The following is a 115,343-nucleotide window of genomic DNA, read 5'->3' as shown; positions in this document are numbered from 1 at the left end:
GATCGACAAAGATGGGGAGATCGAAATCCTCCGGCTCATTGAGTCCCGGCTCCTTGCCTTCGCCGCGCCAGACCGCATATTCTGATGTGAGTTTCTTGAGCGAAGTGGTTTTGCCCGCGCCCGGCTCGCCGAGAATGAGCAAGCGCGGGAAGGTTTTCACCGCAATGCTTACTTTCATGTTGCGCGGCCGCTCAACCTCGACTTCTTCCAGAAACAGCGGCGGCAAAGTGAGCGTGCGCAGCCGCAAAGGCCGCGCGGTTTTCTGCAATTCGGTGCGGCAGTATTCGAGGTGTTCAGCGAAGGCGGAGAGGGGCGGGGTGTCCTGAGCAGAAGCGTTGTTGGTCGTGAGTCGTTGGTCGTTGTTCGTGGCGGGAGCGAGCTTCAACAGCCAATCGGTGACGTGTTGGCGCAAAAGCGTTGCGAAGTGCTCGGGATCACGGTAGTTGGCATAAAGCGCGAGCCGGCCCTCTTCCACTTGTTGTTTGAATCCGAGAACCTTGCGCAGTTGCGGGCCGGGATCAGCGAGAAAGTCGGGATGCACTTCGCGAAAGTACAGCATGATTTCCGGGGCATGCTCGCGCGCATAGCGTTCGCGGGCAAGAGTGAATTCCTCCAGCGTGCCGGATTCTGCTTCGCCGGTGGGAAGCCCGAAGCGCCGCCAGAGAATGCCGAGAAACAAATCGCATTCCCGCACGAGTTGATTGATGCGGGCCTGGCTGCGGCCCATGCCGGGCGTGGCGTGCGTTTCCCAGCCCGTGGCTTCGAGATCAAAACCGTGCTTCTGCGCCAGCGCACGGAGACTGAGAATCTCGTCGCGCGCTTTTTCACGCTCGAGCCTCACATCGCCGGGCGAGGCGAGGAAGACCTTCAGCAGTTTTACGGTTTGGCCGGGCATATACGGTTGTGGGTTGTGGGTGATAGGTTGTGGGTGATAGGTTGTGGGTGATAGGTTGTAGGTGATGGGTTGTAGGAGCTTAGCTATCCCCTGCTCCCTACAACCTGCAACTCACAACCTACGTCCGGCCACCCCGATTTCATCATTTCTTGTTCTCAAGCGCTCTCTCGAGTCCCTTCAACATTCTGCCGCATTCGTTGTAGCGAGCAAGTAGAGCTTCGAACTTTTCCTGGGTGATATAGCCCTTTCTGCGAGCGACGTGAAGATGATGTTGCGTCTCGCGCAACTCTCCCAGTGCGCGATTAAGGCCTTCGAGATAGATATTGTGATGCTTGTTGTTCCAGCCTTCGGCGATATTTGCCGGTATCGAATTACTTGAACGGCGAAGCTGAGAGCCAAGTTCGTACATTTCGAACTTTGGAAAACTCAACGTTAGCTCATGGATTTCCAGATGGAGCTCGAGTGATTTTTGATAACACTGCAAATCCTCAAACCTATTCACCAGTGCCTTCTCCATCCTGCCCTCCAATTTGGATTTTGCCAAGCATTTATCCACCAACCACCTATTACCTACCACCTACCACCTACTTCGGCAGCCCGAGCTGCGCGCGATAGGGCAGATCATCATTGCCGTGCAATTGCCAGTAGGGCAGGCGCAGGGTTTTGATCAGCTCGCCGGTGCCGCCGTCACTGGATTGCCATTTGAGAATGCGATGCGGATAGGCTTTCTCCACCCAATATGTTTCCGTGCGATTGCCGACCTGCCAGGTCCAGCGCCAGGTTGGCTCGGCGCCATTGCCCAGCTTCACGGCTTCGCCCTCTTCTTTGATGATCGCGCCGGCTTGAAACTCTACGTGTTGATGTCCTGAGCGCGAAGCCCACGCGCTCGGCAGAATCTGCAGGTTGCGGCGTTGCCCCGCAGCCAGCATTTCGCGTTTCAGCTCGCGAATCCAAATCAAAAAATTGTCTTCGAACGCGACGTTTGCCGGTAATTTGATGGATCGCTTCTGATCGCCTTCACTTTGAAAATAACTGTGCAGCGTCAGCTCGACTTGATCGCGCTGCGGAAGCAGCATTTGATAAACATGGCCGCACCACTCCTGCGCGGAGAAAGAGATTTTAAGGGGCTCAAATGCCGGGCGGCCTAATTCGGATTCGATGCTGCTGAATGTCGAGGTCAACAGCGAATAGTCATAAATGCCGGTGGGAAATTTGACGACGTGATTGAGCTTCAGCACCGGCGCGCGGTCGGCCGGCGGGATGGCGTCGGACTCGACTTTGATGCGCGTGGTGCGTGAGATTTCCTCCGTCACGTAAACTAAAACGGCATAGCCTTCACGCAACTCGCCGTAGCGTTGGGTTTTCGTTTGGTAAGACGACAACTCGGCTTTGCCGTCGCCCCACCACGACCAAAAATCCTGCGCTGCCGCAGGCAGCGTTGCCAACAGGATATTCCAGAGTATCAACCGGCACGCCATTCGTGTTTTCATGTCAGGCTCCCAAGTTTTCGGCTCACATGTATTTGTAGGTTGGATTGGAGTCCCGGGAATTCTGCTGGCCGGCTCTCAGTGTTCCGGCGCGTTCTTTTCCGTGCGCTCGCGGGCCTGCGAGGCGATTTTCTCGACGATCGCGGGGTAGGAGGCCAGCACGCGGTCGAAGGTGTCTTTGTCCAGCCGGTAGAGGTCGCAAAAGCTGGCGGCCCGCACGCTGGCGGAGCGCGGTTGCCGCTGCAGCAAGGCAATCTCGCCGAAAAAATCGCCGTCCGACAAACTTCCCAAAATGCTCTTGCCGTCTTTGGCGATCACTTCCAGCCGGCCGCGACTGATGAAGTACATGTCCATTCCCGGCTCGCCGGCGCGGAAGACATAATCGCCGGGCATGAACACCACCGGCCGCAGTTGCAGGGCAATCTCTCGAATGAAGTCTTCGCTGGCACCGCGAAACAAGGGCACGCGCTCGATGATGTCACGATTGAGGAAGAGCGAGACTTCGGTGCGCAGGTTCAACGGCAGCGCTGAGACTACGGTGGATTCATCGTAGCCCAGCCGCTTGTCCCACAGATAGCCGTAGTAGTCGCGTATGCGCTTTTGCAGATGCGTGGGTACGTTGCGATAGCTCATGAAGGCGGTCAGCCGCTCCATGTTTTCGAGGTAGCGCACGCGCGCGGGATTGAGGTTGGCGAGAATGCTGGCGACGTTGGCAATGATATAGCCGTAAACCCCCGCGCCGATGATCATCACGCCCATGGCGTACAGCATTTGCGGATTGTTGGCGGCGGTGATGTCGCCATAGCCCACGGTGGCGAGAGTCGTGACGCACCAATACAGCGCGCGCACGTAGTTCGTCGGCAAGTCGAATTCGGCCGACAGCCCGCGCAGTGCCAGCCAGCCGCAGGCAATCCAATGTGCCGCCAGTGCCAGCCAAAATGCAAAGAACACCAGCCGCAGCACGTTGGTGTGGTGTAACTGGCGCTGGCGCCAGCGCCGCATGTATTGCGCGACACGCGCCAGCTTGAGCAGCCGCAGCAGGGGATAGGGCGTTCCCGCCAACAGCATGTTCAGCGGCAGCGCGGCCACGGCATCGAGGCTGAGCCAGCCCCAATGCGACAGCGGCAGCCACGTGCGCTCCGGCGCAGCGAGTGCGGCGGCCGGGGTTTGACGCCACTGCAGGTAGGCGTCCACGAAAAAGATGACGGTGACGGCCAAATTGCCGTAGAGGAACAGGGCGCTATTGGGCAGGTCGAGCACCAATTGCAGCGGCAGAATGATCCCGGCAAACGTGGCCGCCGCCGTAATCGCCGCCTCCCAGCCGCGCTGGAGCATTTCCGGCCGGAGGGAAAGGCTGCGGGCATGCGTGGCGCCGCGCTTCACGGCACAACCTTCCAGCACGTGGGCGGGAGGGCCGCGGCCAAATATTCTCCGTGCTGCCGGCGCGAACGATAGCGATAAACTGTGCCGTCCCAGGCAAACAAATCGCTCACCAGCAGCGGGCGGTTGTTCTCACTTGAAGAGCGGTGATAAAAGCGCAGGTCGTGATAACCGTTGGTGGCGGTCGATTCGACTTCAACCGCAACGGCGAGAATATCGTCGGTGGGCAACAGATTGCGCAACCCTTGCCGCTGGCGTTGCCACAGCCAAACGCCGCAGCCGCCGCTGCCGCACCATTCGACGACGTTCGAAATCATCAGTTCCTGCGCGCCGTCGCCATCGACATCGAGCAGACGGGTTTGCCAGAGTTTCTGCGCGAAGCGCGTGTCCGCCCCCAAACCGGCCATGGCTTGCAACACGTCTTTGGGAAGACGTTCGCCGGGCTTCATCACGTCCCACACCGATCCTGCCACCGGACCTGCCGGCGGCGGCGCCGGCCTGACGGTATCAGGCGGAGCGATTTCCTTCACCTCGGCCGGCGGAATTTGGGTGTGGGGAGATTGTGATTTGGAACAGGCCCAGCCGGCCAGGAGCAGGGCCGCACAGCCGGACAGCAGCAACGCCCGCGCGCCGCGCGGCCGGGCCGAATTGACAGAAGGGCAAAAACTTGCTATATTGCCGCCGGATTTTTGCGAGGGGAGGGGCGTCATCAAACGCACATTGGCATGAGCGTGAAAGGAGTGCCGCATGAAAATCTACCTCATTCGCCACGGCATCGCCGCGCTGCGAGAAACGTGGGAAAAACCCGATGGCGAGCGGCCGTTGACGGACAAAGGCCGCCGCAGAACGGAACAGGTCGCCGCGGCACTGTGCCGGCTCGGCGTTGCATTCACGCATCTTTATACCAGCCCGCTGGTGCGTGCCCGGCAAACCGCGGAGATTATACGAAAGAAATCGAAAATCCACAAGCTTGAGGAAACCGCGCTGCTGCAGGATGACGCGGAGCCGGACGCGCTTTTATCCCTTTTGAATCAGCACAAAGACAACGCGGTGCTCGGACTCGTTGGCCATGAGCCGCAGATGAGCGCGCTGCTCGCCTTGCTGGTCAGTGGCGAGCAGAGTCCATTCACAACGTTCAAGAAAGCGGGCGTGGCGCTGGTGGAAGGCGGGTTGCCGGTGCAGGCCGGCGGGTGTACGTTGCGCTGGTTGTTGGAACCGAGGATTCTGCTCGAGATTGCCCAAGGCAAAGCATGAGGCAGAATCCAGGTGCGACAACGCAGCCACGGCCGCATGCGGCATCACAAGAGGCCGCACAAACCGCAGGCTGACGGAATGACTCATGCAAATCAAAACATGGCAGGTGTGCAATGAGTAATGGCAATCCCTCTTCCAGCAGCGGAGCCAAGAATTTTTTGTGGGTGGTGGTGGCGTTGCTGTTGATCGTCATTGTCGGCTACAATCTGTATTCCGGTTTCGCGGTCAAGAAGATCAAGATCTCGGACATTTTCGAAGCGGAGTTTGCCGAGAAGCCGCAGTCCGTTGCCAATCCCGAACAACTCAAGCAAGTCGGCGAAGAGGAGCTGAAGCAGCGGCAAGCTGATTTGGAAAACAAGCTCGCTGAGCTGGAAGGGCAACTCCGTCAGCGGACGCCGCCCGTGGCCGGCGAGCAAGCGCTTTTGGGAGAACCCAGCGAAGCAGCAGGCAGCAATGTCCTGGCGGGAACCTGGCACAGCGCGCAAGGCGTGTCTTATCTCATTCAGCAGAATGCTGCGGCGCTCACCATTCAAGAAATCAATCCGCTTTACGGTATCACGGCAGTGGGGCAGGGCGCGATCGCGGGGCAGTCGGTGCAGTTTTCGATCTCGACTGCGGCGGGAACCTGGGGCACCGCGCAACTCACGCTTTCAGCCGACGGCAGGCAGCTTGCCGGCCGTTATGCTGATTTGGTAACCGGGCTGGTTGTACCCCTGGCGCTGCATCGTTGAGGCAGCGTTCACTCACCAGATCACATGCAATTCCGCGCGGCGGTTGAGGAAGCGGCCGGCGGGATGCGCATCGTCTCCAAAGAAAGTCCGCGGTATCTCCTCCGGTTTGTATCCCATCGCGCAAAATGCCTCCAATACCTCCGGCGCCTCTTCGAGACGGCGGTGAAAAGGCACCGTGACGCCAAAGCCGGCAGTCACGATGGTGAGATCACGGCTGCTGTGGCGGTCGTGCAATTGCAAGTGGATGATTTCGAGCGGCAGGCGCTCACGAATCGTTGCGATGCGATTCTCGAGGTCACGGCGCGTGGGCACAGGCAGGCCCTCGGGCGCTTCGTTGAAGGAGTGGAGTTTTTCCGCAATCATCCGCTCGAGATAGCCGGCGGATTGAGCAGTGGCGCCGTTGCGGCCCGCCGGCAGGGACTGCGCGGTGACAGGGCGATGGTCCGAGGTGCCATCGCTCACATTGTTCTCTTTGGTGAAGAGGAGTTCCAGGCCGGCTTGGCGGGCTTGATCAGCCAGCGCCGCTTGCAGCAAGCCGGCAAGGTGCTTGGCCCGGCGGAAGGATAAGTCCAGATTGTATTCGCTTCCCCGGCCGTCGGGACGGTGTTCGCCCAGGCTGTCGCTGTGGCCGGTGATGAAGATGAGCGTGCGGGGAGAAGGCAGGGTGATTCGCTCACACACCGCTTGCACGATTTCTGCGCCGATCTGCGTGACGCGTTCGCGATCGAGTTCATAGCACAATTCGACGCGGTCGTAGGGCGAAAAAGTGAAAATCTCCTCACGTGGCGCCGGCACGTCGAAAGTCACCGCATTGCTCGCGCTCAGGTCCGCTGCACACGCGCCGAAGAGCCGCAGGCTGGCGGTATATCTGCCCGGTTTGAGAAAGGCCCGCCACTTCGGCGAACGCAGGGCGAGCATTTTTGGCGGCCGGCAAAGCTCGCGCAATTCCGGCAGCGAGATATCTTGTGTGAGCGCGCGCCCGGCCGCGTCGGCCACCACCAGTTGCGCGGCGCGAATGCAGCCTCCCAGCAGCAAAGTATCGAGCGGTGGCAACCGGAAGGTGGCGCAATCGCCGGAGAAATCGTGCGCCAGTTTCACCGGTGCAAAGACAAGCTGTTGCGCTGCCGGCGAAAATACCAGCGGCACCACACGATTTTCCTCCGCAAACCATTCCGGCGAAACTTGCGAATGCTCACGCTTGAGGTATATTTCACTCTCGGCCGGTGAGGCTTCCCGCAGACGCAGGCCGAAATTGACCAATGCGGCTGCCCCTGCGCCCGCTGCTTCTTTCTTCCAGTCAATCTCACAGGCGTTTTGTTTCTGCAAGGCGCGGGCAGATTGCTCGACGCGGCTCTGCAGGTATTGTGCGCGGCTTCTCGCCCGCATGAGCTGGGCGGCGCGATCGTCAGGAGCAAGAGGATCCTCCAGCACCAGGAAATCACCCTGCAACGGCTGGCCGGCCAACCGCTTCGCCACTATTCCCAGAAACAGTGAGTGAAGGTTGCGGTCGGTGTCATTCTGATTAGGAAGATCGGAGCCGGCTTCAAAAAAAGTGCTGGCCACCAGCGGCAGATGCCGGTAGTTTGCCCGCTGGGTGTCGATACTTACGGCATGCAGCAGCGTGAGCTCCGGCGCGGGCACGGCGCAAAAAAACTCGATGCGCTTGACCGCGCTGAAGGTGGTCGCCTGCCGGCGTTGCAGCGTGAAATGCAAATCATAAACGCCGGGCTGATCGGGTTGAAAGTGGAAGATGCCGAGGCGCAGCAGATCATTGCGCCCCATCACGATTTCGGAGCGAAGATCAAGGCGCGCCAGCGTGTCGCGCGGTGAAAGTTGGCGCAAAGGTCTGAAGCCTCGGGGATCCGCCTCGACTCGGATACGCAATTTGTTCCAGTCCACTTGCGGTTGTTCTTCATGGCCGTTCGCTTCGGGATGCCAATTGCGCAGATACTGCAGCGTCAACTGATCAAGCCAGAAGCGGTTGGCTGCGGGCGGACAGGCCGCGGTCTGGCTGGCCTGCTTCTGCCGGACTGCGGTTACGGTCAGGCGGAATGCCGTGAGGCGCAGGTCTTTGCTGCCGGCCTGCGTTTCCTGATTCCAAACATTGAGTGTGCAGGCATAGGTTTGCGTCAGCGGCAGGCGGGCGGCAATGGGCGCGGTGCTGCGGTCGTCGGGAGCAGCACCGGCAGCGGAAGAAATGGCGGCGGCGAGGCCAACGAGCATGAGCAGAGCTGTGGGAAGTCGCATGAGGTCACTCGCACGAACTTAGGGTGAATCCGGGCCGGCCGGCCGGGAGAATGACAGAGTAACACGATGGTTGAAAAAGCCGGCGGGGCGATCCGACCGCCAAAAGGCCGGCATGAGCAAAGCGTAGTGCAATTCCAGCAGCGCGGGCTTGGCGAGACGAAAGCCCGCCGACCACCAGTTGTGGTTCACTCCCAAGCGCAGCCGCAAGACTTCAGGATTCAGCGCGAAGATCCCGCTTTCACTTCCGACTGCCAAACGCCAGCCGGTGAGATCCTGCTGCCGTTCGAGATCGACTGCCAACAACCAGCGGCGGCGAGTATCGAGCAACACTGCCATGCCGGCGCGGTGGCGGCGCGGCGCTTTGAATGCACCGGCGAGTGCCAAATTGGGCGCGATCACGTTGGCGGCGGCCACGGCGAGATTGAGACGATGATGCAAATGCGCAATTGCGCTCACATCCAGCCCCAAGCCGAACTGGCTGCGGTCGTGCTCGGCAAAGAAACCGCGAATGGCCTCGAGTTCTTCCGCAGAATTGACTTCGGCATGCGCGGCAATCTCACGATCGTACTGCACGCCCAGCAGCGTGCCGGTGAGGCTCAGCGCAAACCAGTGCGGCAAATGCGGAGAGAGCGGCAGCGGCTGCGGCTTTTCAAAAAAACCTTTGCTGACAAACACGCCGATGGCGATCTCATTCAACAGGCCGGTGCGCATCATGCTGGCGCCGGCGCCGATCGAGAAATCGTTGGAAGTCGGCGCCGGGCCATTCGACTGCCGCAACTGGAAGTCTGCCGGCCGGCCCAGCACCAGAACCGGCACGGTTTGATTGGCGCGGCGCAGGCGATTGTAGGCGAAGCCGACGCTCGATACCGACAACGCTCCGCTGTTGTGCAGGTCATTTTGAAACGGCAAACCGGCGCTGAAGAGATTCTCCAGGCTGAAAGCAAACAGCCAGCGCTCCGGCGCATACACCAGCCCCGCGGGATTGTAGGCAATGCCTTCGACGTCGTCGGAGAGGGCGAGATAGGCGCCGCCCATGGCGCCGGCACGCGCGCCACGGTACACGCCGGACTGCGCCAGACTCGGCCGCACGGCGAGCAATACTGCCAGGCCGCAGAGCAGGACTACGGCCCGCAGCAGTTTTTGTGTTGAATGAAATCCCCGGCCAGACATCCCTGCCTCAAATCTGCAAAGTAACGTTAAGTGATCCAGCATTCATTTGCTGCGCGCAGCCTGTTGCATCAGCGCACGACCACGATCGTGCCGCGGCAGTTGCCGGCTATTGACCAGACATAAAGGCCCGGCTCACATTCCCTGCCGGAATCATCGCGGCCGTCCCAGCGCTCGCGTGTCGTCAGCGCCCGCCGCCGGTTGCCGTGCAAATCGAAAATTTCAACCTGCTGGCCGTCGTTGGGCGCAAAGCGCACACCTTCCGGATGGCGGCCCGGAATGAAAGGGTTGGGCCGCGCAAAGCATTCCTGTTTGATCGCAATCGCCGCGTGCGCGGTGACCGGCGGCACGAATGCTGACCCCGTGAGCGTGGCCGTGAGCGCAACCATCGCTTCGGCCGGCGCGAAATCAGCGTAGCGCAAGGTCAGACGCACGCTGTCCTGCTGGCCGGCGGCCAATGCCCTGCGAAGCTGCAACGGCAGCGGCAATGCCAGCGCAGGCCGGCTTTCCAACAGCTCCAGATGCGGCGGCGCGAGGTTGAGTGTGAGCGTGACGCTGTCCGCTGCCACCGGACTCTCGTTTTGGTAGACCAGCAGCGCTGCCAAAGGTTCCGCCTCGCTCGCCAGGCCGTCGCGGTTGCCGGGCGCGTCCGTAAGGTTGACCTGTTTGAAGACCAGGTTGGGCAGCGGGCAGAAACGCAGCCGGATCAGGGCGCTGTCAATTGCCGCGGCACAGAAGTTCGCGGCCGTGAGCTTGCCGTTGAACGTGAGGTCGGTGGCGCTGAAATCATTGGCGGTGAGGGTGAACTCGAAGTCGGCATAGCCGGTACCGTTCGGCGCCAACGCGGCAGTGAGCGCGAGCGGCGGCGGCACCGGCCAAGTTTGCGTTCCCCAGCGGGCAAACAAGTCGATGAATTCGATCTGCCGCGCGGTGGAGTCGCCGCGGTTTTGAAACATCAGGCGCAGGCGCAAGGGCTCGCCGGGCTCGGCGCAGCCGTTGCCATTGGCATCGGTGAGCTGCAGGCCGTAAACCGCCAATTGCGGCCGCTCGGCAGGCGGAGTCGCGTTGAGGGTGATGGCCGTCACGCTGACATTGTCCTTCAGTACACAGTCCTGCACCTCGGAATCGATACGTGAGATGATGGTGATCTGCTCCGGCTCACAGCGCACCGTGTTGCGCACCGTCGCGCGCCAGGACACGCTACCGCCGGCATGAGGCGCCAGCGTGCCCAACTGCCAGGCGAGGCGCAGCGCGCTCAGCAATCGGCCGCTGTCGCTGATTGCCGTCACCGCCAGCGCTTCGGCCAGATCGACCTGCAGGACCACGCCAGTGGCGGGAATCTCGCTCAGGTTTTGATAGTGCAACGTGAAAAGAATCTCTTCTCCGGGATCGGCGGCCGCCGGCGCGAGCGTGGTGAGCTGCAAGAGATTGCGGTTGCCCACCACCGTCAAAGCGGTGGTACTGGCGTTGTTGGCGAGATTGCAGTCGAGCTGCGCGGCCTCCTGAATGACAGCGCGATTGTGCAGGACGATATCCTCGCAAGCGCTGCCGGTGGGCCGCAGCAGCATCAGGAACGAAGCGGAGTCGCGGGCGGCAGGCGCCAAACTCGAGCGGTCGCCCACCAGGCGATGGGCCGCAGCCTCGTAGCGAAAGCCCGCAGGCAGCGGAGCAAGCAATTGCAGGAATGCCGGATCCGGCAGGGAATCGATCACCGTCACGCTCGCGGCCACCGGCCCAGTGAGGTTGCGATAGTGCAACGTGAAGCGCAGGGTATCGCCGGGCAGCAGCACTGCCGGGCCGGTTGACCGCAAGGTGTCAACGATGGTGAAAATTTCCAGCAAGTCGGCCGGCGGCTCGACCACAACCGCTGCGGCGCTGCGATTGTTGTTCAGGTTCTGCGGCGCTTCCGGACTCGCGGCGCCCAGCGCGGAAGTGGAAGCAACCGCTGCAACATTCCACAGCGTGGCAACCGCACACGGATTGCCAGGCTGCTGGCGCAGCCATTCCTCGGTGAGGCGGACCACCAGGCGCAGCGGCCAGGCGCTGCCGGCCGCGAGCGCAGGTCGTTGCCAGCGCACCACGCGATTCACCAAACTGAAAGGCGAGTCGGCGCTGATCACTTCCAGGCCGGGCGCGAGCGAATCGACCACCGTGAGATTCCAGGCGGTGAGGCGTTGATCGAGATTGCGCACGGTGAGGGTGAAGGTCAACGTGTCACCCACGCGTGCGCGTGGCGGGACGGCTTGCTTGGTGAGGGTGAGCAGATCGAGCGGCGCAAGCGCGGCGCAGGCGTTGCGAAAGGAATTGTTGGCGAGATTGAGATCGCAGTCGGTGATCAGCGTTGCGCTGAGGCAGAGAGAATCGAGGTCGCCGGGCAGATCCGGCGGCAGCAGCAGGCTCAGCTCCACGCTCTGCTGCACGCCGGCGGCGATCACGCCGAGGTTCAAGCAAAGCGAATCAGCGCTGACCGGCGCGACGGTTATGCTGTCGGGCGTGACCTGGAGGCTGTCCGCGGTGAGGCCCGCGGGCAGGCGCAGACAGAGTGTGGCCGCGCGCGCCACGTTGCCGCGATTGGCATAGTCATAGCGTAGCTTCAGCGGGTCACCGCGGCGCTGCGGTTCGAGCGGCACGCTGAGATTCTCCGCGACCAAATCCGGCGTCAAGACCAGCGTGCTTTCTGCGGCGCGTGGCGTGCCGGGATAGATGCGGCGGCCCTCGGCATTGCGAAACGAAACGCGCGCAATGGCAGTCAGGGGATTTTCGCCGCAGCTCAGCGAGAATTCCGCCACCGCGGCAATATGAAAAGAGAAAACGACGGTGGCGGTGTCGCTGCGCAGCGGCGGCGGCCGGCGCACGAGATTGCCGACCTGCCAGGTGATCTTTCCGGCCGCGGCATCAATTGCAACCGGATAGCGGCCGGCATCATGAAACGTCGCGAGCTGCAGCGCGAAACGGCCGTTTTCAAAAGAAGGCAGGAAGAATTCGACTTCCACGCCGGCGAGCGTGTCGGCCTGCAGCGGATCATTCCACACCCGGATGGTGTAAATCAGGCTGTCGGTATGCGCCGGCCGGTCTTTGTCAACTCGAAACGAGTACGCGATGGCCGCAATGACGGGCGGCTGCTTGGTTTGCGCGAATGCCGCGCTGCCCGGCGCAAACAGCGCCGCGGCCAGGGCCAGACAAAAAAAATCCCCCAACCGTGGGGGGATAGAAACAGAACTCCTCCGACACAATGCTCCCGCCGTTGTCAGCCAACGAATCAAATTCTACGCGCTCCCTGCGTTGATTTGAGAAAGTCCGGAGGCGCGGGCCTCCGGACGAGGTGGTCAGTGTCTGTCCAGAAAGGGAAGACCGCCCGGGCGGTGGTGTTTCCGCACGGGGACACGAGCTGCGGCGTGATCAGCTTGAAAATCGAACCCCGCGGCGGGCGCCGATCACATGAAACAGCACAAGCCCGAACGCACTACTCCGAGAGTTTCTTCAGTGTGCCCAGCAGCAGGCGGTAGTAGTTTGCCACGGACGGAACCTTCACGCGTTCATCGGGCGAGTGGGGAAATTCAATCTGGGGCCCGAGTGAGACCATGTCCATGCCGGGATATTTCATGCCGATAATGCCGCATTCCAGGCCGGCATGAATTGCTTTCACGCCCGGCTCGACGCCGAACAAATCCTTGTGCACTTCTTTGGCGACTTTGAGCACGTGCGAGTTGAGATTGGGCTTCCAGCCGGGATAGCCCGCGGCCTCTTCGACGCCGGCGCCGAAGGCTTCGCCGATCGCGCGGATTTGGTCGCGCAGCGCCTGCAACGCGGTGTTCACCGAGCTGCGCGTGCTGCAGTGAATGTGCAAGCCCTTCTTGCGGGTCTCCACCACCGCCAGGTTGGTGCTGGTTTCCACCAGGCCGGGAATATCGTTGCTCATCATGTGGACGCCGTGCGGCAGCGCATTGAGCAGGCCGAGCACGCGGCGCGTGGTCTTGCCGGTCCAGCAGGTTTTGGCGCGGCCCTTTTCAATGGTCAAGTTGAGGTTGGGATCAACCGCGGCGTATTCGAGGCGGAGGGCGTCGATCTGTGCCTGCAAGGCCGTGAGAAATTCATTCTGCTTCTTGCCCGGCACCAGCACGGTGGCGAAGGCTTCGCGCGGGATGGCATTGTGCTTGTTGCCGCCGGCAATCCCCGCCAGCCGAAAACGCAGCTTCGCGACGTTGAGCAGGCTGTAGAGCGCGCGCGCCAACAGCTTGGTGGCGTTGCCGCGCTGCAGGTGAATATCAACACCGGAATGCCCGCCGCGCAGCCCCGCGAGTTTCAAACGCAGCACTTCCATGCCTTTTTCCACGCGGTCTTCCTTGAGCGGCAGGAGCAGATCGGTGCCCGCGCCGCCAGCGCAACCGACGTACAGCGCGCCTTCTTCTTCCGTGTCGAGGTTGATCAATTGCCGGCCGCTGAGCAGATCTTCGGCGAGGTTGTTGGCGCCGGTCAGGCCGGTTTCCTCATCGACGGTAAACAGCAACTCGAGCGGGCCGTGCGGGAGGTCTTTGGCGTCCATCAGCGCCAGCACCGAGGCCACGCCGATGCCATTGTCCGAACCCAGCGTGGTGCCGGTGGCACAGAGATAGTCGCCGTCGCGGCGCGGTTTGATCGGATCTTTGGAGAAGTCGTGTTTGACGTCGGAATTCTTGTCGTTCACCATGTCGAGATGGCTTTGCAGCACGGTGATCGGCGCCTGTTCGCGGCCGGGAGAGGCGGGTTTCTTCACCACGACGTTGCCGGCCGCATCCTGCTGAAAGCTGAGGCCGTTCTTCTGGGCGACACTGATAACGTATTCGCGCATCGCCTTTTCATTGCCCGAGCCGCGCGGGATCCTCAGAATCTCATCGAAATGCTTCCACAGGGTGCGGGGCTCCAGCTCTGCGACAAATGACATAGGACGACTCCTTTCCGGGTAGTGATGGGGACGCTGGGCTCTCGTGACCGCCCAGCATTTGATATGGGAAAACCGTGCGCGCGGAAAACCCGCGGTCCCTCCGTCGGGCCGGCAGGTCCTCCTGAGCCGGAGCCGCACGGAAGCGGCGCCATCGTCCTAATGAGGGTCAAACAGGCGGGGTTGAACGTTCGCGCAACGGGGTCAACTGACGCTGGGTTCGAAGGGCCGGCGGTATTTGATCAAGCGCACACTGTTTCCCTTGCGATTGAAATGCACTTCATCCATGAGGCGATACATCATGTAGATGCCGCGGCCGCGCGGCTTGTAGAGATTCTCCGGCGCGGTTGGGTCGGGCAACTGGCGATGGTTGAAGCCCTTGCCGTTGTCGGTAATCTTGATTTCACCCAAACGTTCGTCGATTTTGGCTTCGACTTTGACGCGCAGCCCGGCATCGAAGTGGTGGCCATGTTCCATGGCGTTGGTCAGCGCTTCGACGATCGCAATTTTGATGTTGATTTCTTCCAAACTGATGATGCCGAGGCGCACGAACATTTCGGTGAGTTGGTTGGCGGCGCCGGTCACGTAATCGAGGCTGCTGGGCAGTTCGAAGCGCACGGTTTGGCGCAGGCCGGGGAGCAGGCGGCCGGGCTTGATGGTGTCATGGGTGAAAACCAGGATTTTGCGCAACGCGCTGATCGCCTGGCGCGGTTGGCAGGGCATGGGAATCAGGTGCAGCGCGCCGGCATTGAGCGCGCCAATGGCGTCGTTCATGCGGCTCTTGTCAGCCAGCACGATGATCGGCAGGAAGGGGAAGCGGTTGCGCGTCACCGCCACCATCTGCGAAGCCGGCATGTCCACCGCCGGAATCTCGAGCAGCAGGGCATCGCAGAACTTCTGCTGCAGCAGGCTGAGCGCATGCTGCGCCGAGTGGGTGAGGTGTACTTCCATGCCGTTTTCGCGTAACGCCTGCGTCAGCTCGTCATTGCGTTTGGCCTGGCCGTCGACCAGCAACAAGCGCGGCACATAGGTGTCCACTGCGGGGCGGGGCGTCTCCACTTTCAGACCGGCATCCTTTCCGCGTTCGGAGATGGGCGCGGGGGAATCATGATCTTTGCGTCTTAAAATCAGCATTCCTCGAGCGCGATTTGGTGATCTGTCATGATTGTCCTAACCTTGTTGCACACGCACAATCCCCTTGCTCCGGGCTTCCTCACCCGGGCCCGCCGGTTGCCGCGCTGTTGTGCCCGCGCGCCGGGCGTTGCGTTCAGGCCAGCACCTGGTACCGCGGCGCCGCCGGCGAACGGCGCGGTGATGGCGCACCGGTGATCAGCGGCACGCGGTGGCCGCAGGCCGGGCAGCCGCCCTGCTTCAAATTGATTTGCTGCACGGTATGCCAGGAGCGGCGAATCAGCAGAGCGCCGCACGCCGGGCAATAGGTGTTGTTGCCCTCCGGAGTGGTGACGTTGCCGATATAGACATAGTGAATTCCCATCTCCAGAGCGAGCTGCCGCGCGGATTCCAAAGTTTGCGGTGGCGTGGGCGGCAGATGCATGAGTTTGAAGTCGGGATGAAAACCGGTGAAATGCAGCGGCACCTCCGGCCCGAGATGGTCGAGAATCCACGCGCACATCTCCTGCAGCTCCGCGCGCGTATCGTTCAGCGTGGGAATGAGGAGAGTGGTGATTTCAAGCCAGGTTGTGCCGCGGCGCTTGAGCGCCTCGAGTGTTTCCAGCACCGGCTGCAGCCGGGCCAGACAGGTCTTGCGGTAGAAATGATCGGTGAAGCCCTTGAGATCGACGTTGGCGGCATCCATGTGATCGAAGATGGCCGGCAGGGCCTCCGGCGTCACGTAGCCGGCCGTGACCATCACGGTCTGCAGGCCGGCGGCGTGCGCGGCCCGGGCAATGTCAATGGCATATTCCGCCCAAATCACCGGATCGTTGTAGGTGAAGGCGATGCTGGGGCAGCCGTGCTGCAGCGCAGTCGCGACCACCTTTTCGGGCGTGAATGCCGATGCGCGCGCGTGATCATAGCGCGCCTTCGAAATGTCCCAATTCTGGCAAAATTTGCAGCCGAGATTGCAGCCGGCGGTGCCGAGCGAAAGAATCTCTGTGCCGGGAAGAAAATGCGAAAGCGGTTTTTTCTCGATGGGATCGAGGTGGACGGCGTAGGGGCTGGCGTAGGCCAGCGAATACAACACCCCCCCTTCGTTTTTGCGAACGAAGCAGAAGCCGGTCTGCCCCTCGCCAATTTCACAATAGCGCGGGCAGAGATAACAAAGCGTCTTGCCGTTATCCAGTTTTCTGTAAAACTGCGCCTCGACCATGTCTCTCCCAGTGTCTGCAAAGCGGCTGAAAATACGCATCCAACACGCAAAAAGCAAGGGAGGATTACTGCTTGCGGCCGGTGTTACAGCCGTGGTGGCCGCCTCTCCGGCCACGCCACCGCGGGAGTGGCACCACCTGGCGGTGGCAGTGCCAGTCTCACCGGCCATTTTGCCTGCGCCGGTCGGGCGCGCGGGCATGGCCGCAGGAATCAGCCGGCAGGCAGCACCTCGACGGTGGCGTTGTAATCCGGAATGCCGCTCGCCGGATCGATCACCCCGCGCCGGATGATCACGTTGCCCTCCGGCCAGTGCACTTCCAGGTTGCCGGCTCTGATCGGCGCGAGCTTGATGCGGCCGCGAAATTCACCGAGATGATTCTTGAGCACGGCCCCATCGCCCTCTTGCAAGCCCAGGCGCCGGGCATCTTCGGCATTCATCAGAATGTCTTCGCGGTGCGCGCCGGTGAGCGGATCGCGGCCGGCATGCACCATGCTGTTGAATTGCTTGCCGCGGCGGGTGGTCACCGTGAAAGTGCTGGCCTCGGCCGGCCGCGGGGGCGGCGCGAGCACGGCAAACTGCGCCCGGCCGCTGGCAGTGGGGAAGTGCCAGCCTTCACACAGGCGCGGCCCGCCCCACTGCAGCGCGTCGCCTTTTTTGCGCAAATGTTGAATGCCGTCATAGAACGGCACGGTGCAGGCAATCTCCTCGCGAATCTGCTGGGCGTTGTCGAAATGAATTTGCGCGCGGCGTTCGGGATAGACATGCTCGGCCAGTTCCATGAAGATTTCCCATTCGCTTTTGGATTCGCCGACGCGGCGGCCGGGTATTTCGGGGGAAAAGTAAATGCGGCGCTCGGTGGAAGTCTCGGTGCCGCCGCCGGTTTGCTCGAAGCGGGTGCGCGCCGGCAGCAGCAGCACCGCCTCTTTGGGTTCCACGAACATCTGCGGGGAGAGCACAATGTCTTGATGCACCCGCAGCGGCAAGGCGGCGAGCGCCGCGCGCACGAACGCCGGCTCCGGCAGGGTTTCGAGAAAATTGCCGCCGGCGGAGTACAGCACCTCCAGGCCGCCGGCCTGCGCCGCCTCGATCATTTCCACCGCGGAAAGCCCCTTTTGCGCAGGCACCGCAAAGCCCCACAGCGCTGCGAGCTGTCGCGCGTTCTCCTCATTCACCGGCACGCCGCCGGGCAGCAGATTGGGCACCGCGCCCACTTCCGCGCCCGCCTGCACACCGCTGTGCCCGCGAATCGGCACCAGCCCGCATTTCTCCCGGCCAACCAGGCCTTTGGTGAGCGCGAGATTGATGATCGCTTTCACGTTTTCCACGCCGTGCCGGTGCTGGGTGATGCCCATGCTCCACACCAACACCGCCGTCTGCGCGGTCGCCACCATCTTGGCAAATGCGCGCATTTCCGTCGCGCTGGCGCCCGCGGCCTGTTCCAGTTGCTCCCAGCTTTGCAGCGCCAGCGCCGCCTGCAGCTCGTCGAATCCTGCGGTGTGCTGTTGAATGAAATCGCGATCGACCCAGCCGGCGGCGAGCATGTGTTTGATCGCGCCGTTGAGAAAGGCAATGTCACCGCCGATGTGCACGTGAAAGAAGGCGTCGGCGAGCTTGGTGCCGAACAAGGCGCTTTCGAACACCGACGGCACCCAGTAGCGCTCCAGGCCGGGCTCGCGATAGGGATTGATGACGGCGATCTTGGTGCCCTGCTTTTTGGCGTAGTACATGTATTTCGTCGTCACCGGCTGGTTGTTGGGCGTGTCGCTGCCGATGAAAACCAGCAAGTCCGTGCCCAGCCAATCGCGGTAGGAGCAGGTCGCAGCGGGAACGCCGAGCATCTGTTTGAGCGCGACGGTGCTGGGCGCATGGCAAATGCGCGCGGAGTTGTCGAGGTTGTTGGTGCCGAGAAAACGCGCCACCTTTTGCGCGACATAGTAAACCTCGTTGGTCAGGCCGCGCGAGGTCAGGTAGAAGCCGAGGCGGTTCGGATCCGTGGTGCGGATTTTCGCGGCAATGACGCCATACGCTTCCTCCCAGGTCAGCCGCTGGAAACCCTTCTCGCCGGCGCGCCGGATCATGGGGTAGGGCAGGCGGCCGAGCTGGCGCAGCTCGGTGGCGTTCATCTCCTGCAGCGGGCGGTTGCCCTGCCAGGCTGCGGTCACGTCCGCGAGGGCGCGAATATCCAGCGCCGGCGCCGTGTTCAAGCGCATGAGATGGAGGCGCACCATGCAGAGATGCACGCCCGGCAGCGTGAAATCGCGCATGCCGGTGGTGCCGAGCGCGCAACCGTCACACACGCCCTCTTTGAGAATGCGCCAGGCAAACGGCAATTGATCGCGATTTTGCCACGCCGCTTTGGCCATTTCCCAATAGTGATTGGGCTTGACCTGGCCCAGCCCGTTGGGAATGAAGGAAACCCAGGTTTCCGGAGAAAAGAGTTTCATGACGAGGCTCCCAGTATGCTCACAGTCGAGGTTTATGGAGATGGCGATAACACAATCTAATGATCGACACCGCGGGGATGGAGTTGACTGCAAGTCGCGCTGCAAGATGAAAGCTTACCAACTTGGACGGGCCACAACCAAGATGAAATCCTCCCGCGGAAAGCAAAACCCAACGGAAGCGGGAGGCTGTATCAGTTGGGTGTTTTGGTAGGTTCGGCAGTATCTTTGTTCTTTCGCAACGATGCAACGGCAAAGGGACTGCGCCAGCCTTTTTACAAAAGTCAAAATACCTGCGTCCTGCGCGCAGCATAGAACTTTTCGACCGGCCCATCGTCTTAGACAACACGACTGCTAATCAACGGCTGCATTGCGGTCGTGCAAACTGCGAGTGTTATGGGAACTCTGATGATTGGGTTGCAACGGCCAAGCCGATACCGGAACACTTCGGTTTTGGCAGTGTGGAATCGGCGAATTCCTTCAGCAATCGTGTCTTGCCGAACGGCTCCTTTTGAGCACGCGGCGGGTCGCAGAATCCATGCTGGCTCGGCGGCACGCTCAAAAAGATGCTTCCGGCATGGCGCGCGGAGAAGAAACCCACCGCCCGGGCGCTCTCGATTCCAATCAACTTGAGTTGTTGCATTTATTCGTCGAACGGGCTTCAAAAGGCTCCAAGCGCCCGGGCGGTTCTTCAAATGACTAAATCTTTACGTTGCCGGCTGTCACTCCCTGGCGCGCTCTGAAGCTGCGGTACCATTTGCGGATTCCCCAGCCCGCGAGCCAGAACAGCGGCACCAGCGGCAATACGGCAATCACAAACGTGATGGTGCCGCTCAACACGTCGCCAAAGCCCGCGAGCCCGTTTTCAAAGCCGCGTTTGAGTTTGCCCCAAAAGCTGTCGCGGCCGGTGGTGATCAGTGGCCGCGGCTCAAACAGCCGCACGGTGATGGTGGAGAGCGCCACTTGATCGGAGAGATAGCGCTTGCGGCCCTCCAGCCGTTCGATCTCTTCGCGCACATTGACGAGCGCCTGCTCGACTTCCAAAATCTCACTCGTCTTGTTGGCGGTCTTGAGAATTTCCAGAAAGCGCTGCTCCGCCCGGCGCTTGTTCTCCAGCCGGGCAGTGAGATCATAAAACTCCTCGGTCACGTCGTTGCCGCTGAGGTTTTCGGTTTCCACTTTCTTGACCAGCTTCTTCAGCGCGGCCAGCGTGGTCTCGAATTTGTCCGCGGGTACGCGCAGCGTGAGCATGCCGGATTTGCGATTGTCATCCCGCACGCTGGTTTGCGCAGACACGAGATAGCCGCCGCTTTCTTCTGCCAGGGCGCGCATGCGGCCGGCGGCTGCTTCAAAATTCTCGACCTCGCAGAAAAGTTCCGCGGTTTTGATGATCATGCGTGCCGTTGGGACCGGCGCGGCGACCGGCTGGTTCTCGTCGGCGGCCCGGCCGGCGAGCAGCGCTTCGGCGCCTGTACCTTCCGCGCTCGTGGCACCCGGGGGCAACCTGGAGAATTGCATTTCAGAATAGACCGGTCGCTCGGCTTGGCGGGCTTCACAGCCGAGGAGAATCAAGCAAAGCAGGAGCAGAGCAGACGCCAATCGGAATTTCATGACTTGTTTCACCTCAATGAAAAGTGCCGGGCGAGCAAGCAGCATGGTTGTGGATGAACGCGCGAATAACGGCGCAAGCATACGATTTGCGTCCTCCAAAATCAAGCAATTATCCCGGTGGCGGCCGAAAAACCGTTTGACTTTACCGACAAAATTTACTATTTAATGCGTGCAAAATCGCAAGTTTACTGAGGCGGAAGCGAAGCATGCAGCAATCACGGAGCAACGCAACGATGAGGAGAGATTGGTCATGAAGAAGATTGCCTTCGTTGTCCTGACGTTGATCGTTCCGGCGCTGGCTTCTGCGCAATTGAAAGAGCAGACGCAGCCGGTTCCGTTCTCACACTTGTTGACGGCGCCGTTCAGCAAGCCGCAGGGTTTGATTGGCCTGTTGGGCTTGAACCCCCAGCGCTTCAGCATGCAGCAGAGCTACTCGCTCTCTTACCTGAGCGTGGGCGGCCAGGGCTTCAGCCAGGGCCTTTATCTGAACACCATGGGCTACCGGGTGGCGGACAACATGCAGGTGGCGCTGCAATGGGGCGTGATGAACCAGCCCCTGGGCGCGTTCGGCGTGCCCGGTGTGAATCAGAACGGTTTCTTCCTTTCCGGCGCCAGCCTGGAATACAAGCCGAGCCGCAGCACCGCGCTGAGCGTGCAGTTCAGCAGTTATCCCACGCACAACTACCTGCCGTATCGCCACTATGATCGCTGGTGGGATCCGGCGCCTGCGCTGACGCCATTGCCCAGCGACAAATAACTCGAAAGCTGCAATGACTCGCTCGCGCGGGTCATTTTTTTGTCTGATCATTCAAAGTTGAGGAAAAGGAGCGTGCCGAAGCAACGTATGGCAACACCGAGCCGGTCGAAAAACACCTCTGCCTCTGCGGGCAGCCCGCGGGCGATGGCCAAGCGCACGAGCACGAAAGGAAGCTTCAATCTGAAGAACGGATTCCTCTCGATCGCCCTGTGGGGCTTGGGCATCATCAACGTTCTGTTGATTGTTTCGTTCGTCAGCAAGCATTTTCTCTCCGGCACCGAGCGCCCGATGAGCGCGGAGACGCGCACGGAAGCGCCGACCGCCGAAAACGCCAAAATCGAAGTGCTCAACGGCTGCGGCGTCAGCGGCCTGGCGCGCAAGTACGCCGACTTGCTCAAGGCGCAGGGCTTTGATCCGGTGAACGTCACCAACTACGAAGGCGGCGCCAGCGTGCCGCGCACCTACATCTACGATCGGCGCTCGAAAGAGATGGAAAACGGCCTGAAGATCGCCAAGATCCTCGGCCTGCCGGATGAGTATGTGGTGTATCAGGCCAGCCCGGAACGCCTGGTGGCCGCGACCCTGATCATCGGCGAAGATTACAAGCAGATTCCCGTCAAGCCCAAGTAAGCTCGACTGCCGGCACCGGCTGCGCTTCCGGCGCTGCGAAATCTCGTGCCGCGGCCCGCGGGAAAATGATTTTCCCGGCACTCGCAGGCACGACGCGATCTGCTGCCGCCCAAATCGCAGCGGTGCCGTAGCGATGCTTTCGTCTCTCCCCCAATGGTGGCAAGCCGCGCGCTGCCTCGTCCCTTGAATAAACTTCGCACCGTTTGGTGGATGGCGTTCTACAATCTGATCGCCGTCCCTTTTCTTTTTGTCCTCTTTCAGCTCATTGCAGCGCTGCTGGGCCGCACCCGCGCCGGCGCCAAGATCAAGCTGGGCCGGCAGGGCCGTGCGCATTTGTTTGCCCGGCTGGCGCAGCAAATGGCCGCCTTCCCGGCTGGAAGCCCGCGCTTTTGGGTGCATGCTGCCTCGATGGGCGAATGCGAACAGGCCAAGCCGATTCTGCATGAAATCGGCACACGCTTTCCCGGCAGCGTGCGCGTGCTGACCGTTTTCTCGCCCAGCGCCTACCAGAATCTCTCTCGCCAAAATTTGCCCGCGGAAGTGATGTGCTATTTGCCGATCGACACTTTCACCAATGCCCGCCGTTTCCTGGAGCTGGTCAATCCCGCGGCCGGACTGGTTATTCGCCATGACTATTGGCCCAATTTCATGTGGCAGGCGCGGCGCCGCGGTGTTTTTCTCCTGCTCGCCGATGCCAGTGTGAGCGCCAACGCTGCGACCAAACGCGACTGGCCGGGCGTGCGCCAGTTCAATCGGGAGGTGCTCGCCAATTTCGCGGTGATCGCTGCGGTTTCCGCCACGGCTGCCGAGAGTTTGCGGCCGCTGTTGCGCTCTCCCGAGCGCTTGCGCATTCTCGGCGATACGCGCTATGATCAAGTGCTGCTGCGCACGCAGCAGGCGGAGCTCAGCAGGATTTTGCCCGGAAGCTGGCAGCCGGAGGGGCCGGTGTTGGTTGCCGGCAGCACCTGGCCCTCCGATGAAGAAGTGCTGCTGCCCGCCTTTGTGGCGGCGCGGCGGCAGGTGCCCGGCTTGAAGATGATTCTCGTTCCGCATGAGCCGACCGCCGTGCATTTGGCTGAACTCGAGCAGCGCTTCCAGGAACATCACGTGCGTGGCGCGCGACTCTCACGGCCGCAGGAGGCGGGCGCGGCCGCGATTCTGCTGGTCGATCGTGTCGGCGTGCTGGCGGAGCTGTATGGTGCGGGCCAGATCGCGTTTGTCGGCGGCAGCTTTGGCCCGGGCGTGCACAGTGTGCTCGAGGCCGCGGCGCACGGCGTGCCGGTGCTGTTCGGTCCGCGCATGAACAACTCGCCCGAGGCGCTCGAAATGAAAGCCGCGGGCTTGGGTAGAGTCGTGACGGATGCCGCCACCTGCGAGGGCGAGTTGCTGGCGCTGTTGCAGGATCGCGCGGCCTGCGCGCAGGTGGGCCGGCAATGCCGCGCGTTCGTCGCCGCCAAAGCCGGGGCTGCGGGCCGGATTGTGGAGGTGCTGGCGGCGGCCTGCGATTCAAACCTGCGATTCAAATCGCAGGCTGGTAGCTGAAGCCGGCTAAAGCCGGCTGGCGAATGCGTGGTGTTGGGGCGGCTGGAGGCGAGTTTAGGACTCGGGTGAGAATTGACTCAGATTCAGAAGGACCCGGATTGAGGGGTTTGGGGGAGACCTTGATTTTCTCATGGCACATGCCTATTGTTCGGCGATCGTGACAGGCAAAACAGTCCCTCGTGAAACCCTTCGGGCGGCTCTCGAACTCATTAAGCTTGGTTGTCAAACGAACATGAGTATTGATCTGTCCTGCCGGCGATCATCGCAGGTGCGCCGGATTTTTGGGCCTGGCGCAGCGGCGTGTATGACTTCACCGCGCTCCCGCAAGCAACTCAAAGACAAGCAGGAGGGAAAGAGCAAGCCATGAACGAAGCTGAAACCGTGCTGCAGAGCCGGGCCGCCACTGACGACGACTTGTTTTATCTCAAACTCGCGCGCGACGAATTCGCCGCCAGCCTCGGCCGCCTCGAAGAAACCGCCAAATATTTAGTCGGCGCCATCGGCGCAGTGGCAGGCTTGGTTCTGGCAGGCCTGCAGATCAAAGTCGCAGTCAAACCGGATTTGCAGGGCAGTTCTTTCACCCTGCCGTTCCTCTTGTGGGGACTGAGCGCCTTGTGCGCGATTCTGGTGTTCTTCCCCCTGCCGTACCGCCATTATCAAAATTCGCCGGCCGCCATTCGCCGCGCCTTCGAGCGCGCGCGCAAAGTGAAATGGGCATTGTTGCTGGTTTCGGTGCTGGCCTTCGCGGCGGGACTCTATTTTGCAGCGAGCATTCTCTAAAGTTTTCAAATCCTCAGGAGGCTTATTTTATGGACAACAATCTCCAGGATCGCATTGCGCGCGTGCATTGCGAACATTGCAATAAACCATTTCACCTGGCGGCAAAACCCAAATCTGACGAAGAGGGCGAAGAAGAGATCAAGCTGAACTGCCCGTATTGCGATACGCCGTTGCTCGTCAGTGTGCCGCGCCGCTATTTGTCGAAAAACACCCTGTTGCGCGGGGCGGTAGATCGCTGATGGTGAGCTTCCATCTAACGGCATGCCGCTCATAGTCAGTATATGTCGTACATTTGAATGTCATTCAGCAGAATCTTGTGAAGCACTCGGTGCTGCGCCTGAATCTTCACAAAATCCTTCAGGAAGGCCGGAATGCTTCCAAACCCGGTTCACTTTTCACGCTTCGCCTCGCGAGGAAAATTCTTATAGGGGAATTCCGGATGCCCATCGACCTTGTCATTCGTCCCGCAATCAATCCACATGACTTGATCGTGCTCACCCGCTTGCGCCAGGAATTTGACCGCAAGCTGGAACGCCGTGAGCCGCTCGCGCCCAAAGAAATCATCGCGCTCGGCACGCATCTTTGGGAGGCCCTTGTCAACGCTGTTGATGGCGGCCTGGATAAAATTCTCGCCCTGCAGCAGCAGGCCATTGCCGCAACGACTCACGTGCGCCTCATTCTCGAATCCGGCGAGCCGGACATGCAAGCGTTGCCGTGGGAAATGACGTTTCATGCCGACCCGCGCCTGGGTTTTCTCAGCCGCAATGCCGATTTCACCCTCCTGCGGCGCTGTCAACCGGCCGACAAGGCCATGCCTGACCTGCCCGGCGGGCCGCTGCGCATTCTGCTTTTCGTGGCCTCGCCCGAAGATCTCGACCCCGAAAAGTCCCGCCTGGATTTTGAAACCGAGGAGACTTTTCTCTTTGCCCAGCTCGATGCGGCGCTCAGCCGCGGCGAGGTGGAAATCGACGTGGCGGAAGACGGCACGCTGGCTACCCTGCAAGCCCGCCTCGAAAGCAATGTCTATCACGTCGTGCATTGCAGCATGCACGGCCTCATGAAGGATGACCGCGCGGTACTCGCTTGTGAAGACGACGCCACCGGCCGCCAGCGTGAGGTCACCCCCGAGGAGCTGATTGCGGTGTGGAAACGTGGCAAAGCCCCGGCGCCCTGCTTTTTTCTTTCTGCCTGCCAAATGCAAGATTTTGCCGGCGCCCTGCTCTTAGCGGGTGTTCCGCATGTCATCGGCATGAGGCGTTCCGTTACCGATAATGCTGCCATCCATTTTGCCGGACATTTCTATAGCGCCCTTGCTATGGGTAAAGCCATTGATTGCGCCGTCACCGAAGCGCGCCAGCAAGTGACCGGCGCCGTCTCAGGCGCTGCCAAAGCGCCGCATGAGCTTTTCATCGAAGTCTTCCAGCAGTGGAGCATTCCAGTGCTCTACTCGCGCAAGGCGGAGCCGGTATTGCTCGACGGCGGCAAGCCTTTTCAGCCCCAGCCGCGGTTGCTGCAGAAGAAAGTGCAAATCGGCGAGCTGGCATTCACGCAAGAAGGCTTTATTGGCCGGCGCGCAGCCATTCGCCGGCATTATCGCAATTGGGCGGGTGCCAAAACCCCGCATCTGCTGCTCTACGGCATGGGCGGGGTCGGCAAAACCACGCTCGCCGGCCATTTTAGCCTGCGCCTGCGCCGCGAAAACCCCGGTCTACAAATTTTTGCCTTTGCCCCGCCGTTCGATTTGGCTGCCATCGAAGAGCAATTGCGCCTACCTTTTCTGCAAACCGCCAACAAAAATCAAATCGAGAATTGGAAAACTCTGAATCAGCCGCTCGACCGGTTGGAAGTGATGCTCGACGCCCTGGCCGCCTCGCCCACCCTGTTCATCTTTGACAACCTCGAAACCTGTCTGGGCTTGGCCACCCGGCGTTTTTTGCCGGAGCATGCGCCCACCGAGGCCCTAATCGCCGGAGCGCAGCGCCTCTCCGGGCCGGTGTGGACGCTCTTGACCTGCCGCTATGCCCTGGAGAGCGACAAGCTCAAAAATACCGCGCCCGCTGAATTGCCCGAGGCCAGCCTGGGCGATATTTTGCGCTTCATGCGCCAGTGGTCCTGGCCGGAAACCGTGGCCGCTGCAGACAAAAAGGAGATGTACCAAACTCTGGGCGGCAACTTTCGCAGCATCGAATGGCTCTCCGGCTTGCTCACCGCGCGCGAGCAAACCTGGGCACGGTTGCAGCAAAAATTTGTTGGTTTGCAGCCGCCGGGAGACACCCCGCGGGCCGCACTGCAAACCGTGGTCGAAGCCATGCGCCGTGATCCGGTGTTCGACGAGCTGATCGCCCCGCTCACCCCGGCGGAAAAATTGCTTTTGCAGCGCCTCACCTTGGAGCCGCGACCACTGATCATCGACGGCTTGTACGCCCTGTGGGATGAGAACGATCACCTCGAAACTGCGATTACGCATTTCAACAATTACGCTTTGCTGGAAACGGCCCACGCGTTCGGGACAGACCTGCCCACCTACCGGGTGCCGCCGTTGGTGGCAGAACTGCTTAACCGCGAGCCTTTACGCAAGGAGGTGCAACGCGACACCCATGCCCGGTTGGGCCGCTACTGGCGTTTTGCCGGTAAGAAATTCACCTGCTTGATCAGCGACGATTTGGCGGCGTTCGAGCATTTTACTGCGGCGAACTTGCAAGAGGAGGCCGATGAGATGCTGGAGAGTTTGAGCAGCAACTTTCATCGCTGGCAGCAATTTGACCGCGTTGTCAGCCTGTTGTTGCCGTTTATACAGCGCCGCGGCGAAACCACACCTTGGTGGGCACTTAATCGACTAGGTTTGTCTTTACATCATCTTGGTCAAATCGGATCTGCTTTGCAGTTTTATTCGCTGGCGGAAGCACTGGTTAAGTCAGCCAAGTCCAAAGAGGAAAAACAACAATTGGGCACGACGCTGAACAACATCAGTCAAGGGTTTAAAGCGCGTGGGGAATATAGTAAAGCGCTGGAGTATTTGGAAAAAAGTTTGGCAATTCAAAGAGAAATCGATGATCGTCCGGGCGAGGGCGCAACGCTTAACAACCTTGGGCAGATCTATTGTGCGCATGGGGACTACTGGCATGCCCTAGGGTATTTGGAAAAGAGTTTGGCGCTGAGAAGAGAAATCTGGGATCGCCCAGGCGAGGGCATGACGCTGAACAACATCGGTCAAATCTATTATGCGCGTGGGGATTATGGGAAGGCGCTGGAGTATTTGGAAAAGAGTTTGGCGATTCAAAGAGAAATCGGTGATCGCGCAGGTGAGGGCACGACACGGAACAACATCAGCCAAGTGTTTAGAGCTCGAGGGGATTACGCCACGGCGTTGAAATATGCGCAACAAAGTTTGTTGATTCAAAGAGAAATCGGCGATCGCGCGGGCGAGGGCACGACGCTGAACAACCTTAGCCAAGTGTTTAAAGCGCGGGGGGATTACGCCACGGCGTTGGAATGTGCGCAACAAAGTTTGGCGATTCAAAGAGAAATCGGTGATCATGTGAGTGAGAGAACAACACTAAGCAACATAAGCGAGATTTTTAAAGCGTGCGGGGATTACGCCAAAGCGCTGAATTATTTGCAGCAAAGTTTAGAGATTTATATCGAAATCGGCGATCTTGGATTTGGAGGTGATGGCGGACGCCCAAACAACTTTAGCCCGGTATTATGATAAACGTGGGGATTACGGCAAGGCGCTGGCGTATTTGGAAAAGAGTTTGGCGATAAGAAGAGAAATCGGCGATCGCGCGGGCGAGGGCACGACGCTGAACAATCTCGCGACCACAGCTTATGCCGGCGGGGATTACGGCAAGGCGCTGGCGTATTTGGAAAAGAGTTTGGCGATTCAAAGAGAAATCGGCGATCGCGCGGGCGAGGGCACGACGCTGAACAATCTTGCAACCACGGCTTATGCCGGCGGGGATTACGGCAAGGCGCTGGAGTATTTGGAAAAGAGTTTGGCGATTCAAAGAGAAATCGGCGATCGCGCGGGCATGATCCCCACTTTGCACAACATGGCCCACATTTATCTGCAAAATCAACAGCTTCAAGCATCACTTCAAGCCTTCGGCGAAGCGCTGCAACTTTGCCATGAAACCAACAATGCTGAGGGCTTTTTCAATGTTTCACTCAATCTCGGCAATCTGCTCTGCCAACTCGACCAAAAAGAACAGGGTCTGCCCCTGCTCGAACAGGCGCTAGCCGTGGGCCAACAACTGGGCCACCCGCAAACCAGCCAAGTCGAAGCGCTGCTGCGGCAATTCCAATAAAGCATCAACCGCCCGGGCGATGGATTTCCTCGTAGCCCTGCCCCCTTGCGGGGCAATGAAACGTGCAGAATCAGTCGCCCACAAGGGGCGAGGACAAAGACGATTTCAATGAACCGCCCGGGCGGTGGGAATCACCCGGGCGGTGTTCAAACAACGCCATGCTGTGAGGCGCTCTGCCGCTTGACTTTTAGGGATGCCGCGCGTAACTTGCGCCAAAATTACTGAATGCAAACTTAGCGTGGGTGATTCGCCATGACAGCCAACTTCACTTCTGTTCTCCGCAAAGACGGCCTGCTGCCGATTGCACAAACCGTACAAAAAAAACTTGGCCTCAACCCTGGCGACCAGGTTCGCGTCAGCATCAAAGTGCTCAAACCGCCCGCTGGGCAAAATGACAAAGCGCGCTACGCTGAGCTGCTGCACGAAAAAGATGAACGCGTTCTGACGCCTGTGGAACAAGCGGAGTTGATTGCGCTGGCGCATGCCGAATTTGACGCGGCGATGGCATACGCCAGAAAACTCGCGCAACGGCAATATCCCGGGCTTTTTGACAAGCGCGGGAAACTGCTGCAGCGCAAAGCCGTGACTTCCTTGAACACCTCCCGTCGCCAGAAATCCTCGGCGGTGAAAACCACCCGCCGAAAAAAATAGGTCTGGGGGCCGTGGTCGCCAACCTCTACAAAGCAAATGGCGTTCGATCCTCGCCGCAAGAAATCTGCCCGGCTTTTCAATCCTCGCCGCGACAAATGGCAAACACATTTTGCCTGGAATCACAGCAAAACACGAATGATCGGGCGTACTGCCGTTGGACGAGCGACGGTTGCGGCGTTGCATTTGAACAGTGAGCGGCAAGTCGAGGCCAGAATCTTGTGGCAGTTGCTAAAAAAATCAAGGACGGGGCGATAACGAGATTGTTTTGTCTGTCATCCCGGCGCAAATTGCCTTGCTGGGTAAATCGCCCGGGCGCTCGTTTTGAAGTTGAAAGGCATCCATTCGCGGCAATTTCCGTCAGTCGCCAGCGCCCGCCCGGTGGATTTCTCCCAATCAACCTCGCAACATCAGACCCGCCACAATTACCTTGACATCGGTTTGCCAGGATTGCATATTTCCCTCGCCCGAAACTCTCAATTTCAAAGCTTGCCAAGCTGCCCGATGATCACCACCCTCGAGCAAATCCAGGAAGTCGCACAGCGCATCGGCAAAGAATTCTCGCCGCAGCGCATCATTCTGTTCGGCTCCTACGCCTACGGAAACCCGACGCCGGACTCCGACGTGGATTTGCTGGTGATTACGCCGTTTCAAGGTCGCTCTGCTGAGAAGTCTGTCGAGATTCGACTCAAGGTGAGGCCGCCTTTCCCGATGGATCTGTTGGTGCGTACTCCTGAGAAAGTGCAGGAGCGCTTGAATATGGGCGATTCGTTCATGCGTGAAATCTTAATGAAGGGCAAAGTGCTCTATGAAGCCGCTGACGCATGAATGGGTGATGAAGGCCGAAGGCGATTTCGCCATGGTCGAGCGCGAGGCCCGCGCGCGCAAAAAGCCGAACTATGATGGCCTCTGTTTTCATGCCCAGCAATGCGCTGAAAAGTATCTGAAGGCGAGGCTCTGTGAAGCCGAAATCGAATTTCCCAAGATTCACGATTTGGTAACCTTGCTTGATCTGGCGCTGGCCGTCGAACCTCTTTGGGAAGCCTTTCGTGAGCATTTGGGATTTCTCACCGATTTTGCCGTAACCTTTCGCTATCCCGGCGAATCCGCCGACCGGAAAACCGCGCTGGAGGCGCGCAAACGCTGCCGGCTGTTCCGGCGCGTGGCGCGTGCAGCGCTGGGATTGGAAGTTTGATTCCGCCACAGTGTTAAGACAAGACGCATTCAACCCCCGCTGGAAATTTTATTTTTTTGCATTATCCTGCACACCCCGCCACAAATGCCTTGACATCCAGCCGGTGCGGTTGCATATTGCCCCCATTTGATTCCACCTCAAAAGCCGCCCCAATCCGCATCTGCCGTAACCCCGAGTTTTGCCCAAGCGGATTTTGCGAAGCGAGCCGCCCAAGCCGGCAGTGTAATCCGCTCGCTTCGTTGAATCTGCACACAAAAGCCTTTGCTTTTCTCCGCGATTACAAATCGCCGATCGATTCCCCGTCTCGCTCGACTCCGGTCGATGAGGATTGTTTCGAACCGACAACCGAGGAGCCCCGCCGATGTTGAACACGTTCATCAAAACCTACAGCAATCGTACATACCAGCATGTCACCATGGTGCGCCACAAGGGCACGGTCATCGCCTTTGCGCTGGACAGCGAACGACGCATTTTCTATTCGGTTTTGGATCTCGAAAACACCGAGATCAAATCGCCCCTCGACGTCAACTACTGGCTGGGCAATCCCAAAGAACTGTTCTTTCCCAATGAAATTGCGGAAGTGGGCGTGGGTGTGGCCGATCAAACCCTGCTGCCCGCGGTGAAGAAAGGCAGCCGCACGCCGGCAGCGCCGGGCACGCGCGTGCGCGAGGATGAAAAAGATTTGTTTCTCTCCACCACGGCGCGCCTCACCGCGGATGCGCCCTTTCAGGCACTCTCCGACGGCCGGCACGTGTTCATCTTCCGGCAGGCGATCGACGCGAATCATGCGGACATGGTGTTCAAACTCGATGCCGACGGCAATCCCATCAAAGACGCCAACGGCAATCCCGTGCCCATCGTCGACGCGACGCTGCTCGTCGATCGCTTTGTGCTGGCGGGCACGGATTTGAAAACAAAAATGGAAGTCCGCTACCAGCGCAGCCGCAGCAAAACCCGGCCGGAAAGCCGCAAAGACAGCCTGGGCGCGAAGGATATGGAGGACAATCCTTTTTTCGAGCCGACGCAGGAGTTGCGCTTCATCGGTAATTTGACCGAAGGCCGTTTCACCGCGCTGCTGCTGCCGACGCAGGTGGTGGGTGTGCAGCGCTGGCAGATCTTTTCGCATAACGGCAAAACCGGCGCGCTGGATTCTTTCAACATCGAGCGCGCGCAAGACGGCTTGTTCAACACCCGCGGCTCGCAAGAGGCGATGAGCGGCGGCCATGCCGAATCCGCGCTGCGTTTTGATGACGGCAACTGGCATATCGATCTCGGCAGCGGCGTGAACCTCGGTGAAACCTTCACGCAAGAGGCCTGGCTTTATCCCACCAGCGCCGACGGCGTGCAGGCGTTGCTCACCGACAATGGCCGCGATAAGAATTCCGCGCCTTCATTGTGGACGTATCAGGGCCGGTCGATTCGCGCGGGATTCGGCGACGGCGAAAAATGGTATGAATTCACTACCAATCACATTCTCGCGTTGAATGCGTGGAATCATGTGGCGGTGACGTTCAACGGCGAGTCGTATCGCGTGTTCGTCAACGGCGAAGAACGGCATCGCACGAATCAAGCCGAGGTCTATATCGACGGCGTCAAGCAGGAGGAACGCGAATCGCTTGCCGGCAAAACGCCGGCGGCGCGCAATATTCGTTATTTCGGCGAGCCGAACGGCAATTCCCTGCAGGGCACGATTGATGAAATCCGCTTGTGGCGACGCCCGCGCTTGCAAGCCGAGATTCAGGCGGATCGGCGCATGCGTCTCACCGGCCTGGAGCCGGGACTCGTGGGTTACTGGCGTTTTGATGAAGCCTCGGGCGACACGGTTTACGATCAAACCGACAATGCCGTCAATGGCGCCAAACACGGCGGCGAGTGGGTCACTTCTGATGCGCCGATTGGCGAGAATTCCGGATTGCAGCGCGGCAGTTTTCGCATTGCGAATCGCGAGCCTGCCTCCGGGCCGGCGGCGCTGTTGTATTATCACCAGGAAAAAACCGCCGGCGGTTACGACGGCAAAGAAAAGCCGCTCAAACACAGCGCGCGTGTGATGTTGACCCTGGCCACGCAAAGCAGCGGCGGCGTGAACAAAGAAATCGCGGCGCTCGATTTCGGCGTGGCCAACACCGGCCGCCTGGCGCAAACGCCCGACAATTTGGAATTGCCGGTGATTGCGCGGCCCTCGCTCGGCGGCAAAACCATCGACGAGCTGCTCAACGAAGTCAGCACCGCCGAGCAGGAAGTGCTGGGTCTGCGCAACGACATTGTCAATTTCACCGATGAAATCGACGTGCTTAACGGTGTGATCGATATTGTGAATGAAGCAATCAACAACACCGGCAACCGCCGCGTCACCGACATTCGCTTTGGCGAACGCGCGCGCATCAATGATAAGATTCAAGATCTGCAAGACAAGCGTGCGGCTCTGGCGCAAGCGCGCAGCCGCGAGCAAAACCTGCAAAGAGAGCTGACCAACGGCCGGGTTTGGCTGTACGAACACAGCAGTTTTCGCGGACGGGTGATTTCCTACGGCCGCAACGGCGGGCAATTCGGCGGCGGCTTCGTGGGCTACACCGATTTGCGCGAACGCGGCTTCAATGACATCATTTCTTCGATCAGAATGTCGGAAGCGCTGCAAGCGAAAGTGTACGAACATGCCAATCGCGGCGGCAAATCGAGAACGTTTACCTCGGACACCAGCTACGTCGGCAACGATTGGAACGATATCATCTCGAGTCTCGATATTCAAATCAATTCGAGTTTCAATCAAACGCTCAACGCCGCCACGCAGGCGCGTATTGCCGCAGAAAATGCGGTGGCAACGGCAACACAGGTCTTGCGCGATGAACGCACGAACCTTAGCACCACACGCCAGGACAAGATGCGGCAGCGCCGTGAGAAGGAAGCGCTGCTCACCAGCAAGCAAACCGATTTGGACAAGCTGCGCGTGTCGCTCAACGAAGGTGTCGCCGCGCCCATGGCCCTGGTGTTCACTGATCCCCTCGGCTTGAGCCTCACCGGCGGCTTGCTGGAATTCGCGTGGACGAATGAAGCGCCGCTGCTGTTCGACAGCGCTACCGGCAAGCTCGCGCTGTATTTTCGCGGCACGGATGATCAATTCTTCGTCACCTATTACAACACGCTTACGCAGCGGCCGCAATATCGTCTCGTCGATGAACGCGGCAGCGAGTGCCTGCTGTGCGTCGCGCGTTCCACTGAGCCGGAGATGGATCAGCTCAAGATCAACGTTCTCGCTGGCGCCGACGATGCCACCTGCACGGCGATCATTACGGGTCCGGCAGATAAAAACGGCAATCAAATCGTCGAGACCTGGCGGCACGTGCCGCGCAATCCCGAGCGCTTCGCGAAAGTGCTGAACGGTTTGGCGAATGAGCGCGCCTATCTCGGCTCGGGCGCGATTGTGGTGAATGAAGGCCGCATTGAGGCTGTGGATATTTCTGCTGGCAGCCGACGTGCGTTGGAAAAAGGCATGACGCTGCGCGCCGGCGATTTGCGCATGACGGTTTTGGAAAACGCCGCCAAAGGCGCGACCACGATTTTCGTGCAAAGCACAGCCACCAGCGCGCCGAGCGAGGAAGTGCCGGTCTTTTTTATTGAATATGATTACGGCCAGCACGCCAGCGCCAACAAGATTCCCAGCGATTTGAGCAACGGCTCGCTGCTGATTTTGTCGGGCGCGTTGAGTGCAGCCGGCGAGGTGCAAATCGATCAAGAGCTGGCCAGCGGCAATACGATTTCATGCTTGTGGACTGCGGCAGCGCCCGGCCACACGCTGGCGTTTGACGGCGCAAAAAGTTATGCGCATCTGAATTCCACCAGTCAAACCGATCTGAAAAAATTCGCGGCCGACGGGGATGTGACGCTCGAAGCCTGGGTGCGGCCGCAGGTGATCGAGAATCGCGGCCAGATCATTCAACATCGTTCGGCGAGTTCGCGCTATGCCCTGGGCTTGGAACGGCGCGAGTTGAGATCCGCGCTGCGCTTTGACGGGGTGAATGACTACGTCAGCATTGCTAATCACGAAGCCTTGAATTTCGCGGGCGCGATCACGATCGAGGCCTGGATCAAACCCACGATTGAAAGCAGCCACACGATTCAAAACATTGTTGCGCACGGCTACGCCAACAATCCCAACGCCGAAGTATTCTTGCGCATTCTGCAGCGCGACGGCAAATTCTACTATGAAGCCGGTTCCTGGAATGGCGCAAATCATCTCGTGGCATTTGAAATGCCGGCAGCGGATCGCACCGGCTTGAATTGGGTTCATCTTGCCGGCGTTTATGACGGCAGCGCATGGCGGCTTTTTCGCAACGGCGTGGAAGTCGCCTCGCAAAACGAGAACACCGGCGCGCTGCCGGTGCCGGCGGATTGGGCCATCGGCAGCCGCGGCGGCGTGCCAGAGCGGCTGTTCAAAGGTGAAATCGATGACGTCCGCATTTGGAAGCGCGGACGCATGCAAGCCGAAATTCAGGCGGACATGAATCGCCAGCTTGGCGGCAATGAAACCGATCTCGTCGGCTACTGGCATTTTGAAGCGGGTTATGCGCGCGATTATTCGCGTCACAATCATGAAAGCACGAAAAACGGCAATCCGCAGCTTGCGGTTTCGCCGTTGCCGGGCTATGCCGCATACGCCGGCGCCGGCGAATTATTCGTGCAAGCAAAAGAGCCGTTTGCCGCGGGCAGTTGGACGCATCTCGCCGCAGCTTATAATCAATCGTATGCTTTGCGCTTTGACGGCTCTTCTTATCTCGATTGCGGCGCAGACAGCACGCTCGATATCGCTGGGGATATGACTATTGAAGTATTTCTGCAAGCGGCGAATCAAAATCCGCTGGGCATTCTCAGCAAGGGTAAAATTGACGACGGCACGGAAGATAATTCGCCCTGCACGCTTTACGCTGATGACAGCAACCGAATTGTGTTTGCTTTTGAAGATGTGGAGAACGGCAATCACGTCTTCACCTCGGAGGCCAATGCGTTCCGGCGCGGCTATTTCACGCGCCTCGCGGTGACGCGCAAGCAGCAAGTCGTGACCACTGAACAGCGCGACGGCAGCGGCAATCTCACCGGCACGAAAGTCGACCAGTGGCACGACATCACATTTTACAAAAAGAATGACGCCGGCGCGATGGTGGCGTGCGGCGCGGGAAAATATGAAGGCCCCGAGATTGGCAGCAGCAGCAGCCCGTTCGAAATCGGGCGCGCGTTTCTGCCGGGTTTCATCGAAGGCCGCTTCAAAGGCGTGATCAGCGAAGTGCGCATTTGGAATTTGGCGCGCGATCCGGAAAATATTGGCGTCGATCTCAAAGGCAACGAAAAAGGCCTGGTTTCCTGGTGGCGCTTCGAAGAAAATCAGGGCAACATCGGCTTTGATTCCAAAAGCAGCAATCATGCGCGTTTCAAGGGCAATATTGAATGGATCAAGAATCCCGAATTCAATGCCTCACGCTTGACGCTGTATCGCAACGGCGAAACCGTGGCCACGGAATTCAAAAACGCGAGCGGCTTTCCGGTGGATAAAGATCAATTCACGCTGGGCGCGCTCGGCAACAGCACGGTGCAGAATTTCTTCCAGGGCGAGATGGAGGAAGTGCGCATCTGGCGCATGCCGCGCACGCAGGAACAAGTGCAGGATAATCTCTTCACCCGCCTGCTCGGCGAGAAGGAAGAGTTGATCGCGTATTACACCTTTGATGCGGAAAAGCCCGGGCAACTCACGGATCATTCGTTTCGCGGCAATGATCTGACTTTGCGCGACACGCTGTATGTGTTTTCCACTGCGCCGATCAACGAAGATGCGCCGCAAGTGCGTAGCGCGCTGGCGGGATTGCGCACGCCCTTCAACGGCATTTTGCAAAGCCGGCCCGCGGCGCAGGAATACGGCGATTTGCAGTACGACGTCGAAGGCAATCTCATCGGCGTGCTCAAACGCTGCTATGCGCTGGTGCGCAACGGGCAATGGCATTTGATCACCGGCTTCAAAGTCGGCAATCTGGTGACGGAATGGATCGGCCAGGTGCAATTCGATCCCGAAATGATCGGCTTCATCGAAGGCCCGCCGCCGGCGCCGAGTGAGAATCTCACCTTCTTCGATTATGTGTTGAAGGAATTCACGGATTATGACGGCGCCACCGCGATCGAGATTACCGACGCGCAGAAAACCACATTCACATATTCCGCCGAGCGCGACCGCGGCTTCGACATGAACGTCGAATTGGCGGCGGAATTCGGCGGCGGCACGCAGGAGTTTGTGAGTACGCCGGTGGCTCTGGCGTTTCCCATCGTACTCACCGAGGTGGTGGAGGCTGACATCACCGGCGGCATCAAGGCCACGTTCGAGCACAGCCTGGGCTGGCTGCAGGATGCCAGTATCGGTCGCGGCAAAACCACGACGAAAACCAGCAAGCTCGAATTGCGCGGCATCGTGGAGAACATCAATAACATTCGATATCCCTATCCCAAAGTGGGACGGCGTTACGTGCCGGATAACGTCGGCTTCGCGCTGGTGCAATCCGAAACCGCGGATGTGTTTGCGCTGCGGCTGGCGCACAACAACGCGCTGGTATCGTACCAAATGCGGCCCAATCCCGACATTCCCAAAGATTGGAACATTATTTCATTTCCCATCAATCCGCATTATACCAAACAGGGCACGCTCGACGGCAAAGTCGGTTTCGATCCTGACGTCGATTATCCCAACGCGCTCACCTACAGTCCCGACAGCAGTTATTTCAAACCGATCGAGGCCTATGCGTTGAAGAATCGCATTCAACGCGAAGAGGAAGCGCTGCGCGCGTTTTACGAGCAATGGGACGCGGGCGCGAAAGGCCGGCGGCAAGACGCGTTACATTTTTCGAGCAAGGATTTGGCGGAGGGCAAAATTCTTAACAATCTCCCCAAAATCGAAAAACGCAATCTCGTCAACACCTATGTGTGGACTTCGGATGGCGGCATGTTTGCCGAGACCCAGGAGACTTTCGATGTTTTGCAGGAAACCATGGGAGGATCGTATTCTTTCAAAGGCCAGGCCGGCGGGCGCTTGTCGATAGAAACGACGATCTTCAAAGTCGCGGCCAAGTTCGAAGTGCAGGCAATGTTCGGCGGCCACATCAATCTCACTGTGACCAAGAGTGAAGAATCGGAAAACACCTTCGGCGTCAACGCCGAGTTGAGCGGCGTGGAACGCAACATTTATTTCCGCACGCCCGAGGGCGAGATCGTGATGGACAACAGCGATCCCAACAATCCCAAACCCAAAAGATGGCCGGGCAAAGTCAATGCGTATCGCTTCATGACGTTTTATCTCGAGCCCAAGCCCGAAAATTTCGACGCGTTCTTCAACAAAGTCGTGGATCCGATTTGGATCGCGCAAAGCGATGACCCCAACGCCGCCGCGCTGCGCGAGGCGCAACAATCCGGCAAGAAACCGCCGTGCTGGCGCGTGATGCACCGCGTCACGTTCGTGAGCCGCATTCTGCCGGATTTTAGCGACCCGACCGCGCCGCCGCTGGAAAGCGCGCTCAAGGCGCTCGATATCGAAAGCAATTATGAGTTGATCAAGCTGCTCGAACCGTTCGTGGCCAACAAGCTCACGAATTTTGCGGAATTCTCGCGCGCGATTCGCGAGACCATCAAGACGTACCATCCCGAATTGCAGCCGCACACCGAGGCCATTATTCAATACATGAGTTTGTACTTCGGCATTACCGAAGACACGTTGCTGCTCGGCAGCGGCGAAGGTGATTTTGTCGATGGTGGCGCGCCATTGCTGCCGGAAGTCGATGCCGGCCCGGATAACCCGCAGACGATTGCGATCAACAGCGCGCTGGAGTTGCAAGGCACATTGATCAACAGCCAGCAGCCGCTGGAGAATTTATTGATCGTGTGGAGCAAGGTTAGCGGGCCTGCCGAAGTCACATTCGATGATGCCAACAGCCTGGTCACCAATGCGCATTTCACCAGTCGCGGCAAATATGTTTTGCGCCTCACGATGAATGACGGGCTGTTTGCGGCGAGCGATGATCTCATTGTCGTCGTCAACAGCGAACCGCAGGTTTCGGCGGGCGCTGATAAAATGATTCGCTTGCGCGACACGGCCACTTTGCAGGGTGCATTGTTGGATTCCGGGCTGGGCGAGGAAGCGAGTGGCACGCTCACGTATCTTTGGTCGGTGGAAAGCGGGCCGGGCGAGGTGACGTTTGCGAATCAAAACGCTCTGGCCACCACCGCCACGTTCACGAAAAGTGGGCCGTATTTGCTGCGCCTCACGGCGAATAACGGCTTTTTCACCGCGAGTGATGATGTCGTGATTTCCGTGGCCGGCCGCGTCACGCCAGGCCTGCAAACGCTGCACGTTTTTAAAGAAGGCAGCGGCGAATCGGTGCGCGACATTGCCGCACTCGATCCGCCGTTGCCGTTCGCGCTTCCCGAAAGCGGCGTGACTTGGGTCGAAGGCGGCCTCGCGCTGGCAGAGCCAACGATTTTGGAAACCGCGCAGCCGCCGACGCGCTTGTTCAACGCGTTGCGATCTTCAAATGAATTGACACTCGAAACGTGGCTCAAACCCGCGATAGAAGATCAAGCGGGATTGGCGCGCATTGTGACATTCTCCGGCGGGCCTGCCATTCGCAATTTCACTTTGGGACAACGCGGCAAGCAATTTTATGCCGCGGTGCGCACCGACACCACCAATCAAAACGCCGGCGACAAAGCGCTGGCCGGCGGCGCGGTAATGCCCGATTCTCTCATGCACGTGGTGATCACGCGCACGGCCTCGGGTGTGTTGCGCTTGTTCGTGAATGGTGAAGAAGTTGCGCAGCGCAGTCTGCCTGGCGCGTTTTCGAATTGGGTCAGCACACACCGCCTGGCGTTGGGCAATGAAGTCGGTGAAAACGCGGGATATGATCGCGCCTGGTCCGGCGAGTATCATCTCGTTGCGATTTATAATCGCGCCCTCAGCGCCGAGGAGGTGCAGCAGAATTTCGAATTCGGCGCGGACACGAATCTGCCGCCGATTGTTTTTGCCGGCGGCGATCAAACTCTCGACCTGCCCAGTGCCGCGACACTGCAAGGCTTTTTGTTGGATGATCGTTTGATGCCCGAGCAAATCAGCGTGAAGTGGACGCAGGTGAGCGGGGTGACGAATGTTGTTTTTGAGAATCCCGATGCGCTGAACACGCAAGCCAACTTCGAAGACAGCGGCGTCTTCGTTTTGCGCCTTACGGCTTCGGATGAACAACTTTCCGCCAGCGACGAGCTGCGGATTGTCGTCAATAAAGCGCCGAGTCTCCATGCCGGCTCAACGCAGTGGCTCGCGTTGCCCACGGCAGTGGCGGAACTCAACGGTGTGATCACGCACGACGGCCTGGGTGATCCGGCCCTGCCGAAGAACATCTCGGTGAATTGGTCGCAACTCGAAGGTCCGGGACAAGCCGTGTTCGCGAATCCGCAGGCATTGAGCACGTACGTCAACTTCACGGTTTTTGGCAAGTATGTTCTGCAATTGTCGGTGCACAACGGCCATCAAATGTCAACCGCCGCGGCGACGATTTTCGTGAATCAAGCGCCGAATATTCGCGCCGGCGCCGAAGCAATTGTCAATTTGCCTGATGCGGCAACTCTCAACGGTGAAATCATCGAATCGGGTCTCGCGGATCCCGAGGGCGCGATCACGCGGCAATGGTCGAAAGTCAGCGGCCCCGGCGACGTGGCATTCGCTGACGCGAATTTGCTCAGTACCACCGCGAGTTTTTCGAAAAGCGGCGTCTACGTGCTGAAGCTCACCGTCGCCATCAGCGGCGCGCATTTCAATTTGCAGAGCGAAGTGCAGGTACAACTCACGGCAAATGCCGCGCCCGAGGTTGATGCCGGACCGGAGGTGCAGATCACACTGCCGGCGGTCGCGGAATTGGAGGGCACGATCAGCGATGACGGCTTCCCTGATCCTCCCGGACGGGTCACCGCCGCGTGGTCGAAAGTGAGCGGCCCGGGTTCCGTGCAATTCAGCAATGTCAGCTCGGCCTACACTACCGCGAGATTCTCGCAACCGGGCAATTATGTTTTGCAATTGCTGGCCAAGGATTATCCGCAAGCGCCGCCGGTCAGCGCTGAAGTGAATGTCGAAGTCCTGCCTTCGCCGCGCGTGACTGAGGGCTTGCAGGCGTTGTATTTGTTTGATGAAGGCAGCGGCAGCGTCATTCACGACGTGGCTGGCGCCGGCGCACCGTTGGATTTGCGCCTGCAGCAGATCGGCAACAACAGTCAACCGCTGCAATGGCTGAACAAAGGGCTGCGCATTGTTCAACCCACGATCATCAAATCCAATGGTCCGGCGATGCGCTTGATCAATGCGTTGAAATCCGCGAATGAAATCACGATTGAGGCCTGGATCAAGCGCGCAGCGAGCATTCCCGATAATCAAAGTCCCGGCCGCATTGTCACGCTTTCGGCGGATCAAGGCCGCCGCAATTTCACGCTGGGACAGTTGCATGAAGATCGCTGGCAAGTTCGCTTGCGCACCACCAACACCGACGAGAACGGTGTGCGCTTGAACAACGGCCAGCCGGCTTATCAAGACATCGATCTCGTGCCGGAATTGTGTCACGTGGTCTACACGCGCCGCACCACGGGTACGATTCGATTCTATCTCAACGCCGTCGATCCCGCGCCCAGCACGCGGCCGCGCCTCACCGGCGATTTCAGCAACTGGGACGATTTCGAGCTCGCGCTCGCCAACGAGTTGTCGCTGGACCGGCCGTGGCTCGGCGAGTTGCAGTTGATCGCGATTTACAGCCGCGCGCTGACCGCGGCGGAGGTGAAGAAGAATTTCGAGGCGGGGGTGTGAGACTCAAGCAGGTTTACCGCCTTGACTATCGTGAAAATTAGGATTATTTTCACGGCGTTCTGCTGCAAAACAACTCATGAAGAATCAAAGATGGATCGTGAAAAACGAGTAAAATCCATTCGCAATTGGATTGCCGGCGCAGATTATGACTTGGATACGGCAAAGCACATGCTGAAAACCGGCCGTTATCTGTATGTCGTGTTCATGTGTCATCTAACCCTTGAAAAGGCGCTCAAAGCCCATGTCGAGCTTCATGAGGATAAGTTTCCTCCAAAAATTCATGATTTGGTTCGATTGGCTGATCGCGCCGGGTTAATAATCCCGGAAGATTTGAACCGCATCGTTTTGGAGCTTAATCAAGCCAGTATCCCGACTCGTTATCCAGAGGATTTACAGCAAAGCTTGACAGTTTATACCAACGACTATGCCGCGAAAGTTCTACAAGAAACCGAAGAGGTTTTGCAATGGCTCAAAGCCCATCCTCGTATCGCCATGCTGTGAGTAACTATGTTCGCGCGCTGAAAGAAAATGGTGTGCAGGTTCAGCAAATTCTGCTTTATGGATCGCATGCCAGGAAAGAGGCGCACGCCGACAGTGATATCGATATTATCGTTTTATCGGACAGCTTTGCCGGCAAAAACTTGTTGGAACGCCTGCAGATCTTGGGGTTGGCGCGGCGCAAAGTTCCCGAGCCGGTGCAGGCGTATGGCTTCACTCCGCAAGAAGTACAACAGCGTGAGCTCTCGGCTTTTTGGGAAGAAATCGTCGAAAATGAAGCGATTCCCATTACGAATGAAGTCTTGTCGTGATGATTGTTTTAACCCGCCACCAGCATTCCGGTGGACCGCAGTCCCGGCCGCATCGTCACGCTTTCGGCGGATCAAGGCCGCCGCAATTTCACGCTGGGACAGTTGCATGAAGACCGCTGGCAAGTTCGCTTGCGCACCACCAACACCGACGAGAACGGTGTGCGCTTGAACAAAGGATTGCAGGCGCTGGCCAAAAGAGATCGTGAGAGAACTCGCTGCCGCAACTCGCGCATGCTTGCCGGCAGCCTCGCGCTCGAGCAGGCGCTGCTGATGGCGCATCGCAATGCCCCGCTCTGGGACTATGCGGTTGGCATCCATTTGCAAGACGGTCGTGACGAGGTGAAATGGATTGAAGTTCACCCCGCCTCACACTCTCACCTCGATGAAGTGCTCAAGAAACGGGAGTGGTTACGAGACTGGCTGCGTGCGGCCGCCCCCGCCCTCGCTGAATTGCCGCGCGAATTTATCTGGGTGGCTTCGGGCAAGGTTATGCTGCCGCCCGGCGGGCAACACCGCCGCCGGCTGGCGCAAGCCGGTCTGCGGTTCGCCGGCGAACGCTTGCGACTTGATTGAATCTTTAATGTGAATCGTAGACTTTGTGTGTGTCACTGCGATCTGTGAGGAGATCATCATGTCATCCCGCCGAGTGTTTCCCCTGCTTTCCCTGGTCATCCTGCTGGCTGGTGCTGCGCCGGCGCAAATCACCTTGAACTGGACTCCGCGTGCGGACCTCAACGCCAACCTGCCGGCCAGCCTACGCGTCTGTGAAGCCAGCAACAGCGCCGTTCCAATTCACGCCTGGTATGTGAGCGCCGATTTGCGCGACACCACCTGGCAGGCGCAAGCCCTGCTTTCCGATGAGAGCGATGGCAAGGAAACCGTTCCGCAGTTTGCCGCCGGCGCCAAGTCGTGGATCGCGATCAACGGCGGCTATTTCGGCAGCAGCGGCAGCACCACCGCGTCCTTCAGCATGGTCGCTGACAAGGGTGTCGTGCTTGCGCCCAACATCGGCGCGTTGAATCGCAGTGGCGTGACCTTCTATCCCACGCGTTCGGCGTTCGGCCTGCTCCGGGACGGCACGCCGGATGTGGCGTGGATCTATGACGTGGCCGGCGTCACTTTTGCCTACCCGGATCCGAGTCCCAACAAACAAGGTCAGCCCCAGCCGCAGCCGAGCGCGACTTTTCCGGCAGAGGGCGCGCCTTGGCCGCTGTGGAATGCCATTGGCGGCGGGCCGGTATTGATTCACAATGGCAGCGTGCGCATCACCTGGGAGGAGGAAGTCTTCTTCGGCTCCGGCATCGGCAACATCGGAGACCAGAATCCTCGCACGGCAGTAGGTTACACGGCCGGCGGCCTGTTGTTGCTGCTGGTGGTGGATGGCCGCCAAGTCGCGAGTCGCGGCGCCTCGTTGACCGAATTGGCGCAGTTCATGCTGGCGCTCGGCGCGGTCGAGGCGGTGAATCTCGATGGCGGCGGCTCTTCGACGCTGGTGGTGGGGCAGACGCTGATCAACCGGCCTTCCGATGGCACGCCGCGCGAGGTGGCGTCCGCACTCGTGCTCGCGCCCAAGAAAGGCGAGCCGCCGATTCCGGGCGAGACTCTTTATTTCGACACCGGTGATTCCTGCTGCTATCGCGAGCGCGGCGCCTGGTTCGAAAGCGCCAATACGCCGTTCTACGGCGCTACCAAAGCGCGCTTGAACCAAGTTGGTGCCGGTCAGGACCGTGCAGTGTTTCGCTTCGGCAATCTGACCGCGAGCGAGTATGAAGCCGCGGCCTGGTGGGTGCCGGCGAGCAATCGCGCCACCAATACGCCGTTTTTCATTTTTCACAATGGCGACAGCTCGCTGGTGCGGGTGGACCAAAGCGATTTGACCACGCAGGGAAAGTGGAATGTGCTGGGGGAATTCGAGCTGGCGGCGGGAGACTCATTGGTGGTGACGGACCAGGCGGCCGGTACGGCTTCGCCTGCTTATGTGTGCGTGGACGCCATTCGCCTGGTGCGCACCGGCCCGAGCAGCGCCGTGCAATCGCCGCGGGCCTCGCCGCCCCGCCACTATGCAGTGCAGGCACATCCGAATCCCGCGCGGCAGCAAGTGCGGCTTTCCTTCTCGCTGCGCCGTGCCGGCCCGGTGGAGATTCGCATGCTGGATCTGCTCGGCCGGACGGTGACGCGCGCGGCTGCTTGGGGACAGGCGGGAAGTAATCAGGTGCCGCTGGCGTGGCACCGTTTGCCGGCGGGCAGGTATGTGATCGTCGTGGCTGCGGCCGAGGGCGAGTGGCGCACGAGTCTGATGGTGTTGCAGTAGGCGAAAAGCAGAATCCAACAACTCGATTTTCTCATGGCGCGAATGCCCTCACCTCTACTGGACGAATTCCCAACGGCACGAATTGGCGTATCCAAGCTGAACGGCGCCGGAGTGAGAACAACTCAAAGCGAATGAAGAGTCATCTCTGTGGCGACACATTCCCCAGTAACTTCAGCCTCACGCCCAGTGCGCTTTGAAGATCGTTTTCGACTCTATGTCGACGAATCGGGCGATCACGTTTTCCGTGAGACAAATGAGCCACCCCATCGGTTTCTGTGTTTGTTGGGATGCTGGTTTCAGAACCCGGCCTACCTTCGGTGGCATGAAGCTTTGGAAGACTTCAAGGCACACCTATTACCGCATCACCCAGATGAACCTGTCATCCTGCATCGTGAGGACATTCTGAATGCACGCCGGGCGTTCTCCTGTCTGCGTGATCACGCAAAACGAGCGCAATTTGATGACGAACTATTGCGAATAGTCGGAGACGCCGATTGTCGACTGGTGGCAGTGGTGATTGACAAGCAGGCACTGCGCAATAGCTACGGTGACGCCGCAGCCCATCCCTATCATTTGGGCCTGGGATTCCTATTGCAGCGTTTTGCCGGGTATCTGAATCATATCAGCCGAATGGGCGACGTGATGGCTGAGTCGCGTGGCGGGAAAGAGGATCGCCTTTTGAAGGAGTCTTATGCGCGGATCTACCAACGCGGTGCATGGATGACCGGTGCACATGTCTTCAGAGCAGCCTTAACTTCCGGTGAGTTGAAGCTCAAGCCGAAAGCTGCCAACGTTGCAGGTCTGCAATTGGCCGATCTTTTGGGCCATCCTGTGAAACAATGGGTTCTAAAGCAAAAAGGCCTTCTTGATGAGGAATTGGGGCCGTTTGCCAATCGCCTTCTGCAGGTGGTCGACGTCAAATTCAACCGGCACCTTTATAGCCATCGATTGGAAGGCTACGGGTGGGTGCTGTATCCAAGAAAATAAGGGTGCCTCGTGTGAGACACCCTTACGCTCGCCCCTGCGGGCGATCCACCTCCGCAAAGCGGATTGCTAATAGAGTAGAAAAATATTCAAGACTTGCAAGAAGAAATTTCACCGCGCGCCTAAAGGCGCTACGACAAACGGCTTCAATCGACTGCAAACCACCACAAACTATTCCGCATACATCTCTTCCAGCAGCTTCTGGTATTTCTCCGTCACCACTTTCCGTTTGATTTTGAGCGTCGGCGTCAGCTCGCCGCCGGCGATGGTGAAATCCTTCGGCACGATGCGCACACGCTTGACGCTCTCGAACGAGGCCAGTTGCTGGTTCTTCTCCTGCACCTCGGCCTCGATGAGCGCCAGCACCCTGGGATGTTCGACCAGCTCGTCGATGCTCTTGAACGTAATGCCCTGGCTGCGTGCCCACGGCTCGACGTATTCGGGGTTGAGTGTGACCAGCGCGGTGATGAATTTCTGGCGGTCGCCCACCGCCACCGCTTGGTTAATGTAGCGCGAGGTGCGCAGAATGCGCTCGATGCGCTGCGGCGCGACGTTTTTGCCGCCCGCGGTGATGATCAAATCCTTCTTGCGGTCGGTGATCTTGAGAAAGCCTTCCTCGTCGATCGCGCCGATGTCTCCGGTGTGCAGCCAGCCTTCCTGATCGATGGCCTCGGCCGTGGCTTCTGGATTCTTGTAGTAACCCGGCATCACGTTCGGGCCGCGATACAGCACTTCGCCGTCCTCCGCCAGCTTCATCTCGATGCCGGGACCCACCGGCCCCACCGTGCCGAATTTGTTGTGAGCGAAGCGATTGACGTTGGTGAAGGAAGTGTTCTCGGTCATGCCGATGCCTTCGAGAACGAGAATGCCGCAGGCGTGAAAGAATTCCGCAATGCTTTTGTTCAGCGGCGCCGCGCCCGACACCGCCCACTGCAGCCGGCCGCCGAACGCGGCTTGCACCTTGTGCAGCACCAGTCTGTTGGCCAGCCGGTGTTTACGCGCCAGTCCCGCGGGGATCGCCTGCCCCCGCTGTTGCAATTGGCTGACCTGGGTGCCGGCGCCCAACGCCCAATAGAACAGTTTGGCTTTGAGGCCGCCGGCGGCCTGCACATTGGCCAGCACTTTGGTGTAGATTTTCTCATAGATGCGCGGCACGCTCGCGATGAAGTGCGGCCGGACTTCCTGCAGATTCTCCGCGACCTTCTCGATGCTTTCCGCGAAGGCAACGGTTTTGGAGGTGTAAAGGCAAAAATAGATCACCAGCCGCGCAAACACATGCGCCAGCGGCAGGAACATCAGCGTGTCCATGTCGCCTTCCAGGTGCAGGCACTGGCTGGCCGAGTCCGCGGTAAAAATCAGATTGCGCTGGGTCAGCATGACGCCTTTGGGGACGCCGGTGGTGCCGGAGGTGTAGACCAGCGAAGCCAGATCATCCGGTTGAATACCGGCCGCGCGCTGTTCCAATTCCGCCTCGCTCACCGCCTGGCCGCGCTCGAGAAATTCCTCCCAACTCAACACGTGTTGCGCCGCATTGCCCGGCCCGTCGAACAGGATAACGTGCCGCAACCGCGGCAGCTCCGCCCGCACTGCCGAGATTTTGGCGAGCTGATCGGCGTTTTCCACGAAAATGATTTCCGCGTCACTGTGGTTGAAAATATAGGCGCAATCCGGCGCGAGGTTGGAGGGATAGATGCCGACGGTCACGCCGCCGCAGGCGACAATGCCAAAATCACACTGCACCCACTCCAGCCGGCTTTGGCTGAGGATATTCACCTTGTCGCCCGGCTTGACGCCAAGTGCCATCAAGCTGCGGGCGATCTGCCGGCAGCGCGCTTCATTTTCCCGCCAGCTCACCTGCTGCCAGCGGCCGTCGCGTTTGAAGCGGTATGCCGGTTTGCTGCCATTTTGGACGCTGAGGTGATGCAACATCTCATAAATCGTCGAGTATGGCATGTGACCCTCTCCTCCGATAGAGCGATGATCATGGCCTGCTACAGTGCTGGGTTGTGACCGGCGCGGCCGGCCGGCCGGCGGTGCGAGCGTTTGCAGCCGGTTCTCGTTTATGGCGAAATGCCACGCGGCGCGGGCTTGCTCGGCTTGCCGGCGATAGGCGGCAGACTCAAAGTATTTCACCAGGCGCCGAGAAAGCGGCAGGATTTGCAGATCCGATTCCCAATGGAATTTCTCACCGCCGGCAGTTTCGACGCAGCCGAGATCGATGGCCCAGGAAATTTCCGTCAACGTGCGACCGCGACAGTCGCGTGCCAGGGCGTGCAGCATGCCCTCGCGCGCGGGATCATAGAAATGAAAGTCGTGCTGATAGAAGATGGCGTTGTGATAATACTCGGGGAAATTGGTGACCGCTTCCAGCTCCAGGCGTTTGGCGAGCTGCACCAGCATTTTGAGCACGCGCCGGGCCTGGCCCAACCCGGGATGCCGCTGCCCCGGCAGGACCGGCCGCTCGGGCGTGAAGCCGGCATGCGGATTCTGCAGCAGCAGCCATTCGATGGCCAGCACCCGCGGCAGGTGGTCGCCCAAACCGTCGGCCAGCCGCCGGCGCGGTGCCAGCACGGTTTCGCGCACGCGGAATTCCGCCAGCAATTGCTCCGGCGTCACCTCGCGATGGTAGAGCTTCAGCGCTTGCAGAAAGGGATCGAGCGGCTCGATCTGCAGCAGCATCTGGCACAGGCCTTGAGCGCGCAATGCCGGCAGGAATCCGCTCTTCTCTAGGGCCGCCCTCACGTCTTCTTCGGTGTAGCGTCCCATCCACAGCGACGAGCCGGTCTTGGCATCGAGCTGGCTGAAGAGATCATCGGCGTCGATCAAACTCTGCTTGCGGGAATTCATGGTGTGCGGAGAATAAATAAAATCGGCGGCAATGTCAAGGCGGGTACACGGGGCACTGCCGCGGCCCTGCGGGCTGTTATTCCAGGCTTGACTTTGCGATCCTGGTTCTCTATTCTGCGGCCACCTTTTCCCATTGCACCGAAGCTGAATCACATCGAATTGCGCGGCAGGCTGCTGCGGGAGCACCGCTTCAACGTCTTTCAAACCACAGCGCCATCCACCCACGTGGGTTGGGCGAGCCTGGAAGGCGATCCGGAAACCGGCAATGTTTGTGCGCACGGTGTGGGCGGCATGCTAATCTGCAACAATCGTGACGGCAAGATGCTCTGGTCACGCTCGTTCACTGAAGAGTTCGGCCGCTTTTCGGCGCACGGCGGCCGTACCCAAACGCCGCTGGATCCCTACCGTTCCTCTCCCGCGATCACCCCCATCAATGGCAGGTGCCCGCTCGTGGCCGAGGGTGCAGACAGCGCGATGTACGCGGTCAGAGTGCGTGCCGGCGAATGCGCCGGGGCAATTCAGGCTTTCGAAAATCGCCATCGGTGCTTCGCATGTCGCCGCGGGCAATCTCTTCCATGCCTGCCACAGCGAGGAGAATCTCGACAACAGCGCGATGGCCCGGGTGGTGTGCCTCGACGGCGGCGCAACAGCGGCGCTACCAAAACGCATGGCGGTGGCGCGCCGGCAAACTGGAAGTCGAATATGCCTCGTCGGCGATTCATGATGACAAAGTCCGCCTCGCGGTGGGGCAGGTTTCCGAACATGGCGAAGGCCTCAGAGAAGCTTGTCGTCCGAAGCGCAGGACGGCAAGCTCGAGCCGGAGCGGGAACAAACCGCTCCCTCGGCCTGCTGGAGCAATTGGGCGCACTGCCTGCGATTTGAACGGATTCGCCGAGAAATCGTGTTTCTATATACAATCCCAGCAGTCCGACGTGTTCAAACTATCCGGCCCGAGCCGTGGAGGTCATCATGAGTCCGTTGCACAAAGAATCGACTGGCAATCTGGTTTTCGTTCCAGCGCTGATCACCCTCGCCCTCACACTGCTGCGATTGACCGGCGAGCTGCTGAACTGGTCGCCGGTTTTCTTCAACAAGAGCGCCGGCGGCGGCGGCGCTTTGATCGGCATCTCCTGGCTGGTGCCGTTCATGGGATTTTATTTTGCCTGGCGACTGCACCGGGCGGGCACGGTTCCCGCGGGCCTCGGCCGCCTCTTTGGCTTTGCGGTCTTGGGCCTGGCAGTCTATGCCGGCGTGTTCATGCTCGCGCTGGCAGTGGCAAAAGAAAACGTCTGGCTCCTCTCCACCCTCGGCGTGGTGGGTGCGGCGGCCGGCCTTTTCCTCTTGCGCCAAGCCTGGCCCGCGCTCTTCACTTCCCTGTTTGCGTACGGCCTCGCCGCGCGCGTTCCCGTGGTGATCATCATGTTTCTCGCCATCATGGGCAACTGGGGCACGCATTACGATGTGGCGCCGCCCAATTTTCCCGCCGGAATGGCAGCCTTCCCGAAATGGGTGGTCATCGGCCTGGTGCCGCAGCTCACTTTTTGGATGGTGTACACGGTGGCGATTGGACTGATCTTCGGCGGTCTCGCGGTGCTGGTGGCGAGACGCAGGCCGGCGCAGGCCTGAGCGCAGCCGGCGGTTTGATTCTGCCGGCGAACCGGCAAATCCGCGCCTGCCTGCCGCCGTCACGCCAGGCGCTCACGCGCGCGCAATTGTGCAGATGTAACAGCAGGCCTCGGCGTTGCGGGCATGCAGAAATTCCACCTCCGGATGTTCCGCAAAAATCCGGGCGATCAATTCATCCACGTCAGCCTCGCCGACCAGCGTCGTGAACACCATGCGCTGCTGAGCGCTGTATCCCAGCAGCGCCAGGGGAAAATTCACCTTGTCCGCTTTGATCGCCGCGGGGAAGCGGTGGAGGTCGCCGTAGGGTTCCACCGGCTCGGCATGAATGAACACCGGGCCGTTTTGATTGAAAGCATTCTGTTGCGTGAACGGCGAGTGGCTGAAGAGCAGGCGCCGATCCTTGCCCGGCACAAAAGGCTGCAGCGAGAGCCGGCAGGGGCCGTAGCCCGTGGCGATCTGTTCGATGACGGCATTGCCAAAATCATCCCAGCGCGATTGGCGGATTCGGGCAGCCAATTCGGCCGGAAGTGGAACGATGCGAAATTTGCTCATGGGAAATTCTCCTTTGCGGGTGCAGGTGGCAGCGTTTTGGTGAATTGTTCGCGCGAGGATACGGAATACCGCGCGGTTAGGTGACCCGTTTCTTGCTGTCTTGGTGCAATTTCCGGCCGGGACGAGGACGGCGCGGCGGCGGGCATGAAATGGAAAGAGCGGCGCGTGTGCAATGAGAATCACGGACCGCAGCGGATCACGAATCCAACGGCATCCTCGCGATGCTCAACAAATCGCTCACAGAGGAAGTGGCTGCGGTGCTGGCTCACTGATTTTCTTGCCTCGTTCGCGTATATTCCCGGAATCGTGCGGCATTTGGGCTACGGCTCGCTTTGCGGAAGAAATATCGAGCCGAATCCATGCGATCGTCATCTTGAAACGCGGCGCGGCTCTTTCTCGAAGGCGTTTTATTGGTGGCGGTTGTGAAGTAATCATCGATCAGAGTTGACTTCTCAAAGTGAGAATAAGATTGAAAATCGTCATGCACGGGTTCGCGCATGCCAGTCCAGTGATTTCGATCGATCGCATTTTCTTTTCCAGGCTGGCAACGATAACAACGCCAAGTGGCGTGCAGGTCTCTCCGACGATGGAGCACCGGACAAAGATATCTCTGAACATTCGTGGGGTGTCTTCTGTCTTGACAGAAACCAAGCAGTAAGCGAGATCAAAAACAGCGGCTCGACAGAGATACGAGATGAATTTCATCTGTCACCGACGCAGAAAAATGGAGTGTTTCATGTCCGGGCAACATCGTTCTGCAGAAAATTCCAATGCGGTCACATTCGTCTTCTGCACGTTGCTTTTGCTAGTTGTCGGGCAGGCGTCGGCGCAACAATGGCCTTTGCATTTCCCTGAGCCCTCGCCCGACGTCGTGCGCGTGTTAAAAGACATTCGTTTTGCCACGACAGATACGATCAGCCTGTTGATGGACGTGTATCGCCCCAATGTTGCTTCCGCCGGTTCTCCGGCGCTCATCTTTTACACATTGTATTGGCCTGCCGAAGGAGCATCCTTGCGCGAATCTGATTGGTATAAGAGCTGGGCTCGAATTGCGGCTGCCAACGGCATCGTTGCCATCGTCCCGGACCTCCGCGCCGAGCCCGGCACTGGCAATGCTACAACGCCGGTGCGAGCTTCGGGAGATGACTTTCAGCGCCTCGTCGCGCATTTGACTAAACATGCGTCAGAATACGGCGTGGATCCGGCCAGGATTGCGGTATATGCCGCGTCAGGCGCTGCCTGGGCTGCGCTGCCGGCGGTTGAGGATACCATGCAATCCGCCATTAAAGCCGCAGTTATCTACTACGGCAGCGCCGATATCCAAAGCTTCCGCCGCGATCTTCCGTTGTTATGGATTCGTGCCGGGCTGGACTCCGAACGTACGAACTCAGCCATTGCAAGAGCCTCGTCTCTTGCCTTGTCGCAGAACGCACCGGTGACGCTGCTCAACCACCCGACTGGACGTCATGCCTTTGAGGGCCGGGACAACAATGCTGCAACGCGCGCGATCATCGAGCAGACGCTGGCGTTTGTGAAGTACGCGACAATGCCTGATTTCCAAGCGGCGATTCGGCAAAGGTCCTGATGTGGATAATGGTCAAAATTACCATCTGAGCGACTTGCGGTGAGTCTCCTCCATGATGCCCAGAGCATGTGTAAAATCGAAGTGTGCGCAAAGGCGTATGCTTGAAATTGGATTTCGATCCGTGCAAAGAAACTCACGGCTACGATGATTTGAAACGGCTTGGCCATTGCGAAGACGAATGGCTGCGCGGCGGGCCAGTACGGCGCTGGGTTCCCAAGGGCCTCGCTGGCAAACCTGTTTATGTTTCCGAAACCGGCGGCTCGACCGGCGTATCCAAAGCGCGCATCAGCATCACCGATTTCGAAACCGACTACGAGCTGTTCAGCGAGACGCTTTCTGCGGAGAGTTCCCCGTCGGGCAGCGACTGGCTCATGTTCAGACCAGCCGAGCTGCGGCGTTTGTGCCGGGCGCTCGAACATCTCGCGCAGCATTGCGGTGGGATTGCCTGCTTTGTCGATCGCAACAGCACTGTCTGCCGCGTCGGCGATGGTGCCACCGGTCGTGTGATGCCGACGAGGTTGACGAAAGAATTCTTCCTGCCGCGCTTGCTCGCGCGCGACCGGGCGAATGCGCCGCTGCGATCGAGTTGTAGCCGTGGGAGGGGTGAGCAATTTGCGCCTGTTCTCACGCTTGCAGGAATCTGTGGTGGTGGGAGTGGACAGGGAGGGAGGATTGCGGCAGCGCTGGCGAAATTTGTCTCATTCTACTCGAAGCGCACTTCCAGTGAGATCGCCGGCGTCAGACCCAGCCGCTCGACCGCAACCGGCTGCAGCACGCCCTCGCTGACTTGGAAATGGCGATACCAAGTCTTGCGCTGATCGAACAGATTGAACACTGCCGCTCCCAGCGTGACGTCGGCAAAACCCATCCGCCAGTCACGTGCCACGCTGAGATCGAAACGTTGCGTCGCCGGCAAACGGCCTTGATTGCGCTCGCGCGGCGCGCTCAGGAGGTTGTACTCGGCACCGTCAACCGTGACGGTCTGCACGGTTGGAATCGTGTAAGGCTGTCCCGATGAAATCTGCCAGGCCACGGCGAAGCGCCAATTCTGGTGTTGATAGTTGGCCGCCATTTTCAGCTTGTGCGGCACGTCGGTGCCGGCAACATAAGCCGGCGCGGTGCGGCTGGCGGCCAGGCGCGTGTGATTGTAGCCGTAACTGATCCACCCATTCAAAACTCTCCCCTCTCGCTGCAGCAACACTTCGACGCCTTCCGCAGTGCCCCGGCGCTGCGCCAGTGACGAGACAATCACCGGCGTTTCTCCGGTGCGATCGACCGAGTTGCTTTGCTCCAGCCAACCGCGCAGGGATTTGCGGTAGATCTCCACATCGACGAGATAGTTTTCGTTGTGCCATTGCACGCCGAGCACGCCGTGATCGGACTTGCCGGGCTTGATGACGGTGTTGTCCGCAATCAGCCAACTGAGCGGGCCTTGCAGGTTGGGGAAGGCGCTGCCGAGATTCACGGCATACTGATGCTGCCGGCCCCATGCCGCTTTGAGCAGCCAGGCCTCGACCGGCCGCACCCGCACCGCCAGGCGCGGGGACCAAAACGTCTTCTCGGCGAGATCGAAATAAGTGGCGCGCAGTCCGGCGCTGAGGTCGAGCGCTGCAGCCGGCTGCCACGTTTCCTGCGCGTAGAGTGAGGTCTGCTCGCCGGTGGCGCCGTGCGCCAGCAACCCGGCAAATTGCGGATGGGATTCCGTGAAGGTGGTGGTCGTGGTGGTCGTCTGGCCGCCGAATTCCAGCACGTGCTGGCCGCTGATTTTCCATTCGTTGTCGAGCGCCATCACTTTTTCTTCGAATTCGTTGTCGATCTGCGGATGAGACGACCGCAGCACGCTGGCTGCGCTGCCGGCATTACTTTGCTCGACGAAATACCGCGAGCGCGAAACTTGCAGGCTCGAATTGAAGCGATTGCTCCACCAACGGTGCCAGCGGCCGCTCAAGCCGCGGTTGCCCCAGCGCGATTCCTGCAAGAGCGGATTTTCTGCCCGCCGGTTTTGTTCCTCCCAGGCATCTTCACTCACGAACGCGGTTACATGAATCACGTCAGCGGGGCTGGGCGCCCAGGTTAATTTGCTCAAGCCGTCATAGAAGGTGAGGTGCGGATCGGGCGCCGCGGCGGCGGCCGGGGTTGCGGCTGCGACCTGAATGAAATCGTCCAGGAAGGGCGGTGCCTGATACATCCGTTCATACAGCGCGCGCGGCACGTCGGTGAAAGTGGAACGACGGCCGGCGAGCAACAGCGCGCCGCGGCCCGCCAGCGGCAATTCAACTGCGCTGTGCGCCGCCATGCGATTCAGGCCCGCGCGCAGGCTGGGGCGATTGAAATCCCCGGATTTGCCGGTCAACTCCACCACGCCGGAAAGCCGGCCGTCGAGCCGCGCCGGAAAACCGCCCTTGTAGACGCGGGCGTCTTTGATGACATCGGGATTGATCGCGCTCAACAAGCCGAAGGCATGATCCACGTGCTGCAAGATCATGCCATCGAGCAGGATGAGATTTTCCGCGGGTGTGCCGCCGCGAATGTTGAGTGCGGCCGAGCCGTTGGTGTCTTGATTCACGCCCGGCATGTGTTGCAGCGCGCGCAGCACGTCCTTGCCGCCGAAAGCAGGCAAATGCGCCAGGCTTGCGGGCGCCGCGACGATTTCGCTCAGGCGCGGACCGGCGGCCATGATCTCCCAGTTGTGCGCCTGCACGGTCACCGGCTGCAGCGCCAGGATGCTCTGCTGCAGCGCGAACTGCAGCCGCGGCGAAAGATTGGTGGCGTCGATAGGGGTGCGCGCGGAGTAATAGCCCATGTAGTCGACTTGCAGCGTACACGCTTGCGCCGGCAAGCCCAGCAGCGTGAACTGGCCGAACTCATCCGCGGTCGCGCCCAGGCGCGAGCCGACCAGCCGGATGCTGGCGTACGGCAGCGTCTCGCCGGTGCGGCTATCGACGACCAGGCCGGAGATATCCAGAGCGCGGCGCTCGCCCTTGCGATAGAGCACGACTTGCTTGTCGCTCACGCGTTTGAAGGCAATGGCAGAGTCCTTCAGCAAAAAGAGCAGCACTTCTTCAGCGCTGAGATCGATCAGCTCGCCGCTGACGGTGAGATCTTCCAGCGTGGCGTCGGCATAGAGAATGTTGAGGCCGTACAACTGCGCCACTTTTTCGATGGCAGTGCGCAGCGGGGTGTTTTGCATGCGTAGCGTGATGCCGGGTTTTTTGTCGCCGGCTGCGGTGCGCGGCGCGAGGCCGGCCAGCATGCCGGCCAACAGCAAAAGGAGCAGCGCGTGTTTGCCGCGCAATGATTCAATCAACTGCATGGCAAGCGTTCAGTCCCGCCGCAAAATGAGATACGTGTCGCCCTCGCGCGCCACGTTCAAATTGAGCGCGAGGCAAAAGGCCTGCAAAGTCGAATCAGTGGAACGATCCTCGAACGCGCCGGACATGGTCAAGTTGCCGAGCGCTTCATCCACCAGACGAATATGCACCGCGTGGCGCCGCTCGATTTCCGCCACCGCCTCGGCCAGCGGCGTTTTGTGGAAAACGAAACGATTGTGCAGCCAGCCGATGAGATAATCGGCATTCACCACCTCGGCCGGCGCGGGCGCGTGGTGGGCGCGTACGCTGCTTTTCTCATTGGCATGCAGCAGCACGCGACCACGGTCCACGGCGGTCGCCGCACTCAGTTGCACCAAGCCTTCCGTGACAATGACTTCCGTTTTCTCCCCGCGTGCGTACACGTCAAAGCTCGTTCCCAGGACGCGGATTTCCGCATGCGGCGTCTTCACCACGAACGGCCGCGTTCCCGGCACGACTTCGAAAAAGGCCTCGCCCTGCAACGCCACCAGCCGCACGGAGTCCGCGAACTCTCGCGCAAATCGAATCTCACTGCCGGCGTTGAGGCGAACCAGCGAATGATCGGGCAGCTCGAGAGTTTCTGTTTGTGCGTAGCCCGTGGCATGCGTTTGCCAGGTCGCGGGCGATTGCAGCGTCGTGTAAACGAAAAACAAGGCCGCTGCAGCGGCAGCGAGCAGGCCGGCGCGGAAATAGTTGTCACTGAACCAGGATTTCCTGGTCACAGGATGATCCGCGTGCAGCAAGGCCGGTGGCTGCGCCGCCGGTTGAAGTTGCAGGCTGTGCTCGAGGCGCGACCATACCAACTCGCGGTCCGGGATGTCGTCCGGCTCGCGCGGTTGATAAGCGCGCCATATCTTCTCCAACTTGGCGAAGACCGCGCGATTTTCGGGCGCGGCCGCCAGCCACTGCTGCAGGGCCTGCTCGTCTTCACGCGAAATCTCGCCGCTCAAGTGGAGAGAGATCAGTTTGTTGTAGTCAATTATGCTCATTGGTCAACATGGTCTCGAACGGATTTCGGTTCTTTTCTGTTATTCGATACTACGAATGAGCCGAAAAAAACTCTACCCACGTTTTCACTATTTTTACGCCGAGCACCAGGGTGAGCAGGTGGGCGAGATTTTGCCGCAGTGTTTTGAGCGCCAGGGACATGCGTTTTTCCACGGCCTTGACCGAAATCTCCAGCAGCGCGGCAATCTCCGCATATTTCAAGCCTTCGAAGCGGCTGAGCGTGAACACCTGGCGCTGGCCTTCCGGGAGCTGCTGCAGGGCGCGCTCGAATTCGCCCTGCAACTCCCGGTCTTCCGGATGGGCGGAGGTGTCGGCTATAGCCTCCGCCTCTGCTTCGGGAACCGTGCTTTGCCGCACGGTTTTGCGGCGCAGATGGTCGATGGCCAGATTGTTGGCGATGCGATAGAGCAGCGGCCGCAGCGGTTTGTCCGCCGCCAGCGTCCGCCGTTTGTGCCATATTCGAGTGAATAATTCTTGAATCAAATCCAGGGCGGTTTCCCGGTCGCGCGTTTTGCGCCAGAGAAAACGATAAAGCGGCTCATAATAGGAATCGTAGAGCGCGCGGAAGGCGCGGGCATCATCGGCGTGGAGAGCGGTGATGAGTTGTCGATCGGGACTGTCGCTCATGGTCTGCATGTTCGTCCGAATTCCTGTCTCGCCCCAGTCTAGGAAACTCCTTCTCACTTGCAAGCAAATTCCATGTGTGGCGCGCGCCGGGCGGCCTGTTCACCCCTCCGCGTCACGATGGCAGGCTGCGTCATTGGCCTGATTCCTGAAGAAATTGCGGCGTGCGGCAGGGTAATGCCAGGCATGGGCGTAGTGTGTTGCAGCAGGGCGAGCAACTCCTCGGTTCCATTTCCGCTCGCTCCGTCCGTGTTTTATTCCAATCCATTCATTCCTAAGTCTTATAGGAGAGAACATGAAGAAGTGGAGCAAGTCTGGGTTGTTGGCGATCTTCTCCCTCGTGACCATGACGAGCGCAGCGCTGAGCCAGACCGCGCGGCTGCAGGTGATTCACAACGCCGCTGATCCCGCCGCTGCCAGCGTTGACGTGTATCTCAATGGCCACATTTTGCTGGACAATTTCGCGTTCCGTACCGCCACGCCGTACATCGATGCGCCGGCGGGAACGCCGATTCAGATCGCGGTGGCGCCGGGCAACAGTACCTCGGCGGCGCAGGCGCTCAAGAACTTCACCGTGACGCTGAACGCCGGTGAAACTTACGTCGCGATTGCCAATGGTGTGCTGGATGCCTCTGGCTTCGCTGCCAATCCCGACGGCGGCAACACCAATTTCACCTTGTTCCTGCGCAATGGCATGCGCGAAAGCGCGCAGGATCCGGCCAAGGTCGAGTTCCGCGCGGTGCACGGTGCCACTGATGCGCCCACGGTGGACGTGATTGCCCGCGGCGTGGCCACGTTGGTCGACAATGCCAAGTACGGCGATGTGACCGGCTATCTCGGCGTGCCGCCCGCGGCTTATACGCTCGACGTCACGCCCGGCAGCGATAACAGCACGGTCGTGGCTTCCTTCAATGCCGACTTGAGCGGCTTGGCGGGCGGCGCGGCAGTGGTGTTCGCCTCCGGCTTCTTGAATCCCGCTGCCAACCAGAACGGTGCCGCCTTCGGTTTGTATGCCGCGTTGCCGAACGGCGCAGTGGTCGCGTTTCCGCAAATCGGCACCGCACGGTTGCAGGTGATTCACAATGCCGCTGATCCCGCGGCGGCGAAGGTCGATGTCTATGTGAACGGCAGTCTGCTGCTGAACGACTTTGCATTTCGCACGGCCACGCCGTTCGTGGATGTCCCGGCGGGCGTGCCGCTCAGCATCGCCGTTGCACCGGGAACCAGCACCTCCGTGTCGCAGGCGCTCGCCACTTTCAATGTGACGCTGGAGAACGGCAAGACCTATGTGGCGATTGCCAACGGCGTACTGAATCCCGGCCAGTTCTCTCCCAATCCCGACAGTTTGAGCATCGGTTTCACGCTTTTCACCAAAGCCGAAGCGCGTGAGCAGGCAACTGCCGCCGGCAACGTCGATTTCTTCGCGGTGCACGGCGCCACCGATGCGCCAACCGTGGACGTGATCGCGCGCGGTGTCGCCACCTTGGTTGATAATGCGAAGTATGGTGATTTGACCGGTTATCTTTCGGTGCCACCCGGCAAGTACACTTTGGATGTGACGCCCGGCTTCGACAATTCGAATGTTGTTGCTTCCTTCAGCGCTGATCTCAGCGGTTTGGCGGGCGGCTCGGCCGTGGTGTTGGCCTCGGGCTTCCTCAATCCCGCCGTGAATCAGAACGGCAAAGCCTTCACCTTGATCGCGGCGCTCGCCAACGGCACGGTCGTCGAGTTTCCCCGGGTCGGCAATGCCCGGCTGCAGGTGATTCACAATGCTGCTGATCCGGCCGCTGCCAGTGTGGATGTCTATGTGAATGGCGGCCTGCTGTTGAATGATTTTGCTTTCCGCACTGCCACGCCCTTCGTCGAGGTGCCGGCGAACGTGCCGCTCAGCATCGCAGTCGCGCCCGGCACCAGCAGTTCCGTCGCGGAGGCGCTGGCCACCTTCAACGTGACGTTGGAAATCGGCAAGTCCTACATCGCCATCGCCAACGGTGTGCTTGCGCCCGCGCAATTCGCCGCCAATCCCGACGGCGTGAACATCGGCTTCACCCTGTTTACCAAGGCTGAGGCGCGCGAGCAGGCCACCGCCGCCGGCAATGTCGATTTCTTCGCGGTGCACGGCGCCACCGACGCGCCCACCGTCGATGTGATCGCGCGCGGTGTTGCCACGCTGGTGGACAATGCCAAGTATGGCGACGTCACCGGGTATCTCTCGGTTCCGCCCGCTTCCTACACGCTCGACCTCACGCCCGGCAACGACAACGCAACCATCGTTGCCTCTTTTGTCGCTGATCTCAGCGGCTTGGCGGGCGGCTCGGCGGCTGTGCTCGCCTCCGGCTTCCTCAATCCCGCCGCCAACCAGAACGGCAAGGGCTTCGGATTGATCGCCGTGCTGGCCAATGGCACGGTAATCGAATTACCGGTCCTGAGCGACAAGGCGCGTTTGCAGGTGATTCACAATGCGGCTGATCCCGCGGCCGAGAAAGTCGATGTCTATGTGAACGGCAGCTTGCTGTTGAATGATTTTGCCTTCCGCACCGCCACGCCCTTCGTCGAGGTGCCGGCGGACGTGCCGCTCAGCATTGCGGTCGCGCCCGGCACCAGCGCCTCCGTCGCCGAAGCGTTGGCGACTTTCGAAGTGACACTCGCAGCGGGCAAATCCTACATCGCGGTTGCCAACGGCGTGCTGGATCCGACCAAGTTCGCGGCCAATCCCGACGGCGTGAGCATCGGCTTCACCCTCTTCACCCAAGCCGCTGCGCGTGAAAAGTCGAACAACCCCAATCAGGTGGATTTCTTTGCACTGCACGGCGCCACGGATGCGCCCACGGTTGATGTCATCGCACGCGGTGTGGCCACGCTGGTGGACAACGCCAAGTATGGCGACCTGACCGGCTACCTCTCCGTGCCGGCCGGCAAGTACACGCTCGATATCACCCCGGGCGGGGACAACAGCACCCTCGTCGCGGCTTTCCAGGCGGATTTGAGCGGCCTCGCCGGCTCCTCGCTGGCCGTGCTGGCTTCCGGCTTCCTGAATCCCGCCGCCAATCAGAACGGCAAAGCTTTCGGGCTGATCGCCGTGCTGGCCAACGGCACCGTGGTGGAGCTGCCGCAGTTGACCACGGCGCGGCTGCAAGTGATTCACAACTCCGCCGACGCTGCGGCTGCGCGCGTTGACGTGTATCTCAATGGCGGTCTCTTGCTCGATAACTTCAGCTTCCGCCGCGCCACGCCCTTCATCGATGCGCCGGCAGGCGTGCCGCTCAGCATCGCGGTGGCACCCAGCACCAGCACCTCGGTAAATGAAGCGCTCAAGACCTTCACCGTGACGTTGCAGCCGGGCGAGACCTACGTTGCGATCGCCAGCGGCGTGCTGGATCCAACGAAGTTCGCGGCCAATCCCGAAGGCCGGGATACCGGCTTCACCCTGTTCCTCTACGACGGCATTCGTAAGACCGGCTCTGCGCCCGGCAATATCGATCTCGTCGTGGTGCATGGCTCCACCGACGCGCCCAGAGTCGACGTCGTGGCGGTGGGTGTGGGCAAACTCGTGGATGACCTGGTATACGGCGACATTTCCGGCTATCTTTCCGTGCCGGCAGCCGACTACTTCCTCGATCTGACCGATCCGGATAACGGCACGCCGTTGGTGCGGTTCATCGCCAATCTCGCGCGCTATGGCGGCCAGTCGGCGGTGGTGTATGCTTCCGGCTTCCTGGATCGTCAGGCCAATCGCAGCGGCGCCGGCTTGTTGTTGATGGCGGCGTTGCCGAGCGGCCAGATGCTGGCCTTCCCGGATCCGCCGATCACCGATGTCAATGATGACGTGCCGCAAGTGATCCAGTCGTATGCGCTGTCGCAGAATTATCCGAATCCCTTCAACCCCTCGACCACGATCTCCTTTGATCTGGTGTCGCCGGAGATCGTGACGCTCAAGGTGTTCGATGCCCAGGGCCGCGAAGTCGCGCTGGTCGCCTCCGGCGCCTTCAATGCCGGCCGGCACTCTTTCACCTTCGACGCGCAAGGCTTGCCTTCCGGAACGTACTTCTACCGGATTCAAGCCGGTGACTTCAAGGCCGTCCGCAAGATGGTCTTGATGAAATAAGGCCAAATGGCCGCGCCGGGAAGAAATAGCTTCCAGGAGGGTTTGACATATCAAGCGGCTGGGCGCATGCTCAGCCGCTTTTTTTTATTCTCTGGACGCCACAGCGCTGCCGCATTTTGGCAGCGGTGACACGGTGGCGTTGGTCAGCATGAATTCTGCCCTGCCGCGCGGCAGTGCCACGCCATCGCCGCTGGTCATGGCTGTTTTCTGTCACGCTATCCAGCCGCTCGTTGACACGGCATTTTCACGTTTGATCTCGCGCTTTTTTCTCGCTATATTCCCGCCGCATCGAGTTCCTTCGCTCACCTCCTCACGAACCAGTTCTGGTCAGGCGGTGTCATCATGTCTGAAATCAAACTCAAGAAAATCTCCGACTATCTCTGGGAGATTCCGCAACAAGGCAAGATGCTGGTGCCGGCGCGCGTCTATGCCGCGGAGAAAATGCTCAAGCACATTCTCGCCGACAATGCGCCGCAGCAGGCCATGAACGTGGCGCATTTGCCGGGCATCGTCGGTTATTCGCTCGCCATGCCGGATATGCACTGGGGCTACGGCTTTCCCATCGGCGGCGTGGCGGCGTTCGATGTCGACTCCGGCGTGATCTCGCCCGGCGGAGTTGGATATGATATCAATTGCCTTGCGGGCGACGCGCGGGTGTTGTCGGCGCTGGGTTACACGCGCACCATCGCCGAAATGGAAGATGGTTGGCAGCGTTCGAGTTTGCGTTGTCAGAATTTCGCAGACGGCCGCGATGCTGAGACTGAAATCGTGGGTTATCTCAAGCGCAGTCCGCACACGACGGTGTATCGTCTCACCAGCGAGGCGGGCGGGGAAATCATCGCCACGGCCGATCACCCGTTTTGGACGCCGGATGGCATGATCGAATTGCGCCGTTTGCAAGTGGGTGACCGCATCGCGCGCTATCCGTTCGAGGGCGTGCCCTACGAAACGCCTGATGACAAAATTCTTGTTTCGGAAGCAAACATTACCGCCGTACTCGCAATCCATGACAAAGGCGCCAGCGGCAATGCGCTGGCCCAAATTCTGAAACAGCTCAAGACATGCGAGCTTTTGCCGCTGCGGCTTGCTGCGCCACAACTGCCGCATTTGCTCAAATTGCTCGGCTATGTTTTTGGCGATGGTACGATTTATTTCTCCGGCGGCAAAGGCAAGGGCACGACCTGGTTTTACGGTGAGCCCGAGGATTTGGAAACGATGCGCGCCGAAGTCGCGGTGCTGGGCTTCACACCGTCTCGCGTCTATGCGCGCGAGCGCCGCCATCGCATGACGACGGCTTATGACGAGTATGAATTCGAACGGCGTGAATATGCCTTCAAAGTCGTGAGCAGCAGTTTTGCCGCCTTGCTGGCAGCGCTGGGCGCGCCGGTGGGGAACAAAGCCTCGCAAGATTATCAACTGCCGGCCTGGCTCTTTGCAGCGCGGCGCTGGCAGCAAAGGCTTTTCCTGGCGGCCTTCTTCGGCGCCGAACTTTCCTTGCCGCGCGCCTTCGCAGAGCGCAATCACAATTTCATGACGCCAATGTTGTCGATGAACAAGCGTGAAAACAACCTTGCCAGCGGCCGCGCTTTTCTCGAAGATCTGAGCCGGTTGTTGCAAGGCTTTGGTGTCGTGACCAACACCATCAGCTCGCGCCAGGAACAGAAGAATGCCGATGGCAGCGTTTCACATCGTCTGCGGCTGGTTTTTTCTTCGCAAACCGAAAGCCTGCTTTATTTGTGGGGCAGCATCGGTTTTGAATTCAACCGCAAGCGCCGTGTGCTGGCAAATGTGGCAGTTGCCTATCTCAAAAACAAAGCGGGCATCGTGGGCATGCGTGAAGCGGCCGCTGAAACCGCCACGGCAATGCGGCATGCCGGCGCTGCGCCACAGGAAATCTACGAAATTCTCACCGGCGATCACGTCAATCGCCGTTTTCTCGAACGATCGTTGTATGAAGGCCGGGTCACGCCGGCGCGCATTGGAGATTCGTTTGTAACGTTCGACGAATTCCGCAACGAGGCGACGCGCGGCCTCGGCGAAAGCGGTATGGTGTGGAGCCGGATCATCCGGCTCGAAGCAATTCCGTTCCACGAAGAAGTTTATGATTTCACGGTTGCGCACCGGGATCATAATTTCATCGCCAACGGCTTTGTCGTTTCGAATTGCGGCGTCCGCCTGATGGCTTCGGAACTGACCCTAGATGAAGTCAAGCCGAAGATGCAAGAGCTGGTCAAAGCCCTGTTTCATCACGTGCCGACCGGCGTCGGTTCGGAAGGCAAAGTCAAGCTCGCGCAGAATGAGTTGGAACAGATTATGACCAAGGGCGCGCAGTGGGCCATCAAGAACGGCTACAGCGAACCCGATGATCTCGAGTTCATCGAAGAAAACGGCTTGATGCCGGGCGCGCTGCCCGACAAGATTTCCAAGCGCGCGAGTGAGCGCGGCCGGCCGCAGCTCGGCACGCTGGGCAGCGGCAATCACTTTCTCGAAGTCGGCTATGTCGCGCAGATTTTCAACGCCAAGGCGGCGGCGGCGCTGGGTTTGTTTCAAAATCAGATCACGGTGATCATTCATTGCGGCTCGCGCGGCTTCGGCCATCAGGTGTGTGATGATTATCTCGGCGTGATGAACAGCGCCGTGCACAAGTACGGCATCACCCTGCCCGACCGCCAGTTGTGTTGCGCGCCGATCACTTCGCCGGAGGGACAAGACTATCTCGGCGCGATGCGCTGCGCCATCAATTTCGCGTTTGCCAATCGCCAGATGATCGCGCATTGGACGCGCGAGGCGTTTGCGAAGGCGATCAACAAAGCACCCAAGTACATCGGCCTGCGCACGGTTTATGAAGTCGCGCACAACATCGCCAAATTCGAAGATCACCTCTTTGCCGGCATGCCGGTGAAAGTCTGTGTGCATCGCAAAGGCGCAACGCGGGCGTTCGCGCCGGGACATGCGCACATTCCGGAGGCTTACCGCGAAGTCGGCCAGCCGGTCTTGATTCCCGGCGACATGGGCCGCTATTCGTACGTTCTCGTCGGCGCGGAGGGCGCAATGGAACAAACCTTCGGCTCGACTTGCCACGGCGCAGGCCGCGCCATGAGCCGCCACAAGGCTAAGAAAACCGCGCACGGCCGCAACATCGCAAAAGAATTGGCGGAGCAGGGCATTCACGTGATGGGCGCGAGCCGCGGCACGATCGACGAAGAAATTCCCGAAGCCTACAAAGACGTGACGGACGTGGTGGATACCTGCCACTACGCCGGCATCTCGAAAAAGGTGGCGCAGTTGCGGCCGTTGGGGTGTATCAAGGGATAATACCATGCCAACTATAATGCAGATTCTGGGCTGGCGGCTCTATTTTTTTGCCAATGAGGGTAATGAGCCGATTCATGTTCATTGCGCCAAAGCGGAAATTCGTTGCAAGTTTTGGTTAGAGGTTGAAGATTTCAATCTGCGGATTGAATATGCGTTAAATGCCTCGCCTCGCGACATGCGTGAAATCAAAAAAATCATCTACGAGCACTTTGATTTGATCGTCGAGGCGTGGAACAAATTTCAGGAGCGTAAGCATGGAAAAACTGTATGACGTAAGCGAAGTGGCTTTGCAAGGTTATTCGCTTTCCTTCAAGGTCAATGGTATCCCGGTTACCTGTAACCTCGCCAAAGTCTCGAAAACTCTGGCGCAAGCCACGCCCGAGCAAGTTGCGGACATGATAGTGGATCCGGTTGGCGTTGGTTTTCATTGGCCGGCGCTTGATGAAGACTTGTCTGTGAACGGCATTCTAACAGATTTAGGGATTCGATTGCCACCCGTAAAGCCGCGTGTTTCCAAACAACCCGAGCTGATTTGATCATTAAGGCGACGGGAATCCCAATCGAGCTTGGCGCAACGCAGCATAGCACCGCAGACATGAAAAGAGAATTTGAACTGGAGCATGAGACGATGACCTTTCCATTTGACACCGACAAATTGATCGAAATTTGTCAAAAAAACGACGTCGCCAAAATCGGCGTTTTCGGCTCAATGGCGCGCGGAGAAGCATCTGAGCAAAGTGACATTGATTTGGTCGTTTATTTCTCCAAGCCCAAAAGTTTCCTCAACCTTGTAAGATTGGAACGGGAGATGTCGGAAGCACTCGGCAGAAAAGTAGATTTATTGACAGAGATGGCGATCAGCCCTTACCTGCGCGAAAGCCTTCTGCGCGAACTCAAGGTGATTTATGAAGCGTGATGAAGGGATTTTTCTTCAGCATATTCTGGACGCGATCATCAAGATCGAGAAATATTTGATGCCGGAAAAACCTTCTGAAAAGAGGTGATCATGGGTCTCACAGTCCTCGAAATCGAAGTCGGCAATCCGGCAAATCCCAAAATCACGGAAAAGCTCGAGTTTCTCCTCGACTCGGGCGCGATTTGCTCCGTGGTTCCCAAACGCATCTTGAAGCGCTTGCAGATCAAGCCGATTGGCGAGCAAACCTTTCGGCTTGCAGAGGGCAGCAAAATTGTCCGCAAGAGAGGCGGCGCGTTTTTCAAGTATCGCAATCGAGTTGGCGGCGCAGATGTGATCTTCGGAGAAATGGGTGACTGCAATTTGCTCGGTGAATTCACCCTCACTGCATTGGGCCTGGCGCTCGATCCTCTGCGGCGGGAGTTGAAGCCGCTGCCGATGATCCTGGCAGGCTGGCCACCGCAACCATGAAAATGCTGATCAAAGTAAAGCGAATCTACGACGCGCCGGCAGCGGACGACGGCTTTCGCATTCTCGTCGACCGGTTGTGGCCGCGCGGCATGAAGAAAGACAGCGCGCCCATCGACCTCTGGCTCAAAGAAATCGCGCCGAGCGATGAATTGCGCAAATGGTTCGGCCATGAACCGGCGAAATGGGGCGCGTTCAAAAAGCGCTATTTCGCCGAGTTGCGTCGCCAGCCGGAATTGCTGGCCCTGCTGCGCCTACATGCCCGCGCCGGCGCGGTGACGTTGCTCTACAGCGCAAAAGATGAAAAGCATAACAATGCCGTGGCGTTGTTGGAGTTTCTTCAGTCCCAGCCTTGATAAAACCGTGGGAATTCTATGAGAGCCTCCTCCCGCTTTCTCCTTTTCTTTTTGCTTGTTTTTCCCCTCCTGGCGCGATCTCGCCCCTCGCCGGCGCCACTCGATTCAACCGCCAAATCAGCAGTGGTAGCGGTGGATACGACGATCAAGCAGGCCCAATCCGCTGTGCCAGACTCAGCTTCATGGTTTGAGCGAAACCCGGCGTTGACGGCATTGCTCGGTGCGATCGTCGGGGCTTTGCTCACGGCATTGGCAGCCTGGCTGCTGGCCCGCCGCGGCGAGAAAAAAGCGCCGGAAGTGGCCGGCAAAACCAAGCGCGAAGAAAAAATAGTCGAACGCGAATTCGATAAAGAAATCCAATTCGAAGCGGAAGACGAGATCGAGCGCCGCTATTTGCAGGGTGTGCATAACGAGCACGACACTATCCGGCTGTTCGGTTTTCAATCCAGCGCGAATTTGCAAGTGCGCACGCTGGAGGTTTTCGTCTCGCTCAACTTGACGGAGGAGTCACGCACCGGCGGCATGCGTGAGATCAACGAAATTGAAAACGGCTTTCATCTTTCACCTGAAAAAGTGTTGCAGGCCGCCCGCCGCAAAAATCGTCTGTTGCTGATCACCGGCGAGCCCGGCTCCGGCAAGACCACGTTGCTGAAATACTATGCCATGTGCTGCCTCGATGAGGCAGGCCGGCGCAATCTCGGTCTGCAAAAACCGCTGCTCCCCATTCTTTTGCCGCTGCGCAAAGTCGATCCCGCCAAACCGTTTTGTGAAGCCCTGAGCGCCTGGGCGACGCAAAGCAATCGCCCGGTGAGTCCGCAGCAATTCGACAACTGGCTGCATCGCCGCGGCGCCTTGGTGATGCTCGACGGCCTGGATGAAATTGGCGAGCTTGCAAAGCGTAAACGTGTGTGCGAGTGGATCGATCACGCGGCCGACTACTTCGACCATTCGCAATTCGTCGTCACCTCGCGCCGCACCGGCTATGGCCACGTTGGCTACGGCAAAAAGGAAATCATCGAGCTGCATACGGATCATCTGCGCGCCAATGTGCTCGATTTGAACGGTGAGCAGCAGGCCGTGTTTCTGCGCAAGTGGTTCGCCGCGGTTTATGGTGAAAAGCTCGAGGCCGCGGATTTGAGCGCCGGCGCGCAACAACGAGAGTTGCAGGAACAGGCTGACCAGGTTGCCGCCGCGATTCAAAGATTTCTCAACCAGGAGGAGAACGAGAACCTGCGCAAAATGGCGGGCGCGCCCGTGCTGCTGCAAATCATGGCCATCTTGTGGAAAGAATATCACAACCTGCCGCCCAAGCGGGCGGACCTTTACGAAAAGTGCATCGACTATCTGCTCGACTATCGCGACCGCGACCGTGAAAAAGACCTGCCCCCGCCGCTGCCTGCCAACGACGCCAAAAGTGTGCTGCGGCCGCTGTGCTGGTGGCTGCAGCAGGAACGCAAGACCGAGCTGGCCCTCGCGGAACTCGAAGAGAAAATCAAAGAGCGTCTGCAGGCCATCGACCCCAAAGTGTCGGCGCGGGATTTTGCCGGCCATCTGGTGGAGCGCGCCGGGCTGTTGCACAAATTCGGCAACGAGGCCGCGGTCTTTCGCCACCGCTCGTTTTGTGAATACCTGGCCGGCGGTGAGCTGGCTGAGCGCATTCACCGCGAGCCGGCCCTGGCGCAAACCCTGGTGGATCATTTCACCGACGATTGGTGGCGCGAAACCGTGCTGTTCAGCCTGAGTTTGCCCACTCCCGTCATCTTTGATGATTTCTTCCGCTGTTTTTTGCCGCATCCCCACAACGCCGCCGGATTTCCGCCGCTGTTGGAGCAGGTTCTCAAGGAGGCGCGGCAGAAACCGGTCACCGCGTTTGAAAGCTTTTTGGGCAATGCCCAGGTGAACTGGCAGCAGGGCTACAATGCCCTGCTGTGTTTGCGTTTGATCGCCTCAGAGGCGGCGCAAGCGCTGGTGAAGAAAGTGTGGGAGCGGGAAAAGCAGCGCAAAGGAAAAAAAGACGAAGGCCGCCAACGGCTGCTGCAAAAGGCCGAAGAGATTTTGATCGAATGGAAGCTCTACCGGCCCGCGGTTGCGGCCGCCGCCGGCCCGGGTTTGGAACGAAGCTGGCGCAACCCCCTCGAACTGGAAGCCGAGTACATCCGCATTCCCGGCGGCAAATATCGTTTCTCGGTGACCAAACAGGAAGTCACGGTGCCGGAGCTTTATTTTGCCAAATACCCGGTGACCAACAAGCTCTACCGGCGGTTCATTGCTTATCTGCGCGCAGAAAAAGGCATGGCAGAGGCACTACAGCTTTTGCCAATGAAAGCCTTCGCTCAAAGCCTGCTTACGAACCCGAAAAAAGCAGAAGACTTAATCGGATATCTCGACAAAAACCCTGACCAATGGGCGCAAAAGCTGGTTTCAAGATATGATGATGACAAGCGCTTCAATGGCGATGACCAGCCGGTGGTGGGCGTGAACTGGTACGCGGCCATGGCCTATTGCCACTGGCTTTCTGCACTGCAAAAAGCAAACAGCAAGGGGCAAAAAGAAACGATCATCTATCGTCTGCCGGCAGAGGAAGAGTGGGAATGGGCGGCAGGCGGCGGCCAGCGAAAATACCCGTGGGGCGATGATGACCCGGACGAGACGCGCGCGAATTACGCCAAGAAAGTCGGCCAGACCACGCCGGTGGGCGCTTACCCAGCCGGAGCCACGCCGGAAGGATTGCAGGACATGGCCGGCAATGTGTGGGAATGGATGGGGAACAAATATGCCCCATCTTCAGATGCGCGCGCGCTGCGGGGCGGGGTGTGGGGCCTCCATCCTGGGCTTCTGCGCTGCGTGGCTCGCGGCAACGACGATCCCGGCAGCCGATGGGACGACGGCGGTTTTCGGGTGGTCTGCGCCCAGTCTGCTTTTGATACTCTGACACTCTGACCATCTGTCACTCTGAACAGACCCCGCGCAGCGGGGTCCGAAAATTTTTTTGAGAATTCACGCCTTGCCGCCACGCGGGCGGTGTTCTCAAAAGCGGAGGCACGCATGGCAACGTCCGAATTCCTGGTGATCAAACGCGGGTATGACTTTTCCAAATGGCTGCTGCAACACACCGGCAAGTTCCCCAAGAGCTACCGCTTCAGCGTGGCGGCCAAACTGGAAAACAACAGCCTGGAATTCATCGAGCTGACCACGGTGGCAAACCTGCGCCGCGACAAACTGCCGTTGCTGAAACGAGCGGATGAGGCGCTGGCCAAGCTGCGGCTGCTGTTTCGCCTCAGTTATGAAATGCGCTTCATCAATCTGAAGGCGTATGAGCACGGCAGCCTGCTGATGAATGAAATGGGCCGGCTGCTCGGCGGCTGGATCAAGAATCCCGGTGCGCCGGCGGCCGTCTAGGCAGCTTTCATGTTGTTTTTTGCGTTTCGTGCAAGGACTTGGCCGCTGGCCAGGCGGAGAAGGGCTGTGATAGATGCGCGCGCGCTGCGAGGCGGGGCGTGGAACAACAATCCTGAGAATCTGCGCTGCGTGGCTCGCAACAACAACAATCCCGACAACCAATGGAACAACAACGGTTTTCGGGTGGTCTGCGCCCAGTCTGCTTTTGATACTCTGAAACTCTGACCATCTGTTACTCTGATAGGCAGGCGAGCGAATGCGAGCCTGCCTCGAAAATTTTTTGGAAAATCGCCCTCTACCGCCCGGGCGCTCGCAGCGCCCGGGCGGTGGCAAGCCGTTCCCGGACTTTCGCTTGCGACTGCATGTTAAATGGTGTTATATTTTGATCGCGCCGCACCGGTGAATCTGGGCGCGACTTGATCGTATGAATCAATTTTAATCATGGAATAGAAAAATGCCTCTCACAGCCGATGACATCCACAACATGATCGCTGCCGGTGAAGGCCAGACGGTGGAGTTCAAGCGTGACATTTCCCAACGCAGCGATACCGCCGGTGAGTTGATTGCCTTTGCGAACACGACAGGCGGAACCCTGTTGGTCGGCGTAACTGATGATGGACAGATCATTGGCGTCTCTGATGCGGATGCCACGATGAACGCCCTCGCCAACATCTCGCGCGACAATTGCCGGCCCGCGCTTTATCCCGTGATCGAGCGTGTGGACATCAACAGCGTTCCCGTCATTGCCGTGCGCGTGGAAAAACGCGCTGGCCCGCCTTATGAAAATAACAGCGGCCAATGCTATGTCCGCGCCGGGGCGAGCAAGCAGCTCGCTTCGCCGCAGCAGCGCGCACGCATGCTGCAACAATCCGGGCTTTATCATTTCGACGAAACGCCGGTCGCGGGCACGACGCTGGCCGAGGTGGATCATGAGGCCTTTCAAAAGTACTTCGAGAAAATTTCCCGCCAGCCGATCGCGGCAGCAGGCATCTCCGTTGAACTGTTGTTGGAGCGCACGCGTGTCGCTACCATGGTGGATGAGACGCAGAGATTGACGGTTGCCGGTTTGCTCGTTTTTGGCCGCGAGCCGCAGCGCTTCATGCCGCAGAGCCGGATTACGGCCGTGCGATTTCTGGGCAACGACAGCGCCGCCGACCGTCTGAATCCGCAAGAAATGGCGGGAACCCTGCCGCAACTGGTGAAGCAATGCGACGATTACGTCAGGCTTTATAACGGCGTGTATACCAAAATTGAAGGCTTTGTGCGCCGCGAGCAACCGTTTTGCCCGCCGGAAGTTGTGCGTGAGGTGGTGGTCAATGCCGTTGCCCATCGCGACTACAGCATTGCCGGCAATCAAATCCGTCTGTTCTTTTTCGACAACCATCTCGAAGTCCGCAGCCCCGGCCGTTTGCCCAATTCGATGACGCTGGAGAGCATTCGTTTTTATAACCATGAATCACGCAATCCCCTGCTCGCACAGTTTCTCAATCGCCTCGGCTTTATGGAAGAATTCGGCAGCGGCATTCCCAACATGATTCGCCAGATGCGCGCGCACAACGGCACCGAGCCGGAGTTTGCTCTTGAAGGTGAAGAATTTGTCGTGCGGCTTTATGCGAACGGCCGCAAAAGCAGAAATTGAATAATCGCATTGTTACCCTCATGCCCTCCCCTCAACCCCAAACCGAAATCGTCAAGCTGCGCGAGCAGCTCAACCATCACGCGTATCGTTACTACGCGCTCGATGATCCCGAGATCACCGACGCCGAGTATGATCGCCTGTTCCGCAAGCTGCAGGAGCGTGAGCAATGAAAACCATAAAAGTGCCCAATGTCAACGAGCGCCGACGCATTCCAGCAGCCGCCATTCGGGCGGTGGCGCAGCAGATTGCAGAGAAATTTCAGCCGAACAAGATCATTCTTTTTGGATCATATGCCTATGGCAGGCCGCGGCCGGAAAGCGATGTGGATTTGTTGGTAGTGATGGACACACCCTTGCGCAACGTCGAGCAGGCCATTCAAATCGCGCATGCGATCGATTATCACTTTGGGCTCGATTTATTGGTGCGCCGGCCCGAGCAAATTGCCGAGCGCTTGGCATTGGGCGATTTTTTTATGCAAGAAGTCATGGAAAAGGGCAGGGTGCTTTATGAACGCGCTAGTGCATTGTAACCTTAGTTCTTATAAGCTATTCATCGTGTCATTCAGCAGGAATCCTGTGACGCATGTGATCTGGCTTGAATTTTCACAAGATTCTTACAGAATGACAGAGGGGATGGATATATTTTTTGAAGTAACAGTGTACTAGATGATGCTCGCAATGCGTTGTCGGCAATGAAAGCCGCGCGGGATTTCATTCGACAAAAATCAGGCTTATAGACGGGAACGACAAACGAAGAATCCATAGGAACCATGGCCGCGACCCAACCCCAAACCGAAATCGCCAAGCTGCGCGAGCAGCTCAACCATCATGCGTATCGTTACTACGTGCTCGATGATCCCGAGATCACCGACGCCGAGTATGATCGCCTGTTCCGCAAGCTGCAGGAACTCGAAGCCAAATATCCGGAACTGGTGACGCCGGACTCGCCGACGCAGCGAGTCGGCGCTGCGCCGCTGGAAGAGTTCGAGACTGTGACCCACACCATTCCCATGGTCTCGCTCGACAATGCCTTTGACGACGGGGAAGTGCGCGACTTCGACCAGCGCTTGCGCAAGCTGCTCGAACTCGATGAAATCGAATACACCGTCGAACCGAAACTCGACGGCACCGCGGTCGAGCTGGTGTATGAAAATGGCTTGTTCATCAGCGGCTCCACGCGCGGGGACGGCTACACCGGCGAGAACATCACGCAAAATTTGAAGACGATCAAATCCATTCCCCTGCGCTTGCGCAACGACCAAGCGCCGATTCCCGCGCGTCTCGAAGTGCGTGGGGAAGTGTATTATCCGATTGCCGCATTCAAAAAGCTGAACGAGCAGCGCCTCAAGGCAGGTGAGCCGGCATTCATCAATCCACGCAATTCGGCTTCCGGTTCGTTGCGGCAACTCGATCCCAAACTCACGGCCGAGCGGCCGCTGGACATTTTCGTCTACGGCCTCGGCCAGGTGGTGGGATTCGAGTTCGAGTCGCAGTGGCAGGCGTTGCAGATGTTCAAGAAATGGGGCTTCAAAGTCAATGATCTGCCCAAGCTCTGCCGCGGCGTTGAGGAAGTATTGCAGCATTATCGCCACATCGGGCAATTGCGGCCGACGTTGCCGTACGAGATCGACGGCTCGGTGATCAAAGTCAATTCGTTTGCCTTGCAGCGCGCCGCCGGCATGCGCACGCGCAGTCCGCGCTGGGCGGTGGCTTATAAATACGAGGCGCAGCAGGAGAGCACACAGATCCTCGACATTCAGGCGCAGGTGGGCCGCACCGGCACGATCACGCCGGTGGCGATCATGCAGCCCATCAAAGTCGGCGGTGTGACCGTGAGTCGCGCCACGCTGCACAACGAAGACGAGATCGAGCGCCTCGAGGTGAGAATCAAGGATTGGGTGATTATCCAACGCGCCGGGGATGTCATTCCGGAAGTCGTCAAAGTCATCAAGGAAAAACGCCCGAAAAACGCCAAAAAATTCAAATTCCCAACCAAATGCCCGGTGTGCGGCGAGCCGGTGATCCGGTTGGAAGGCGAGGTGGCGCATCGGTGTCAGAACATCAGTTGTCCCGCGCAGTTGAAAGAAGGCATTCGCCATTTTGCTTCGAAACTGGCGATGAACATCGACGGCGTGGGCGAGAAGCTGATCGACCAACTGGTGGATAAAGGGCTTGTGAAAAGCTGCGCAGATTTGTACTTTCTCCAGCCGCAACAACTCGCCGCCCTCGAGCGCATGGCGGAAAAATCGGCGCAGAACATCATCGCGGCGATCGCCAAAAGCCGCGAGGTGACGCTCGACCGTTTCATTTATGCGCTCGGCATTCGCCACGTGGGTGAACACATGGCGCGCGTGTTGGCAAAAGAGTTCGGTTCTTTGGAAGCGTTGCAGCAAGCGGAGGCGGAGCGTTTGCAGCAGATTCATGAAGTCGGTCCGCAAGTGGCGGAAAGCGTTTCGAGTTTTTTCCGGGAAAAGAAAAACCTCGCCACCATTCAACGCCTGCAAAAGGGCGGGGTGAAGATTCGCGCCAGCGCCAAGCCGAAAGCGGCGGATCCCAACTTTGCCGGCAAGACGTTTGTGTTCACCGGCGCGCTGGAAAAATTCACGCGCGACGAGGCCGAACGCATGGTGGATGAACGCGGCGGCCGCGCCTCGGGTTCGGTGAGCAAGAAAACCGATTATGTGGTAGCCGGGCCGGGCGCCGGCTCGAAGCTCGACAAGGCGCGGGAGTTGGGGGTGAAAGTCATTTCAGAAGATGATTTTTTGAAAATGATTGAATGATATGAAGAAGCAGGCTAGTGGTAAGAAAAAACCTGTACGCCCCGCATACAATTTTTCGAATGGCGTACGTGGCAAGTTCTTTCGCGTATCTGTAACGCAAAGAATGATTCCGCTCGATGCCGATATTGTCAAGCACTTCCAGCGGCGTGGGCAGAAGGAAAAGAAGGCCTATTATTTGCTCATCAATGAGGCCTTACGCCGGACAATGCAAGATGAAAAACCTGCTGCCAGCCTGGCGAAGGTGTTAAGGAATGTCATTGCCGACGAGGTGCAAAAGGCGGTTGCCGCAAAATAGCTGCGGCTGGGCCGGCCGCAAGCAGACGCCGAGCCCTCTGCCCGCGGGTTCTCAAAACGCGGAGGAGTTGCAGCCGTGTACGGGTGAGGGGTTGCGAGGTTGACATTGAAGGCTACTCAAGAGAATCATATTGAGAACCATCGTTGTATTGACTCATGACACTAGCAGACGGAAAGGAGACCCCATGTCTGAGAATCGTGGCTTTTTGAAAGGCCTGCTCGCCGGCGGCCTGATCGGCGCGGCGCTGGCATTGCTTTATGCTCCCAAGACCGGCCGGGAGACGCGGGAGGATTTGAAGCGCAAATCACGCGAGCTGTATGATGACGCCGATGCCTATTTGGGTGACATGAAGGAACGCGCCGCCAAGATCGTTGACGAGGGCAAGCAGCAGGCGGAGTTGCTGCGCCAGCAGGCGGACGCCAAATTGCGCGAAGCCCGCGCCAAGGCGGACCAATTGATTGCGATGGGCAAACAAAAAGTCAACACGCTTTCCGGCGAAGCCGAAAGCCGTTTGGCGGACGTGAAGGCGCAGGCGCAAAACATCATCGACGAGGGCAAGAAGCGCTTCGGCCGCAAAGACAAACCCGGCAGCGAGACCGGCGCCGCCGGCGAGGAAAATCTGAGTTGAGCGCCCTGCTGGTGCACCAATCAAAGGCGAGGTTGGCATGGATTTGATTCTGACCGTGAGCGTGGCCACGATTGCGGTTTGCATGATCGGTGTGGCGGTGGCGAGCGTGGCCGCCCTGTTGCGCGTGCGCCGGCTGGTGCAGGAGTTGGAAAAGCTCGCCGAAACCACGCGCATGCACCTGCCGTCTTTGATGCACGACGTCACGCAAATCAGCGCCGATGTGCGTAGCATTGTCCGAAATGTCGAACGCGAGATGCCCCGGTTGCGCGACGCCGTCAGCTCGATTCGCGACACGGCGCGCGACATTCATGATTTCGAGCGCATGATTCGCCAGCGCGTCGAGCGCCCGCTGCTCGAAGTCTCGGGTCTGCTCGGCAGCATGCTGGGCGGCATCTACAAAGTGGGCAGCAAGTTGCTCCGGCGTTCCAGGAGTTGACTTTATTGGCAAGGACAGGACGATGCAAGCATCGGAGATGGATCGCCGGTTGCAGACCGTGCGCGAGATCGCGGTCGCAGCCGGCGCAGCGGCGCTGCAGTATTACGATGGCAAAGTCGAAATCGAATGGAAGTCGGCCGGCAATCCCGTGACCGCGGCGGATCATGCCGCGAATGAAATCATTCTTGCCCAACTGCGCCGGCATTTTCCCGGCGAAGCCGTGCTTTCGGAAGAAGCGCAAGACGACATGAGCCGGCTGGGCCGGGAGTTGATCTGGGTGGTGGATCCGCTCGACGGCACCAAGGAGTTCATCGCGCGCAACGGCGAGTTTTCGATCATGATCGGCATGGTGGCGGCGGGCCGGCCGGCGCTGGGTGTCGTGTATCAACCCGCCACCACGAAAGTCTACTTCGGCGCGCCGGGGTTGGGCGCCTGGCTCGCCACGCCGGGCGGTATGCAAACGCTGCGCGTCTCCGACCGCAGCGACACCACCCGCTGGCGCATGGTGGCCAGCCGCTCGCATTTCGATCCGCGCGTCGAGCGCGTGCGCCAGCGGCTGGGCATTCACGAGATGCGGCATTCCGGCAGCGTGGGTTTGAAATGCGGCTTGATTGCCGCCGGCGAGTGTGAAGTCTACATTCACCCGAGTTCCAAAGTCAACATGTGGGACAGTTGCGGTCCGGCGGCGATTCTCACCGCGGCCGGCGGGATGATGACCGACATGCGCGGGGAGGCGTTGAGCTACTCCGCCGTCGAGGTTCGCCATCGCCAAGGTTTGGTGGCGACGCATGGCCGGCTGCACGACCAGGTCATTGCAGCGATTCAGAGCGAGAATGTCACCACAGATTGAACCATCCGCGCCGCCGCGCGTGCTGGCGGCGGTCAAGGATTTGTTCCTGCGCAGCAAGATCAAGGCAGTGGCGCAGGCCGCTGCGGTCGAGGTGGAAATCTGCAGCGAGGTCAGCGGCCTGCTTGCGCGCCTGCCGGAGCAGCCTGCCGTGCTGCTCGTCAATCTCGAAGAGTTGCCGGCCGCTGCCTTGCCGGCGTTGTCGGCCGGCCTGAGCGCCGGCCATCGCGTCATTGGTTTTCTGAGTCATGTGGAAGTCGAACTGGCCCAGGCCGCACGCGCGGCCGGCTGCGTGGTGATGGCGCGCTCACAATTCTTTGCACGTTTGCCGGAAATTCTCACGGGCCGGTTTCCCGCCGGCGCCACGGCCTCGCCGTGACAGGCGCGCCCACGCAGCTCGTTGCTTGCTTGCCTGCCTTCCTCTCCTTCAATCACACGGTCAGGGAAAGACGCTGCTTGTTCCGCTTCAGAATGTCATGCAAACCCAGGCTGCCCGACCGCGGCGGCGCACTCGCACCCTGGCGCAAAGCCTCCGCTTGGTGGTTCCTGGCCTTGCTTTGTTTGGGAGTGCACGGCGTCGCCCGGGCGCAGGATGACTATCGCATCACCGCCTTCGAGCTGGAGGGCGTGCGCCAGGTTTCAGAAGACGAATTGCGCGAAGCGTTGGCCACCAAAGGCCCTTCCTGGCTCAGCCGGCTGTTGCCCGGCGGCGAGGAGCCGCTGTTCAACAGTTACGAATTCCAGCTCGATCTGCTGCGCATCCCCAAATTCTACCGCTTGCACGGCTTCTATCGTGCGCAGGTCGTCGATCATCAGCTCGCAGCGAATGACCGCGACCGGGAGATTCGCATTCGGGTGCGCATTGCAGAAAACGAGCCGCTGCATTTGACCCGCGTCACGCTGATGCCGAAAGACTCCAGCAATCTCACCCATCTCTGGCCCAGCCTGCCGCAGGAACTGGGTTTGCAACCCGGCGATCACGTCAACGAAGCCAGGGTGCGGCTCGCGCGCCAGGCCTTGTTCAATCGCTTCGCCGATCAAGGCTATCCTTTTGCGGCCATCGAGCCCGAGCTGGTGCTGTCTTCGGATGAACGCACGGCCGAGTTGCTTTTTCATATTGATCCCGGCCGCTGGCAGCGCTTCGGCGCGGTGGAGATCGATGGCCTGCATTTCTATCCCGGCCGCGTGGTGCGCAAGGAACTCACCTTCAAAGAGGGCGAGCGCTTCAATCAGCGCAAGCTCATGGAATCGCAGCAGCGCATTTACTTGCTGGAATTGTTCCAGTCCGTGCAGATCCGCGCACTGCCGGCGGCCGACAGTCAGGATGTTCTGCCGGTCGGGATTCGCGTGAAGGAGGCACCGCGCCGCACGCTCAAGCTGGGCGCGGGTTGGGGCACGGAAGACAAGCTGCGCGCCGCGGTGAACTGGCGGCGCCGGAATTTCCTCGGCGACGCGCGCCGGTTGCAGGCGGAAGTGAAACATTCCGACCTCGAACCCTTGCGCGTGCAGCTCACGTTGTTTCAGCCGCACATGCCGGATGCGCCCACCTCGCTGCAGCTCAGCCCTTATTTCTGGCGGCAACGCGAGCGCTCGCAAGGCCGCACGGTTTTCAGCCTGCGGCTGCTGGGTTCGGAGTTTTTGGTGCAGCGCCGGCTGGGCGCGTTCAGCAACGGCTATTTGCGCTATCGCGCCGAGCGGGCCGAAATCGAAAGCGCCCTGGGAATCACCTCGCGCAGCGGCCGTTCCGCTTTGACGCTGGGTCTGTCGCGCAACAACAGCGAGCCTTTATTTTCGCCGAAACGCGGCTCGTTCCGCTCGCTCGAAATCCGCTGGGGCAATCTCTTTTTCGATCGCAAACCCTACTGGCGCGCCACGCTCGATCTGCGCCGTTATCTGCCGCTCGCCGCGGGAACCGTCCTGGCGCTGCACGGTGTGATTGGCAGCCTGCATCTGCCGGCCACCATGACAGATGCCGACGTGCCCGATGAGCTTTACTATGCCGGCGGCAGTTCCTCCGTGCGCGGCTGGCGGCGTCTGGAACTCGGGCCGCGCACCGCGAACGGAATCGTGGCCGGCGGCCGTAGTCTGGTCGAGGGCAGCGCCGAGTTGCGTTTGCAGGTGTGGAAAGACTGGGGCCTGGTCTGGTTCCTGGATGCCGGCAATGTCAAACGCGCCAGCGCAGCTTTTCCCCTGAATGAGCTGCATTACGCCAGCGGCTGGGGGGTGCGTTACAACACCCCGATCGGCCCCGGCCGCCTCGATTTCGCCTGGAAGCTGAACAAACAACGCTTCGATGAGAAGCGTTTTGAATTTCACTTGAGCGTCGGCCAGGCGTTTTGAGGTGAGTTGAACCGCAAAGGCTGATTTCATTTCAGCGAGTATCCGTCCAAGACTGTTCCAACCTCGGCTGAGCCGGGCTTTCCAAAACTTCGAGCACCGTGGAAACCCTGAGGTTTTTGAGGCAGCGACCAAGCCGTTGCAGGAGCACTTTTGCTAGAAGGTTTTCCACGTGCCAAGAGCAGAACAATATTCCTCCGGGATGACACCGCGATGACGACGGGATGAAATGAAGAGACTCATGAAAATCCTGCTTTGGCTGCTGGGCGTGCTGCTGCTGCTCGTCGTCGCTGCGGCCGCGTTCACCCAAACTCAGCGCTTTCGCGACTGGCTGCGCGACCAGATCGTCGAGCTGTCCCGGCAAAAGCTGAACGGCCGCCTGACCCTGGGGCGCCTCGAAGGCAACTTGATCTCGCATTTCGAGATTTTCGATGTGGTGATCGAGCGTGAGCGCGAAACCGTGCTGCGCGTGCCCAGAATCGAATTCGGCTTTTCCGCCGCCGAGTTGTGGGACCGCCGGGTCTTGATCAATCAACTCATCATCGAGCGGCCGGCGATTTTTCTGCGGCAGCGGCCCGACAGCAGTTGGAACGTGCAGAATTTGATCGTCACCGACACCACCGCGATTTGGCCGGTGGTGCTGCCGGTTATTCGTATTCGCGAAGCCGCGCTGACCGTGGCGCCGCTGGACACCGCCAACTTCTTCTTCCGGCGCCGCGTGCAGAAGCTCAATGCCGGTTTGCTGGTGGAATACCGTACCGCGCAAACCGTCGTGGAAGTGCGCAATCTCGCCTTTGAACTCAGCGATTTTCCGCTCGCCGTGCACAATCTGCAAGCGCATCTCGTGCAGACCGCCGAGTCGGTTCGGATTGACGATCTCCGCCTCGCCGTGGGCGCCTCGCAGTTGGCCGGCAATCTCTTTGTGCGTGATTTTGCGCGGCCGCTCTATCGCGTGCAGCTTTCGGCCGCGCCGCTGCAACTGGAAGAGGTCCGCGCTTTCGTGCCGGCCCTGCCGGCCAGCGGGCCGGTTGACTTGCGGCTGAGTGTCGTGGGCAGCCGCGACAGCGTGCTCGCTGATTTCGATTTCAAACATGAATCCGGCGAGGGCCGTTTGGTGGCTTATGCCCGCCGCGATTCTGCGCGCGTTCCCTTCGATCTTTCCGCTGATCTGCGCCATGCCGATCTCGCCGGATTGCTGGCCGGCCGCGGGCCGCGCTCTGATCTCAATCTTTCCCTGCGCCTGCACGGCGACCGGCTGAGTCTTGACAGCCTGAATGCGAGTCTGGCGCTCCAGGCCGATTCCTCGCGCTTGGGCGATCATCTCATTTCCTCCCTCAGCCTGGAGGGCACGGCGCGCAACGGGCAGGCGGAGGCAAATCTGTTCATTCAAACCCCGGTGGGCGAAGTCAGTGGGCAGGGCCGCCTCGAAGACTGGGCCGGCGCCCAACGCTTTGCTGTGAACCTGGCGGCGCAGCGGCTGAATCTGGCGGCCTTCACATTCGACACCACGCTGGTGTCGAATTTGAACTTCACGGCGAGCTTGCAAGGCGCGCGCTTGCATCTCGATTCGCTCAGCGCCAGCGGCACGCTTACGCTGTCGCCCTCGCAGATGCTCGGCATCGACCTCGCCGCGGCCACCGCACAATTTCAGAGCCGCGCCGGCGAAATGGTGCTGGACACGTTGCGGCTGCAAACGGAAGCCGGCCACTTCGAAGTGGAGGGCAGGTTCAATCGCCGCCGCATTCATCTGCTGCACTTCGTGGCCAAGCCGGGCGGACTGGAGTTGGTGCGCCGTTTTCTGGCCGTGGACACTTTGCGCGCCCACGGTGTGATCGGCGGCACGGTGCAGGGCCGGTTTGATTCTTTGCTGGTGCATGGCGGTTTTCGTTTGTCGCAAGTGCAGTTCAACACCATTGCCGCAAAATCGCTCGCCGGCGAATTCAACTTTGAGCAAGCCGGCGGCGGCGGCGCGGTGCAGGCCACCGGCCGCGCGTTGCGTCTGGCAACGACGGCACTGGATTCGGCGAAACTCAGCGCCACCTTTGATGCGCGCGCCGCTGATTTTGCCGCCGAGGTGTGGTACGATCCCGCCAGCAGCGGCGTGCTGAGCGGTCGCTATGTTTTCGGCGATACCGCGCGGCTGGTCGTGCGCCAGGCGCAAATCGACTTTCATGACCGCACGTGGGAAGCCGGCGGCGACAGCATGTGGATCGAGCTTGCGCCCGAGACGTTTTTCTTTCACAATCTCGCGTTGCGTTCCGGGCCGGAGCACTTCGTGCTCGCCGGCCGGTTGAGTCTCGTCGGCGCGGAGAGTCTGCGCGTGAGCCTGTCGAATTTGGATCTGTCACGCTACGCCCGGCTCTTCGGCAGCAACGATGAGGTACACGGCATGCTGGACATCGAGACGCTGGTGCGCGGCACGGCGCAGGCACCACGCCTGGACGGCCACTTCCTGATCAACAATGGCCGGATTTCGGAATTCACCTATCAGAGCTGGGCCGGCACCTTCGATTATCAGGATGAAAAACTGGAGTGGACTTTCGGGTTGCAGCAGCGCAGCGCGGATTCACTCACCGGCGAGGGCTTTGTGCCTCTGCGCCTGGCGCTGGACGGCTCACCGGTGCAATTCTACCGAGACCGGCCCCTGCGCCTGCAAGCCGATGCGCAAAAGCTGGATCTTTCCTTTCTGCAGGCCTTCACCCGCACGGTGCAGAACGTGCGCGGCACGCTGGCCTGCGACGTCGAGATTTTGGGATCGTTTGCGCAAATGCGGCCCGGCGGCACGATTCGCGTTTTCGACGGCGCCTTCCGGCTGCCGCAGAATCGCACGGCCTATCACGATTTGCGTTTGACCATGAGCCTGCAGCCGGAGGAGGTTGCGCTGCCCTTTTTCGAGGTGATGAGTGACAAGGGAAAACTCAATGCCAGCGGCACGCTGCGGCTGAATGAGCATGGCGGAGTCGCCAGCCTCGCAGGGTTTGTGCTGGCACAAGATTTCCCGCTCGCCAACACCCGCGATCTGGAGCTGCGGATCGACAGCGACACCACCCGTTTCCAGGGCGATGCCAACGGCCTGCGCTACGCCGGCGCCGTGACCATCGACCGCGCCATCTACTATTTGCGCGGCATTCAGAGCGGCCGCGTTTTGCAGATCGACGCAGCGGAATTGCAGCCTCAACAGCAGGCGCCGCCGGCGAATACGGACGACGGCGCCTGGGCACGGCTGCTCGACAAGATTCGCGGCGAACTCAAGATTCGCATGCCGCGCAACACCTGGGTGCGCGGCCCCGGCATCAATCTCGAACTCAACGGCGAGCTGGATTTGGTGCAGGAAGGCGGGGATTACTTGCTCTACGGCGCCATCGACATCGTGCGCGGAACCTATGAGCTGTACGGCAAGAAGTTCACCGTGCGCAACGGCAAGCTGATTTTTCAAGGCGACTACACCACCGCCGTGCAAATCGACCTGCTGGCGTCCTACGTTTTTCGACAGGGCAAGGAAAAGCACGAGATGTTCGTCAAAATCACCGGTGCCCTCGCCAATCCGCAGATTGCTTTCTCGCTCGACAATGATGACAAAGCCATTGAGCAAAAGGATGCGATATCGTACATTCTGTTCAACGTGCCGGCGCAAGGCTCCGGCATTGACCTAACCAGCACTGCCAGCGGCGTGGTGTCCGGGCTGGTGTCGCAGCAATTGTCCAAATCGCTGGGTGAAAGCCTGAAGCTGGATGTCATCGAATTCGGCAGCGGCGAGGAATTGACGCCCGGCTCGGTGCTGGTGGGAAAGTATCTCACCAATGAGTTGTTCGTGAGCGTGAGCCAGGATTTCAGCTCGTTCAATTCCGCCGAGGCTTTGCGCGTGACGCTGGAACTGGAAGTGCTGCGGCAATTTTTCCTGCAGGCCACGCGCGGCGGCAAGGACGAAAAGGACACCGGCTTCGACGTGATCTGGAAAAAGGAGTGGTAATGAAGCGGCTTGGGATTCTGCTTCTGCCGCTGGCCGGATGCGTGACCATGCTGAACGTGCAGGACGTCATCGGGCTGCCGCCGCCCGCCAACGTGCAGAGCCGGCGCGCCGGCCAGAGCTTGACGATCTCCTGGCAGGCCGGCGAGGAAACCCGTGTGCCGGACTTCAGCGGCTACTTGTTGTATGTGTCCTCGCGCAGCTTGGCCGGCACGCCGCTGGCTGAGCTGCCCACGCCCATCGTGATCGGCCGGGGCTTCACCGCGCACACGTTCACGATCGGCGATTCGCTCCCGCTTTTTGTGCAAGTGCGGAGCCGCGCAGGGCGCAACCGTCTCAGTCTGCCCTCGCTGCCCGAGCTGGTGATCAAGCCCGCAGCTCCATGAACCGAGCAGCAGGTGGGCACCGCGCACGATTGGCTTGACCAAGTGTCATTCCAAGAAAATCACCGCGGAATTGCGGCGTTCGCGGAGTGAGATTCCAATATCCGTAGCGGCAAAACAGGATTGACATGGTTTTTCTGATATCTTGTGAATCCTGCAATCCTGTCGAAAAGCAGTTCTTTTGAGAACTGTACCTATTGAAATCAATGGGCGATTTTTTTTTGAGCTGCAGATTGATGCGTTACGGCGTGAGCTTTCTAACGTCATATTGTCAAGTTGTCATTCTCTCAAAACCTTCCCCGGCACTGGGGACAACCTCAAATCGACAAATCGCATGTTCGTTGATTCCGCAAAAATTTATGTTGAAGCCGGCCGCGGTGGCAGCGGCTGCGTGAGTTTTCGGCGTGAAAAGTTTGTGCCCAAAGGCGGCCCGGATGGCGGCGACGGCGGCGCGGGCGGCAATATCATTCTGGAAGTCGACAAAGACATGCGCACGCTGCTGGATTTTCAGATTCGCCGGCATTTCCGCGCGGAGCGTGGCGAGCACGGCAAAGGTGCCAACAAAACCGGCCGCAGCGGCAAGGACGTGACGATTCGCGTGCCGCCGGGAACCGTGGTGCGCCATGCCGAGAGCGGCGAAATGCTCGCCGACATGGTGAGTGCCGGCGAACGGCTGGTGGTGGCGCGCGGCGGCCGCGGCGGCTGGGGCAATGCCCGCTATGTCTCTGCGACGCATCAATCACCGCGCGAATGGGAACCGGGCGAGCTGGGCGAAAGCCTGTGGCTCACTTTGGAGTTGAAGCTGCTGGCAGAGGTGGGATTGGTGGGGCTGCCCAATGCGGGCAAATCCACCCTGCTTTCCCGCATCTCGGCAGCGCGCCCAAAGATCGCCGACTATCCTTTCACCACATTGACGCCGAATTTGGGGGTGGTGCGCTATCGCGAGCAGCAGAGCTTTGTGGTGGCGGACATTCCCGGCCTGATCGCCGGCGCGCATCAAGGCAAGGGCCTCGGCATCGAGTTTCTGCGCCACATCGAGCGCACGCGCGTGCTGGTGATCTTGATCGAAGCCATCGCCGAGGACATGAAATCAACCTATGAAACGCTGCTGGCGGAACTGGCAGGATACGATCGCGCCCTGCTCGACAAGCCGCGCCTCCTCGTGGTCACGAAAATCGATCTCGTCCCGCAGGAAAATCCCGGCGAGGCTTTTTTGCAGCAATTGCCTTTTCCCTGCTGCCGCATTTCTGCCGTGACGGGCGAAGGCTTGCCGGAGTTGCTCGACTTGATGTGGGCCGCAATGCAACCGCAGCCGGCGAGCAGGCCAACGGTTGACTGAGCCGCCGGCGCTGGTCATGCCGGCGCAGTTTCTCAAGAGTTCGCGAAGGACACGCGACCGCTTCCTGCCTGGAAGTATCCAACAGAGTTGCCGAGGTTGAACGACAATCACTGCAGCGACACAAGCGGGGGTCATGGTGGAAACACAAGAGCTCGAGGCACTCATTCAGTTGCTTGCGGTGCCTGGCATCGGCCCGGCGCGGGTGCGCGCGCTGGTCGGCCATTTCAGATCCGGCGCGGCAGTGTTGCAGGCCACGCAACGCGAGCTGTGTCGAGTTTCGGGCATCGATCAGACGCTGGCGCAAAGCCTGTTGGCGTCGCGCAACCCGGAGTTTGCGCGGCAGCAGCTCGCCCTCATGCAGCGCCGGCAGTACACGATCGTGACATTTTGGGATGAAGCATACCCCGCCCGGCTGAAGCACATCAGTGATGCGCCGGTGCTGTTGCATGTGCAGGGTTCGCTGCGACCGGTGGCCCACAATGCCGTTGCCATTGTGGGCACGCGCTCGCCCACTTCCTACGGCAAACTGGCCACCGAAAAAATCGTGGCCGGCCTGGTGGCCAGAGGGATCACCATCGTGAGCGGCTTGGCGCGCGGCATCGATACCGTCGCGCATCGCACCGTGCTGCAAAACGGCGGGCGTACGGTGGCAGTGTTGGGATCGGGGTTGGACGTTGTCTATCCCGCCGAGAATCGCGGCCTGCTGGAGGGAATCGCCGGCAGCGGCGCGGCGATTTCGGAATTCCCCTTCGGCACCAAGCCTGATGCCGTCAATTTCCCGCGGCGCAACCGTATCATCAGCGGATTGTCACTGGGCGTGGTTGTGATCGAAGCCGGCCGCGAAAGTGGCGCTTTGATCACTGCCAATTTTGCACTGGAGCAGGGCCGGGAAGTTTTCGCGCTGCCGGGTAATATCTTCAGTGCCAAGAGCGCCGGACCGCATCAACTCATTCGCGAGGGCGCGCGGCTGGTGGAAAGCGCCGAGGAGATTGTGGAAGAGTTGCAGGGCCAACTCGATCTGTTCACGGGCGGTGCAGATGAACATCCGTTGCCGCCGGATTTGCAGGAGTCTGACGCGGCAGTTTTCAATTTGCTTTCGCATGAGCCGCTTCACATCGATATTTTAACAAGAAAGTTGGCTCGGCCTTCTGCGCAAGTGATGGCGATTTTGCTAGATTTAGAATTGCGCGGCCTCATCAAACAACTGCCGGGCAAATTTTTTGTCAGAGCTTGAGGGGCAGGCACGACCGAATGGCAGAACATGCCATTTGAGCCTTGTTTGGAGCCAGAAAGCTGTTGACTTTTAGGCTCGGATTTTCTATGTTCGAGCCTTTCTTGGACTGCTGAGCGGAGGAATAATCAACGATGAAAGCGAGTTCTGAGGGGCATTTGCAGGGGATTATCCGGCTCGTTTTTCATCCTTCCTTTGACCGGCCTGCAATCGAAACGATGCACGCGAGAGCTGGCAGGCGGTAAACGACATGAGAAGTGCCATGAAGAAAAAACGCCAGCGCCTCATTTCCGTTTTGCTCATTCCAGACGACAATGCCGAGCCGTACAGTTTTCGTCTGAGCTGGACGAAGGCCAAAATCATCATGGCCGTGGCAGCCGTGCTCGTGTTGCACATGATTCTCGGTGTCGTCGGTTACGTTCAATACGCCAAAGTCAGCAGTGAGAACGCCGAGCTGGAGCGCTCGAATACGCGTCTGCTCGAGGACAACAAGCGGGTCTATCGGCTTTCCGCGCAGCTCGAAGCCATGGATCGCGATCAGGGCAAGATCATGAGCCTGCTCGGCGTGGACAATCACAAGAGCGGCCGCGCCACCCTGAACGCCTCGTTGTTGCCGAATCTGGCGGCGGCTACCGAGTCCGCGCCCGACGCCGAAATCCCCGAGCCTGCGGCAACCGTCGGCGAGGGCGGTACCGAAGCCAAAGGCAGCGGCCGCTTGCTCATGGCCGATGCCAGGGAAAGCAACAGGTTCCCGGTCAATCTGCCGACCTTGCTGCCGGTGCAGGGTTTCCTGAGCGAAGAGTTTTCGCGCGAGGTCAAAATGCCCTGGCAGACGCACGCCGGCATCGACATCGCCGGCAAGCGCGGCTCGGTGGTGGTGGCTTCGGGGGGCGGTTACGTCGTCTTCGCCGGCTGGCACAATGACCTCGGCAATCTCGTGATCATTCACCACGGCGGTGATTTGTTCTCCTATTATGGCCACAACGACCGCCTGTTGGTGCGCGAGAAGAGCCTGGTGAAACGCGGTGATCCCATTGCGTTGCTCGGCAGCACCGGCCGCAGCTCGGGACCCCATCTGCATTTCGAAATTTCGCAGGGCGGAAAATCCGTGGATCCGCGGGAATTCCTCCTGACTCTTCGGTCGGGCTCCCTGCCATAAACAGTTTTGATTCTTTCAACACGAGGCAATGATGTTGGGAAAAAAGGAAATGGAAGATTTCGACAAAGGCGGAGACCTCAATACCATCATCGGCAAAGGCTCCATCGTGGAAGGCTCGATCAAGGTGCAGAGCAGTCTGCGCATTGACGGCCGCGTGAAGGGTGACATCACCGCGACGGATTCGCTGGTGATCGGCAAAGACGGAGAAGTGGAAGGCGAAATCCGGGTGAAGAACGCGATCATCGGCGGCCGGATCAAGGGCAAAGTCTTCGCCAGCGGCAAAGTGGTGCTGGAGGCAAAATCCTCCTTCAACGGCGAAGTCAAAGCCTCCAAGCTGGTCATCGATGAAGGCGCCATTTTTGACGGCGTGTGCTCGATGAGCGAGGATGCCAAAGTGCTGGCCCTGCCCGAAGGTCCCGATGGCCGGCCGCGCATGGCCTCGCCCAACCGGCCGGGCCGCCCGGAGATGAATGTCGCCCATCCTTGAGGCGCGCATGATGTCCAAACCTGACCCGGGTGCGTGGTTGAAAAGCATGCCAGGGGTCGTGGCCTATCTCGATCTCGGGTTGCGCTTCGCCGTGTCCGCCGTGCTGTTTGCTTTGCTCGGGTATTGGGTGGATTCGAAGCTGTCGAGTTCGCCGATTGGGCTGATCGCCGGCGTGCTGTTTGGCGCAGTTGCCGGCTTCATCAATCTCTATCACAATGTCATGCGGCTGACGCGCCAGGAATCCGACGGGTCGCGCAAAGCCGGCCAGAACCGATCCAAAACCGCCGGGTGAGAAACCTTGACCTGCGCAGCGCTTGCTTTGTTGCTCCCGGCCGTGGCGGCCGGATCCTCCGCCTCCCAGAGTTTTGGGTACGGTCTGGCCATCAGCGCCGGCATGGCGGTCGTCGGTTTTCTGGCATTGCGCTGGGCCAGCACCCGGTCGCACAAAATTTTCATGAGTGTGCTCTTCGGAGGCCTGCTGTTTCGGGTCATCGTCGTGGGGGTGGCGCTGTTCGTGGTGTGGAAATTTTCGAGCCTGGACCTCACCATCTTCGCCGCTTCCCTGGTGGGAACGTATCTGATCCTGCAATTCACTGAAACGCTGATTCTGCAGAGACATTTCAAACGCATTAAATCGATCAGGAATTCATGACGCCGCTGCTGATTGGCTGGTTTCTCGCACTGTTCACCTTCGCAGGCGACACCCCGCAGGAACACACCTCTTCCCATCCTCCGCCGGCGGCCGCGACGGCAGCGCCGCAGGAGGCGCATCATCCCCCCTCGGAAAGCATCGGCAGTTTCATCCTCCATCACATCAGTGATGCCAACAAGCTGGACTTCCAGCCTTTCGGCGAAGTCCACCTGCCGCAATTCGAGCTTTTCGGAATCGATTTTTCCATCACCAAGCACGTGGTGATGATGATGGCTGCCGCGGTGTTCTTGCTCATTCTGCTGGCCACCGCCGCGCGGCGCAACCGTCCGGGCACGGTGCCCACCGGCTGGGCCGCCGCGGTGGATGCGGTGGTGGAATTCATCTACAAGGAAATCGCCATTCCCAACATGGGCGAGAAGGCCGCCGCGACGTTTGTGCCCTATCTCTGCACCGCTTTCTTCTTCATCCTGACGTGCAATCTCCTGGGCTTGGTTCCCTTTGCGGCAACCGCCACCGGCAACGTGAGCGTGACCGCCGCCCTGGCCGCGCTGACTTTTCTGCTCACCCAGTTCGCCAGCATCCGTTCGCACGGGGTGCTGGGCTATCTGAAGCATCTCACCGGCGGCGTGCATCCCGCGATGTGGATCGTCATGATCCCGGTGGAGTTTCTCGGCCTGTTCACCAAGCCCTTCGCCCTGTGCATTCGTCTGTTCGCCAACATGACCGCCGGTCACGTCGTCATTCTCGCGCTCATCAATCTGATCTTCATCTTCAGCAAGAACGGCGCGAATCCGGCGGCGGGCTACGGCATTGCGCCGGTGTCGGTGGCGTTCAGCCTGTTCGTTTATCTTCTGGAAATTCTGGTTGCCTTCCTGCAGGCTTACATTTTTACCCTGTTGTCCGCTCTTTTCATCGGTTTCGCGGCGGCTCATTCCGAGCCTCATGAGGAGGAAGCCCATCCCGCCGAGCCGGCGCACTGAGCGCGTGACCGCGCGCCGGACTCCTCCTGGGTCGTTCTGTTTCTTTCCGGAAGGGCAGGGTACGCCGTTCCGCTGCGGCGGTGCGGCGCAGGCAGCAATCCGCGTTGGATAATCGGCTTTTCGGCAATGTCAAAAATAAACTCTTTCCTGGTTTTCAACTCTGACGGAGGAATTCGCAATGGGTGAATTCGGCATGGCACACTTGGCCGCCGGTATCGGCGCCGGCATCGTGGCAATGAGCGCGGGATTCGGCATCGGCAAAATCGCAAGTGCCGCGATGGAGGCGATTGGCCGGCAACCCGAAGCCGCCGGTGACGTGCGCGGCTCGATGATTATTGCCGCGGCGCTGATCGAAGGCGTGGCGCTGTTCGGCGAAGTGATTTGCTTTTTGCTGGCCGGCAAGTAAGCGGTCCGTTGTTCGGCAATTCAGCTTGTTCGGTTGCTCATCGTTCAATTTCTCAGATGAGGCATGTTAGAACTGCACACCGGTCTGATCGCGTGGACGGTCATCATTTTCGTGCTGCTGCTGTTGCTGCTGCGCAAGCTCGCCTGGCAGCCGATCGTCGCGGCCATTGATGAACGGACCCGCAAGATTCGGGAATCGCTCGAGCGCGCCGAGCAGGCGCAGCAAAATGCGGAGCGCATGCGGCGCGAATATGACCAAATGATGGCGAAGGCGCGCCAGGAGGCGCAGGACATGATCGCGAAGAGCCGCAAAACCGCGGAAGCCACCCGCGACGAAATCGTGCTCAAGGCGCAAACCGAAGCGGAAGCCCTGCTGCAGCGCGCCAAGCGCGACATCGGTCTGGAGCGGGAAAAGGCGCTGGAGGAAATCAAGCGCACCGCCGGCGAGCTGTCGGTGGCCATCGCCGCCAAGATCATCGGGAAATCGCTCAGCGCCAAGGATCACCAGGATCTCATCCGCCAGGCGCTGAAAGAGATTCACCCGCTGGTCGGTGAACCGAATTGAAACCGTTCGCGGCGTGCCGCCCGCCGGCCCGCGAACCCCAACTCGAAATCGTGCACAGGCCCCAGTGACGGTCAGCCTATGAAACAGGGTATCCTCGCGCAACGTTACGCGCGCGCGTTGTTTGCCGTGGCGCTGGAGCGCCAGCAACTCGAGGCCATCCGCCGCGAGTTGCATGGCGTCGTTGCCGCGATCGAAGAAAACCGCGAGTTGGACCTGTTTCTGCGTTCCCCGGAAAGCAGCCGCGCAGAAAAACGCCACGCGCTCACCCGCGTGTTGCAGGCGCAATGCTCCCCCATCGTGTTCAACTTCCTGATCCTGCTGGTGGACAAGGGACGGATTGGCATGTATCGCGAGATCCAGCAGGCTTGGCAGCGGCTCTATGACAAGCATCATCGCAAGCTGAGAGCGCTGGCGATTTCCGCCGTGCCCATGACCAAGCCCGAGCTGGATGCCCTGCAGGCGGATCTCACCAAAACCTTGAAGATGCAGCTCGAGCTCGAAAACCGGGTCGATCCCGGCATTCTCGGCGGCGTGATTCTCGATTTGGACGGCAAGATTCTCGACGGCTCGGTGCGGTTGCAGTTGCAGCGCTTGCGCGAGGCGATTCACCGCCAGCGCAATTGACGGCCGGCGCCGCGGTCGGGAAGCCGTTCGTGCGACCATCGCTTCCCGCGCCCGCCGCGAACGAAAGCCACTTCTTGGAGACTGGAGTTCATGGAAATTCGTCCCGATGAAATCACTTCGATTCTGAAAAAACAGATCGAAGGTTTTGAAAGAAAGGTCGACATCGCCGAGGTCGGCGAAGTCATTCAGGTGGGTGACGGCATCGCCCGCGTCTACGGCCTGGAAAACGTCCAAGCCAGCGAGCTGGTCGAATTCCACAACGGCGTGATGGGCATGGCGCTCAACCTGGAAGAAGACAACGTGGGTGTGGTGCTGTTTGGCCGCGACACTGAAATCCGGGAAGGCGATCCCGTCAAGCGCACCGGACGCGTCATGGACGTGCCGGTCGGCATGGAGCTGCTCGGCCGCGTGGTGGACCCGCTCGGCAATCCGCGCGACGGCAAAGGCCCGGTGAACGCCAGTACGCGCGGCTTGCTCGAACGCAAGGCCCTGGGCGTGGTGCAGCGCCAGCCGGTGAAAGAGCCGCTGCAAACCGGCTTGAAGGCCATCGACGCCATGATTCCCATCGGCCGCGGCCAGCGCGAGTTGATCATCGGCGACCGCGGCACCGGCAAAACCGCGGTGGCGGTGGACACCATCATCAACCAAAAGGGCGGGGACGTCAAGTGCATCTATGTCGCCATCGGCCAGAAAGGCTCGTCGGTGGCGCGCGTCATCAAGACTCTGGAAGACGCCGGCGCGATGGATTATTCCATCGTGGTGGCCGCCAATGCCAGCGATCCGGCGCCGCTGCAATTCATCGCACCCTACGCCGGCGCGGCCATGGGCGAATATTTCCGCGACAACGGCATGCACTGCCTGGTGGTGTACGACGATCTTTCCAAACATGCCTGGGCTTACCGCCAGGTTTCGCTGCTGCTGCGCCGGCCGCCGGGCCGCGAAGCCTATCCCGGTGACGTTTTCTATCTGCATTCGCGGCTGCTCGAGCGCGCCTCCAAACTCACCGATGACATGAACGCCCTGCGGCACCATGGCGTCACCAAGGGCGGCGGCTCGCTCACCGCGCTGCCGATCATCGAAACCCAGGCGGGTGACGTGTCCGGCTACATTCCCACCAATGTCATTTCGATCACCGACGGGCAGATCTTTTTGGAAGGCGATTTGTTTTACGCCGGCGTGCGGCCCGCCATTAACGTCGGCATCTCGGTGAGCCGCGTCGGCGGCAACGCCCAGATCAAGGCCATGAAGCAGGTCGCCGGCCGTTTGCGCCTCGATCTCGCGCAATACCGCGAGCTGGCGGCGTTCGCCAAGTTCGGCTCCGATCTCGACAAGGTTACGCAACAGCAGTTGGCGCGCGGCGCCCGCATGGTGGAGCTGCTGAAGCAGGGCCAATATCAGCCACTGCCGGTCGAGAAACAGATTGCCATCATTTTCGTCGGCGCCAACGGCCTGTTGGACAGCCTGCCGGTGGATCAGATGCAACGATTCGAAGCGGAATACCTGAGCTATTTGGAATCGACTCATCCCGCCCTCCTCGAGACGCTGCGCAGCAAGAAGGCCATCGACGATGATTTGCGCGGCCAGATGCTCGAGGCGGCCAATGAGTTCTTGAAACTTTTCGGCGGCAAGGCATAAATGGCGACTCTTCGTGACATCAAGCGCCGAATTGCCAGCGTCAGAAGCACGCAGCAAATCACCAAGGCCATGAAGCTGGTGGCGGCCGCCAAGCTGCGGCGCGCGCAAGAGCGCATGTTGAAAGCGCGGCCTTATGCCCACAGCCTCGATGAAATGCTGGGCCACGTCAGCGCCAAAGTCGATCCGAGCTGGCATCCGCTGCTGGCAGTGCGGGAACCGAAGCACCTCGCCTTCGTGGTGGTCACCGGCGACCGCGGCCTGGCCGGCAGCTTCAACGCCAACATCATTCGGCGCGCCACCAGCGAGTTTCAGGCGGCGCAGCAGCCGGGCGTCGAAGCCGCGCTCATCTGCGCCGGCAAGAAAGGTTTCGAACACTTCAATCGCCGCGGCTATCCCATCCTGGCAAACCTCACCGGCTTCTTCAACAATCTCGATTTCGTGCATGCGCAAGGCCTCGGCCGCCTGATTCAGGAGCAGTATCTGGCCGGGAGCCTCGATCGCATCTATCTCGTCTACAATGAATTCAAATCGGTGATCCAGCAAAAGCTGGTGGTGCAGCAGCTCCTGCCGATCGTGCCGCGGCCGCCCCAGGACGAAAAGTACCCGACTGATTTCGTGTTCGAGCCTGCGCCGGTGAAGATCCTGGATACGCTCTGCCGCAAGTACATCAACATTACCGTCTGGCAGGCCCTGCTGGAATCGTATGCGGCGGAATTGGGCGCGCGCATGGCCGCCATGGATGCCGCCACCGACAATGCCAAGGAAATCATCGCGCAATTGACGCTGCATTACAACAAAGCACGGCAGGCTGCGATCACCAAAGAGCTGCTGGAGATCGTGGGCGGCGCGGAAGCCCTGACCAAGTAGTGGCTGTGCAACCCGCCGGGAAACGCGGCGCACGGCCAACGCAGCGGCGATATCAAACTCTCGTTTTAGAAAGGTGACGACCTGATGAGTGAAGGCAAATTGGTTCAAGTCATCGGCGCAGTGGTGGATGTGGCTTTCGAAGACGCCGAGCTTCCTGCCATTCTGACCGCTTTGGAAGTTGTCCAGAATCATACCGGCGGCAGCCGGCTGGTGTTGGAAGTGCAACAACACCTCGGTGAAAACACCGTGCGCTGCGTGGCGATGGATTCCACCGATGGCCTGGTGCGCGGCATGAAAGTGAAGAACACCGGCCAGCCGATCACCATGCCGGTGGGCACCGGCACCCTCGGCCGGTTGCTGAACGTCATCGGCGAACCCATTGACGAGAAGGGCCCGATTCAAGCGGAACGCTACCTGCCGATTCACCGCCCCGCGCCGGCTTTGGAAGATTTGGATCCGCGCTCGGAAATTCTGGAAACCGGCATCAAGGTCATCGATTTGCTCGAGCCTTATTCCAAGGGCGGCAAAACCGGCCTGTTCGGCGGCGCCGGCGTGGGCAAGACCGTGTTGATTCAGGAGCTGATCCGCAACATCGCCACCGAGCACGGCGGTTATTCGGTGTTCAGCGGCGTGGGCGAGCGCACGCGAGAAGGCAACGACCTGCTTTTGGAAATGACGCACTCCGGCGTGATCTCGAAAACCAGCATGGTGTTCGGCCAGATGAACGAGCCCCCGGGCGCACGTTTGCGGGTCGGCCTTTCGGCGCTGACGATTGCCGAGTATTTCCGCGATTTCGAAGGCAAGGACGTGCTGCTATTCATCGACAACATTTTTCGCTTCACCCAGGCCGGCTCGGAAGTTTCGGCGCTGCTCGGCCGCATGCCCTCGGCGGTGGGTTATCAACCGACGCTCGCCACCGAAATGGGCGCGCTGCAGGAGCGCATCACTTCCACGCGCAAAGGCTCGGTGACTTCGGTGCAGGCCATCTACGTGCCCGCCGACGATTTGACCGATCCGGCGCCCGCCACCACCTTCGCGCATCTCGATGCCACCACCGTGTTGTCGCGCCGCATCGTCGAGCTGGGCATCTATCCGGCAGTTGATCCGCTCGATTCCACCTCCCGCATTCTGTCGTCGCAAGTGGTGGGCGAAGAGCACTACCGCGTCGCCCGCCAGGTGCAGCAGATTCTGCAGAAGTACAAGGAGCTGCAGGACATCATCGCGATCCTCGGCATGGAAGAGCTTTCCGATGACGACAAGATCGTGGTCAATCGCGCGCGCCGTCTGGAGAAGTTCCTGAGCCAGCCCTTCCACGTCGCCGAGGAATTCACCGGCACGCCCGGCCGCTACGTCCGCCTGGAAGACACGGTGCGCGGCTTCAAGGGCATTGTCGAAGGCGAATATGACGATCTGCCGGAGCAGGCGTTCTACATGGTCGGCACGATCGAAGAAGCGGTGCAGAACGCCAAGAAGATGAAAGGATAAAACCGGCTGCCGGTTGCCGGCGGGTTTGCGCCCGGCCGGCGGCCCATGCCCGCGATCACCATGGCCTCCGCAAAGAGTTATCTTCTCGAAATCGTCACGCCGGCGAGCAAAGTCTTTTCGGCGCAAGTCAACGCTGTGGTTGCGCCGGGAGAGGCTGGCTATTTCGGTGTGCTGCCGCATCACACGAATATGCTGGCGACACTCAAAGTCGGCTATCTGAAAGTGGAGATCGGCGACCAGACGAAGTACTTTGCCATCAGCGGCGGCATTGCCGAGGTCATGCCCAGTGGCGTGAAGATTCTGGCGGAGGCGGCGGAGCCGGCTTCTGCGATCGATGCCGAACGCGCGCGGCAGGCGAAAGAGCGCGCCGAGCGCCGCCTGCAGGAGGGCCGCAAGCAGTGGGATGTGTTGCGCGCCGAGGCCGCCCTGGCGCGCGCAATCAATCGCTTGAAGGTAGTTGAACTGATGAAGACTTGACCGCCGCCCCCCGCCCGTTTCCCCGCCGTTCCTGCGGCCAATGCGATCCTGCCCGACAACGGCAAAGAGTGTTATTCCTGCAAGCTTTTTCCATCCGACAATTCTCCATACCCGGCAGTGAACTGTTGACCATACTGACGGTGGCGCGCACAGTTTTGCCTTCGCGCTGCTGAAGCCAAAGACCTCATCATGCGCATGCAAGGAGAGCAGCGCATCCCAGCCCTCTTGAGAAGAGTAGATCAGCTTTGCAGGCGACCGGCCTGAAGACTGATTCTTTTCACAATGAACTCGTCTCCTCTTGCCTCGATGATCCGCCCTTTCCACCCGCCAACCTGACGAGAAAAAGATCGTCCCTGCACCGGCTTTTCTGCAATCCGCGGCGACTGCCGCTAGGTTCTGCACGAGTTTGAACAATGCCGAGCATCGCGGCCGGTGGGAAGCGCGCGCCTCATGAACTGCAACTTTGAACGCGCTGCCATTACCGCGATAATCGGCATTTTCATTTATTGGCGGTATACTCTCGCTGTCAAGACCGGCTGGCAAACCGAGGGGCTGCCACTGTCACGCGGGCGCGACAGTGGGCCGGCGGTTGCCGGTGGGGGCGCGCGGCCGAAAAAATTTTGCTTACGTAATCGTGAGGCACTGCCAGTATATAAAGCCTCAGATAGATTGTAAAAAATGATTTGCAATCCACGGATGGGTTGTGCGCCGCAGACCACGGGTCGATTCCTCTCGACTCCGAGCTGCGCAGGTGATGATCGTCGCGCCAGGCAGTGGGCTGGCATGCTACCAAAACCGAGGATGACCATGTGGCCAAAAGGACTAAGGGAAGGTCGCGTTCGAAGCATTGCTGCGATGTTTTTGCTTTCCTCCGCCCTGCACCTCCTTCCCCTCCTCGTCGCTCCGGCAACCGCTCAAGAGAGCCGCATTTTCGACAAGCAAAAGGCTGTGCGCTATGACGAGAAACTGAAGTTCTATCTTGATCAAAAGACGCGGAGCTACCTCGTCGAGACGGCCGCGCAGGAGCGGCTGCTGCTGGAGAGCATCAAAAATCTGTACACCGAGGTCAAGCAACGCGGTCTGGAAGGCATTGCCAAAGATCAACCCGGCTTCCAGCAGATCTATGGTGAGATGGATCGCATGGTGCAGGACTACACCGCCGAGCTGGACGCCATTCTCGCCATGCTCGACGAGATTCATGCGCTGGCCAAGACGCTGCGCCTGGAGAATCGCACCGATTTGCTGGAACAGTTCAGCGATCTGCGCGACCGGCTGTTGACTGCCATTGAAAACCGGGAGCTTTACAAAAAGAACGTCCCCACCACCGGCTACAAGGCCGGGCTGGTCCGCGAATACGACGTCGAAGTCGATTCGGTGTTGCGCATGTTCGACCGGCTGGAACGCTTCGAGCGCACGGCGCTGGCGCGCGCGGATTCGAGCGCGCTGCAGCTCGTCCAGCAGCAAAAACAGAAGATTCAAGGGATCGTGGCGCGCGTTTACGACGTCACCCACGAGGAACCGGCGATTGCCCACGCCTATCTCAAAGAAGTCGATCAGCTCACCAAAGTCCTCCAACAGCTCGACAAGCTGGACCAGGCGCAGGCGCCCACGCTGACGGCCGCGCTCGACGTGGAAGCCGAGCGCCGGCAGGTCTTGTCCCGGCTGGACAAAGGACTCGTCACCCTGTTGGGCTATGCCATCCAACCCGATTCCGCCACCATCACTCTGGAGCAGGCCTTTCAGGAATGGCGCGCCGGCCGCCACACCGCCTTCGAAGTGAAACGCACGCAATACGCCATATTGAAAAAGAATCTGCTGCAGACTGCGGACGCGCGCTCCTTCCTGCGCATGCTCAATCGCGATCTCAGCGACGCCCTGCTCAATTATGCCGCAGAGCGTTACCTGCTTGCCGATCTGCAATTCCAGGCGGCCATGCAGGACTATGGCCCGCACTTCGCCCGCCACGGCCTCACGCCGAATTGGGAAGCGGTGGTGTTCTACCGCGCCGAATCGCTGTATGGGCGCGGCATCTACGCCGAGGCTTTCAAGGTCTATGAACAGCTTCTGCGCGAGTATGCAGCCAGCAAATTTCGCGGCACGGCATTGTTGCGGTTGATCAGCATTGCGCACACGCTCAAGTGGCAGGAACCGTTCTTTGCCTATTATCGCCAGATGGATTCGCTGTCGGCGAGTCTGGAACCGAAGGTGCTCGCGCGCGGCCGCTATCTCGCCGGCTACGACCATCTCACCCACGATCGCTTCCACGAAGCGGACGCCGAGCTGGCCAAGATTCCGGAAAGTTCCAAGTACAACCTGGCCGCCCGCTATTTGCGCGGCGTCGCGCAAGTCAATCTCGGCAACTCGGCCGCGGCCTATCCTCATTTTGAAGCCGTCGCCAGCGCCGCGACGCTGCCCTGGAGTGATGCCTTCAACACGCTCCTGCGCAACAACGCGCTGCTCAAACTGGGTTTTATTTACTACGAGCGCGGTGATTACGCCAGCGCCGGCAGATATTTCGAGCAGGTCTCCAAAGGCTCGGAGCATTATGATCAGAGCCTGTTGGGGCTGGCTTGGGCGCAAATGAAGCAGGGCGATTTGGAAAGCAGTCTGGTGCAGACCGAGGCTCTGCTGGGCAATTATCTTGCTTCGAACTATGTCTATGAAGCGCTGGCGCTCAGCGCGCATTGCAAACGCCTGCTCGACCGCCCCGAGCCGGCAATGAAAGATTTTCGCTACGTCACCAACGCCCGCGGCGTGCTGGACGTGTCGAAGGAATACAACGAAGAGCGCCGGCAAATGGTGGCGCAGCTCGCGGAGTTGGAGCAGATGGAAAAGCAGGTGCTGGAGCGCCAGGATCGCCCGCTCTATGAGCTGGTGGCGCTCGCCAAGCAGGACCTGCAAGCGGTGCTGCTGAATTTCAATTATCGCGGCCCCAAGGGCAATCTGCTGATGGATGAATTTGCCGACGAGCGCCAGAGCATGTACGTGCAGATTCGCCATTTCGACCGTCTCATCGCCGAGGCGGAACAAGCGGGCCAGCCCGAAGTGGCGAAGGAGGCGGTGCAGCGGCGCAACCGGATCGTGCGGGCGCTGGAAGTCTACCAAGCCGACCGGGCGCTGCAGGCGGTGAATTATTGGGTGGAATATCCGCTGGCTGTCAAGGAGAGCGGCGCGCTCTACCGCAGGCAAATCGTTGACAGCCTGATGGTGGAAATGGAAAGTGAGCAGACCCGCTTGCAGGAAAACGTGGTGCGCTTCCAGGAACTGTTGTCAGCGCACGAGCGCGACAACACCGCAATTGCCACGAGCTTCGAGATTCTGCAGCAGGACTTGACCGATCTGAAATACCGCATGGACCGCTTTCAAACCTGGCTGAGCAGCTACGAAGTCGAGGCCGTGGAAAGCGATTTCGATCAATGGGCGGACTTCTCCGGGTTCGGCCTGAGCGATCTGACCTTTCAGGAGCTAGAGCGCCGCGCGCACAAAATCGAATTGCAGGCGGCCAACATTGCTTCCATTGATCAACTGCTGCGCGACCGCCAGGCCAGCCTGCAGGCGCGTCTCAAGCGCTTCGATGAAGAGATGCGCCGCATTGAAGCAGAGCTGCTGGAAGAGCAAGTGCGCCTGGACAAGCTCGAGCATCAGAAGTATTTCGACTATTTCTATTTTGACACCTCCGGCTCCGAAGTCCCGGCGGAAAAGCAAGCCAAGACGGCGATCACGCCGGACAAAGGCACGCCGTAACGGGGTGCCGTTGCCGGTCGCGTCCGGCCGCGGAACCGGAGGTTGCCACTGGCGCTTCTGCGGCGCCCAGGATTCGAACCCCAACGACCTCCTCGAGCGAATGGAAGGAAGCCATTTAACCGAGTCTGACTCAGCATGATCGCGAACTACTCAACTCCGAACATATCGCCCAACCTCCGCCTGCTTTCGCAGCGCCGTGCCGGCCGGCCGGCGCTCAAGCTGGTCGCGCTTGCTCACTTGCTCGGTGCCCTGCTGCTGGCGCCGCAAGCCACGGCCCAGCTCGCGCGCGATGCCACCCGCACCACCTCCCCGGGCGCCGCGGAGGGGGCAATGCTCGCGCGCGTGAACCCCGACTCCACGCTCCGCTCTTACTCCATCGATGAACTGCTGGAGTACAAGGATTTCTACGAGCGCCAGCGTCTGCGCACCGATCGCGAGCGCGTCTGGCTGCGGGAAAAGGGTATTCGCGATATGGAGATCTTTCTCAACAGCCATCCCAAAAGCAAGGTGCAGGACAAGGTGATCGTGCGCCTCGCCGAGCTGCACTACGAGAAGGCCCTGGAAACCTACGCGCAGGCGCAGGAGAATTATTCCCGCCAGCTCGCCAAACTCGACTCCGGCTTGGTGACGGTGGCGCCGGTGGAGCCCAAGAAGGACTATTCCGCTTCGCTCGCGCTCTATCGCCGCATCATCGCGGAACATCCGGACAGCCCGCTGCGGGATGATGCCGCATACAACATCGCCTTTCTGACCGAAGATCTGGGGCAGCGGCAGGAAGCCGTGGTGCTGTATCAAGACTTCATTCAAAACTACTCAAACAGCCGTTACATCCCCGATGCGCTTTTTCGCGTGGCGGAATTCTACTTCAATCCTCCCAAGAACAATCTCGACAGCGCCATCGCCATTTATCAGCAGGTGTTGCGTTATGGCGACAGCCCGAAATACGACGAGGCCCTGTACCGATTGGGCTGGGCGCATTACAAACGGAACGATTACCCGCAGGCGATTTCCTACTTCACGCTGCTGGCCGACGATCTGCATCGCGCCCGGCGCCTCGACCCCAAGAATCAGATTACCAATCCCAGCTTGCTGGAAGAGTCGATCGAATACCTCGGCATTTCATTTCTTGATTACGAGGGCGCGGACAAGGCGGCGCAGTATCTTGCCGACCTGGGCGGCCGCGAGTACGGCCTGGACATCCTGATGCGCATCGGCGACATCTACTTGAACGTGAAGGAAGAGCATGAGAATGCGATCCGCGCCTATCACCTGCTGCTGCGCATGTATCCCAACGCGCCCCCGGCACCGCTGGTGCGCGCCAAAATCGCGGAAGCGTATCGCGCGCTCGATGATGAGCAGATGGCCTATCTGCAGCGCGACAGCCTGTTCATGGATTATCGTGAAGGCACGGCCTGGTGGCAGCACAACACCAACGAGGAAGTTCGCAAAGAAGGCAAATCCCTGGCGGAGCGCGCCCTGCGCGAAAACATCAATTTGCTGCTCAAGCGCGCCGATGAATTCAGCGACAACAATCTCTACGCGCAGGCGGTGAACGACAGCCGCAAGTATCTGGTGGCCTTTCCCAAAGACACCATGACCGCGCTCATTCACTGGAATTTGGCCCTGACTTTGGATGCCAAGCTCAAGCAGGCGCCGGAAGCGCTTACGGAATATCTCGAAATCAGCAATCGCTACTGGAACAGCCGCTTTCAAAAGCTGGCGGCGGAAAACGGCGTGGCGCTGGCGCAGGAGATGGCGAGCGCCGACACCATTCGCCGGCCCCAGGTGTTGCCGTTGAAACTCGGCGAGATGAAGGCGGCGGTCGAGATGAATCACGACAGCTTGCGCCAGGCGTTGAAACTCGAGCCGATTGCCATGTCCGTCGGCGAGCAGAACCTGGGCAAGGCGTTGGACAATTACATCCGCCTGTTTCCGCATGAGCCGGCAACCGCCGAGCGCCTCGCCCAAGCCGGGGCTTTATTCTACAACAAGAATGAATTCGCCGGCGCGCTGAAGTATTTCAAGACGCTGCTCAAGCACTTTCCGCAAAGCCCGGACGCGCCCTATGCCGAGTATCTGGTGATGGAGAGCTATTTCGGCAAGCTCGATTACCAGAGTTGTGAGGTCGTGGCGAAACGCATCAAGCTGAATTCCCCCAATCGCGAATACGCCGTGAAAGCGGAGAAGCGCCTGGCGGAATCGATCTTTCTGCAAGCCGAGGATTTGGCGCACATCGAGCAGCATGTGCGCGCCGGCGAGGAATACCGCCGCGTTTACGAGGAAGTGCCGAATGCGGAGTTTGCCGATCTTGCGCTCTACAATGCCGGTTTGGAATTCGATCAGGCGCGCGAGTATCGCCGCGCGGTGGAAACCTATGCGCTGCTGGCGGATCACTTCCCCAAATCGCCGCACTATCTCAGCGGCTTGAACAACATGGCGTATGACTATGGCGAGCTTAATGACTATCTCAACGCCGCGCTCACCTTCGAGCGCCTCGCCAATGAAGAGCCGGATTCCAGCAAGGCCGAGACCAGCCTGTTTAATGCCAGCGTCTATTTCGTGCGGGCGGAAGACTGGCCGCGCGCCATCCGCGTCAATCGCAAATTCGTGGACAAGTATCCCGGCTCCAAAGATGCCGACGACTTGTTCTACGACATCGCCAATTACCACCTCAAGCTCGATCAACTGGAGGAGGCCAATGGCGTGTACGGCGAGTATGCCCAGCGCTTCCCGGATTCGCCGCGCGTGGTCGAGACCTTTTATCGCCGCGGCGAATACTTCGAATGGAAGGGCCTGCTGCCGCAGGCGCGCGCCGAGTACGAAAAAGCCATGGCCAAGAGCGACAACTTTCGCCAGCGCCAGATGGATCACAACGACTTTTTCTCCGCCGAGGCCCTGTTCCGGCTGACCGAGCTCAAGTTTCGTGACTTCGCCGAGGTCCGCTTCAAGCTGCCGCGCGTGCAGATGGACGCCGCCAAAGAGCGCAAGAAGAATGCGTTGATCGACATCGTCGACGGCTATACGCGCGTGGCCAGCTTCGGCACCTTGCGGCTTTATGAAGCCACGCACAAGATCGGCGCCGCCTACGAGGAGTTTGCCCAGACCTGGGCGGATCAGGAAATCCCCGAGGTCGATGAGAACCGTCGCATCGTGGCGAAGAAGGAGATCAACCAATCCTCCACCGAACTGTACGAGCGCGCGCTGCAATCCTATCGCCATGCCGCCGTGGCGCTCGAGCGGCTGGCGGCCCAGTACAACTCACCGGCGGATACCACGGTGCGCAATGCCAAGCTGGCGCTGGAAGACACCACCATGCAGGTGGCGCGCCGCTGGGTGCAGCGCAGCAAGGACAAAGTCTCCGAGGTGATCTACGACATTGCCGAGCTGAACAGCGCCTCGATGAAGCAACTGCTCGACGCGCCCACGCCCGAGAACATGGACAAGATCACCGCCCTGGAATTCCGCAATCAATTGCTGGGCAAATTCGTCAGGCCGCTGGTGGGGCAGACGATTCAGGCGCACCAGCGCAATTTGCGCGAGTGTGATTCGCTCGCCATCGAAAGCGCCTGGCTCGATCTTTCGCGCCGCAAGATCGTGGAGACCAACAACGCGCTGGCGCGTGAGTACGCCGGTTTGTCGCGGCGGGCGTTGTCGCAGTATGCGGCGGACATCGGCAGCTACAAGCGTCTGGTCGACGCGGCCGACTTTCAGGCGGATGACGTGAAGGAGGAAATGTCGAATCTGATCGATTTCGGCCGTTCCTTTGCCGAGGCCGCCGTGCAGGCCTATCTGGAGACATTGAACAACGCGCGAGCGGCCAAAATCCGCGCCCGGGCCCTGGAAGACACCGAGGATCAGCTTCTGAGTTTCGTTTTCACGTTTGCACGCCAAGGCGATTCCCTAGCCAGCGCCGCCAACAGCGAGCGGCTGGCGTTCGAAGACCGGTTGCGGCGCGAATCCCGGCGGGATTTGCAGGACGCGGTGCTCACGTTTGAAGACAACTTCTTTGCGCTCTCCGAGGGCAAGAAGAAGATTCTCGAAGCCGGTTTCCTGGCCATGCGCGATCACGCCATCGCGAATCTCTGGTCCGAGAAGATCACCCTGATGTTGGTGCGCAGCGATCCGGTCAAGTATGCGCAGGAGCTCAATCTCACCATCGCCGACACCACGGTATACAGCGATGCGAGCTGGCAGGCCTCGGCGCAATACACGCGCGGCTGGACCGCCATGGATTTCGCTGCCAGCGCATGGAGCGCGGCGCAAACGCAGGGCGCGTCGACGGTGTTTGCCGGCTACGGCGCGCAGCGGCTGTGGCTGCCGGGCAGCGCGCCGGCTGCCGGCGCCCCGGATTCCGCCGGCAGCGAGCCGGCGACGCGCGCCACGCTGGTGTCCAATCCCGGTTCACGCGGCGGCGCCAATATCGGGTATTTTCGCAAGAGTTTCGCCATCAAAGGGCTGCCGGTATCCGGGCAGATTCAGGTGCACGCCGACGATTCCTACAACGTGTTCGTCAATGGGGAATATCTCGCGCAAGTCATGAGTTCCGCCGGCGAGGCCGGGAAAACGCACATTCACGATTGCTCCAGCTTTTTGCGCGGCGGGGTGAACGTGGTGGCCTTCGAGATTCGCGACACCGACAACACCGGCGGTGCGCTGGAGGCGGTGATTTTCCTGAAGAGCCTGCCGGGCTGGGAAAAACATCAAAGCGAAGTGCAATTGAAAAAAGAGCGGCATGAGGAAATGCTCATTTTCGAGCGCGGTCTTCTGCCGAATTTGAGATGATCGGGAGGTGAAGATGAAGCGACCTTTCGTGGTCATTGCTTGTTGCGCGTTGCTCGCGCCGGCCATGGCCCAGCAGTCGCAGAGCGCCGCGGCGGATTCCGGCCGCAGCACGCTGGCCGCGCCCAAGCCGGCGGTGGCGGCGGACAGTTTGCGCCGGCCGGCAACTGCCGACAAGGACAAGGCCGGACCCAAAGAGCTGGAGCTGGAGGCGATCGCGATCGAAGCAGTCATCGAGAAGCCCAATGTTGACATCATTCCCAAGCGCAGCAAGCCGGATTTCGAAGAGATGCGGATTCCCGACCGCAGCTTTGCGCGGGAGTTGCGAGCCGTTTCGCGGGAGCTGTTGTTGCCCGATGACGAAGTGGAAAAACCCGAAAAGGTCGACGGTCTCAAGAAGATTCCCGCAAAGAAAAAGGATTGACGGTATTGTGCAGTTTGGCGCACAAGGGAAACCGCTGCTTGCCTAGAACGGAGTTTTTCACCCAACACGGATAACCTATCAGGAGGTTTTGTTCATGGATAGTTTCATCGAGTCGTTCCGCTGGGAGGCCGATGGCGCACTTTATATGTATGCCATTCTCGTGGTCGGCGCCTTTGTGATCGCGATCGCAATTGAACGCGCCTATTTTTTGATGGTGAAAGCCAACATCAATGCCAGCAAGTTCATGTCGGAGATTCGCAAGCTCGTGCGCGCCGGTGAATACAAAAAGGCGCTGGCGCTGTGCGATGCCGCGCCCGAGAAGGCCCTGGCGCAAGTGGTCGGCGCCAGCCTGCGCCGCGTGGCGGAGCAGGAAGTGACGGATTTCCGTTCCATCCAAAACAGCGTGGATGAAAGCACGCTGGAAGTGATTCCGCGCCTGAACCAGCGCACCGGTTTTCTCGCCATGCTCGCGAACGTTGCGACCCTGCTCGGCCTGATGGGCACGATCTGGGGCTTGATCTTGGCCTTCAAGGCGGTTTCCTCCGCCGGCATCGACGCCGCCGAGAAAGCCCGCATGCTGGCCGCCGGCATCAGCGCCGCGATGAACACCACGCTCATGGGGCTGGCCGTCGCCATCCCCTCGATTCTGATCTACACTTTCCTGTTCAACAAAACCGCCAAGATCATCGACGAAATCGATGAGCACACGGTGAAGCTGATCAACCTTCTGACCGGGAACAAGTGAGCCATGGCTTTTCAACCCTCGAAGCGCCGGCATATTCGCCAGGAGAGCACCGACCTGAACCTCACTCCCATCATGAACCTGATGGTGGTGATGATTCCGCTGCTGCTGTCTTCCGCGCAATTCATCAAGATCGGCATCATCGAGCTGAATCTGCCGCCCGCGGCAGGCGCCGCCGGCACGCTGGGCAGCAGCAACGCGCCCAAGGAAACCCAACGCAATCTCGATCTCACGGTGTCGATTACCGATCAAGGATTCTACATCTCCAGCGCTGCAGCCGTGCTCACCGGCTCGACCGCAACCGGCCCGACGATTCCGGTCGGCGGCAACGGCGAGTACAACTTCGATGCGTTGTCGCAGAAGCTCTACGAGATCAAGCAAAAGGCCGGCAACGGGTTTTCCGACGCCGAATCCATCGTGATTCAGGCGGAGAACAAGATCCGCTATCAAGTTCTGGTCAGCACCATGGACGCCGCCCGGTCGATTCGGATCGACGGCACGCCGGTGCTGCTGTTTCCGCAAGTATCGCTGAGCGCCGGCATCATCTGAGGCCCGGGCCTGGCCGGTTTCGCCGCCGGCACGATGGCTGCCGGCCCGCCGTGCGCTCACGCCGCCAGATGAGTTTTGACATTCGAGAGCGGTCAGGTTCAACCGCGACGTGGCCGCGGTTTGAGCACCGTGGAGCCTTGGCCAAGCCGTGGCCGAACAGAGTGCAGTTTCCGATTTTGACCGTCAAGATTCATTTGATCAGCCGGCGGAAGCCCGCCGGCGGACGCATCCACAATTTGAGCAGAATGGTTTATGGCTTTCATACCCTCCCGCATCAAGAAGCATGACACGAAGCCCGTCGACGTGAAACTCAACCTCACGTCGATGATGGACATGTTCACCATCATTCTCGTGTTCCTGCTCAAGACCTTCTCGACCGAAGGCCAGCTCATTTCACCTTCGGAGTTTTTGAAGCTGCCGAACTCCCGGATCGAGGAGCCGGCGCAAGTCGGCTTGGATTTGATCGTGTCCAAGCAGATCATTCTGGTGAACCACGAAAAAGTCGCCACCATGGACGACGTCATGTCCAACAATCCGGCTGTAGTCGAAAACGGCATTATCAAACCGCTGCAGGAACGGCTGCGCTATTACAGCTCGCAGGCCAAGAAAATGGAAGTCGATTACGGCGTCAAGTTCTCCGGCAAAGTCATGATCCAGGGCGACAAGGAACTGCCGTATGCCGAGTTGGTGAAGGTGATGCGCACGTGCGGCGTTTCCGATTACCCCAACATGCGGCTGGTCGTTTACCGTGAGGGTGAATAAGTCTCCGGTATTGCCGCCTTGCGGCTGGCCGTGCCGCGCGGACGATGAATCAATTCTTTCAGTCAGATGAGTTCAACAACCTCCAGGGATCCTATGCCGGCGCAGAGCAGGAGCAGTCTTTCACTCGACCGCACAGCGGACGCTCGCCTTGCTTTCCCCAAGGAATTCGAGTTTCACTGGTGGCAGTCGTTCGATCGCCGTTTCACCATGACGCTGATCGGTTCCCTGCTTGTCCATTTCCTCCTCATTACCTATCTCATCAACAACCCGCCGAGCCACGACGTGACCCGGGTGCAGGAGCAGTTTGCGCGGCTGGTGCTCGACAAGGCCGCCAAGGAGACGAAGTTCGTCGAAACGCCGCAGGAATCTGAGCCAATCGCGGCGCCGGAAGAGGAGTCGGAAGCCAGCACGACCGCGGCTACCGGCGCCGTGGGTACCACGGCTTCCCGGCGCGGCTCGCGCGGCAGCCCCGGCGGCAGTCCCACGGGTGAAGCCGGTGGCGGCGGCGAAATTGCCGGTACCAGCGGCCCGGTCGCGGGCGGCCGGCGCTCGCGCGCGGCCATTAGCCAGCAAGTGGGCAACCAGGGTTTGCTCGGTTTGTTGACGAGCAGCAGCGGATTGGCAACCGGGGAATCGGCCGCGGACATTCTGGGCGGCCACGATGCCAACGCCAATCTTGACGAAGCGCTGGCGGGTGTGACCGGCATCAAGCGCGCCGGCAGCGGGGCGGAAGCCGAGGGCGGTGCAGGCGCTGAAGGTACGGGCGTGGGTTCCGGCGGCCCCGGCAAAGGCCGCGTTCGCGGCGGCCGTGACACCGGCACCGGCAACATCGATGCCCTGGTTGGCGGCTTGGGCGAAGGCAAGGCCAAAGGCGTGAGCCGGTCGGGCGAGCTGGTCATCAGCAGCGAGAAGCCGCTGATCGAAGCGGAAGAGGGACAAACCGGCGGCTCGGGCCGTGATGCCGACGCCATTCAGGCGGTGGTTGCCACGCACAGCCCGGCCATCGAGTATTGCTATCAGCGCGCGATCAAGCGTGACCCGAACTTGAAGGGCAAAATCGTCGTGCGCTTCGTGATCACGCCGCAGGGTACGGTGGAAAGCGCGACCATCGTCTCCAAGACGGTCAACAATCCCGACGTGGAGGAATGCATTCTCAGCCGCATCCGGCGCTGGGATGATTTCGGCGCCATCGATCCCAAGAAGGGCAATACCACCGTGCGCCAGGTGTACACCTTCGGCTACTGATTTTCACACTTCGCGAATTTTATTTCCAACCGCTTGTTCCAGCGATGACCGCGTCGGGTCGTTGGACGAGCGGTTTTTTATTTTGTCAAATTTTGCTATATTCCGGCTCGCGAATACCGAAACTTTCACGGAGGACATCGTTGGAAACCAAAATCGTTGCGCCGCAAGCAGCCTCGGCTGGGATCATGACCGGCGCCGGCACGGCCGGCGCGTGGAAACGCTCGCACACCTGCGGTGCGCTGCGTCCGGAACATCAGGGCACGGCAGTGACTCTGACGGGTTGGGTCGATAGTTGGCGTGATCACGGCGGCGTGCTCTTCATCGATTTGCGCGACCGTTACGGCAAGACCCAGGTCATTTTTGCGCCCGATAACCCGCAGGTGCACGCGCTGGCGCAGGGGCTGCGCAGCGAATTCGTCATTGCGGTGCGCGGCACGGTTGCGCACCGGCCGGCGGGCATGTCCAATCCCAATCTCGCCACCGGGGAAATCGAAGTGCGGGCGCAGGAGTTGAAGATTCTCAATCCCGCCAAAACGCCGCCGTTTGCGATTGATGATCGCACCGAGGCGGCTGAGGATTTGCGCTTGAAATACCGCTATCTCGATTTGCGCCGCCCCGAAATGCAGCGCAATCTCATCATCCGGCATCAGCTTGCCCAGCTTGTGCGGCGGTATTTTGACCGCCACAGTTTCCTGGAAATCGAAACGCCCATGTTGATGAAAAGCACGCCCGAGGGGGCGCGCGACTATCTGGTGCCCAGCCGGCTCTACCACGGCAGCTTCTATGCGCTGCCGCAAAGCCCGCAGACCTACAAGCAAATCCTGATGGTCTCCGGTCTGGATCGTTATTTTCAAATCGTGCGCTGCTTCCGCGACGAGGACCTGCGCGCCGACCGCCAGCCGGAATTCACCCAGATCGACGTGGAAATGTCGTTCGTCGATCACAATGACGTGCTTGGCCTGATGGAAGGCCTGGTCGCGGAGATGGTGCAGGCGACGCTCGGCCAGCAACTCACGCTGCCGCTGCCGCGCATGACGTATGCCGAGGCCATGGCGCGTTTCGGCAGCGACCGGCCCGACACCCGCTTCGGCATGGAACTGCGCGATATCACGGACCTGGCGCCGGACTGCGGTTTTCGCATTTTTGTCGAGGCGGCCACAAGCGGCAAGAGCGTGCAGGGAATCTGCCTGCCCGGCGGCGCGAAATACTCCCGCAAACAGATCGACGAGCTTACCCAGCTCGTGACCCAGATGGGCGCGCAGGGCTTGGTGGCAATCAAGAACAGCAGCGAGGGCTGGCAAGGCGCCGCGGCCAAGTTCTTTCCTGCGGCAATCGTGAATCGCGTGAACCAGCGCTTTGGCGCCGGCGTGGAGGATTTGTTGTTGTTCGTGGCCGACAAGCAGGAAAAGGCCCGGGAAGTGCTGGGTGCACTGCGACTGAAACTTGCGCAAGCGGAAAACTTGATTCCCAAGGATAGGCTCGATCTTCTGTGGGTGGTCGAGTTCCCCCTGCTGGAGTTCGATCACGCAGACGGCCGCTGGGTGGCATGCCATCATCCGTTCACTTCGCCGCTGGATGAGGACCTGGCCTTGATGGACACTGCGCCCGGCGAGGTACGGGCAAAGGCCTACGATCTCGTGCTCAACGGTACCGAAATCGCGGGCGGCAGCATTCGAATTCACCGCCGTGACATTCAGCAGAAGATGTTCCGGCTGCTCAATATCGGCGAGGAGGAGGCCGAGCAGAAATTCGGCTTTCTCCTGGAGGCGTTCGAATACGGCGCGCCGCCGCACGGCGGCATTGCTTTCGGGTTCGACCGCCTGGTCATGCTGCTGGCCGGCCGCAAGTCGATTCGCGACGTCATTGCCTTTCCCAAAACCAACTCGGCGGTATCGTTGATGGACGGCTCACCTTCGCCGGTTTCGCCGAAGCAGTTGCAAGAGCTGGGAATTAAGCTGATTGCGGCGGGATAAAAGCTTGACAATCCAGGCGATTTTTGCTATCTTTGCCGGTCGTTTTTGAATTTGGTTGCAGCTTCACCGCAATGATCGAGACTTCATCTTTCCCAAGTCGAATCTCATCAAGGATTGGTGAATCGCTTGGGAATTTAATCGTTATGGAGGACTGTGCAGCATGAGAGTCGGGGTATTAACAGGCGGCAGTGATTGTCCGGGTTTGAATGCGTGCATACGCGCCGTTACCCGGCGCGCGATTACCGCCTACGACGACCAAGTGCTGGGCGTTCGCAACGGCTGGGAGGGTTTGATCGATGCAGATATCGAACCGCTCAGCCTGTATTCGGTGTCCGGCATCCTGCCCAAGGGCGGAACGATTCTCGGCACCTCGCTGGTCAACCCCTTCAAGAGCGAAGCCAGCGTCGCGAAGATTCTGGAGAATACACAGGGCTACGAGATCGATGCGCTGGTGGTCATCGGCGGGGAAGACACCATGGGAGTGGCGCACAAGCTGGCGGATCGGAGCCTGAAGGTGGTGGGCATTCCGAAAACCATTGACAATGATGTGGCGGGCACCGACGTCTCCTTCGGATTCGATACGGCGGTGGGCGTGGCCACCGAGGCGATTGACCGGCTGCACAGCACCGCCGAGGCGCATCACCGCGTGATGGTGTTGGAAGTGCTGGGCCGTTTTTCCGGCGCCATTGCCGCAGCGGCGGGCATTGCCGGCGGCGCCGATTATATTTTGGTACCGGAACAGCCGTTTTCCGTGGCCGAAGTTGCGAAGGCCATCGAAGCGCGCAAGCGCCGCGGACGGAACTTCAGCATCATCGTGGTGGCGGAAGGCGCGCGGCCGCGCGAAGCTGACCGCGATGCCAGCCTGCCCCGTCCGGTGGATGAGTTTGATCATCCGGTGTACGGCGGCATCGGCGACTATGTCGGCCGCCAACTCGAGCAGTTGCTGGTACAAACGGAAGTGCGGGTGACCGTGCTGGGCCCGTTGCAACGCGGCGGCTCGCCGACCTCCTACGACCGTCTGCTGGCCACCCGCTTCGGCGTGCGGGCCGCGGACATGGTTCATCAGGGCAAATTCGGCTACATGCCGGCGCTGCGCGGCACCGAAATCGTCGAAGTGCCGATGGTCGTGGCGCTCAAACAGCCCAAAACGATCGACCCCGAGATTCTCGAAATTGCCAAAGTTTTCTTTGGATAAGCTCAACATGGTTGCAGTGAACGTTAGCGCGTGGAGGAGTGTATGGCAGTAAAGGTCGGCATTAATGGATTCGGCAGAATCGGGCGCAATATCTATCGTGCCGCGATGCAGGACAAAGACATCGAATTCGTCGCGGTCAATGACATTACCGATGCCAAAACCCTGGCGCATTTGCTGAAGTATGATTCCATTCTCGGCAACCTCGAGGCCGAAGTCACCGCGAAAGACAACAACATTCTGGTGAATGGCAAGCCGCTCAAGGTTTTCGCGGAGAAGGATCCGGCGAATCTCAAGTGGCGCGATCTCGGCGTGGACATCGTGGTGGAATCGACCGGACTCTTCACCAACAAGGACGCAGCGGTCAAGCACATCAACTCCGGCGGCGCCAAGAAAGTCATCATCACCGCGCCCGCCAAGGGCCACGACCTGTCCGTGGTGATCGGCGTGAACGACAGCTCTTACGATCCCGCCAAGCATCACGTGGTCTCCAATGCTTCGTGCACCACCAACTGCCTGACGCCGGTCGCCAAAGTCATTTTGGAAAAATTCGGCATCAAGAGTGGTTTGATGACCACGATTCACGCTTACACCAACGATCAGAAGATTCTTGATCTGCCGCACAAGGATCTGCGCCGCGCCCGTGCCGCCGGCTTGTCGATGATCCCGACCACCACCGGCGCCGCCAAAGCCGTGGCGGAAGTGATCCCCGAGCTCAAGGGCAAGATGGACGGCATCGCCGTGCGCGTGCCCACGCCCAACGTTTCGCTGGTCGACGTCACCTTCGAAGTCGAGAAAGCCACCTCGGTCGAGGAAGTCAATCAAGCGTTGAAGGAAGCGGCGGACGGCAAGTTGAAGGGCATCCTGGGCTACACCACCGAACCGTTGGTGTCGATCGATTTTCGCATGAATCCCAATTCCTCCATCGTCGATTTGCTGTCGACCTTCGTGAATAACGACGGCAAGACCGTGAAAATCTTTTCCTGGTACGACAATGAATGGGGCTTTTCGTGCCGCGTCATCGACTTGATTCACCTCATGGCACGTTCGCTCTAAGAGGAACCAATGGCAAGTCGTACGCGCCGCCCGTTCGTGGCCGGCAATTGGAAAATGTTCACGACCTTGACCGAAGGCGCCGCCTTGATCAAGGCGCTCAAAGTCAAAGTCGTGAACATCACGAAAGTTGACATGGCGGTTTTTCCGCCTTTCACCCACCTGGGCTTGGCGGCAGAACTGCTCAAAGGCTCGGCGATCAAGTTGGGCGGACAGAATCTGCACTGGGAGGAAAAGGGCGCCTTCACCGGCGAAATCGCCGGAGCGATGTTGCAGAGCGCCGGTTGTGAATATGTTCTCATCGGCCATTCCGAGCGGCGCCAGTATTTCGGCGAAACGGATGAAACCGTCAATCGCCGGCTCAAGCGGGCGCTGGCCGGCGGGCTGCGGCCGATTGTCTGCCTCGGCGAGACGCTCGCCCAACGCCAGGCCGGCGACACGCAGCGCGTGGTCGAAACGCAGGTGCGGGGCGCCTTGCAAGGCCTCACGGCCAACGAGCTTGCGCCGGTCACCATTGCTTACGAACCGGTGTGGGCGATCGGCACGGGCGTGAATGCCACGCCCGAGCAGGCGCAGGAAGTGCATGCGTTCATTCGCAGTCTGCTCGGGGCTTTGTATGACGGCGCCACCGCCGCGGCCTGCCGGATTCAGTATGGCGGCAGCGTGAAACCCGCCAATGCCGCAGAGTTGATGCAGCAGCCGGATATCGACGGCGCACTCGTGGGTGGCGCGAGTTTGGAAGCGGAAGGTTTCGCGGCCATCATCAAGGCCGCGGAAAATCTATCATGACGTGAACCATCTGGGATTTTTTTCATGTACGGATTTCTGATCACCATCTTTCTTCTGGTCGCCCTGCTGCAAACGGCTGTCATTCTGATGCAGGCGAGCAAAGGCGGCGGTTTGGCCGGATCTTTCGGCGGCAGCACCATGGGCACAGTTTTCGGAACCCGCGGCGCTGCCACGTTTCTGAGCAAGCTGACTGCGATTCTGGCCGCCAGCTTCATGATCCTGGCGCTGATCTTGGGCTTGATGAAATCAAGCTCGACACCGTCAAGCAGTCTGGTGGGCCAGGAACGCCAGGAGCGCCAAACGCGCACGCCTTCGCCGGCTGATATCGGCGCGCCGGTCGTGCCCGGCACGCAGACCGTGCCGGCACCGGCGCAGCAGCAACCGGCCTCGCCGCAGCAACAGTAAGAACGTTGTTTTGAGAGTGTTCAAGCCGGGGGATTTCACTTGCGGAAGTGGTGAAACCTGGTAGACACGCTATCTTGAGGGGGTAGTGGGCTTCGCCCGTGGGGGTTCGAGTCCCCCCTTCCGCACCAACCCTGCTTCCCGCTTTGGATGCAAAGTGTGGACGCAAAACAAAAAAGGCCAAATTGACGAGACGGTCAATGCTGGCCTTTTTTGTTTGATGCTGAAATCTCTGGCGATCGCTCACCGCCCCTTACTTCGCTTCAGCCGGCCTCAATCAGCCAAAACAAAAAGCCCTGCACCAGGCAGGGCTTCTGGTCGTGCCATCCACTTCCGCGCACGGCCGCTAAGGAAACTTCAGTTCCAACCCAAAGCGCGGGTAGGCCTTCAGTTTGAGCTTGAAGGGATCCTGCTCGTTCAAGACGCGCTGCCCAATCTGAAAGCCGGCCTTTAGTTCGTTTTGAAATGCCAGGCTGCCGCCCGCGAATACGTGCAGCTCAAACGCGGCGATCGGCAGGCCGATGCCCAAACCCAGCAGCGGCTCGATGTGCGTAGCCAATCGCAAGCCACCCAGCAGGTGCACCGAACTGGCCAGCGTCGGCGCCTTGGTATCCACCGGTTTGAAATGAAAGTTGACCACGCCGAAAGCCGCCAAATCACCGGTGGGTTTGGGACGGACCACAATCGTGCCGTCCTCGCCGATTTCGAGCGTGACGTCATTAAGCGTCGTAATGGCGGTGGCAATGCCGTAGCTCCAGCGTTCCAGTGGCGTATTATCGAACACTGCCGCCGCCAGGTAGCGGTCCTCCTCCAGCGATTTCTTCACGATCACGGAAATGTCCGAAACCTTCTGGAATTTTTCCGGGACTTCGAAGCGGCGCAAATCCAGCCAGGTGGTTTTCTGCTCCGGCTGGTCGAGCGCGCCTGGCAAGCCGAAGCCGATGAGTTGCAGGAACGCCGGCAAATTGGCTTCAAACGGCGTCTTTTTCGTTTTCAACATCACCGAGACGAAGGACGGCGCGTTTTCCGTGCGCGAGATGAAGAGATAGTACAGGCTGTCGCTTTTCAGGCCATAAAGCCGGGTGTCGAGAAAGCTGGAGTTGCCGTGCAGCAGGCCGATCGGGGAAACGCGGTCGGTGAAATTGGCGACCACGATGTAGTAGGCGTCGGGATTGAGTTTGAGGCCGCTTTGATCGATGAGTTTGCGCAGCGAGTCCACCGCCATATCGGTTTCGCCTTCAATGAAGAAGCGATAGGACTTGGCAAAGAGGTCGGTGCTGTCATTGACGGCACGCGGCGCGCTCTCCACCCGCTTGGGCACGATCACGACCTTTTCCTGGGCGCCCGCCCATTGCGCAGTTGCCCACAGCAGCATGAAACTCCAGACAATGCGTCGTTGCATGTGTTTTCCTTCCTGAGAGTTGGTTGCACGAAGTAAAAGACAATGGTTCCGGCCGGCGGCAGTACGCCGGTGTTCAGCGCGGAAGATATTTGTCGGCCAGTTGAATGCCCGCGCGTTCGAGCGCCGGCACCGCCGCCTTGAGAAACCTGCCGATGAGCTGCGGCCCGACGGCATACGCGGCGCCGTAGTTGATCAGGTTGATTTCCTGGGCGCTGAGCTGCTGCAGTTCTTCGGGCGTGAGCGCCTCTCCCACCAGCGCGTTTTCCGGCGGCGCGACGTAGTACAGTTTCTCCGAGGATACGCCGCGGATGACGCCGGTAAGCTGCAACCCGCGCGGGGGCCGCACGACAAAAACCGGCCCGCCGGAAAACCCCGAACGCGCCACCGCATCGATCATGAAAAAGCCCTCATGCGGCAGCATGCTCACCAAGCCGCTGGTCAGTTGCTTGGTCTCCTTCGGATAGCCGAAAAGATAGCAGTAATCGCCCCAGACCAGCGGTTCCTCATACGCGACTTCGAAGGGGAAGGGAAAGCCCACGACGAAGTTGGAGGAGACGCGCAGCAGCGCCAAATCGGCACGTTCGTCGGCGGTAATGAGTTCTGCGCTGATGAGATGGTTGCTCTGGTTGAGCACGTAGAATTCCTGCCGGCGCAAGACCGCGCGCGAATGCAGAATGTCAGTGCGCCGGCCAAAGCTGTCGCGATAGTAGGTCCTGATGGTATCGCCATGCACGACCACATGCGCGCAGGTGAGAATCACCGTGTGGTTGGTGTCGCGATGCAGCACCAGGCCCGCGCCGTTCACGCGTTCGGTCTGCTCGCTGCGGGAAACGGAGTTGCCGGCTTGCAGTTGATAACCGGTGGGGCTGGTGGAATCCGGCTGGAATTTGCCCTGCGGGATTTCATGGTTGTAGGTTTCCACCCGGTAGTTGAAAATCGCGCCCACGCCCACGATCGAAGCGACGACAGCGGTAAGGGATTTTTGCACCTCGCGTGAGCTGAGCGTCTGGTCAGGCTGCAGGGTGCGGGAGCTGGCCCCGGAGCCGCAACGGCACAGGGCAATCGAGAGCAGGATCAACCCAAGCACGCGCCCGGCGTGCCGGAAGAGTTTCATAAATTTGCCGTGGCACTTCATCATGAGATTCGTTACCGGCCATGAAGTCGAAACCGAACAGCCGGCCGAAATATGTTGAAATGCCGCAGAAATGTCAATCTGAAACTTGCCGGCAGGCGGCGCAGCCCGATTTTCGCGGCGGGCGCAGACCATCTCCGCACGGAAGCAGAAAACGGTGGCCCGAACAGCCGGATTGGCACCTTTGCTCGGGCCGTTGCAGTCTCTTCGAGTTGCCAGCCAATCTCTCCGGCTCGAAATTGGCCCAAAACAAAAAATCCCAGAAGACTCTGGGATTTTTTTCGCTCCCGAGGTAGGACTCGAACCTACAACCTAGTGGTTAACAGCCACCCGCTCTGCCGGTTGAGCTACTCGGGATCACTTGAAACGAAGCCCAATATAGCAACTTTTCCTCAAAAGTCAATACCCTCGCGGCTCCCGACGCAACGGCGCATTGGCTCATAAATATTGTTACCGAAGGTTTTTTTGAAATGGCGTCGTTGCCTCATAATATGTGTTACCCA

92 protein-coding genes, 2 tRNA genes and 1 pseudogene (1 of these 95 running past the window's edge) are annotated in these 115,343 nt (G+C 59.7%); 71 read left to right on the top strand and 24 right to left on the bottom strand.

Annotated elements, in window-relative coordinates; translation table 11 throughout:
• The 5 genes from L6R21_19640 to L6R21_19620 form a co-directional block, all read right to left on the bottom strand.
• A protein-coding gene (locus tag L6R21_19640; GenBank protein MCK6561414.1) for a tetratricopeptide repeat protein crosses the window boundary here: on the bottom strand, nucleotides 1-895 show its beginning. The gene continues 1,814 nt to the left of window position 1, outside the view; only the first 895 of its 2,709 coding nucleotides appear in the window; its start codon is at nucleotides 893-895; the stop codon falls past the left edge of the window.
• 142 nt (nucleotides 896-1,037) lie between these two features.
• Nucleotides 1,038-1,412: a four helix bundle protein gene (locus L6R21_19635; GenBank protein MCK6561413.1), complete on the bottom strand. Its 375-nt coding sequence runs from the start codon at nucleotides 1,410-1,412 to the stop codon at nucleotides 1,038-1,040.
• 67 nt (nucleotides 1,413-1,479) lie between these two features.
• Nucleotides 1,480-2,385, bottom strand: a complete 906-nt coding sequence (locus L6R21_19630; GenBank protein ID MCK6561412.1) for a hypothetical protein — start codon at nucleotides 2,383-2,385, stop codon at nucleotides 1,480-1,482.
• Between the two features lie 75 nt (nucleotides 2,386-2,460).
• Entirely contained in the window at nucleotides 2,461-3,765 is a 1,305-nt protein-coding gene (locus L6R21_19625) for a cyclic nucleotide-binding domain-containing protein (GenBank protein ID MCK6561411.1), read from the bottom strand.
• A complete protein-coding gene (locus L6R21_19620; protein MCK6561410.1) occupies nucleotides 3,762-4,511 on the bottom strand; it encodes a hypothetical protein in 750 nt (249 codons plus the stop codon). Before L6R21_19620 ends, L6R21_19625 begins: the two co-directional genes overlap by 4 nt.
• On the opposite strand from L6R21_19620, the gene sixA reads away from it, so the two are divergent.
• Nucleotides 4,510-5,016 carry a phosphohistidine phosphatase SixA gene (sixA, locus tag L6R21_19615; GenBank protein ID MCK6561409.1) on the top strand — a complete coding sequence of 169 codons (507 nt, stop codon included), beginning with the start codon at nucleotides 4,510-4,512 and terminating at the stop codon, nucleotides 5,014-5,016. The genes L6R21_19620 and sixA overlap by 2 nt on opposite strands.
• Before the next feature lie 113 nt (nucleotides 5,017-5,129).
• A complete protein-coding gene (locus tag L6R21_19610) occupies nucleotides 5,130-5,747 on the top strand; it encodes a hypothetical protein (GenBank protein ID MCK6561408.1) in 618 nt (205 codons plus the stop codon).
• A 12-nt stretch (nucleotides 5,748-5,759) separates the two neighbouring features.
• Here L6R21_19610 and L6R21_19605 read toward each other — a convergent pair whose 3' ends face one another.
• From L6R21_19605 to L6R21_19565, 9 genes are all read right to left on the bottom strand, one after another.
• Nucleotides 5,760-7,994 carry a hypothetical protein gene (locus L6R21_19605; protein MCK6561407.1) on the bottom strand — a complete coding sequence of 745 codons (2,235 nt, stop codon included), beginning with the start codon at nucleotides 7,992-7,994 and terminating at the stop codon, nucleotides 5,760-5,762.
• 18 nt (nucleotides 7,995-8,012) lie between these two features.
• A complete protein-coding gene (locus L6R21_19600; protein MCK6561406.1) occupies nucleotides 8,013-9,164 on the bottom strand; it encodes a hypothetical protein in 1,152 nt (383 codons plus the stop codon).
• 68 nt (nucleotides 9,165-9,232) lie between these two features.
• Nucleotides 9,233-12,358, bottom strand: a complete 3,126-nt coding sequence (locus tag L6R21_19595; GenBank protein ID MCK6561405.1) for a DUF11 domain-containing protein — start codon at nucleotides 12,356-12,358, stop codon at nucleotides 9,233-9,235.
• Between the two features lie 266 nt (nucleotides 12,359-12,624).
• Nucleotides 12,625-14,082 (bottom strand): aminoacyl-histidine dipeptidase, encoded by a 1,458-nt coding sequence (locus tag L6R21_19590; protein MCK6561404.1) that lies wholly within the window; start codon nucleotides 14,080-14,082, stop codon nucleotides 12,625-12,627.
• A gap of 201 nt (nucleotides 14,083-14,283) precedes the next feature.
• Complete coding sequence (locus L6R21_19585; GenBank protein MCK6561403.1) at nucleotides 14,284-15,213, bottom strand: ATP-binding protein; 930 nt, start codon at nucleotides 15,211-15,213, stop codon at nucleotides 14,284-14,286.
• A gap of 133 nt (nucleotides 15,214-15,346) precedes the next feature.
• On the bottom strand, nucleotides 15,347-16,408 hold the full coding sequence (gene amrS, locus L6R21_19580; protein ID MCK6561402.1) for an AmmeMemoRadiSam system radical SAM enzyme: 1,062 nt from the start codon (nucleotides 16,406-16,408) through the stop codon (nucleotides 15,347-15,349).
• Between the two features lie 209 nt (nucleotides 16,409-16,617).
• On the bottom strand, nucleotides 16,618-18,852 hold the full coding sequence (locus tag L6R21_19575) for an FdhF/YdeP family oxidoreductase (protein ID MCK6561401.1): 2,235 nt from the start codon (nucleotides 18,850-18,852) through the stop codon (nucleotides 16,618-16,620).
• A gap of 391 nt (nucleotides 18,853-19,243) precedes the next feature.
• A complete protein-coding gene (locus L6R21_19570) occupies nucleotides 19,244-19,492 on the bottom strand; it encodes a hypothetical protein (protein MCK6561400.1) in 249 nt (82 codons plus the stop codon).
• A gap of 56 nt (nucleotides 19,493-19,548) precedes the next feature.
• Nucleotides 19,549-20,460 carry a DUF4349 domain-containing protein gene (locus L6R21_19565; GenBank protein MCK6561399.1) on the bottom strand — a complete coding sequence of 304 codons (912 nt, stop codon included), beginning with the start codon at nucleotides 20,458-20,460 and terminating at the stop codon, nucleotides 19,549-19,551.
• 250 nt (nucleotides 20,461-20,710) lie between these two features.
• Here L6R21_19565 and L6R21_19560 point away from each other — a divergent pair, with 250 nt between their 5' ends.
• The 5 genes from L6R21_19560 (at nucleotide 20,711) to L6R21_19540 (ending at nucleotide 24,408) form a co-directional block, all read left to right on the top strand.
• Complete coding sequence (locus tag L6R21_19560) at nucleotides 20,711-21,217, top strand: hypothetical protein (protein MCK6561398.1); 507 nt, start codon at nucleotides 20,711-20,713, stop codon at nucleotides 21,215-21,217.
• Nucleotides 21,218-21,289: 72 nt separating this feature from the next.
• Entirely contained in the window at nucleotides 21,290-21,847 is a 558-nt protein-coding gene (locus tag L6R21_19555; protein MCK6561397.1) for a LytR C-terminal domain-containing protein, read from the top strand.
• 183 nt (nucleotides 21,848-22,030) lie between these two features.
• Nucleotides 22,031-23,389 (top strand): hypothetical protein, encoded by a 1,359-nt coding sequence (locus L6R21_19550; protein ID MCK6561396.1) that lies wholly within the window; start codon nucleotides 22,031-22,033, stop codon nucleotides 23,387-23,389.
• A 363-nt stretch (nucleotides 23,390-23,752) separates the two neighbouring features.
• On the top strand, nucleotides 23,753-24,169 hold the full coding sequence (locus L6R21_19545) for a hypothetical protein (GenBank protein MCK6561395.1): 417 nt from the start codon (nucleotides 23,753-23,755) through the stop codon (nucleotides 24,167-24,169).
• Complete coding sequence (locus tag L6R21_19540) at nucleotides 24,100-24,408, top strand: hypothetical protein (GenBank protein ID MCK6561394.1); 309 nt, start codon at nucleotides 24,100-24,102, stop codon at nucleotides 24,406-24,408. The genes L6R21_19545 and L6R21_19540 overlap by 70 nt, the downstream gene beginning before the upstream one ends.
• A gap of 149 nt (nucleotides 24,409-24,557) precedes the next feature.
• On the opposite strand, the gene L6R21_19535 is transcribed toward L6R21_19540, so the two are convergent.
• Both L6R21_19535 and L6R21_19530 read right to left on the bottom strand, forming a co-directional pair.
• Nucleotides 24,558-25,364 (bottom strand): hypothetical protein, encoded by an 807-nt coding sequence (locus L6R21_19535; protein MCK6561393.1) that lies wholly within the window; start codon nucleotides 25,362-25,364, stop codon nucleotides 24,558-24,560.
• Nucleotides 25,365-25,544: 180 nt separating this feature from the next.
• A complete protein-coding gene (locus L6R21_19530) occupies nucleotides 25,545-25,844 on the bottom strand; it encodes a hypothetical protein (protein ID MCK6561392.1) in 300 nt (99 codons plus the stop codon).
• Between L6R21_19530 and L6R21_19525 the strand changes: the two genes are divergently transcribed.
• The 11 genes from L6R21_19525 to L6R21_19475 all read left to right on the top strand — a co-directional run bounded on the left by L6R21_19525 (nucleotide 25,809) and on the right by L6R21_19475 (nucleotide 45,290).
• Nucleotides 25,809-27,878 carry a tetratricopeptide repeat protein gene (locus tag L6R21_19525; GenBank protein MCK6561391.1) on the top strand — a complete coding sequence of 690 codons (2,070 nt, stop codon included), beginning with the start codon at nucleotides 25,809-25,811 and terminating at the stop codon, nucleotides 27,876-27,878. The two genes, L6R21_19530 and L6R21_19525, sit on opposite strands and share 36 nt — an antisense overlap.
• Entirely contained in the window at nucleotides 27,841-28,476 is a 636-nt protein-coding gene (locus L6R21_19520; protein MCK6561390.1) for a tetratricopeptide repeat protein, read from the top strand. The genes L6R21_19525 and L6R21_19520 overlap by 38 nt, the downstream gene beginning before the upstream one ends.
• Before the next feature lie 252 nt (nucleotides 28,477-28,728).
• Nucleotides 28,729-29,127 (top strand): DUF1905 domain-containing protein, encoded by a 399-nt coding sequence (locus L6R21_19515; protein MCK6561389.1) that lies wholly within the window; start codon nucleotides 28,729-28,731, stop codon nucleotides 29,125-29,127.
• A gap of 504 nt (nucleotides 29,128-29,631) precedes the next feature.
• Nucleotides 29,632-29,952 (top strand): nucleotidyltransferase domain-containing protein, encoded by a 321-nt coding sequence (locus L6R21_19510; protein ID MCK6561388.1) that lies wholly within the window; start codon nucleotides 29,632-29,634, stop codon nucleotides 29,950-29,952.
• A complete protein-coding gene (locus L6R21_19505) occupies nucleotides 29,933-30,319 on the top strand; it encodes a HEPN domain-containing protein (protein MCK6561387.1) in 387 nt (128 codons plus the stop codon). The genes L6R21_19510 and L6R21_19505 overlap by 20 nt, the downstream gene beginning before the upstream one ends.
• A gap of 361 nt (nucleotides 30,320-30,680) precedes the next feature.
• Nucleotides 30,681-41,183, top strand: a complete 10,503-nt coding sequence (locus L6R21_19500; GenBank protein ID MCK6561386.1) for a LamG domain-containing protein — start codon at nucleotides 30,681-30,683, stop codon at nucleotides 41,181-41,183.
• Nucleotides 41,184-41,273: 90 nt separating this feature from the next.
• The gene (locus tag L6R21_19495; GenBank protein ID MCK6561385.1) at nucleotides 41,274-41,684 is read left to right on the top strand and encodes a HEPN domain-containing protein; all 411 of its coding nucleotides are present in this window, start codon (nucleotides 41,274-41,276) and stop codon (nucleotides 41,682-41,684) included.
• Nucleotides 41,648-41,992 (top strand): nucleotidyltransferase domain-containing protein, encoded by a 345-nt coding sequence (locus L6R21_19490; protein ID MCK6561384.1) that lies wholly within the window; start codon nucleotides 41,648-41,650, stop codon nucleotides 41,990-41,992. The genes L6R21_19495 and L6R21_19490 overlap by 37 nt, the downstream gene beginning before the upstream one ends.
• A gap of 30 nt (nucleotides 41,993-42,022) precedes the next feature.
• Nucleotides 42,023-42,565, top strand: a complete 543-nt coding sequence (locus L6R21_19485; GenBank protein MCK6561383.1) for a hypothetical protein — start codon at nucleotides 42,023-42,025, stop codon at nucleotides 42,563-42,565.
• A 58-nt stretch (nucleotides 42,566-42,623) separates the two neighbouring features.
• Complete coding sequence (locus L6R21_19480; protein ID MCK6561382.1) at nucleotides 42,624-44,303, top strand: phosphodiester glycosidase family protein; 1,680 nt, start codon at nucleotides 42,624-42,626, stop codon at nucleotides 44,301-44,303.
• A gap of 186 nt (nucleotides 44,304-44,489) precedes the next feature.
• Entirely contained in the window at nucleotides 44,490-45,290 is an 801-nt protein-coding gene (locus L6R21_19475) for a DUF3800 domain-containing protein (GenBank protein ID MCK6561381.1), read from the top strand.
• A 168-nt stretch (nucleotides 45,291-45,458) separates the two neighbouring features.
• Here the strand turns inward: L6R21_19475 and L6R21_19470 are convergent, their stop codons facing one another.
• Nucleotides 45,459-48,134, bottom strand: coding sequence for a long-chain fatty acid--CoA ligase (locus L6R21_19470; protein MCK6561380.1), 2,676 nt, complete (start codon nucleotides 48,132-48,134; stop codon nucleotides 45,459-45,461).
• Between the two features lie 493 nt (nucleotides 48,135-48,627).
• Here L6R21_19470 and L6R21_19465 point away from each other — a divergent pair, with 493 nt between their 5' ends.
• Nucleotides 48,628-48,858 (top strand): hypothetical protein, encoded by a 231-nt coding sequence (locus L6R21_19465; GenBank protein ID MCK6561379.1) that lies wholly within the window; start codon nucleotides 48,628-48,630, stop codon nucleotides 48,856-48,858.
• A gap of 245 nt (nucleotides 48,859-49,103) precedes the next feature.
• Entirely contained in the window at nucleotides 49,104-49,760 is a 657-nt protein-coding gene (locus tag L6R21_19460; GenBank protein ID MCK6561378.1) for a hypothetical protein, read from the top strand.
• 72 nt (nucleotides 49,761-49,832) lie between these two features.
• Here L6R21_19460 and L6R21_19455 read toward each other — a convergent pair whose 3' ends face one another.
• On the bottom strand, nucleotides 49,833-50,312 hold the full coding sequence (locus L6R21_19455; protein MCK6561377.1) for a DUF1203 domain-containing protein: 480 nt from the start codon (nucleotides 50,310-50,312) through the stop codon (nucleotides 49,833-49,835).
• A 736-nt stretch (nucleotides 50,313-51,048) separates the two neighbouring features.
• On the opposite strand from L6R21_19455, the gene L6R21_19450 reads away from it, so the two are divergent.
• Together L6R21_19450 and L6R21_19445 are read left to right on the top strand one after the other, a co-directional pair.
• Nucleotides 51,049-51,897: a hypothetical protein gene (locus L6R21_19450; protein MCK6561376.1), complete on the top strand. Its 849-nt coding sequence runs from the start codon at nucleotides 51,049-51,051 to the stop codon at nucleotides 51,895-51,897.
• Between the two features lie 104 nt (nucleotides 51,898-52,001).
• Nucleotides 52,002-52,340, top strand: a pseudogene (locus L6R21_19445) (hypothetical protein).
• Between the two features lie 260 nt (nucleotides 52,341-52,600).
• Here L6R21_19445 and L6R21_19440 read toward each other — a convergent pair.
• Genes L6R21_19440 through L6R21_19430 form a run of 3 tightly spaced genes read right to left on the bottom strand, consistent with a single transcriptional unit; the run spans nucleotide 52,601 to nucleotide 56,891 of the window.
• Nucleotides 52,601-55,210, bottom strand: a complete 2,610-nt coding sequence (locus L6R21_19440) for a TonB-dependent receptor (protein ID MCK6561375.1) — start codon at nucleotides 55,208-55,210, stop codon at nucleotides 52,601-52,603.
• Nucleotides 55,211-55,219: 9 nt separating this feature from the next.
• Nucleotides 55,220-56,236 (bottom strand): FecR domain-containing protein, encoded by a 1,017-nt coding sequence (locus L6R21_19435; protein MCK6561374.1) that lies wholly within the window; start codon nucleotides 56,234-56,236, stop codon nucleotides 55,220-55,222.
• 49 nt (nucleotides 56,237-56,285) lie between these two features.
• A complete protein-coding gene (locus tag L6R21_19430) occupies nucleotides 56,286-56,891 on the bottom strand; it encodes an RNA polymerase sigma-70 factor (GenBank protein MCK6561373.1) in 606 nt (201 codons plus the stop codon).
• Nucleotides 56,892-57,174: 283 nt separating this feature from the next.
• Between L6R21_19430 and L6R21_19425 the strand changes: the two genes are divergently transcribed.
• The 49 genes from L6R21_19425 to L6R21_19185 all read left to right on the top strand — a co-directional run bounded on the left by L6R21_19425 (nucleotide 57,175) and on the right by L6R21_19185 (nucleotide 112,437).
• Nucleotides 57,175-60,984: a DUF4397 domain-containing protein gene (locus tag L6R21_19425; GenBank protein ID MCK6561372.1), complete on the top strand. Its 3,810-nt coding sequence runs from the start codon at nucleotides 57,175-57,177 to the stop codon at nucleotides 60,982-60,984.
• Nucleotides 60,985-61,335: 351 nt separating this feature from the next.
• Entirely contained in the window at nucleotides 61,336-64,299 is a 2,964-nt protein-coding gene (locus L6R21_19420; protein ID MCK6561371.1) for an intein-containing RctB family protein, read from the top strand.
• A 4-nt stretch (nucleotides 64,300-64,303) separates the two neighbouring features.
• On the top strand, nucleotides 64,304-64,570 hold the full coding sequence (locus tag L6R21_19415; protein MCK6561370.1) for a DUF4160 domain-containing protein: 267 nt from the start codon (nucleotides 64,304-64,306) through the stop codon (nucleotides 64,568-64,570).
• Nucleotides 64,554-64,835, top strand: coding sequence for a DUF2442 domain-containing protein (locus L6R21_19410; GenBank protein MCK6561369.1), 282 nt, complete (start codon nucleotides 64,554-64,556; stop codon nucleotides 64,833-64,835). The genes L6R21_19415 and L6R21_19410 overlap by 17 nt, the downstream gene beginning before the upstream one ends.
• Entirely contained in the window at nucleotides 64,832-65,215 is a 384-nt protein-coding gene (locus L6R21_19405; GenBank protein MCK6561368.1) for a nucleotidyltransferase family protein, read from the top strand. Before L6R21_19410 ends, L6R21_19405 begins: the two co-directional genes overlap by 4 nt.
• Nucleotides 65,216-65,305: 90 nt before the next feature.
• Complete coding sequence (locus L6R21_19400; protein ID MCK6561367.1) at nucleotides 65,306-65,683, top strand: aspartyl protease; 378 nt, start codon at nucleotides 65,306-65,308, stop codon at nucleotides 65,681-65,683.
• Nucleotides 65,680-66,036 (top strand): DUF488 domain-containing protein, encoded by a 357-nt coding sequence (locus L6R21_19395; protein ID MCK6561366.1) that lies wholly within the window; start codon nucleotides 65,680-65,682, stop codon nucleotides 66,034-66,036. The genes L6R21_19400 and L6R21_19395 overlap by 4 nt, the downstream gene beginning before the upstream one ends.
• 204 nt (nucleotides 66,037-66,240) lie before the next feature.
• Nucleotides 66,241-68,976, top strand: coding sequence for an SUMF1/EgtB/PvdO family nonheme iron enzyme (locus L6R21_19390; GenBank protein ID MCK6561365.1), 2,736 nt, complete (start codon nucleotides 66,241-66,243; stop codon nucleotides 68,974-68,976).
• Between the two features lie 105 nt (nucleotides 68,977-69,081).
• Nucleotides 69,082-69,435, top strand: coding sequence for a diversity-generating retroelement protein Avd (avd, locus tag L6R21_19385; GenBank protein ID MCK6561364.1), 354 nt, complete (start codon nucleotides 69,082-69,084; stop codon nucleotides 69,433-69,435).
• A gap of 66 nt (nucleotides 69,436-69,501) precedes the next feature.
• Nucleotides 69,502-69,660: a hypothetical protein gene (locus tag L6R21_19380; GenBank protein ID MCK6561363.1), complete on the top strand. Its 159-nt coding sequence runs from the start codon at nucleotides 69,502-69,504 to the stop codon at nucleotides 69,658-69,660.
• Nucleotides 69,661-69,889: 229 nt separating this feature from the next.
• Complete coding sequence (locus L6R21_19375) at nucleotides 69,890-71,074, top strand: putative DNA binding domain-containing protein (GenBank protein MCK6561362.1); 1,185 nt, start codon at nucleotides 69,890-69,892, stop codon at nucleotides 71,072-71,074.
• Nucleotides 71,071-71,244, top strand: coding sequence for a hypothetical protein (locus L6R21_19370; protein ID MCK6561361.1), 174 nt, complete (start codon nucleotides 71,071-71,073; stop codon nucleotides 71,242-71,244). The genes L6R21_19375 and L6R21_19370 overlap by 4 nt, the downstream gene beginning before the upstream one ends.
• Nucleotides 71,241-71,603, top strand: coding sequence for a nucleotidyltransferase domain-containing protein (locus tag L6R21_19365; protein MCK6561360.1), 363 nt, complete (start codon nucleotides 71,241-71,243; stop codon nucleotides 71,601-71,603). The genes L6R21_19370 and L6R21_19365 overlap by 4 nt, the downstream gene beginning before the upstream one ends.
• 240 nt (nucleotides 71,604-71,843) lie before the next feature.
• Nucleotides 71,844-73,853 (top strand): NAD-dependent DNA ligase LigA, encoded by a 2,010-nt coding sequence (gene ligA, locus L6R21_19360; protein ID MCK6561359.1) that lies wholly within the window; start codon nucleotides 71,844-71,846, stop codon nucleotides 73,851-73,853.
• A 1-nt stretch (nucleotide 73,854) separates the two neighbouring features.
• Nucleotides 73,855-74,148, top strand: coding sequence for a hypothetical protein (locus tag L6R21_19355; GenBank protein MCK6561358.1), 294 nt, complete (start codon nucleotides 73,855-73,857; stop codon nucleotides 74,146-74,148).
• 184 nt (nucleotides 74,149-74,332) lie between these two features.
• The gene (locus L6R21_19350) at nucleotides 74,333-74,776 is read left to right on the top strand and encodes a YtxH domain-containing protein (GenBank protein MCK6561357.1); all 444 of its coding nucleotides are present in this window, start codon (nucleotides 74,333-74,335) and stop codon (nucleotides 74,774-74,776) included.
• Between the two features lie 37 nt (nucleotides 74,777-74,813).
• Nucleotides 74,814-75,212, top strand: coding sequence for a hypothetical protein (locus L6R21_19345; GenBank protein ID MCK6561356.1), 399 nt, complete (start codon nucleotides 74,814-74,816; stop codon nucleotides 75,210-75,212).
• A 22-nt stretch (nucleotides 75,213-75,234) separates the two neighbouring features.
• Nucleotides 75,235-76,062: a 3'(2'),5'-bisphosphate nucleotidase CysQ gene (locus tag L6R21_19340; protein MCK6561355.1), complete on the top strand. Its 828-nt coding sequence runs from the start codon at nucleotides 75,235-75,237 to the stop codon at nucleotides 76,060-76,062.
• The gene (locus L6R21_19335) at nucleotides 76,046-76,438 is read left to right on the top strand and encodes a hypothetical protein (protein MCK6561354.1); all 393 of its coding nucleotides are present in this window, start codon (nucleotides 76,046-76,048) and stop codon (nucleotides 76,436-76,438) included. Before L6R21_19340 ends, L6R21_19335 begins: the two co-directional genes overlap by 17 nt.
• Before the next feature lie 92 nt (nucleotides 76,439-76,530).
• Nucleotides 76,531-78,399, top strand: a complete 1,869-nt coding sequence (locus tag L6R21_19330; protein MCK6561353.1) for a BamA/TamA family outer membrane protein — start codon at nucleotides 76,531-76,533, stop codon at nucleotides 78,397-78,399.
• A gap of 238 nt (nucleotides 78,400-78,637) precedes the next feature.
• Nucleotides 78,638-82,366, top strand: coding sequence for a translocation/assembly module TamB (locus tag L6R21_19325; protein ID MCK6561352.1), 3,729 nt, complete (start codon nucleotides 78,638-78,640; stop codon nucleotides 82,364-82,366).
• Nucleotides 82,366-82,749 (top strand): hypothetical protein, encoded by a 384-nt coding sequence (locus tag L6R21_19320; GenBank protein ID MCK6561351.1) that lies wholly within the window; start codon nucleotides 82,366-82,368, stop codon nucleotides 82,747-82,749. The genes L6R21_19325 and L6R21_19320 overlap by 1 nt, the downstream gene beginning before the upstream one ends.
• A gap of 331 nt (nucleotides 82,750-83,080) precedes the next feature.
• Nucleotides 83,081-84,085, top strand: a complete 1,005-nt coding sequence (obgE, locus tag L6R21_19315; protein ID MCK6561350.1) for a GTPase ObgE — start codon at nucleotides 83,081-83,083, stop codon at nucleotides 84,083-84,085.
• 133 nt (nucleotides 84,086-84,218) lie between these two features.
• Nucleotides 84,219-85,319 carry a DNA-processing protein DprA gene (gene dprA, locus L6R21_19310; protein MCK6561349.1) on the top strand — a complete coding sequence of 367 codons (1,101 nt, stop codon included), beginning with the start codon at nucleotides 84,219-84,221 and terminating at the stop codon, nucleotides 85,317-85,319.
• Between the two features lie 259 nt (nucleotides 85,320-85,578).
• Nucleotides 85,579-86,475, top strand: a complete 897-nt coding sequence (locus tag L6R21_19305; protein ID MCK6561348.1) for a M23 family metallopeptidase — start codon at nucleotides 85,579-85,581, stop codon at nucleotides 86,473-86,475.
• 28 nt (nucleotides 86,476-86,503) lie between these two features.
• Nucleotides 86,504-86,962, top strand: coding sequence for a polymer-forming cytoskeletal protein (locus L6R21_19300; protein MCK6561347.1), 459 nt, complete (start codon nucleotides 86,504-86,506; stop codon nucleotides 86,960-86,962).
• 7 nt (nucleotides 86,963-86,969) lie between these two features.
• Nucleotides 86,970-87,254 carry an AtpZ/AtpI family protein gene (locus tag L6R21_19295; GenBank protein ID MCK6561346.1) on the top strand — a complete coding sequence of 95 codons (285 nt, stop codon included), beginning with the start codon at nucleotides 86,970-86,972 and terminating at the stop codon, nucleotides 87,252-87,254.
• Between the two features lie 6 nt (nucleotides 87,255-87,260).
• Entirely contained in the window at nucleotides 87,261-87,614 is a 354-nt protein-coding gene (locus L6R21_19290) for a hypothetical protein (protein MCK6561345.1), read from the top strand.
• Entirely contained in the window at nucleotides 87,611-88,594 is a 984-nt protein-coding gene (atpB, locus tag L6R21_19285) for a F0F1 ATP synthase subunit A (GenBank protein ID MCK6561344.1), read from the top strand. Before L6R21_19290 ends, atpB begins: the two co-directional genes overlap by 4 nt.
• Before the next feature lie 178 nt (nucleotides 88,595-88,772).
• Nucleotides 88,773-89,000 (top strand): ATP synthase F0 subunit C, encoded by a 228-nt coding sequence (locus tag L6R21_19280; protein MCK6561343.1) that lies wholly within the window; start codon nucleotides 88,773-88,775, stop codon nucleotides 88,998-89,000.
• A 63-nt stretch (nucleotides 89,001-89,063) separates the two neighbouring features.
• On the top strand, nucleotides 89,064-89,564 hold the full coding sequence (gene atpF / locus L6R21_19275) for a F0F1 ATP synthase subunit B (GenBank protein ID MCK6561342.1): 501 nt from the start codon (nucleotides 89,064-89,066) through the stop codon (nucleotides 89,562-89,564).
• Between the two features lie 78 nt (nucleotides 89,565-89,642).
• Entirely contained in the window at nucleotides 89,643-90,188 is a 546-nt protein-coding gene (atpH, locus tag L6R21_19270; GenBank protein ID MCK6561341.1) for an ATP synthase F1 subunit delta, read from the top strand.
• A gap of 90 nt (nucleotides 90,189-90,278) precedes the next feature.
• On the top strand, nucleotides 90,279-91,823 hold the full coding sequence (gene atpA, locus L6R21_19265; GenBank protein MCK6561340.1) for a F0F1 ATP synthase subunit alpha: 1,545 nt from the start codon (nucleotides 90,279-90,281) through the stop codon (nucleotides 91,821-91,823).
• Nucleotides 91,824-92,690 (top strand): ATP synthase F1 subunit gamma, encoded by an 867-nt coding sequence (gene atpG / locus L6R21_19260; protein MCK6561339.1) that lies wholly within the window; start codon nucleotides 91,824-91,826, stop codon nucleotides 92,688-92,690.
• Between the two features lie 84 nt (nucleotides 92,691-92,774).
• Entirely contained in the window at nucleotides 92,775-94,175 is a 1,401-nt protein-coding gene (gene atpD, locus L6R21_19255; protein ID MCK6561338.1) for a F0F1 ATP synthase subunit beta, read from the top strand.
• Between the two features lie 45 nt (nucleotides 94,176-94,220).
• Nucleotides 94,221-94,652 carry a F0F1 ATP synthase subunit epsilon gene (locus L6R21_19250; protein ID MCK6561337.1) on the top strand — a complete coding sequence of 144 codons (432 nt, stop codon included), beginning with the start codon at nucleotides 94,221-94,223 and terminating at the stop codon, nucleotides 94,650-94,652.
• An 855-nt stretch (nucleotides 94,653-95,507) separates the two neighbouring features.
• Nucleotides 95,508-98,396, top strand: coding sequence for a hypothetical protein (locus L6R21_19245; GenBank protein ID MCK6561336.1), 2,889 nt, complete (start codon nucleotides 95,508-95,510; stop codon nucleotides 98,394-98,396).
• 135 nt (nucleotides 98,397-98,531) lie between these two features.
• Nucleotides 98,532-103,178, top strand: a complete 4,647-nt coding sequence (locus L6R21_19240; protein ID MCK6561335.1) for a tetratricopeptide repeat protein — start codon at nucleotides 98,532-98,534, stop codon at nucleotides 103,176-103,178.
• Nucleotides 103,179-103,191: 13 nt separating this feature from the next.
• Nucleotides 103,192-103,599 carry a hypothetical protein gene (locus L6R21_19235; protein ID MCK6561334.1) on the top strand — a complete coding sequence of 136 codons (408 nt, stop codon included), beginning with the start codon at nucleotides 103,192-103,194 and terminating at the stop codon, nucleotides 103,597-103,599.
• Between the two features lie 94 nt (nucleotides 103,600-103,693).
• Nucleotides 103,694-104,344: a MotA/TolQ/ExbB proton channel family protein gene (locus tag L6R21_19230; GenBank protein MCK6561333.1), complete on the top strand. Its 651-nt coding sequence runs from the start codon at nucleotides 103,694-103,696 to the stop codon at nucleotides 104,342-104,344.
• A 3-nt stretch (nucleotides 104,345-104,347) separates the two neighbouring features.
• Nucleotides 104,348-104,890 (top strand): biopolymer transporter ExbD, encoded by a 543-nt coding sequence (locus L6R21_19225; protein ID MCK6561332.1) that lies wholly within the window; start codon nucleotides 104,348-104,350, stop codon nucleotides 104,888-104,890.
• A gap of 252 nt (nucleotides 104,891-105,142) precedes the next feature.
• Entirely contained in the window at nucleotides 105,143-105,652 is a 510-nt protein-coding gene (locus tag L6R21_19220; GenBank protein ID MCK6561331.1) for a biopolymer transporter ExbD, read from the top strand.
• Between the two features lie 93 nt (nucleotides 105,653-105,745).
• Nucleotides 105,746-106,897 carry a TonB family protein gene (locus L6R21_19215; GenBank protein ID MCK6561330.1) on the top strand — a complete coding sequence of 384 codons (1,152 nt, stop codon included), beginning with the start codon at nucleotides 105,746-105,748 and terminating at the stop codon, nucleotides 106,895-106,897.
• 185 nt (nucleotides 106,898-107,082) lie between these two features.
• Nucleotides 107,083-108,870, top strand: coding sequence for an aspartate--tRNA ligase (aspS, locus tag L6R21_19210; GenBank protein ID MCK6561329.1), 1,788 nt, complete (start codon nucleotides 107,083-107,085; stop codon nucleotides 108,868-108,870).
• Nucleotides 108,871-109,030: 160 nt separating this feature from the next.
• Nucleotides 109,031-110,065, top strand: a complete 1,035-nt coding sequence (locus tag L6R21_19205) for an ATP-dependent 6-phosphofructokinase (protein ID MCK6561328.1) — start codon at nucleotides 109,031-109,033, stop codon at nucleotides 110,063-110,065.
• Nucleotides 110,066-110,107: 42 nt separating this feature from the next.
• Nucleotides 110,108-111,118: a type I glyceraldehyde-3-phosphate dehydrogenase gene (gene gap / locus L6R21_19200; protein ID MCK6561327.1), complete on the top strand. Its 1,011-nt coding sequence runs from the start codon at nucleotides 110,108-110,110 to the stop codon at nucleotides 111,116-111,118.
• A 9-nt stretch (nucleotides 111,119-111,127) separates the two neighbouring features.
• Nucleotides 111,128-111,904 carry a triose-phosphate isomerase gene (gene tpiA / locus L6R21_19195; GenBank protein ID MCK6561326.1) on the top strand — a complete coding sequence of 259 codons (777 nt, stop codon included), beginning with the start codon at nucleotides 111,128-111,130 and terminating at the stop codon, nucleotides 111,902-111,904.
• A gap of 24 nt (nucleotides 111,905-111,928) precedes the next feature.
• Nucleotides 111,929-112,309: a preprotein translocase subunit SecG gene (secG, locus tag L6R21_19190; protein MCK6561325.1), complete on the top strand. Its 381-nt coding sequence runs from the start codon at nucleotides 111,929-111,931 to the stop codon at nucleotides 112,307-112,309.
• A gap of 41 nt (nucleotides 112,310-112,350) precedes the next feature.
• A tRNA-Leu gene (locus L6R21_19185) sits at nucleotides 112,351-112,437 on the top strand.
• Between the two features lie 215 nt (nucleotides 112,438-112,652).
• On the opposite strand, the gene L6R21_19180 is transcribed toward L6R21_19185, so the two are convergent.
• The 3 genes from L6R21_19180 to L6R21_19170 all read right to left on the bottom strand — a co-directional run bounded on the left by L6R21_19180 (nucleotide 112,653) and on the right by L6R21_19170 (nucleotide 115,197).
• On the bottom strand, nucleotides 112,653-113,708 hold the full coding sequence (locus L6R21_19180) for a hypothetical protein (protein ID MCK6561324.1): 1,056 nt from the start codon (nucleotides 113,706-113,708) through the stop codon (nucleotides 112,653-112,655).
• Between the two features lie 73 nt (nucleotides 113,709-113,781).
• Nucleotides 113,782-114,822: a serine protease gene (locus L6R21_19175; GenBank protein ID MCK6561323.1), complete on the bottom strand. Its 1,041-nt coding sequence runs from the start codon at nucleotides 114,820-114,822 to the stop codon at nucleotides 113,782-113,784.
• 302 nt (nucleotides 114,823-115,124) lie between these two features.
• Nucleotides 115,125-115,197, bottom strand: a tRNA-Asn gene (locus tag L6R21_19170).
• Nucleotides 115,198-115,343 lie beyond the last annotated feature (146 nt).

The organism is bacterium (genome assembly GCA_023150945.1).
Classification (GTDB): Bacteria; Zhuqueibacterota; Zhuqueibacteria; order Zhuqueibacterales; family Zhuqueibacteraceae; genus Coneutiohabitans.
This window is presented reverse-complemented; position numbering and strand designations above follow the sequence as displayed.

Bases quoted from the DNA above. Each gene is read 5' to 3' on its own strand.
- L6R21_19395 (MCK6561366.1), top strand. From the start codon at position 65,680: ATGAAAATGCTGATCAAAGTAAAGCGAATCTACGACGCGCCGGCAGCG.
- L6R21_19350 (MCK6561357.1), top strand. From the start codon at position 74,333: ATGTCTGAGAATCGTGGCTTTTTGAAAGGCCTGCTCGCCGGCGGCCTG.
- L6R21_19325 (MCK6561352.1), top strand. From the start codon at position 78,638: ATGAAAATCCTGCTTTGGCTGCTGGGCGTGCTGCTGCTGCTCGTCGTC.
- L6R21_19500 (MCK6561386.1), top strand. From the start codon at position 30,681: ATGTTGAACACGTTCATCAAAACCTACAGCAATCGTACATACCAGCAT.
- L6R21_19480 (MCK6561382.1), top strand. From the start codon at position 42,624: ATGTCATCCCGCCGAGTGTTTCCCCTGCTTTCCCTGGTCATCCTGCTG.
- L6R21_19430 (MCK6561373.1), bottom strand. From the start codon at position 56,891: ATGCAGACCATGAGCGACAGTCCCGATCGACAACTCATCACCGCTCTC.
- L6R21_19345 (MCK6561356.1), top strand. From the start codon at position 74,814: ATGGATTTGATTCTGACCGTGAGCGTGGCCACGATTGCGGTTTGCATG.
- atpD (MCK6561338.1), top strand. From the start codon at position 92,775: ATGAGTGAAGGCAAATTGGTTCAAGTCATCGGCGCAGTGGTGGATGTG.
- L6R21_19565 (MCK6561399.1), bottom strand. From the start codon at position 20,460: ATGAAATTCCGATTGGCGTCTGCTCTGCTCCTGCTTTGCTTGATTCTC.
- L6R21_19295 (MCK6561346.1), top strand. From the start codon at position 86,970: ATGATGTCCAAACCTGACCCGGGTGCGTGGTTGAAAAGCATGCCAGGG.
- ligA (MCK6561359.1), top strand. From the start codon at position 71,844: ATGGCCGCGACCCAACCCCAAACCGAAATCGCCAAGCTGCGCGAGCAG.
- L6R21_19330 (MCK6561353.1), top strand. From the start codon at position 76,531: ATGTCATGCAAACCCAGGCTGCCCGACCGCGGCGGCGCACTCGCACCC.
- amrS (MCK6561402.1), bottom strand. From the start codon at position 16,408: ATGGTCGAGGCGCAGTTTTACAGAAAACTGGATAACGGCAAGACGCTT.
- L6R21_19340 (MCK6561355.1), top strand. From the start codon at position 75,235: ATGCAAGCATCGGAGATGGATCGCCGGTTGCAGACCGTGCGCGAGATC.
- L6R21_19375 (MCK6561362.1), top strand. From the start codon at position 69,890: ATGCCTCTCACAGCCGATGACATCCACAACATGATCGCTGCCGGTGAA.
- L6R21_19215 (MCK6561330.1), top strand. From the start codon at position 105,746: ATGCCGGCGCAGAGCAGGAGCAGTCTTTCACTCGACCGCACAGCGGAC.
- L6R21_19540 (MCK6561394.1), top strand. From the start codon at position 24,100: ATGGGCATTGTTGCTGGTTTCGGTGCTGGCCTTCGCGGCGGGACTCTA.
- L6R21_19530 (MCK6561392.1), bottom strand. From the start codon at position 25,844: ATGGCCGGCGAGCGTGGTTTTGCCGACCCCGCCCATGCCGTAGAGCAG.
- L6R21_19525 (MCK6561391.1), top strand. From the start codon at position 25,809: ATGGGCGGGGTCGGCAAAACCACGCTCGCCGGCCATTTTAGCCTGCGC.
- L6R21_19570 (MCK6561400.1), bottom strand. From the start codon at position 19,492: ATGCAACAACTCAAGTTGATTGGAATCGAGAGCGCCCGGGCGGTGGGT.
- L6R21_19605 (MCK6561407.1), bottom strand. From the start codon at position 7,994: ATGCGACTTCCCACAGCTCTGCTCATGCTCGTTGGCCTCGCCGCCGCC.
- atpB (MCK6561344.1), top strand. From the start codon at position 87,611: ATGACGCCGCTGCTGATTGGCTGGTTTCTCGCACTGTTCACCTTCGCA.
- L6R21_19305 (MCK6561348.1), top strand. From the start codon at position 85,579: ATGAAGAAAAAACGCCAGCGCCTCATTTCCGTTTTGCTCATTCCAGAC.
- L6R21_19175 (MCK6561323.1), bottom strand. From the start codon at position 114,822: ATGAAACTCTTCCGGCACGCCGGGCGCGTGCTTGGGTTGATCCTGCTC.
- atpF (MCK6561342.1), top strand. From the start codon at position 89,064: ATGTTAGAACTGCACACCGGTCTGATCGCGTGGACGGTCATCATTTTC.
- L6R21_19240 (MCK6561335.1), top strand. From the start codon at position 98,532: ATGATCGCGAACTACTCAACTCCGAACATATCGCCCAACCTCCGCCTG.
- L6R21_19575 (MCK6561401.1), bottom strand. From the start codon at position 18,852: ATGAAACTCTTTTCTCCGGAAACCTGGGTTTCCTTCATTCCCAACGGG.
- L6R21_19435 (MCK6561374.1), bottom strand. From the start codon at position 56,236: ATGAGCATAATTGACTACAACAAACTGATCTCTCTCCACTTGAGCGGC.
- L6R21_19635 (MCK6561413.1), bottom strand. From the start codon at position 1,412: ATGGAGAAGGCACTGGTGAATAGGTTTGAGGATTTGCAGTGTTATCAA.
- L6R21_19225 (MCK6561332.1), top strand. From the start codon at position 104,348: ATGGCTTTTCAACCCTCGAAGCGCCGGCATATTCGCCAGGAGAGCACC.
- secG (MCK6561325.1), top strand. From the start codon at position 111,929: ATGTACGGATTTCTGATCACCATCTTTCTTCTGGTCGCCCTGCTGCAA.
- L6R21_19355 (MCK6561358.1), top strand. From the start codon at position 73,855: ATGAAGAAGCAGGCTAGTGGTAAGAAAAAACCTGTACGCCCCGCATAC.
- dprA (MCK6561349.1), top strand. From the start codon at position 84,219: ATGGTGGAAACACAAGAGCTCGAGGCACTCATTCAGTTGCTTGCGGTG.
- L6R21_19600 (MCK6561406.1), bottom strand. From the start codon at position 9,164: ATGTCTGGCCGGGGATTTCATTCAACACAAAAACTGCTGCGGGCCGTA.
- L6R21_19515 (MCK6561389.1), top strand. From the start codon at position 28,729: ATGACAGCCAACTTCACTTCTGTTCTCCGCAAAGACGGCCTGCTGCCG.
- L6R21_19495 (MCK6561385.1), top strand. From the start codon at position 41,274: ATGGATCGTGAAAAACGAGTAAAATCCATTCGCAATTGGATTGCCGGC.
- L6R21_19470 (MCK6561380.1), bottom strand. From the start codon at position 48,134: ATGAATTCCCGCAAGCAGAGTTTGATCGACGCCGATGATCTCTTCAGC.
- L6R21_19220 (MCK6561331.1), top strand. From the start codon at position 105,143: ATGGCTTTCATACCCTCCCGCATCAAGAAGCATGACACGAAGCCCGTC.
- L6R21_19180 (MCK6561324.1), bottom strand. From the start codon at position 113,708: ATGCAACGACGCATTGTCTGGAGTTTCATGCTGCTGTGGGCAACTGCG.
- L6R21_19590 (MCK6561404.1), bottom strand. From the start codon at position 14,082: ATGTCATTTGTCGCAGAGCTGGAGCCCCGCACCCTGTGGAAGCATTTC.
- L6R21_19280 (MCK6561343.1), top strand. From the start codon at position 88,773: ATGGGTGAATTCGGCATGGCACACTTGGCCGCCGGTATCGGCGCCGGC.
- L6R21_19415 (MCK6561370.1), top strand. From the start codon at position 64,304: ATGCCAACTATAATGCAGATTCTGGGCTGGCGGCTCTATTTTTTTGCC.
- L6R21_19335 (MCK6561354.1), top strand. From the start codon at position 76,046: ATGTCACCACAGATTGAACCATCCGCGCCGCCGCGCGTGCTGGCGGCG.
- atpH (MCK6561341.1), top strand. From the start codon at position 89,643: ATGAAACAGGGTATCCTCGCGCAACGTTACGCGCGCGCGTTGTTTGCC.
- L6R21_19320 (MCK6561351.1), top strand. From the start codon at position 82,366: ATGAAGCGGCTTGGGATTCTGCTTCTGCCGCTGGCCGGATGCGTGACC.
- L6R21_19620 (MCK6561410.1), bottom strand. From the start codon at position 4,511: ATGCGGCACTCCTTTCACGCTCATGCCAATGTGCGTTTGATGACGCCC.
- sixA (MCK6561409.1), top strand. From the start codon at position 4,510: ATGAAAATCTACCTCATTCGCCACGGCATCGCCGCGCTGCGAGAAACG.
- L6R21_19490 (MCK6561384.1), top strand. From the start codon at position 41,648: ATGGCTCAAAGCCCATCCTCGTATCGCCATGCTGTGAGTAACTATGTT.
- L6R21_19205 (MCK6561328.1), top strand. From the start codon at position 109,031: ATGAGAGTCGGGGTATTAACAGGCGGCAGTGATTGTCCGGGTTTGAAT.
- L6R21_19610 (MCK6561408.1), top strand. From the start codon at position 5,130: ATGAGTAATGGCAATCCCTCTTCCAGCAGCGGAGCCAAGAATTTTTTG.
- L6R21_19300 (MCK6561347.1), top strand. From the start codon at position 86,504: ATGATGTTGGGAAAAAAGGAAATGGAAGATTTCGACAAAGGCGGAGAC.
- L6R21_19245 (MCK6561336.1), top strand. From the start codon at position 95,508: ATGTTTTTGCTTTCCTCCGCCCTGCACCTCCTTCCCCTCCTCGTCGCT.
- L6R21_19505 (MCK6561387.1), top strand. From the start codon at position 29,933: ATGAAGCCGCTGACGCATGAATGGGTGATGAAGGCCGAAGGCGATTTC.
- L6R21_19410 (MCK6561369.1), top strand. From the start codon at position 64,554: ATGGAAAAACTGTATGACGTAAGCGAAGTGGCTTTGCAAGGTTATTCG.
- gap (MCK6561327.1), top strand. From the start codon at position 110,108: ATGGCAGTAAAGGTCGGCATTAATGGATTCGGCAGAATCGGGCGCAAT.
- L6R21_19425 (MCK6561372.1), top strand. From the start codon at position 57,175: ATGAAGAAGTGGAGCAAGTCTGGGTTGTTGGCGATCTTCTCCCTCGTG.
- L6R21_19230 (MCK6561333.1), top strand. From the start codon at position 103,694: ATGGATAGTTTCATCGAGTCGTTCCGCTGGGAGGCCGATGGCGCACTT.
- avd (MCK6561364.1), top strand. From the start codon at position 69,082: ATGGCAACGTCCGAATTCCTGGTGATCAAACGCGGGTATGACTTTTCC.
- L6R21_19520 (MCK6561390.1), top strand. From the start codon at position 27,841: ATGGCGGACGCCCAAACAACTTTAGCCCGGTATTATGATAAACGTGGG.
- atpA (MCK6561340.1), top strand. From the start codon at position 90,279: ATGGAAATTCGTCCCGATGAAATCACTTCGATTCTGAAAAAACAGATC.
- L6R21_19235 (MCK6561334.1), top strand. From the start codon at position 103,192: ATGAAGCGACCTTTCGTGGTCATTGCTTGTTGCGCGTTGCTCGCGCCG.
- L6R21_19630 (MCK6561412.1), bottom strand. From the start codon at position 2,385: ATGAAAACACGAATGGCGTGCCGGTTGATACTCTGGAATATCCTGTTG.
- L6R21_19585 (MCK6561403.1), bottom strand. From the start codon at position 15,213: ATGCTGATTTTAAGACGCAAAGATCATGATTCCCCCGCGCCCATCTCC.
- L6R21_19560 (MCK6561398.1), top strand. From the start codon at position 20,711: ATGAAGAAGATTGCCTTCGTTGTCCTGACGTTGATCGTTCCGGCGCTG.
- L6R21_19440 (MCK6561375.1), bottom strand. From the start codon at position 55,210: ATGCAGTTGATTGAATCATTGCGCGGCAAACACGCGCTGCTCCTTTTG.
- aspS (MCK6561329.1), top strand. From the start codon at position 107,083: ATGACCGGCGCCGGCACGGCCGGCGCGTGGAAACGCTCGCACACCTGC.
- atpG (MCK6561339.1), top strand. From the start codon at position 91,824: ATGGCGACTCTTCGTGACATCAAGCGCCGAATTGCCAGCGTCAGAAGC.
- L6R21_19545 (MCK6561395.1), top strand. From the start codon at position 23,753: ATGAACGAAGCTGAAACCGTGCTGCAGAGCCGGGCCGCCACTGACGAC.
- L6R21_19460 (MCK6561378.1), top strand. From the start codon at position 49,104: ATGAGTCCGTTGCACAAAGAATCGACTGGCAATCTGGTTTTCGTTCCA.
- L6R21_19250 (MCK6561337.1), top strand. From the start codon at position 94,221: ATGCCCGCGATCACCATGGCCTCCGCAAAGAGTTATCTTCTCGAAATC.
- obgE (MCK6561350.1), top strand. From the start codon at position 83,081: ATGTTCGTTGATTCCGCAAAAATTTATGTTGAAGCCGGCCGCGGTGGC.
- L6R21_19450 (MCK6561376.1), top strand. From the start codon at position 51,049: ATGTCCGGGCAACATCGTTCTGCAGAAAATTCCAATGCGGTCACATTC.
- tpiA (MCK6561326.1), top strand. From the start codon at position 111,128: ATGGCAAGTCGTACGCGCCGCCCGTTCGTGGCCGGCAATTGGAAAATG.
- L6R21_19365 (MCK6561360.1), top strand. From the start codon at position 71,241: ATGAAAACCATAAAAGTGCCCAATGTCAACGAGCGCCGACGCATTCCA.
- L6R21_19400 (MCK6561367.1), top strand. From the start codon at position 65,306: ATGGGTCTCACAGTCCTCGAAATCGAAGTCGGCAATCCGGCAAATCCC.
- L6R21_19455 (MCK6561377.1), bottom strand. From the start codon at position 50,312: ATGAGCAAATTTCGCATCGTTCCACTTCCGGCCGAATTGGCTGCCCGA.